Genomic DNA, 115,343 nt, shown 5'->3' on the forward strand with positions numbered 1-115,343 from the left:
TACGCCATCCACCGTCATTGCGAACGCAGTGAAGCAATCCGGTATATATTTGCAGATTGCCACAAAAATACTTTGTATTTTTTCGCAATGACATCAAGTTGTCTTTGCGAGCGTAGCGAAGCAATCCGGTATATATTTGTAGATTGCCACGTCGCTGAAGCTCCTAGCAACGACTTAGAATTGTCTTACGCCATCCACCGTCATTGCGAACGCAGTGAAGCAATCCGGTATATATTTGCAGATTGCCACAAAAATACTTTGTATTTTTTCGCAATGACATCAAGTTGTCTTTGCGAGCGTAGCGAAGCAATCCATAAAGTACTGGATTACTTCAAATGCTTACGCATTTTCGCAATGACCTATTTTTTCAATAATTTTAATTCCTAGCCCTTTTTTAAATTATAAAATATCATATTCTATAGTTTTGAAGAATTTATAAGTCAATTCTGTAAGCTTTTTATTTTGTGGCAATTTAGAACATATTTCATTTACCATATCTTCATGGTTTACTTTTGAAAATTTATATAAATCACTTATTTCAACGTCTAATGCTTTTGCTATTTTTTGCAAAGTATCGACTGCCGGTGAAAACTTACCACGCTCAATATTACTTAAACTTGGAATTTCTATGTCTATAAGTTCCGCTAGTTTTTCTTGCGTAAGTTTTTTTTGTTTCCTTATAGCCTGAATTTTTTTACCTAAGGCTTTTTTAATGTCCAAAATCTCATACCTTTTTTATTCATTGTTCTTATTAAATTATTAAATTAAAAAACACTTATTTTAATAATGTTGTACATTAATTATATTGTTGACTATTAATCTTTTGCATTATATTATTGGGTAAAATATAATCTATTACATTAATATTTATACGCTTTGGAGTTAAATTTTTAGAGGAGCCTGAAGTTCACTAATGCATAACCAACCTTTGGTATCGGTATTTATACCGTATTATAACGACAGAGAATTTTTGATAGAGGCAATTGAGTCTGTGCTTGGGCAAACTTATAAGAACTTCGAGCTGATATTGCTAAATCATGCCTCAACCGACGATTCCAAGACAATTGCACGGTCTTTTGACGATGAGAGAATTGTACATATCGATATGAAAAAGAATTATGGTGCAGGCGGAGGAATATTATTTGAACAGCTTTTGCAAACAGCAAAGGGCAAGTATTTGAAGCTTTTTTGCGCCGATGATTTATTATTACCTGACGCACTGGAAAAGCTTGTCGATTATATGGAAAGCAACCCTGACAAAGACTTCGCCTTCGGCGATATGTTGTACGTCAACTCAAGAGGCAAGAGCCTCAAGCAGACATGGTTCGGGAGCAGACGAGGGTTCGATTTAGACAATGACGAGCTGGACACGCTTAAGCTTTTGGCGGAGGGGTGCAGCCATTTGCCGTATCCTGCTTCTATTATCAAAAGAGAGGCATTTGCCGGGATTGATATCGATAAGGTTTTTATCATGCTGTTTGATATGTCATTGTGGATAAAGTTGTTAATAAAAGGCAAAAAGATAGGCTTTTTGCCGCAAATCGTATGCAAATACCGAATAAGTAATAATCAGGTATCGGGTATAGCAAACAAAGGCACAGCTATCATCAGGTCTTTTTTTGAATTAATCCCCTACTGCAAAATGTTTCAAACCATCACGGATGTGAAAACGGTAAGGAGCATTTTCCCTGATAATTATTTACTCAAAAACCTCAAAGAAAAAGATACGGAATATATCCCGTTTATAGTAGCCTATAACTGCCTTTTGTCGCCAAGCAGACCATATCAGATTTTTGGGTTTGTGGAGCTATACAACATGTTATCAGATGATAATATGAGGAGCAAAATAGAAGCCCGGTTTGATTTTGACATAGGTGAACTTCGCAGGATTTATTCTGTATCAAAAATCTTTGAGCTGCCGTTCCCCAACCCTAAGCATATGGGTATAAGGCAGTTGGTTTCGCTTCTTGGCAGACAGTTATTGTATTTAGTTTTGTGCAGGAAAAACCGTAAAGGCAAAAAAGAATACTCGCTGTAATCGGATATTTTATTATGGATTGCCACGTTGCCAAAGCCCTTAGCAATGACAATAATTCGTTTGCCAAAAGTCTACCTAATAAATATCAAAAATATATTTTAAAGCTGTTTCATCAAATTCATCATTTCAATCAAAGCAAGCGCGGCATCAGAGCCTTTGTTGCCTGATTTGGTACCTGCACGCTCAATCGCCTGCTCAATACTGTCCGTGGTTAAAACCCCGAATATAACAGGTTTTTCACTTGTTAAACCTACTTGTGCAATACCTTTTGAAACTTCAGCTGCAACGAAGTCAAAATGAGGAGTAGAACCTTTAATCACGGCGCCTAACGCAATTACACCGTCATATTTAGGGTTAGAAGCCAATTTTTGAGCGGCAAGCGGAATTTCAAAAGCGCCGGGAGTCCATATAACATCAATATTTTCATCTTTGATGCCATGCCTTTTCAGTGTATCAACACATCCCGAAAGCAGTTTTGAACTTATAAATTCGTTAAATCTTCCTGCAACAACAGCGACTTTTTCACTGTCGGCAACCAATTTTCCTTCTATAATATTAACCATGTTTCACTCCTGACTAATTATTAGTCTAATATTACTACAAAAAGAGCATTGCACAAAACAGAAAAAATTTCTTTATGCATGAACACTCAAGCTATTTTTTCTCCAGAGTAATTGTAAAAAAATTATCCGTTTTTTCCCCTTCCTTAAGTTCAGGTGCAGTGGAAATTGATTTTGATTTAGCTAATAAATCGCTAAGCCTTGTTTGGACGATTTTACTTGTTATAACAACATTTTGAGGATTATTTTTAACCGTTAAAACCCGAAAAACATGGGGATATTCAAGCATAGCGCTGGTCGTGATATGCAAAACCCCGTTTCGCTCAACCGTACTTGAAGCATGATAATGTCCTGCCAGAAGCATAATAACATTCTTATGTTTATCAAGGATTTTAAGATATTCATCTTTATTTTTAACATAGTGCGTATTACTTTTAAACGGCGGCATAAGAGGAAAATGCTGCACAATAACAGCATTTTTACCGCTGTATCTGGTCAATGTTTTGTCCAAGAACTCAAGCTGTTCAGGCGGAAAATAGCCTTGTGCGGTAATTTTAATATCAGAAGTCCCGTCCATAAAAATAAACACAAAATCACCTTTCACAATACAGTAATAAGGTTTTTGCAGTTTAAGCGCGGGATTATTTGCGTTTAAAAGAGTAATAATTTCCTTTTTACTAAGCCCGCCCAAGACCCCTACATCATGATTTCCCAAAGCCGCATACCATGGGGCCTTGATTTTATCAGACAAAGCCAGAAATTTTTTAAATTCACTTTTAACCGGCAGATTAATCATATCGCCGGAAAAAACAACAATATCAGGATTAACGGCATTTATATCGGTAATGGCATGTTGATATAAATCAAAAGACCTGGAAAGCATACGCCCTTTTACATCAGGGCTAAAGCTATCCACTTGTGTATCCGTAATATGTACAATCGTAATCTGTGAAGGGTTAGCAGCCCAAACCGCAATACAAAAGGTAAAAACAACAAATATCGAGAATAGAATTTTCCTCATTAATTTTTACCTACAATTCCTGCCAAAGGCGAAGAAGCGGAAGCATATTCTTTCATAGGGATTCTGCCCGATTCATAAGCTAATCTTCCCGCCTGAACTCCGAGTTTAAAGGCTTCCGCCATTTGAACAGGATTGCTTGCCAAAGCTATAGCAGTATTAATCAAACAGCAATCAGCTCCAAATTCCATAACATTAGCGGCATCTGACGGTACGCCTATCCCTGCATCAACAATAACAGGAACATTAGCCTGTTCAATAATAATTTTAATATTTTCAAGAGTTTTGATACCCTGCCCGGTTCCTATAGGAGAAGCCAACGGCATAACAGTAGCGCAGCCTGCTTCTTCCAACCTTTTACACAAAACAGGATCGGCATTTACATAAGGAAGAACTACGAAGCCTTCATCTACAAGGATTTTAGCTGCTTCAAACGTAGCTATAGGGTCAGGTAAAAGGTATTTAGGGTCGGGAATGACTTCTAATTTTATCCAGTTATTAATCCCCATAGCACGGGCGAGCCTTGCCACCCTTATCGCCTCTTCGGCTGTAGCGCAGCCGGCGGTATTAGGCAAAATCCAGTATTTATCAGTATCAATATAATCCATCAAACCTGCATGCCCTTGAGCGTTAGTTTCAACTCTTCTTATAGCAACGGTAACAATTTCAGCCCCGCTTGCCGCATGAGCTTCCTGCATTACTTTAAAATCATTGAATTTTCCTGTTCCAACCATCAATCTTGATGAAAAAGTCTTGTCTGCTATAGTAACTGTCATAATATCTCCTAATTTATTATTTTATAAGTATAGGTTACCGCTAAAATTTGTAAATAATTGTAACGTTTTGTAAAATAAACCTTCAGTTATGGCAATGCCTTGCCGAATTATTATTTTATATATATAAGATAGGTAAATCAAGGTATTGGCATGCAGGCTACAGTTAATAAATTAGTTCAATTTTGCAGGTTCTCACAAGGTTATTTAGTCAGAAATAATCCTGTTCAATTGTTTGTCAATACAATCATTGAAGGCATAAGAGATTTATGCACAATGAGCAAAAAGAAAAAAATCGCACGATACCGTGTAAACCATTTGCAATACAGATTGTACCAAATGGAACAAATCATAGAAAACGGAAATCCTTATAACGTAGCAAAAGGAAAAAATTTAGATCAACTAAGGTAATAACACAAACAGGGTAGGTAACAAAGATGGCATTAGCATCATCACAAATTAGAGAACAGATGTATATCGCTCAAGAACACGACTTGAACAATATATTAACTCGTTTAAATTCAATCAAAATGAATTTGTCCAACAACATGAACGATCTTTTAAATGTTGGCACAAATTTAGATCCTGATTCACCTGAAAGCCGTGTTATCGAAGCACGCCGCCAAAAGCTTGCGCTGCTTGAGAAAAAAATGGATATGGAAATAGCTCAATACCAAAACCGACTAAAAGCAGTCGAATCATTGAGAAATCAATCAAAGGAAACTGTAAACAGAGCTATTGAAAAATCCTACGGCGGCAGACACTAATCAGTTTTTGATACAGCCTTTTAAGCACCAAAGCAGTGCTTCATCTATAGTTACGTCTGTTAATGTACCTATCAAATCGGGTGTTCCCTCAAAGTGAACAACTTTGTTATTTCTGGTTCTGCCTGTTAAAATATTTTGTGCATTTTTGGGATTAAATTCTTCCACCAAAACTTCAAGCGTTTTACCGACATACTTTTGATTAGAAAGATATGAATATTCCTGAACTTTTTTGTTTAATACAGCTAAGCGTTCTTTTTTGACGGCTTTATCAATAAACTTGTCGCGCCAGGTAGCGGCAGGAGTTTGTTTCCTCGGAGAATATGCAGCCGTATTGGAATAATCAAGCTCCAATTCTTCTATAATGCTCACAGTTTCCTCAAACTGCTGTCGGGTTTCCCCCGGAAAACCAACTATAAAATCACTTGTAACCGTAACATTTTCAACCTTTGAGCGAATTTTTTTCACAATCTCAATATACTGTTCTCTGGTATATTTGCGGCGCATGTTTTTTAAAACTTCATTTGAACCTGATTGCATAGGAATATGGAAGTATTCGCAAATTTTGGGATATTCTCTTACAACCTCAATTAATTCATCAGAAATATCGGTAGGGTAAGACGTAACAAACCTTATACGCAAAATATCCTCAATCTTGACAAGCTCCCGCAGCAAATTTGCAAGCGTAACATTTTTATCCTCCAAATCACGCCCGTAAGAATCGACCGTCTGCCCCAGCAAAGTAACCTCTTTAAACCCTTGTTTGGCAACATTTTGAACCTCTTCAATAATAGCCTGCATATTTCTGCTGCGCTGCCTTCCCCTTACATAAGGTACAACGCAATATGTGCAAAAGTAATCGCAGCCGTCAATAATAGGCACCCAGGCATTAAATCCCTCCGTTCTTACAATATTTTTGCTTTCTTTATCTCTCGAAACAGGGTCTTTAGAAATGCAAACAACCTTTTCGCCGCCTTCAATTTTTTTAATCAAATCAGGAAGCTGGGGAATATTAAGAGTGCCAAAAACCAAATCAACCCCCGGCAATCTCCTTCTTACTTCTTCCTTATCCTGCTGCGCAACACAGCCGCACATAGCAATTTTTATCTCGGGATTTTGCTCACGCAATTTAATCCATCTTCCAAGCAAACTATAGGCTTTATCAGCCGAAAGCTGTCTGATATTGCAAGTATTAACAATAAGCAAAGAAGCCTCTTCATCGGATTGTGCTTTTTTGTAGCCTAAATTTTCAAGCATTCCGTAAATCCGCTCAGAATCAGACTTGTTCATCTGGCAGCCGAGTGTTTCTATGTAAACAGCAGCATCCATCTTTAATTCCCGTTAAAACTCTCATGTCTATTACAACAAACAAAAAATGAATAATCAAGCAAAACATTCGCATAAAACTTCTTTGACTTGCAATTACCACTCAATTATAATTTTATTAACAAAATATTTATGGAGAGAATTTAACTGTGTGTGGAATAGTAGGATATATCGGAAATAAAAAAGTAGCCCCCATAGTGGTAGAAGGCTTAAGAAATCTTGAATACAGGGGTTATGACAGCTCAGGAATGGCGCTGATTTACAATAATAAAATCGAGGTTTTAAAAGCCCAGGGCAAGCTCGAAAACCTCGATAACTTGATAAATAAGAACAAAACAGCCCAAGAAGCTGATATAGTAGGCATAGGTCATATCAGATGGGCAACGCATGGCATACCCAATGAAATCAATGCCCACCCGCATGTAAGCAACTGCGAACGTATAGCGGTTGTACACAACGGAATTATAGAAAACTACAAAGAGTTAAGAAAAGACCTTGAAGCAGCAGGCTACAAATTCCACTCGCAAACAGATACAGAAACTATCGTACATATGGTGGCAAATGAGCTGAAGACGGCATGCTGCCTGAAAGATGCCCTAAAAGCAACTTTATCTAAGGTAAAAGGCGCTTATGCACTGTGTGTTATTTCTCTTGATGAACCTGACAAAATTGTCGTAGCAAGAAAAAACGCACCGTTACTTATAGGTGTAGGCGAAGGCGAAAACTTTGTCGCAAGCGATATTCCCGCAATTATTGAACATACCAAAAAAGCAATTTACCTTGACGATGATGAAATTGCAGAAGTATCCAAGGATGACTTAAAAATTTATAATGCAATTACAGGCGAAAAAATCGAAAAGAAAATTGAAATTTTACCGTTTGAACCTGTAGCTTTAAGCAAAATGGGCTACAAGCACTTTATGCTAAAGGAAATCAACGAGCAGCCTGCCGTAGTCCGCAAAAACCTCTTCGGCAGATTGAGCGCGCCTGATGAACCTATCGATTTAAAGGAAGTAAAACTTACAAAAGAAGATTTAAAAAACCTAAACCGCATACAAATTATAGCTTGCGGAACCTCCTTGCATGCCGCTATGGTAGGCAAATACATTATAGAAGAATTTACGGGACTTCCCGTAGATGTTGAAGCATCAAGCGAATATATTTACAGAAATACTATCACTAATAAAAACACTCTGGTAATAGGGGTTTCCCAATCAGGTGAAACAGCAGATACCATAACCGCTATCAGACAAGCCAAAGCAAAAGGTTCTCATATCTTAATCATCACAAACCGTGTTGATTCCACAATGGCAAGAGATGCCGACAGCTTAATATGTGTTGATGCGGGTATAGAAGTAAGTGTAGCCGCTACAAAATCATACACGGCACAGCTTATGTCCTTCTACTTGTTGATGTTATACCTTGCGGAGGTTAAAAATTCCATCGACCCTGAAGTATCAAAATCAATAAAAGAAGAACTTATTCAGCTGCCGCAAAAGATTGAAGAACTCCTTTCACATTCGGACCGAATTGCAAAATGTGCGAAGATTTTTGCTTCTACAAAAGACTTTATCTTCATAGCAAGGGGCATAAACTTCCCTGTAGCGCTTGAAGGTGCGCTGAAGCTGAAAGAAATCAGCTACATAAACGCAACGGGTTACAGCGCGGGAGAACTAAAACACGGCCCTATTGCAATGCTTGACGAAAGTATGCCTGTTCTGGCTATTTTAATACCCGGTATTGTATACGACAAAGTTCTATCAAACTCGGAAGAGTCAAAAGCAAGAAACGCAAGACTTATTGCTTTAACCAGCGCTGATGATGAGCATTTGAACTCTATATTTGAATACATTATCAAAATCCCGGAAGTATCGGATATCTTATCACCGATTATAACAACGGTACCGCTGCAGCTCTTGGCATATTACATTGCGGAATTTTTAGGCAAAGACGTAGACCAGCCCAGAAATTTAGCAAAATCCGTAACCGTTGAGTAACATGAAAGCAATAAATTTACAGCTTAAAATTAAAAAGAAAAACGATGCAGATTACATCGAACGTGAAATTTCGTATTACGGAAAACCCCTAAGATGGGCAATTGTAGAAGTTTCCAACGAACATTATACAATCGATTGCGCAATTTTAAAGGAAGACGAATGAGAATACTCGGAATAGACCCCGGTCTTGCCATAACAGGATATGCAATCCTTGATTGCGAAGCGGATAACCTCGCCGTAGTAAACAGCGGGTCAATCCAAACCCCTTCTAAATCAAGCAACGGGGCAAGGCTGCTTGAGCTTGCGCAGGATTTATCGACAATTATAGAAAAGTATAACCCTGATTGTGCAAGTGTTGAAAAGCTTTTTTACTTTAAAAACCTAAAGACCATTATGCCTGTATCAGAAGCAAGAGGCGTGATAATTATGATATTGGAAAAATATGGTGTAGAAATCTTTGAATACACACCGCTTGAAGTAAAGCAGACAATCACGGGTTACGGCAGAGCCTGCAAGGAAGAAGTGAAAAAAATGACCGAGATTGCACTGTGCAATGCGCTGCCAAACCTTGATGACGCGGTTGATGCGGTTGCCATAGCCCTTTGCCATACAAGGTGCTGTAGAGTTTAATAGTTGGAGTGGTGCATAGTGCAAGAAACACACTATGCATGCCCGTCATTGCAAACGAAGTAAAGCAATCCGGTTACATAATGGACGAAAAAACTCCATCTGAAATTAAAAATTCTAAAAAAATGTATTATTTTAATTTAGTAAATTAAATCATTTGCACTAACCTTCAGTGCATCTGCTATTTTAACCAATACAAAAACACTTACATTTACTTTTTCATTTTCTATTTGATTAATATATTGTTGTGTAGTACCGCTGGCTTCAGCCAAAACTTCCTGGGATATTCTGTTTTTAGCTCTTAATACCCTTAAATTTTCCGCTATTTGTTTTTTTAGTTTATCTTTTTCCATTAAATTATTTTAAATCACTTGTATTTTATTTTTTACTAATGATATAATGTTAATAACATAATTTAATATGTTGAAAGGATTAATAATGAAAGAAATATTAAAGAAAGCAAAAACATTAAATAACATGTTTGATTTTATCTTAAATGCTGTTAAATCGGACAAAACAACTACCAAAAAGAACATACATTATTTTCTGTCCGAAATGAATAAGCTGTCCACAGAAATTGAACATGATTTAACATAAAAAAGCCGAACATAAATGCTCGGCTTTAGTTGTGGTTGTTGAACCATTGTTATTGTTTAGTATATTCAGCATCGATAACATCATCATCTCCGCCGTTATCTTGAGATGTTTGCTCGGAAGAAGCGCCTTGCTCACCCTCAGCTGAAGCAGAACCCTGAGATTGTTGATAAGCTTTGGATGAAATAGCATACATAGTTTCCTGAAGCTTGTCTGCCAAGGTTTTAACCTGTTCAATAGCAGCATTTTCATCGATTGCCTTTTTCAATTCATCTTTTTCGCTCGTAAGTTTAGACTTATCATCTTCGCTCATCTTGCCTTCGAGGTCTTTAACCAACCTTTCGGCAGCATTCACCATGCTTGTAGCATTGTTTTTTGTTTCAACTTCTTCTTTGCGTTTTTTATCATCTTCACTATGCATTTCTGCATCCTTCACCATTTTGTCAATGTCAGATTCAGATAAGTTAGAAGTATTTGTGATGGTAATTTTTTGTTCTTTATTAGTAGCCTTGTCTTTAGCGCTGACATTAACAATACCGTTAGCGTCAATATCAAATGTAACTTCAACCTGAGGAATACCTCTTGCAGCAGCGGGAATACCGTCTAAACGAAACATACCCAAAGATTTGTTATCTTTTGCCATAGGTCTTTCACCTTGAAGTACATGGATATCAACTGCGGTTTGATGATCATCGGCAGTAGAGAAGACTTGCGACTTGCTGACAGGTATAGTGGTATTTCTCGGAACCAATGCAGTCATTACACCGCCTAAAGTCTCAATACCCAATGTAAGAGGCGTAACGTCTAAAAGAACGATATCTTTAACTTCTCCGGCTAATACCCCTGCCTGAACAGCTGCACCTACTGCAACAACTTCGTCGGGGTTAACAGACTGGTTAGGTTCTTTACCTGTATACTCTTTAACTAACGCCTGCACTGCAGGAATACGGGTCGAGCCGCCGACAAGCACAACTTCGTCGATTTCACCTTTGGACACGCCTGCTTCCTTGATTGCATCTGCTACAGGCTGTTTACACCTGTCAATCAACTCTCTTGTTAAATCATCAAATTTAGCTCTTGTTAAAGTTAAATCCAAGTGCTTAGGACCGTTAGCATCGGCTGTGATGAACGGTAAATTGATGGTAGTTTCAATCACGCTTGAAAGTTCACATTTAGCTTTTTCAGCAGCTTCTTTAAGTCTTTGCATAGCTTGTTTGTCATTTCTCAAGTCTATACCTTCAACTTTTTTGAATTCATCGCAAAGCCAGTTCATAACTTTTTCGTCAAAGTCATCCCCGCCTAAAAGCGTATCACCGCTTGTAGACAAAACCTCGTGAACGCCGTCGCCGATTTCAAGTATACTAACGTCAAAAGTACCGCCGCCAAGGTCAAATACCAATACTTTTTCGGTCTTTTCTTTTTCTAAACCGTAAGCCAATGCAGCGGCTGTCGGTTCATTTACAATTCTCAAAACGTCCAAGCCCGCGATTTTACCCGCATCTTTTGTAGCTTGTCTTTGGCTGTCATTGAAGTAAGCAGGAACAGTAATAACTGCAGAAACAACTTTTTCTCCCAAATACTTGGAAGCATCATCAGCAAGTTTTCTCAAAATCATAGCTGCAATTTCTTGAGGAGTATAGTCAGTTCCGTCAATTTTTACTTTGTAATCCGTACCCATATGTCTTTTTATACTCAAGACAGTTCTGTCAGGGTTAAGGATTGCTTGCCTTTTTGCAAGCTGTCCCACCAGTCTTTCGCCCGATTTAGAAAATCCGACGATAGAAGGAGTTGTTCTGCTGCCCTCAGCGTTAGCTATAACGGTTGGCTTACCGCCTTCCATAACGGCAACTACAGAGTTTGTAGTACCTAAGTCAATACCTATTGTTTTTGCCATAATTTATTTTCTCCCATTTGAATAGTTTTCCACCTATAACAATTTAAACAGATTTTTTGCAAAAGATTAAAAATCTCAACAAAAAATTAATATTTAGAAAATTCTCAATGTAAAAAGCCTTTTCAGGCTCCACACTCTGCTTACGCATTTGCTCCTGTGGGTATCTCGCACTTGCTTCCCTCCCGCGGGCGCAAGCTCGATTATCCTACGTCGCCATAGAACGGTTTCGCCTTACAAAACCTTGCCCTTCGGCAAGCCTTTTCAGGCTTCACACTCTGCTTACGCATGCCGTCGCCCTAATATAAGTTTCCCATCAAATAATAAGCTATAAACATCGTCCAACAATCTGGTGCATCAGCACTGCAAAAAAAGCCCTTCCTTTAGGGGAAGGGGAATCTTTGAGTTCTATTCTCTCAAAGTAAGGGTAAGGTAAGGTAGGTAGTATATGTTTGTTTGTTGGTTTTTCAAATTCTTTATACTTTAATAAAAACAATTGCCGTACGCCTAAATTAAATTTAATGTTTTTTGTTACATAACTTATTATTTCTTAAATGTATGCAATATTTACTAAAATAAACTAAAATATTAGTATAGATTTTTTAAGGACGATGATTTGGAATTAACATTTAATTTTGAGCTGGACGATTTTCAAAAAGAAGCTCAAGAACATATAAACAGAGGCGAAAGCGTGGTGGTATGCGCACCGACAGGGGCAGGAAAAACAGCGATAGCGGAAATAGCCGTACACAGGGCATTAGAAATAAATAAAAGGCTTTTTTACACAACCCCTCTTAAAGCCTTAAGCAATCAAAAATACAGGGATTTTACACACAAATACGGAGAAGACAAAGTAGGACTTCTAACGGGTGATATCTCCATTAACCGTGGCGCACAAATTGTTGTTATGACAACAGAAGTTTTCAGAAATATGCTCTATGGCACAAACCTTGGCAAAGTAGAAGAAAATCTTCAAAACGTAGAATACGTTGTTTTAGATGAAGTTCACTATATGAACGATGAGCAGCGGGGAACGGTTTGGGAAGAAAGCATTATTTACTGTCCGAACAACATCAAACTCATTGCTTTAAGTGCAACGGTTGCTAACGCAAAAGAACTGACGGACTGGATTAACAGTGTTCACAGCAAAACACACCTTGTAAATACGGACTTTCGCCCAGTGCCGTTAAGACATTATTACCTCGGCGAACCGAATTTGAATGATATTGTCCCGTTATTTGCCCCGGGCGGAGCGCTTAACAGCAAAATTAAAGCTTTGCCTGTTAAAAACAAATTTTCCAAGGCAAAAAGAAAGACCTCACCTGCAACGCTGGTTGAAATTCTTCATCGTAAAGATATGCTGCCTGCCATTCATTTTACATTCAGCCGCAAAAAATGTGATGCATATATGTTTGAATGTGCTGATTTGAGGCTTTTGACGCCTGAAGAAGAAGAAGAGTTAAGATGTACCATCAAAGAATACGTCTATGAAAATCCTTACTTAGAAAACCATAGACACTTAAAAGCGTTATATGCAGGGGTCGCCAGCCACCATGCCGGACTTTTGCCGTCTTTAAAAGTACTTGTAGAAAAATTATTTCAAAAAGGTCTTATAAAAGTAGTCTTCGCGACCGAAACCTTGGCTGCAGGGATAAACATGCCGGCAAGAACAACCGTTATAAGCTCAATAAGCAAACGCACAGACAGCGGACACCGAAAACTCACAGCCAGCGAATTTTTACAAATGTCAGGTCGTGCCGGCAGACGTGGAATGGACGAAGTCGGACACGTAGTAGTTGTAGGCAACCCGTTTGACGATCCCGTAGATGTGCATGAGCTTGTTTCATCAAAAGCAGAGCCTTTAGAAAGTCGATTTACGCCAAGCTATTCAATGGTTTTAAACCTTTTGCAAAAGTTCGACATGGAACAATCAAGAGAATTGATTTTAAAGAGCTTCGGGTATTTTTCATCAACAAACAGGCTGAAGCCCTTTTATGACGAACTTAATTATGTTGAAGAACGACTTGATGCAATAGAAAACTTCAACTGTCCTTATAAGCTCAAAACCTCGGATTTGTTGAATTATAACAAATTAAAAAATACCTTTGTTCAGTACAAAAAAATAACCAACACTCTGCTTAAGCAGGCACGGCACAGCGGCGGCAAAAATGCGCCGGAAGTAGTTGAATATTCCCAAAAGACCAAAGATTTATATCACAAAATGGAACAAATTAAATGCAACTACTGCAAAATGTACAAAAAACATATTAGGGAAGCGGATTTGCAGGAGCGTTTCGAAAAAAAACGGGAAAAAATAAAAGCCGTTATTGAAACCCAAAAGGACATCTACTGGAACAGGTTTGTAAAGCTGAAAGAAATTCTTGGCGAATATCAGTATGTAGAAAGCGATTTTCCCACAGAATGCGGTTTTACAACATCATGCCTGCGCACGGAAAACGAACTTTACCTTGCCGAACTTATCTTTAAAGGAATATTTAATAATTTAAACCACAGCGAACTTGCGGGAATTGTATGCGCTATTTCTACGGAAGACGACAGAATGGCAATGCGAAGCCGCCTAAGATACAGCTCAAATGTCAAAAACTCTATCTACAGGGCAAGAGATATAATGCGAAAAATTGAACGCTCCCAAAAAGAAAAAGGCATAGAAAATATGATGAATCTCAACCCTAAATTCAGTGCATTTATAGAACACTGGATTAACGGATGTGAATGGGAGGAATTATTCATAGACGGTGAATTTTCGGAAGGTGATGTGGTAAGAGCCTTCAAACGCACTATTGATGTACTAAGACAACTATGTACGGTTGCAAATATTCCCCAAGAGCTTGCAAATACGGCACGACTTGCGATAGATTTAATTAACCGTGATCCGATAAAAGAAGACTAGCTGCTGATGCAGGTCAGATTGTTGCCCGATAATAGAATTACTTTTTCAAACAGCTGCGGGGCTTGCTGACGCAGGTCAGACTGTTGCCCGATAATAGAATTACTTTCTCAAACAGCTACGAGGCTTGCTGACGCAGGTCAGATTGTTGCCCGATAATAGAATTACTTTCTCAAATAGCTGTCCGGTTTGCTGATACGGGTTAAGTTGTTGACAAATTTTTGGCTAACCTAAAAGCATTAGCGCAAAACTAGCCACAAAGTAGAATTGCAAACAAGACTTTCTCCTGATTTAAAAGGTATGGCGGCAAGCTATCATAGAATTAGAATCCTCAACACTTCTAATCTAGTTGCTACTCACTTCTTCCCCTGTCTTGTTATCGGGGGATTTTTTTATGTCTACATCAACTCCGTCAGTATTTTGAGGTGTATTAATATTATTTACATTATTCAATTCTGCAGGAGCTTTTTTAGTATTCTTTTTAAACTTCGGAGCATCAATTCTGCACATAGCAACAAAAATCGGATAATTCGACGGAATCATAGACAAGTCAACGGCAATATTTTTATAATTAACCCCCAATACAGGAAAAATAAAAGGCGAAAAATTAGCAATATTCGGATATCTGTCATAATAACCGTACATCAAACCCGCTTTATACTGCCCGTTTAGTTTAAAACCATACTTATATTGTTTTTCCCAAAACTTTCTTGAAACTCCAAAGAAATAAGATCTGTCGCCCCAGCTATTAACAAAAGTAGTGGCAAAAACACCTTTAACCTGCAGCCCTATGAGATTATTAGTTTCGGTGTATTTATCATGTCCCCCGGGCTCTGTGTGGTAACTCCACATACCTATAATTATACCGTCATCCATAGGAACACCTTTGATGAATTGCCAAAAAGTCACGCCGGCAGAAGCGCTTGTTTTTTGAACGGACGCTTTCTTAACTGCCTCATTAAGTTCTTTATAGTGGGCTTCTCTCAGTTTATCAACCTGTACAACATCTTGTGTAACATCCGCTTCAGGCTCTTTTTCTTCCGAAGTTCTTTGCTCCTGTGCCTGCTCTACCTGTAATTTCAAAAGCTTCACCGACTCATTTGTATTATTAGAAAGAACGCCCATAGAAGCATGTGCATGTGACATCAGGCAAGCTGAACAAAGTATAAAAATAAATAATCTTAAAACATTTTTCATTGCTTTATTATAAATTAAAAATCCAAAAAAAGAAATTACTTCAATTTCCTTAAAATTTCTTCAAAAGTTTTTATCGGTACGAACTTATAGCCGCAATCATCGCTGATACTGCCGCCCATCATAAAGATTTCTTCCACGGGATATTGTCTGCATAAAAGAGGTCTGGTATTATATGCCGTGCATTTGCCTGTTTCCTTATCAAGTTTTGTACACGCAAACACAAGTCCTGTTTCATTTTGCCCTATGATTTTCAAATATCCGTAAAAATAATGCCTGTTTTTGAGGGAATTAAATTCTTCTTCTGTTTTAATAACATCTCTAGAATGCCTTACATAAATTTCACGGCAGCACCTGCCGCAAGCTTTACAAGCCCCTTCTCTGAAATATTTTCTCCTCAAAATATAATAATGGAAGAATTTTTTAAATTTTAAAAGCAGATTTTTCATAATTAATGTTTTGTTTTTATCATAGCAGAAATAGAATCACCCAAAATAGCCCTGCAATCAGCTATTTGTGCATCGATATCTTCTTTAAAAGGACTGCCTTCCCAAAGCACGGAAGAAAGTTTAAACTTATCAATAGCAACATCAGGATTGCCTTGAGCTTTAAGTACTTTACCTATTTCATAGGCAGTTTCCGCTGCACGGTAAATAATTTCAGCCTTGGGTTTCAGCTTTTGAATTTGTTTTTGCACCTCAATATCTTTTGTAATTAAGAATATGTTAGAAAGCCTAAAGACGGCATCTTTAAATTTATTTTCTTCTATTAATTTTGTGGTTTCAAATTTATAGTCTTCAAGCAGTTGTGGGTTTTCGGTCAAAACCTGCTGCAATTCGGCAATTTTTTTTCTGGTTAAAATTACATCGTTGTTGACTCTTCTCGATTGTTGAATAAAATGCGTTAAAAAACAAAAAGCTTCAAGCGGTTTTTCGAGCTTTTCGTAGGCTAAGCCAAGATTTAAACACAAATTAACCTGATGTGAATCGATTTTATATGACTCTATCCAAAAGTCAACCGCATTTTCATATTTTTCCAACTTATATAAAATATTGCCGATATTAGAATAAGTTTTTGTAAAATTAGGGAAAACCCTGATTGATTCATAATAAGATTGCAAAGCCTTTCTATAGTACTGTTTTTTTTCAAAAAACATACCGAGCTTAATATGAGAAATAGCATTTAATTTATGCATGGAAACTTTTTTGTGTACGTTCTTATACTCTACTGATGAAACATTGGTAGAATGAGCAGCATAAAATTCATAAATCATAAATGCTTGTTTTCGATTATCCTCTTTTTCATAAGCTATACCTAAATTTAACAGATTAACTTCGTTATAAGGATTGATACAAAATGCCTGTTCAAATTGACTTATCGCCTTCTTAGTGTCATTTTTAGACATATAATAATTACCCATATTAATATAGGCGTTAATTAAATATTTGTCCCGTTCTTTTGCTAAATTCCAATATTTAAGCGCTTCATTAACATTTCCCAAATGATAGTTTGCATCCGCATAATTAATCAAAGCCTCTGCGCGCTCAGGATAAAGCTCCATAATTTTTTTAAAAATTGCTGCACAATTGGCATAATTTCTTTCTTCATAAAAAGTAACCCCTTGAGAGAACAGCGTATGATAATCTTCCGTTGCGGGAAAATTATTCACTTCTTCTGTAATGTCAGCTGCCTCGGCAGGTGTTTTTTCTGTTTGTTTGTTATCCATAAACTTCCACAGCTTATTCTTCATTTACATTTTACTATTTTTTATAGCTGTTAGGCAAATTTTAACACATTATTAAAAAATCAAATTACTCTTTATCTTCCGTATTTTGCATGATTAGATTCGAAAATATTACGCCCCATACACAATGCCATGTGTTTATAAGAGCAAATACCCTCATCTCTTTTCATTAACCCGAGACTCGCAAGCTTATTTAAAACAAGCTCGTTCAATTCTTCGGGTGCAATGTACAGCGCGCAGGAAGAATTACAAGATTTATCAGATGAATTAAACGGACATAGTGTTTGCATAATATATCAATCCTTTCGGTTAAAATTAACAAAAACGAGGGAAATCCCCTCGTAGATAGTGAGATGGTAAATTACATAAAATCCAGCAAAGATAAGGACATTATTTGAGAACCAACGGATAAAGAAGCCTGAAGTGAAGTTTGCTGCTTTGTAATATCCGATATAAGCTGAATCATATCAACATCCTGCAAATTTGATTGAATTGTACTATAGTTGATTTTATTATTTTCATGAAGTTCATTGGTCATAGTAAGTCTTGTTTGAACGCCGCCAAGCTCGGTTCTGACAGCTAAAACCGTACTTAAAGCACTATCCAGTCCGTCAATTTGAGATCTTATAACGTCAAAATCAGCAGGCGAAGCATCTAACGCCGTAGTTAATTGATTAAGGGTATTCATCAAGCCTTCTCCTGTATAAACAAGTGGAGGACCGGGGTTCTGTAATTCCGAATAGCCAAAAATCCTATCCCCTGCCTCATTCACGGAAACAAAAACATTATCTGATATTTCATATTCTCTTTTGTAATTACCCGTTTGAGAAGTACCGTTATAAATAATTTCTCCGTCATCATTTATTTCATAAGCAGGGGTGCCTATTTTATTCCCGGAAAAAATATATTGGTCCTGATAGTTTGTATTAGCAAGAGCAACAACCTGTTCTTTAATTTGTTTTACTTCATCGTTAATTGACTTTAGCTGATCTTCACTGTTTGTGCCGTTAGCAGCATTAAGAGTTAAAGTTTTGAGCCTTTGTAATAACTCTGAAACCTGACTTAATGAACCTTCGGCAACTTCCACTTCTCCGTTTAAATAAGTAATGTTATTTCCGTAAATATCAATTTTATTTAGGGCGCCGTTTGCATTCAGGATACTGGCTATAGCGCTTGGCGCATCAGAAGGAACATTAACCTTTTTTTGTGATGCCATCTGGGTTTGCATATTTAATAAAGAAGATTGATTATATTGTATTGAACTCAAAGTACTTTGGTTCATCATATTATTTGTTACTCTCATATCACTTCTCCTTTATCTTCCCAAATTAACCATAGTCTGCATGATTTCACTTGCTACATTAAATATTCTTGCAGATGCTTCATATGCACGTTGAAATCTTATTAAATCAACCAATTCTTCATCAACGTTTACACCTATAGTTGATTCGCGTTGCGTGTAAGCTTCTGATTGTACAATAGTCTGGACTTCCAGATTATCTGCTACAGAACCGACCTTGCTGCCCAAATTACTGGTCATAAAAGCAATATAACCTTCTGTAGTAAGATTATCCAAACCCGGTATATTTTTGTTTCTCAAAGAAGCAAAAGCTTTGGCGCTCTCATTATTACCTATTTCATCCGGTTCAAGAATATCCCAGGTAACATCGTCGACTGCTTCAACGTAGGCTGTTGAAACTTGTTTTGGGTCATCTTTAATAGCAGAATTTATTTTTATATCAGAAGCGCTAAATGTACCTGATGTATTCACAAAAATAGGTTCGGTTGCTGCTTTCAGGGTAGAGGGACTGGTAGAAGTATCAATCCAGGCGCTTGTCATAGGCGGCGGACCTGCTTCTGTCTTAAGTTGGATATCATTTATTTCCTGAGCAAAAGCGGCGGCAAATTTATCCAGCATATCCAAAGAACTTTGAATAGACAATTCGCTTGTGGAATTCCCGCCCATAACCAATACCGCAGCCAGCGAACCTGAAGAAGCTTGTTTTAAAATATCGTCCGTCAAAATTTTTGAGCCATCCGGACTTTCCACACTGACTATAGCGGGATTGTCTTGTGTACCCTGAGCGATTTTAAGTACGCCTGTGAGTTCTCCGCTTTTTACAAGGGTGACATTTCCGACCGATACGGATATACCGCTGTTTGATGTTTCAGAAACAGTAATAGGCAGATATTCGGATAACTGGTCTAATAATTTATCACGCTGGTCAAGCAAGCCGTTAGGCGAACCCGAAGCATTGGTAGTCTGATAAATAATATTCTTATTAAGGTCAGCCAGCTGTTTCAAAAGATCATTTACTTCATCAGTGTAAGCTTTTGCTTTTGAAGTTGTTAAACTTGAAGGTTCGCCTATTTCCCCTACCAGCTCTTTTCTTGTCTGTTTAAGCTGGTTTGATACACTGTTAAAAGTCGTCGCAACGCTTGTAGCCTTTTGTATAAAATCCGTTTTTGTAGTCAGATTATTTGGATATAAGCTCAAATTTTGCGTAGCGGAATAAAAATCCTGCAAAACCTTATTAAGCCCGGTATCGTTAAGTTCATTTGCCATATTCTCGATGATGGAACCGGTCTGGTACATTTCGGAATAATAGTTAAGTTTGGAAGTTTCAGTCCTATAATAAGTGTCTAAAAAGCTGTCGCGATTTCTTGAAATGTTCTGGATATAAGCTCCCATGCCCTGATTTGCTCTTTGTTGAAGGCTTGAGGCAGCATAATTACTGGTCATAGAAGCAAGGTTAACCCTCTGTTTGCTATAACCTTGAGTATTCATATTGCTTATATTATTACTGACTACATTTAATGCTGACTGATTGAGTACCAGCGAATTTTGTGCCAAGTATAATCCGTAAACCATCTAATTCTCCCCTGTGTTTGTCTTTAAGCCTCTTCAACTATTGAGCTTTTTATATCATTATTTTGTATTTTCTCCCCTTTTTGCCCGTAAACTTTTGACTGCAAATCTCCGTTGCTTAACGCCATTGCTATCGCTAAAATGCTTCCGTCTATTATTTTTAGCGAATGGTCAATTAATGAATTTATAATCTTATTATTTAGTTCGATTTTTTGTGTAATATTTCGTATTACATTTCTTTTTTCCTTAATTTTAGTTGCTTCGGATTTATCTTCTATTAAACTAATTATTTGGCTTAAATAAAGATTTTCATTCCCGAATTTTTTATTTACCAATTTTCTTGTTACAGAAATTTCTTTCAGTTTTTTGTGGTATTCAACAATTTTAGCGTCAAATTGCGCAAGTTCGGTAACTTTGGATTTCATTATAGCTTCTTTTTTTGCTTCCAAAATTTCATCAAACTCTTTACAAATTTGAATTTCGTTATCTATTATTTGATTTAATTCAATAACTTTTTTCATAACCACCTAAGCCGTATAATCCACAAGTACACTCTGTCCGAACATAAATCCGTATTTAATATCTTCATCACTCAAATTTTCATTAACTTTTGCGCCTGAAGTTTTAATATCTTCTATAGTTTTTGTATCAAGTTCCGATAAACGCTGTTCTGTTTTAATATCGGAAAGAAGGCTTCTTTCCTGATTGATATTTTCAATTTCCGTATTTTCCACAAAAGGTTTTTTAGCCGCATTAAATGCATTTTGCGCCCTTAACCACTGAATTGAACTTATTGAAGCTGATCCTATTTGCTCTACCATCTCTACCCCTGTTGTCCTGTGTTTTTCAACCGATTATAAACCGCATTTGCCATCCCGAAAGAAGCCGTCGGATTTTTTACGATTTCTTTCCCTATCTCCTGAAAAAACATACTCTTGTACATTTTCTCACCGTTACTGCGTCCTAAAAAACCTCCTTTTCCCATTTCAGAATCATTCATTTGCTCAAGCAGTCTTGTTACAAAAATCGCCTCAAAGCCTTTAGCCGCTTCCCAAAGTTTATCATCAGAGGATTGTTCTTTGCAATTCAAACGTCTTAATTCATTCAAATTGTTTTGAACATTTGAATCCTGAATATTAGTGTTTTGAATCGGATTAATCATTTTCTCCTCACTAGATTATTTCTATAGTAGCCTGCAGCGAGCCTGCTGCTTTTAGCGCCTGCAAGATTGAAATTAAATCTATCGGAGTAACCCCGATAGCGTTTAAAGCTCTCACCAGCTCATTTAAATTAGAGTTTGACGGCAATTCTATAATTTTGCCGGACTCTTTTGTAACTTCGATTTCACTTGTACCTACTACGGTGGTTTGCGCACCCTGAGGGGCAAACGGCAGAGGCTGTGAAATTTGATAGTCTGTTCTGATATTTACGGTTAAATTGCCATGAGCAATAGCAGCAGGCAGCAGTTTGACCTCGTTGCCAATAACTACCGTACCTGTTCTTTCATTTACAATAATTTTTGCAGGGTTATCATTCATTGTTACAACAAGATTCTCAATCATAGACAAAAACCCTACCCTGTTATTTTGAAAATTAACGGGAACTTCGATTTGTACAGTATTACCGTCAAGCGCTCTTGCGTTAGCTACATTGGAGTTAATAGCCTGAGTTACCCGTGTAACCATAGTATAATCAGGTTTATTTAAAACAAGTTTAATCCCGGTTTCATCCCCGATTATAGTATGAATATCTCTCTCAATAATAGCTCCGCCCGGTATTCTGCCTGATGTGGTAATAGAAGTTCTTACCCTGGAGCCGCCTGCTGATTGGTCGGTACCTCCAACACTGATAGGTCCTTGCGCTACCGCCACAATTTCACCGTTAGGCGCTAAAAGCTGGGTTTGAATAAGAACGCCGCCTTCAAGGCTTTTCGCATCAGCCATGGAAGAAACTATTACATCAATCCTGTCCCCGTTTTTTGCAAACGGAGGAATAGTTGCCGTAACTATAACAGCAGCGGAATTACCTTTTTTAATATCGTTAAAGTTGGAAATCGTAGTTCCTAAGTTATTTAAAAGGTTTTGGTTTGTAATTTGTGTCGAACGGCTGTTATCTCCCGTGCTTGCCAATCCGGTAACAAGCCCGTATCCGACTACCTGATTATCTCTTATACCGCTTACATGGGCTATGTCTTTAACCCTGACGGTACTGGCATCAGCCGTCAATAAAAGACCCGGCGATAAGAGCATTAATATTAAAATCGATGTAATTAACTTCTTTAACATATACCCCCCGTTAAAATAAAAACCTTACAAACTTGTTAATCAATCCCTCGTTGCTTGAACGTGAAACAGTTCCCTGTCCCTGGAATGCCAGCTGCAAATTAGCAACCTGAGCTGAATCAATAGTGCCGTCCCTTGTTATAAAACGAGGGTCAACCACACCGCTTAAAACAAGGTCAACTTTCTCACCGTTATTAACAGTAGCTTTTTTACCCTGAACAAGAAGATTTCCGTTAGGAAGAATCTGCGTAACCTGCGCTGTGATTTTGTCTTTATAAGTTACTGTTCTGTCATTTGAAATTGTATTTTGAATATCCTGACCGCCGCCGAAACCGTTAATATCACTGGTGGGTAATCTCCATTTTTCAGGTAATGCCCTGTTAATCAGCGGAGTAAAATTATCATCTATATTTGAACTTCTTGTGATTTTAAATTTTAAAGAATCGTTAGCCACAATAGTTTCTTCAAGGAGAACCGTAACAATATCACCGATAGTTCTGGCTCTTCCGCTATTATACAAAGAGCGGGGCTGAACAGGATAGTGATTTTGCGAAACTCCCGTTGAGAACAAAGACTCGGCGACAGCCGGCATACTCATTACCGTTAGCATTGCTATTATTATTATTTTCTTTCCCCAAGCGTTCATAATATATCCTTATATTTGAATTAGTACTCTGTTATGTTCCAGTATTTTTCCCTGATAAATTTTATTGTATTCTTTGCTTCTAACCTTAATATAGTCACCTATACCGCCGTTTTCCATGGCCTGAGTTTCAATGGTTAAATTGATACCGCCCGATTGGAATGTAGCAAGTACGATTGAATCTTTAAAAACCTCGGTTTTTTTAGTCAAATATCTTTTTTCAACGGGCTGCCCTGCTTTTATAGGTGTTTGTGCTATTAAATTTACGGCTTCCGCTTCGTCTGTAATAAAGCTTGCAGCACTGCCGGTTATTGAACGTCTTTCTATTGCCGTATTAAAAGTTGTCAACGGCTCGTCTTTGGCGATATTTTTAACGGCAACAAGCACATTTTTATAATTTTTAACCTCTATAGGCACAAAAAACACTCTCATTGTAATGCCGTTAGAAATAATTTGAACTTTAGCAACTTTATTGGCAGAAGGCGAATTAAAATTGCAGGTTGTTTCAATAATCACTCTCTCATCAGGCACTGTAACAGAAACCAGAGGCATTGATTTGATAACAATTTCACCTTCATATTGACGGCTTAGCTGCTCCAAAACCGTATTTTGAATATATTCTTTAGTCAAAACAGCGCTAAAAGCAGGGCTTATACTCAAACCCGCTATCACTATTAATGCTAATGTTTTAACAAAGAATTTCATTTTATTACCTCAACTGATTTGTTTGTCTGAGAATTTCGTTAGATGAACTTACGACCTTGGAATTACTTTCAAAAGCACGTTCTGCCTGAATAAGATTAATCATTTCTTCAACGATTTGCACGTTAGAGCCTTCTACAAACCCTTGTTGAATAGTACCGAAACCGTCTTGTCCGGCGATACCTTCAAAAGGAGTGCCTGAAGCGTTTGTTTCTTTAAATAAATTTCTGCCGATAGAAGTTAACCCTGCGGGGTTCAAAAATCTTACGGGCTGAATTTGTCCTGTTTCTGTCAGGTTAATATCGGTCCCCGTTTTAACAGAAACTCTGCCGTCCGGTGTAATAGTAACTTCAACAGCATCCTGAGGAATAGAAATAGCAGGTTGAAGCAAAGAACCATCGGTTGTAGTTAACTGTCCGTTAGCATCTACTTTAAAGTTGCCATCGCGAGTATAAGCTAAAGACCCGTCTGAAAGCTGAATTTGGAAAAATCCGTCCCCCTCAATAGCAATGTCAAATTTACCGCCTGTTGCCTGCATAGTTCCGGGTGTAAAATTCCTTGTTGTCGCGGAAGTTTTTGTACCAAGTCCGATAGCGATACCTACAGGCTGTGTAGTACCCTGGTCGGTAAAAGCTCCGGGAGATTTCAATTGTTGGCTTAATAATTCCTGAAATTCCGCACGCACTTTTTTAAACCCGCTTGTATTGACGTTCGCAACGTTGTTTGCAATTACGTCGATATTCATTTGCTGGGCTATCATACCCGTTGCTGCTGTAGATAATGATCTTAGCATATATTTCCTCCCGAAAGTTTTAACCTACTGATTTTCCAACCTTATTTATTGCGTTCTCCAATGATTTAGATGTACTTTGCATTATATTATTCATAGTTTCATAAGACCTTTGGGCATTAATAGAATTAATCAAACTCAAAATGGGATTTGCATTTGACAACTCAAGACTGCCCTGTTCTATACGAGTATTAGTAATAATTTTTTCATCATTATCGGCATTATTCGTTAAGCGAAAACTACCGTTTCCGATATCAACCAATTTAGATTTATCGTCAAAATCGTAAATATCAATTTTGCCGTAATTCACTTTGTCATAAAAAATACTACCGTCAGCCTGAATAACAATCTTAGATGTATCAATGCTCTTGCCGTTACTATCCTGCAGCGGAATTTTAACAACGCCGCTACGACTCAAAATCGGACGATTGTTCATATCTGTCATTGTGCCGTCAGTTTGCATAATTAATGTGCCGTTTCTTGTATAAGAAGGCTGATTGTCTTTATCCTGAATTTTAAAGAAGCCTTCACCGTTAATAGCCAGGTCAAAAGTGTTGCCCGTCTCTTTAATAGGTCCTTGTGAAAAATCTATAGTATAAGAATCAATAACAGAACCAACGCTCAAAGTTCCCATTGTTCCCGATTGTTTTTCGATACTGCCGTCTTTTTCAATATGATTAATAAGATTGTCATGAATGTTTTTAAAAGCAAGCTTGGTTTGTTTAAAAGCCGTAGTATTAGAGTTCGCAAGGCTGTGAGCAATGTTATCATTGTACTCAAGGATACTCATCATACCGTTTTTAGTTGTTTCAATTCCTCTTAACATCGCTTCTTAGTCCTTATCCAGTTCTGTTTCATACTGTAATACTTTTTGAATATAATTTTGGGTTTCTTTATAAGGCGGAATACCATCATATTTATCTACCGCTCCAGAGCCCGCGTTATAGGCAGCCAAAGCTTTTTGCTTGTTATTATCATATTTGTTCAAAAGTGATTTCAAATATTTAGCGCCGCCCTGCACATTTTGTTCAGGGTCATAGGGGTTCACAACCCCAAGGCTCTGTGCAGTAGAAGGCATCAGCTGCATTAAGCCCATGGCCCCGACAGGAGAAGTAGCATTGGGATTAAAATTGGATTCGGCTTTTACAACGGCTTTGAGCAGTTTTTTATCTACACTGTTTGCTTTTGCTTGTTGGTTAATAATATCTTCAAAATCGGGAAGAGAATCTGTTTTAGTCTGAAAGCTTGCCATATTAGCAATTTCAGGTAATTTAGTAAAATTATTTTGAACAGAAAGCGATTGGTCAGAGTCAGTCTTTTGCATAGCAGAATTAAGCATGCCCTCAAAATCATTCTCGCCCGGAGAACCTGACAAAAGCTCAAACTGTTTTTCTATTTGACTTATACGTCTTAGTGTAATATCAAGACTCGATATTTGCATATTACCAACTCACTTTTTCCCAAGTACTTATAAATTACTATATTTGGGGGGTAATATTCATCCACCGTAAGATGTAAAAAAAAATAGACCATATGGTTAACATGGTCTTTTTAAGGGATATACCCTGTTTTTAAGGCTCCCTATTTCTTTGTCTGTTCGGTTTCATTCGGTTTTTTTAATAATCCATGTTTTTGCAGGAATTTAGTAATTCTATCAGCAGCAGGCGTAGCAATAACCGGTCCGAGGTATCTGAATGCAAAAGTGCAGATTAGCAATGAATAAGCCATCTTCCAACCGTAAGGAATATCATAGGTAACCTTACCCCTCATAAGAGTTTTATGTGTTCTTTCAAACGCATTTAAAAGCGGCTGAAGTAATTTATCTAAAATTTTACTTACCAGCAATGAAAATGACATTACAAAAATCATATTGGTACAAAGAGCCGGTTTTCTTTCTTTTTCAATTTTTTTGTTTCTGATGGTGTTAAATACATAAAAACCGCTCAGCCAGCAGGATATAATCTGAGGCAGGTTATTAAGGAAGAAATTATTGTCAAATTTATTCATAATAGTGCCGTCAACTTTACGCTTTAGAATTTTCATTCCATGTTTTTCAACCACGGCATTTTCCATCAGTTTATCCATCCTGGAAGAGAAAAATTTGGAGCGTGAAACTTTATTAAAAATAGCCTTAAATATACCTGAAGCAGGTTTATTGTAGACTTTATTATAAGCTTTACCGACAAATTTTAACGCATCACCCGTTGCACCGGTAAAAGCAATCTGAGCGGCAGGCTTTTGACGGGTAAACTGTTTGAATACAGGGTCCGCTTTAGCTGTATTTTTAATTTTTTCCGCAAAAATTATGTTTTTCTCATGTGTCAGCATATTATTATTTGTGGATTTTTTATTTCGGTGGGGAAAAATCAGGTGCATAACTTTAGGAATAACAGCAATAGTAACAAGCGCCAACACCGGAGCAAGAACAAATTTGCTTGACTGATTTAAGAAATACTTTGTTTTATTTGCGGCTAAAGAAATAACCGTTTTCAGCTCTCCCGTATCACTGTAGTGAATCGATTTATGTACAAGATATTTGGCAGTATCAGGTATATCACAATTTTTTACGGCATTAAAAGAGTCTCCCAAAGCTTTATTTAAGCTCTTTAATAAATCAATCGCTTTACCTTCCTCATTAGCCATAAGCTTGATTAAATTATTATCCGCATTGTTTTTTGCAAAGTTTTTTACTACTGTAAATAAATCTCTGTCATGCTTATCAAGCTTGCCCATCAGGGCAGGTATTTCATTAGCGGATGGAATTAATTTATTTGCGACCAGTTTTTCTATTAAATCGGTATATTGAGTGTTTTTATAAAAATTTCCTATAGCTTTATCAACATTTTTAGCATTAACATCTTTTAATATGGAGTCAAGAGCCGTTTCAATCGGCTTATAAATCATATAGGCAAAGCCCAACCCTGCAGCTCCGCTTGAAATAGATTGAGCCGCAGCATACTGTTTGTCTTCTTTTTTCGCTCCGGGTATTGTTAAAATTGTCAAAGGTCTTATAGAACAAGTAATACCGAGGGCAATCAGTGCTTCATATATACCCGGATTATTACTGGCGCTTTTTAAAAAGTTGTTAATGGTCTTATTTTTAAGGGCATTATGAACAAATTGTTTCTCAACCAGTTTATCGGAAAATTTCCCTATTACATCTACAATTCTACCGTTAAAGGATACCTGATTATTAGCAGAGTATTTGACTTCATCTGCTCCGGCATGCTTACCAAGCCTGCTTGTCAAGCATAGACTATTAAGGTTTAACCGAACACTCATCCTGCCTACCAACTATATCCACATTCATTTTAAAACAAAATATTATTTTTTTTGTTATTTGTCCGTTCCTGTTGCAACAATTTGTTACTTTATTAATTTGACCTTACACCCTTTTTTTATTATCTTTAATATTATACGGGTGTACTTGTGTGTACGCTTAAATAGCTGAAAGAAAAGAAAGAATGAAAAATCTTGATAAAGTACAAGCGTTAATAGCAGGTGATGGGGAACTTCCTGTAATGGTAGCAAAAATTGCAGCGAGGGAAGGATTTGATGTAATTTGCATATCTCTTTCACATAAAAATCGCAATCAGCTGCATAAATACTGCAAAAAAGTTTATACTTTCGGTGTCGGAGAAGTTACAAAAATCATCAATACTTTAAAAGAAAACAGCGTAAAGCAGCTGACATTTATAGGCAAGGTTTCAAAAGAAGTCTTGTTCCGAAACCCCCGTTTGGATAAAAAAGCTTTCAACCTTTTAAAATCAGCCAAACAGTTAAACGATGACGCCCTTATGCTAATAATGGTCGAAGAACTTGAAAGAGAAGGGATAAAAGTTCTTGACCAGACATTATTTATAAAAGAACTTTTGGTCAAAAAAGGCACGCTTGGCAATATAGAGCCTGATAATCAGCAACTTGAAGATATCGAATTCGGTTTTAAAACAGCAAAAGAAATAGGCGGGCTTGATATAGGTCAAAGCGTGGTAGTGCAGGATAAAATGATTTTAGCGGTAGAAGCAATCGAAGGTACCGATAAATGTATAGAAAGAGGCGGTAAACTGGGCAGCAAAAGAGCCACGGTAGTGAAAGTAAGCAAGCCGAAACAAGATAAAAGATTTGATATCCCGACAGTAGGGCTTCGCACCCTTCATGTAATGAAACGCTTTGGTGCAAATGTTTTAGCGCTTGAAGCCAACGAAACTTTTATAGTTGAGGAAGAAAAAATGATAGAATATGCGAACAAACACAATATTGTAGTGGTGGCGGTATGAAAAAACTATTTATCATAACAGGCGAACATTCAGGTGATATGCATGCTGCTACGGTGGTAAAAGAACTTCAAGAAACTATGCCCGATTTAGTTATAGAAGGTGTAGGCGGTAAAAATATGGAAGCTGCCGGAGTAAAAATCTTTAAAGACCATTCAAAAATGAATGTAGTCGGTCTTAGCATAAAAGCTATCTTTGACCATTTTAAACTGGGCAAGGAAATAATAGACTATCTTAACAATGAATATAAGCCTGACTTGGTACTGCTGATAGATTACGGCGGTTTTAACCTTCAAATTGCAAAAATTTTAAAAAAATACAATTTTGAAACATTTTATTATATTTCCCCGCAGGTATGGGCATCGCGCAAACACCGCGTAAGCAAGATAAGAAAGTATATTTCACAGTTAATGGTAATTTTCCCGTTTGAAGAAAAATTCTACAAAAAAGAAAATATCACGGCAAAATATGTAGGTCATCCTTTGGTATCACAGCTTTATTTCGGATATACAAAAGAAGACTTTATAGCCCAAAACGGTTTAAACCCGAATAAAAAAATAGTAGGTGTATTCCCCGGCAGCCGCAAATTTGAGCTTCAATATATGATGCCGGTTTACAAAGAAGCTATAAGGGAAATATACGACCATCAAAAGAAAATCCAATTCTGCATTTCACAGGCAGAAAATATGGATGAAAAATTCTTAAACAAATACATAGACGACCTTAAAAACGAAGGTATTGATATTAAATTAATAAAAGGACAAAATCACGCGCTTTTAGCCTGTTCTGACGCTTTAATATTAACATCGGGTACGGTAACGCTTGAAGCGGCAATGTATGAAACCCCTATGGCAGTGTGCTACAAAGGACCGTTGCCATTCTATTGGATATATTTAGCAATCAGACATATTTCAAAAGTATCTTTACCAAACATAGTTGCATCAAAAGACATCGTACAGGAATTTATTCAGCACAGAGCGCAGCCTGAACTTATTGCAAGTGAAATTTTGAGCCTGCTTCATAATCAGCCGAAACGTGAAAAAATGATAGCAGAGCTTAAAAAAATAAAAGAAAAATTCGGAGAAAAAATAGCGTCCAAAGAAGTTGCAAAAACTATTAAGGAGTATTTTAATGTCTAATACAAAGGGTCTGCGATTACATGAAAAGACCCCTACCCAGCGTTTTAAAATAAAACTTGCTGCTAATGCTGTTTTTTACGGTTATTTGAATTTTTTAGACTTGTTAATGAAAAAGCATACCATAAATTATTCTTGTGAAAAAAAAGGCGTTATTTATGCAACCTGGCATGGAACTCAAATAGGTATGGGTCTTTTCCCTAAAGAACATCGTAAAAACATAAATATCTTAATCAGCCCCAGTAACGACGGTGAAATCATTGCACAAGTTTGTCATTTGCTTGGTTTTTCATTAATCAGAGGCTCTTTTCAACGTGAAGGCGAAAAGGCTATGAGAGAAATGATAAAAGCATTAAAAGCCGGAGAAAATATAGCATTTTTCCCTGACGGTCCTATAGGCCCGGCCAAAAAAGTAAAAAAGGGATTGATTAAACTGGCAAAAATGAGCGGCTGTCCGATAATTCCCATTATGACGCACTACACCAACACCGTAAGCCTTAATTCCTGGGACAATTATAATATTCCCGTGGGATTAAGCCATGGCACACTTATTATGGGGGAAAAGATTTACGTTGAAGAGAATTGTTCTATAGAAGAAGAAAAAAACTACCGCCACCTTGTAGAAGCAAAAATCTCCGAACTCGAAAAGACGGTATTTGATGAACATAAAACAAAATGGGGGAAATAAAAAATGGCGAATATTATCACAATCACAAGAATGCTTTTAGCTGTTATAGCAATTACGCTGCTTTATTTTAAAACACCCGCAGCTTATATAACCTCTTTTATTCTCACGATTTTTGTAATTTGGGGTGACGGGCTTGACGGTTTTGTAGCAAGAAAATTCAATGAATGTTCCAAGTTTGGCGCGGTGTTGGATATTTTAGGCGACAGAATAGTAGAAAACATTTATTGGATTGCTTTTGCGACTTTAGCTATGGTAGCGCCATGGGTTCCTCTGGTAGTAGTGATAAGGGGAATTTTAACAGACGGAATAAGGGCTTTGGCATTAGAACAGGGTTATACCGCATTCGGCGAAACAACAATGATGCAGGGAAAAGTTGCCAAATTCATAGTTGCATCGAATTTTTCACGTTTTACCTACGCTGTATGCAAGGCGCTTGCATTTACTTTAATGATAGCGGCGTATATGCCTTTGGATTACAGTTTTAAACCGGTAATATTCAATGCAGCTACAGTGTGTGTTTATATTTCGGTATTTTTCTGTGTAGTGAGGGGCTTGCCTGTATTAACGGAAAGCAAAAGATTTTTCAATGAAAAACAGTAACTTTAAAATAGTACTTTACGAACCTGAAATCCCCCAAAACACCGGGAATATTGCCAGATTATGCGCTTGCAGCGGAAGCGAATTGTTTTTAGCGGGCAAATTAGGTTTTTCTATAGATGAAAAACATGTAAAAAGAGCGGGTTTAGACTATTGGGACGACGTCAAAATCACCCGTGCAGCAACTTTGGAAGAAATATTTGAAAAATATCCCGATTCAAACAAATTCTTTATCACAACAAAAGCTGCAAAATCCCATTTTGCAGCAGAATTTAAAGAAGGAGATTTTCTTATTTTCGGCAGCGAAACAAAGGGTTTGCCAAAAGCCTTGCTGGAAGAAAATTTTAACACATGTTTAAGAATTCCGATGATAGAGGAAAAAAGAAGCTTAAACCTGTCAAACAGCGTTTCTATTGTGTTATACGAAGCTATACGGCAAAGCGGAAATACAGCAATCTAGGAAAAATAAGAAGACTGGCTTTGCAGCTGGGCAATATAGGTATCCATTTGCTGAAACTGTTTCTCCAGCCTTGCCTGATAAGCTTCCAAATATGATTGTTTCTTCTTAAGTCTGTCATTCAAGGTTTTGACACCGGATTCCAAGCTTTCTTTTTTAGATGCAAAATAACCATTTTCAATATCCAGATAATTATCAAGGGTCGTGCTTAATTTTTGCATAACACCTGTAATTTCCGTAGTAGCATTACCGATAAAAAGCGCTTTTACCCCTGCAGGGTCTTGCTCCATAGCTTCTTGAAATTTAGCGGAATCAAACACAAGCTTCGTAGAAACATTATCAGTATCAGTAGTAACTTTACCGGTAGAAACACCTATGGCAGACATCGAAGAAGCGTTGGCGCTCAAGCCGGGTACTATATTCATAATATTCATAGTAATTTCATTCAGCATGCTGTTTAACGAAGAATCATATTTAAAATTCCCGCTTGAAGCAGTAGCTTTTTTGACCTCGGTTTGAAGTTCGTTGTACTGTTTAACAAACGACTCGATTTTAGAGGTCAATTCAGTAGTGTCATTGGTAACCGTAACACTTACAGGCTCGTCTGTGGGCGTGGTTTGAAGCAAGTTCAACGTTAAACCCGCGATACCCGTTGAGGCTTCATTAAGAGTATTTGAAGCTGTTTCAAAAGTAGTGCCGTTAATTTCAACGATTGCATTTTTGCCAAGCGATTGTGATTTTGCGGTTAACTCCCCGGCTTCTGTTGTCAAACCCGCAACCTGAGTAAAATTAGAAGTCCCTGCTTCAATATTAATTGTTGTAGCTCCCGGGTCTTTTGACTTTATGATAAGCCTGTTTTCAATCGCATCATAGTTAGCGGTAACATTTGCATCGGGGTTATTATTAATTTGATAAATCAGCCCGTTAAGAGAAGTAGAAGAATCGATAGTAAATTCCGCATCTCCTATTTTAAAAGTTCCTGCCGTAACAGGAGTTGCAAAATTAGCGGCATTGCCTACCATGGGTTGTTCCTGCTTAATTTGATTTAATTTTTTTGTACTGACTAAAGAAGTCAAATCCCCTTCTTCATCATATTCATAGTTCAAGCTCAAGAATGACCACAAATTACCTGTATCATTGCTTGCCCCCAGTTTTACATCGGTAACGTCAGTATCAGTTAAATCCATTTCAAACTTGCCGTCAGAATTTATGAACGCACTGCCTTCTTTTTCGGTTAACCCGTCAATCCAGGAAAACAAGTCTTCTACAGTAGTATCTTTTGTAACTTCAAATTCGCTTTTTTTATTATTAATATAAACAGAAACAGTACCTTTATTAACGACGCCGTTATTTAATTCCACAATTTTAGTAGATGTATCCGCAATAAGCCCCAAAGAATTTTGACCTGTTGCAGCGGTAGGAGTTGCAAGCTGTTTAATATTGATATTAAAATTCTGCAGCGCAGTATTATTAGAAGCGGTAGCAGTTAAATATTTAGTTTCGGAAACACTGACCCCTTTTCTGTTAAAAATATCAAAAGCGCTGATAATATTAGAATCGGTAAAAGCTTTAACCGTGGATTTTAACGTAGTAGCTTTGGTTTTTAAAGTATTTAAGGCAGTTTGCTGCGTTTCTGTGTTTGTAATTTTAGTTTGAATTGAAGTCAATTTTTGTTTTTCCAAAGCAACGAGCGCTTCAACCCAAGAAGATGTGTCAAGTCCGGAACCTACCCCGCTAAAAGAAATTGACATATATCTCTCCCCACATTAATATACTCTAATTATAAACACTTTGGCTTTCTTTTCTATCCTTTGAATAGCGGATTTTCAGAAGGGCGCCGTGTGAGGCGTACTGACACACATTGCTGTACGTAGAACATGGAACTAAGCTGAACCCAGCCCGTGAGGTGTGAGGAAATGATGAATTTTCTCACACCCTGAAAATCCAAGACAGCGGATTTTTGCAAGGCTGACGAGCAAAGCGAGGAAATGCCGTCCAAGTGAGGAGAGTGATGAAATGAAGCCTTTTGCTTTAGCAAAATGGCGGAATGAAATTCAAACTCTACGAACTGCAAAAATCCAAGAAGCGGATTTTCAGAAGGGCGCCGTGTGAGGTGTGCTGACACACATTGCTGTACGTAGAACACGGAACTAAGCCGAACCCAGCCCGTGAGGTGTGAGGAAATGATGAATTTTCTCACACCCTGAAAATCCAAGACAGCGGATTTTTGACTGCGTGAGCCGATGTTCATCTGAAAAGGCTTGCAAAGGGCAAGGCTTTGGAGGATGAACATAATACCACCGCCGTTGCGAAGTGAATGGAATGAACGCAGCGGAGCAATCTACATTGAAACAAATTGCGATAGCAATTTTGCTTTCAATGATTGCACAGGCGGAGAAATGCATAAGCCAGTGCGAAGGTGGCGGTTGCGGTGGGCAATCGCTACTAAACACTACGATGGCGACGTAGGATAATTGAGCCTCGAACTTGCGGATTGGCACTAGGCTGACCGAAACACAGTGCAGGTAACGCCGTCTGTTCGAAGCAACCCGATGAGGGTTGCAAGTTGTGTAAATTCAAGAATGAATAGCACCGGACTTTAGAAATGGACAATCAATATTAAATACTTTCAGTCTTCCACTTTGATGGCAAAGGTTAATGAAAAATGTAATTCTGTCATCGAATTACGTAACACATACAAGCATGACACCTCTTCACCTAATCCCAGCCTCCCAGCTTCTTAGCTTCCTTAAGCTCTTCACCTTAGCCCAGCCTCTCAGCTTCCCAGCTGCCTAGCTTCCTTCAAACCGGCATTATAGATTTCAATAGTAGCGCAATTAACCGGCAAATTCCTGTCAATCAGGCTTTTAATAGTCATCTTAATACAATAAAAAACAGCATCATCCATACTGTTATTTTTATCAAGTTCAGCATTTATGCCGTCGGTCAAACTCTTCTCCCTTGTATTGATTTCGGTTTTGTCGGACAAAAACACAACTTTCTCAAGGTCTGACATATTAATTCTACCCATAGTATGATTTTTGATGGCGTTTAGAATATCCCCATCTTCAATCCCAAACTCTTTTTGGGCAACAAAAGCGCCAACGGGAGCGTGAAGAACTTTCATACATTCCAACTCTTCTTTTGGGATATCCAGATTATTCTCTTTTACAATTTCGAGCAATTTATCATAAGAAAAACCTTTTGCGCAGTCGTGCAAAAGCGCAGCCAACGCTGCTTTTTCCTTATCAACATGGAATCTGTCGGCAAGCTTAATCGCCATATCACGAGCCCCTAAAGAATGCCTGAATTTTTCTTCGTCCAAATTTTCCTTCAAATATTTTACAATTTTCTCAAACATATTACCCCCTGTATAAATCATTTTTTTTAATATAACGCTCCACGGCAGGAGGCACTAAATCCGTAACAGGCTTGTAATTTTTAAGCCTTTCTCTAATCATAGTTGAGGATATGTCGACTTTAGAAGCATTTAAAAAATCAAAATCAACATCCTTTAAGTTTTTACATCCTTCGGCTTCTTTTTCATCTCTTACAATCACAATGAAGTGCAAGAGCTTTATCAATTCTTCACCCTGATGCCAGCTGTAAATATTCAAAAACGCGTCTGTTCCTATAATAAAGTTTATCTTGCCTTCAATATCGGGCAAAGTCCTATAAAGCTCAATAATAGTAGGATATGTATAAGACTTGTCTTCACGTTTATATTCAATATCGCTTATTTTAAAGAAAGGATAATCAGCAAGCGCAAGTTCCAGCATTTTATACCGATGCGCAGACTGTTCAATCCCGACTTCTTTATGAGGCGGCTTATAAGCAGGCACAAAAATTATTTCATCAAAGTTATAATGATTTCTTGCCTCACAGGCAAAGTGTATGTGAGCATTATGCACAGGGTTAAAAGACCCCATAAACAAACAATATTTCATCGTTAAACGAGTTCCGCTTCTCTTGAATTTAATTTCGCTTCTTTTATTATATCAACAATTTTATTTGTGAAAACTTTATATTGTTCAATGCTTGCCTCACCGTTCAAAACTATATCGGCATGTTCTTTTGCAGGTCTGATATAAATCCTTGCCTTTTCATTGGCATTATTATAAACTCTGTCGGCGCTTTCACCCAAATCCCTGTCCATAGCGCGTTTATACCAGCGTTTTTTCTGAACTGCTTCATCAATATCAACAAAAATTTTAAGGTCAAAAGAATCCCTTATCTTTTCATTAAACGTAAATAACCCCTCAGAGATAATTATTTTGGCAGGTGTACAAAATATTTTATCATCCCATCTTTTGGCGGTTCCTGACATGTCATATTCAGGCAAATACACTGCCAGCCCTTGTTTCAAAAAGTTCAGGTGAGCCGCAAGCAAATCCAGTTCAAACGCTTCGGGACAATCAAGGTCATAATTCTCAACAAACCTGTCAAAGCTCCCTGCCGCCTTTACCATCTCCGAGCGGTCATAATAATAATTATCAATATTAATTTTTGTGATGAAATTCTTATATTTATTTTGTCTTGCAAACTCATCCAAGCCGTTAATAATTTCGTTAGTGATAGTAGTTTTGCCGCTGGCGGTTTCGCCTGCTATACCTATTGTAGTTTGCTTAAGAGTTTCTCCCGCAAAGGCTTTTATCAGCTTTTCCAGCGCACCCTGCCTAAATTCAACAATAACGGGGATTTCCTGATTAAAATTCCATTCCAAAAATTTCCTTATATTCCGCTCAAAAATGGAATTATCATCAATAAATAAACTTTCAAGTTTTTTAATTTCTCTTTCAATGGGGTTGCTAAAATATTTGTGAGAAAGGTTATTTAGCACCGTAGTCTCCTAATAGTTTTGTATTAATCAATGCATGAAAATCGGACTGAACCCCCAAAATAACATCGGTTTGTTCTATAAAATACAAAAAATTATCGCCAGCCATCATACTTTCCATATTCCTGTTTATTATATTTTAACCTTAAGAAAAAAATTTTTTGATATGTTAAGAAAAAATATTACAAAATATTAAGCATTTCAATGCAAATCTCTTTTAAAGGCAATTTTTTATAGCCCTGATACTTAATTAATATATACAGAGTATAACAAGAGAGAGAAGATTATGAGCATGAACTTACAATCCGCAGTATACATCCCAAAATTAAGCGCTACCAATGAAAAAGCATTATCCGCTTACAAATCAACAACATCAGACTTTTTATCACAAAGTGTATTCAGCATGCTGGATCCAACTGCAAACACTTACACCCAATCAGGCAAAGACGGTTTGAACCGAAACGGCGCAATACAAAACAACTATGAACCGGTAATGCCTGCAACCGACAATCCGTTTGCCGGTAAGTCTTTTGGTTCTTCGTTAATAGACAACTTCTACACAAGTATCCAAAATGTAGCGTTAGGCGATTATGCACCTACCTCGATTTTAGAGCAAAGACAAAATTACTATAAAGCATTTGAAGACCAGGCAAAGCCAGGCAAAATGAAAGGTTTAAACCACGATTATTTTGCATAGTAATTAAAGTTTATAATTTCAGAGGCTGTCTTTTTAGACAGCTTCTTTTATTTGAAGCATGCCGGCAAGACATCAATTAAGAAGTTTTATAAATCAACTTTTTTTGTATCAACAAGTTCGGTTAATTCCATGCCGAATGCTTGTGCAATAGCATTTATTGTTTCAAGCGTAGCCCTGCTTTCGCCGCGCTCAATAGCCCCGATAGAATTTTTATTCAAATCTGCTAATTCCGCAAGCTGCTCTTGGGAGAGATTTCTCTTCATTCTCTCCATTTTTATTTTTAAACCAATTCTTTTAGTCAATCCACTGTTTTTACTTGTCATAATACCCATTATTCTAGTCTATTGACACAACATACTCAACTGTGTATACTGGTTTTTGAAACTAGTAGGGGCATTAAAACAGAAAGGGGCAAATAAACATGGATAAACGCAGAATTAAAATATCAAAAATAGAGAACAAAATACTGCGGGTCAGCTGCGAAATATCGATTGTTAAAAGTCTTTCAGATATTTTATATGATTGTCTTTGTGATGGGGACAATTTAAAAAGCGCCGACAAAATGAACTTGGCATTGGTATTAAGCCAAAGATTGAATTATTTACAAAACCGTTTTAACAAAATCGAACTGATTTTGAAAATCTAAGCATTGCCGCTTAGCCGGCACAAAATAAATTTAAATTACTTCAACGCCGTTTGGAGTTGATTGCGCAAGAAAGACTTCGTATTTTTCGCCAAAATTGTTTGATATTTCAATACCGTCGGGCAAAATACCAAATACAGCCGAACCGCTGCCTGACATGAGAGAATTTATCGCGCCCTGTTGAACAATATTTTTTTTAATTTGAACAAGTTCGCTATAGTCTGATATGATTGCATTTTCAAGGTCGTTGCAGAGCATTGAAGCTAGTTTATCAGGGGTAAAATCCGCCTTGAAAAGCTCACATACCCGCCTTGATTTTTCACCTGATGAAAAACAGTTTAACGCCACAAATTTTTCGTAGCATTCCTTGGTAGAAACGCTGAATTCTTTGGGCTTTACAACTAAAAAACTGATTTTTTGAAACGGAAGTTTTTCTTTAATTATTTCACCCCTTGAAGCAAGCAGACATGCCCCGCCTTCAAGGCAAAAGTTCAAATCCGACCCTAAAGCAGCTGCAATAGAATGCAGGGTTTCGTTTGGCAAAATACTGTCAAAAATACGGTTTAAGCCTGCCAAAACACCTGCAGCATCGGTACTCCCACCTGCAAGCCCCGCGCTTACAGGGATGTGCTTTTCAATTTCTACAGCAATATCAAAACCGTTTATAGAAGCTGTTTGCAAAAAAGCCTGAGCCGCTTTGTATACGATATTTTTTTCGTTGTAGGGAATTTCGGCGGAATTTCCGCAAAGGTTTATGGTATTGACCTTAGCATTTCTTTTTTCCGCTTTGATGGTCAAATAATCGTACAAATCAATGGTTTGCATTACGCTGGACAGCTCGTGATATCCGCCCTCCAGCCGTCCTAAAATCTCAAGCGAAAGATTAACTTTTGCAGGAGTGCGTACTTTAACCTTATTCATAGTAATAAAACTCTACATGTGAAACTATCACACAATCGCCGTCTTTTGCTCCTAGTTGTTTTATAGCTTCAAATACACCCATGTTATTCAAAATATTTTGGAGCCGTATAATCTGCTCCGGGTTGCGTGTATCGGTTACGGAAGCCAGACGCTGAACTTTGCCGCCCCTTACAAGGAAAGTGTTTTTATCGATCTTCATAACAGAATAATCACTGTCATCATTGTTAGTGGCATCCATATCTTCAGCGATTTCAATATCAAAATGAGGAGGCGGAATTTCATCAACTTTTTGAATTACATAATGCATTAACCGGTCTACATTTTCGCCTGTTACTGCAGATATGGCAAAAACTTCTTCACAATGTTCTTTTAGCTCTTTTTTTACCTTTTCTACGGTGTCTTCATCAACAGCGTCAATTTTGTTTAAAACCGTTATTTGAAAAATATCCCCAAGCCTGCCGCCGTATTTTTTTAATTCCTGATTAATTTTAAGGTAATTTTCAACCGGATTTTCAAGTGTTATATCAACAAGATGGATTAAAAATCTCGTACGCTCAACATGCCTTAAAAACTCAAACCCCAGCCCTACACCATCTGAAGCCCCTTCAATTAACCCCGGAATATCCGCCATCACAAAGCCGTCCCCGTCAGGTTTTTTTACCACTCCTAAATGGGGAACAAGAGTAGTAAAAGGATAATCGGCTATTTTTGGCTTTGCAGCCGAAACAGCGCTTATAAACGTAGATTTACCCGCATTTGGCAAGCCTAAAAGCCCCACATCGGCAATAAGTTTTAACTCAAGTTCAAGCTCTCTTTCAATAGCAGGTTCCCCCGGTTCACAAAACTGCGGCGCACGTCTTGTAGAAGTGTTAAATCTTGCGTTGCCTCTGCCGCCCCTGCCGCCTTTTGCCACCATGACTTTTTCACCGCTATGTGTAAAATCGGCTATTATTTTTTTGCTGTAAACATCCCTTACCATGGTGCCTAAAGGAACATGAATAAACAAGTCCTCTCCGCATTTACCATGCTGGTTTTTGATACGACCGTTCTCGCCTGCTATCGCTTTAAATATCGATTTGTATTTAAAATCAAGCAAAGTTGAAATAGACTCATCAGCTACAAGATAAATATCTCCGCCTCTGCCGCCGTCGCCGCCCGCAGGTCCGCCTTTATCAACGTATTTTTCGCGCCGCCACGCCACCATGCCGTTGCCGCCTGCTCCTGATATGACTTTTATTTTTACCTTGTCTATAAACATAGTAATTATAGTAATATAAATGCCCGGCATTCACAATATGCGGCTGCTATCTTAAAAAAATACTTTTTTAAGCAATGAAGTCTGTTTGCACGCTCAATCGGTTTGTTTTATTAATTTTATCTGTTTACTTTTTCAACCCAAGTCCGCAATTGCTCTACTGTAGCAGGGTCGACAGTATGACTCTTACCCACAAATTCGAAAACATCTCCGTGTTGATTTCTATAAATACGATGACTTCCGTGCGTACGACTGTAGTTAAAGCCCAATGACTTAAGCACTACCTCAACATCACCTCTTGGATAATCGCGAGGGGTCTTTGTGAATGTTTTCAAACCTTTAATCAGTTTATCAGCCCTGGATCCAAATTCCACATTATTATTCTGCCCTGATGCTATGTACAAATTACTTACCTTATATTCCTACATTTATATAAAAAATTTTATTGCAAAATAATTGCCTTTAACTGCAATTTTATCGGAGGGTTGATTTGATAAAGCTTAAAGGCGGGTGATAAAATCACCCGCCTTTGTTTATATTATATGATATGGATTGGAGATTGTTTCCAATCCTTACAATTACCTAAATACTCTGATGAAAAATTTTTCATACCCGGGAATATAAAATTTTACAATACTTAATAATAAGTGTGCTTTGTACAATTGATTATATAGCAAAAATTTTGCTTTAAGATTTTATAGTAAACATGCAAGTCTCTCTATCCTCAAAATCTCACTGCCAAATAACCCCTGTATATCGAAACAGGCTTCAAATACTCTCAACTGAAAAATACAATGATTTTTGCAGGTTCTTAGACGGAACTAAAGTATAATTTTTAATCTTTAATTTTTTCAAAAACAGCTATACTATATGGCGCAATATCAATAGAAGTGCTGTAAATAGGTTTTTTCCAACGATTGGACTGTTCTCCGTTTCCGTTATAGTGCTTATCGTTGCTGTTTAAGACTTCTCTTAATTTAACATCGCCTGTTGAACAAAGTTTAAAATTAGTATATGAACTGCGGCTGAAATTCATAAATGCTATGACCTCTTCCCCGTAAGGGTTAGAATATTTTACTTCCAATATATTTTTCTCAGGATGCGCATAAGTATCTACATTTGAAAAATCCATATAGTGCATAAGAGGAGTAGTCTTGATAAAGTTTGCAAAGTCTTTGGAAAAATTTAACGTTCCGTCGTTAACCCATTTAGCGTTATATTCCGGAGAGTTCAGCCTGGAATCATTAAATGCCTGCTCATTCGGCGGATAGCCTTTATCGTTTTCGATTTGTTTTATATAAGGCATTTTGTTATGAGGATTGATGGCATGTTTTGGCATTTTGCAGAAGAATTTAAACGGTGCAAGCTCACCGCGCTCATCGCCCATAAAGAATTCTTTGGGGCTTGCATGCATAAACATTGCGCCTATTATCAATTTATTCAAGGCATAAGCGTTATGAAATTCCCTGTCAAATTCATATTTTGATACGGGATTTTGGCAGCCGTACTTTCTTTGGGTATCTTCATCCAAACATTCCCCGCACCGTACGTAACTCTTAATCATATCAAAAGTCAGCCACTGAGCCTGCTGCCAGTTCATATTACATCGCAATTCCATACCAAGTCTGGAAGCCAAAATATTGACCAAATTCCTTTTGCCGCCGGCTTCGTTGCCTATTTCATCGTGATTTGATATATTAATTAAAAGATTTTCAGCGCCTAAGTCGGGTTGACGAAGATTACGGCGGCAGTAGTCTTTATATTCATTTGACGCAAAAGGGTCATCAAGCATTTTATGTTCATGGGACTTGTCTATACCGTTTTTATAAATATGCTCAAGCGCACGGACATCAGGTTTGAATTCGTGTTTTTGTCTGTCAGCAGCGAGAGAGAGCAGAGATTTATAAAAATCGAACGTTGTCATACCATCATAACCCCAGTTATTGTCGTTAACAACCTTTGGCTGGTTTTTGTTAGCCATAACACGTGATATACGCATATCTTCAGGGTATAAAATTACATCTTTGGTTTCATCATGAGACCTTATCTCATAATTTATATCCTTTATTCCGATATCGGAATCCATATAATGCGTTGCATCAAGCCTGAAACCGTCTATATGATAATTTACGGTCCAGTTCATTAACATATCCGTCATATAAGACTTTAAATATTTGCCTTTTTCTCCGTTAAATTCAAGCAGTCTGCCCCATGGTGTTGATTTACCTTCCGCAAATATATCTGCAAGCTGCGGAACTATCACCCCGTATGGACCAAAGTGGTTTGGCACAATATCTAAAATTACACGAATGCCTTTCTCGTGTGCATAGTTTACAAACTCTTTTAAATCCTCGGGTCTGCCGTAGGCATTTTCTACGGCGAATTTATTCACTTCATCATAACCCCAGTTGATATCGCCGTAAAATTCACCTATCGGCATTAATCTTACGGTATTTGCTACAGCGTTTTCGGTTATAATATCTATTTCCTTTTTGGCTTCTTTAAACCCGCCCAAAAGTCCTATATGAACAGATTCCATAACCATATCTTTCGGCAAATGCCAGCCGTAAGATTTGGATTTGCGATTCTGCATCCATTTTTCATCTGTCCATTGAAAAGCCTTATGGTCAATAACTTCTGCCCAATCTGCATACGGCTTGAACCCCAAAATATCGTTTGGCAGATAGTCGGACCTAGGGTCATGGAGCTTGAGCACGTTGCCGTTTTTGTCAACCGCAAGATATATGTATTTATCACCGGGTTCAACTCCTTGTGCAATGCATTCAAATTTGCTGCCCCTTTTTTCCATTTCAAAAGACCGGGCATTATTATAATTATCGCCTTTAGCCGCTAACACCGTCATATTTAGAATATTCGGAGCATCAATAGTGAATTTTGTCCTGCCGCCGCCTAAATATCTTGCCCCCTGCCCCAAATGTTCCTGCATCGAAGCACCAAAAGTAACAGGTCTGTAAGCCGTATTCTGATAATTCAAATTAATTGTATTAGACGGGCTTAGGTTCGGAGGCAAAGCTGTTTTATCAGTTTGGGCATTTAACCGGTTACGATTTATAGTATTAGGATTGTGAAAAATATGAAGTACTCTCATGCCTGTTTTAAAACATCTAAAAAAAATATTTGCCATCTGCTGCAATATTAATTCACAATAAAATTTGCAATTTTGTATTTATCCTGCCATAATTCGCTGACTATTGGATTCTTTTTTTATCCGTTCGTTTAACTTCCACAACTTTGTCTATATCAGGTTCTTTCCACTTCCACATATCTTGCAGGGAGGAAGTTAACGAAAATGTAAATCTGGCTCCCTGATTAACAAGACCGGGATTTCCTATCGGAATTCCAAAATCAAAGTTTGCCATTAACAACTTACCTACAGGGATATGAATACCCATGCCGACACTTTGCAAAAAGTTTGTGTCCTTAGAGTTTGCTACATTTTTAATCCCATTGACATTACTTGTAATCCCATAATCGTAGAAAAAGCCTAATTTTATGCCTTCTTCATATTTTTTAAGTTTTTCAGGACAAATTTTTCTCAAGCCGGGTACAGGTGTTCTATACTCAATAGTTCCGTAAACTCCTTTATCTCCCAGTATAGAAGCCGTTTCGTACCCTCTCATGTTCATCCCTCCAAGTGCTGCTTTTTCCGGCGTCATTAATTCATCAGACGTAAATTGTCCGTTCACGCTAAGTAATAACATCGAACGTTTAGGCATAACCTGTAATCTGTTTAAACCAAGGTTGAATTTTAAAAACTGCCCGTCCGCACCTTGTTCTAACTGTGTGGCACCTAAAAAGGGAAGCCCTGTACTTGTTACAAAACTGGAACTCCAAAACCCCCGTTTATCTATTTTTCTGGCAGAAATTCCGCCGTATTTTGTGTTGAATGCGGAATAACCAAGGTTTAAGGTCGTTCCTTTTTTGTTTATAGGGATACTATATCCGACTAAACCACCTAAATTGCCTTTTCCTAAAATTGCGCCTAAGCTTAAACTGTCACCTCGTCCTGTTACATTTTCATAAGTTGCTTTTACAAATGTTCTTTCCATTCCTGTAAGGTCAGTACCGAGGTTATTAAAATTCGCATCTAAATTTAAAGGTAATCTATCTTTCACATCCAATACAATGTTATTTAGACTGTTATCAGGAGTTCTTTCAATAATAATATTCCCTGTTATATATTTTTTATTTTTAATTTCTTCCATTGCTGTTTGAAGGTCATATACATTTAACACACCACCCTCTTTAATATTATAAGTATTTAGAATGTTATTTAAATATTGTTCTTTTGCCCATTTGTTGCCGCGAATACTAATCTCTGAATATTTTCCTTCTTCCACTGTGATTTCAACTATTCCGTCATCTACTTTTTGTGCTAAAAGCTTTGCTTGAGAGGTTATGTAGCCTTTTGAGTGATAATATCGGGTTATTTTATCACAAATTTCTTTCAAATCAGTTATGGTAATTTCTTTCTCTTCATACTGCTTGAATAGTTTTTTAAATCTTTGACTTCCGAGTTTCGTATTTCCTTTTAAAACTATTTTGTTAAGGGAAAAAGATTTGTCAGGACCTTCTTTTATTGCCGATAAAGAAAAATCAGAGTTTTTTAATTCTCTTTCAAATTTAAGCTGTCCATGGAGAATATTCAAGGCTGTATCAGCTTGTGAGTACTCATTTTCTTGTAAGATATTTATACTTTCCTTTCCCAACACTGCAGGGTTTAATGTTGTTGGAGATATTCCTTCCGCATAACAAAAATTAGAACTGCCAAGCAAATAAAAAAACGCTGCCAAATATATTAAAATTATGTATTTTTTTCTAAACATGATTACAAGTTTAATTTCGAAATAAAAAATGAATATTAATCATTTGTACAATCATGATTAATACTAAATATACCCCATACAGGTATATATAATAAAATGCGCTTGTCCTATTATGCGAATGAAATTAAAAATTGGAACTTGAGGTGAAAATGAGAAGCAACAAAATAAAGAAGTATCAAAAATCTACATTGGCAGCACTTTTAATAATTTTTTCATCAAATATGGCATTTGCTTTAGATGCTTCTAATTGTATAAATCATACATCCGGCGTTAATCCTGTTACAAACGGGGCTGTAACCACAATTACAACGACCAATAATATTGATACGTTTCAGTGGAATCAATTTAACGTAGGAAGCAGCGAAACCGCATTCTTTCAATTTACACAAAACGGACAAACTGCCGTTAATTATTTAGACCCGGGAGCGGATGCATCTGCAATCTTCGGCGCCATAAAAGGCTCAACTGATTTTGTCGGAAATGTTATGCTTTTTAACCCCAACGGCATTACGCTAGGAACGGGAGCGCAGATTACAAACTTGAATTCGTTTTTTGCCTCGACAAACCAGTTTGACAAAGTTTCGGGGAGCAATATCTTGTTCAAGGAGGCAGCAGGTACCAATGCGTTAAATGTTGAGGATGTTAATTTTAGCAATGTTAATAACGCATTTTTCGTGGCTCCGGGGGTAATTTTTTAACGCAAATAATGCCCAAACAAAAGACAACTTTACAATAAAAGTAACAGGCGGCGGAGAGTTCAATACAACAAACAATACTTTCTCAAATGAAATTGCCGTTAAAAATCCTCTCCTGATGCCTGATAATAAAGTTGCAAGTATACAGGGGAATATTCAATCAAAAAATATTTTAATGGAAGCAAATATCGACACAGCCAAAGCAGCTGATTTTCATATGGCTGCCAATCTTGAGGCAAATTCTGTTCTGGAAAACGAAGACGGGTCGATTTATCTGCTCGCAAGTAATAAAAATTCAGCGGAGAATGCTTCCGCTAACTTCATAATTGATGGTAAAATGAGCGGTAATTCTGCTACAGCGGAGATAAAAGCCGACAATATTACTCTAAATTCCGAGATAAATGTATCAGGTGTAGGCAAAAACGGCGGAACTATAAACATTGAAGGCAAAAATAATTTTGTATCGAAAGATGCAAAGATAATTGCCGATTCTGACACTAAGGACGGCGGCTTAATAAAACTTACCGCACCATATACTAAAATTTACGGAACACAAATCAGTGCTTCGGGGGGAGATAATGGCGGAACGATTTATCTTGGCGGCGCTGATAAGACTGCTGATATATTAGCGGCAAGTATAGTCACGGGGATTGACCCTGATAGCACAGTCAGGGCGAACGGTATTCTTGGCGAAGGCGGTAAAATATTTCTTAATTCTAAAGGTACAACCTACGCCTATGGGAAATATGAAACATTAGGAAAAGGTTTTATTGAAGTCAGTTCAGAAGACAGCATTATTGATATTTCAAAAGATATAAACACAGGCGGCGGAAGCTTGCTCATTGACCCTAAAAATGTAATTATAGTAGACGGTGGAACAGATAACAATCCATACGATTACGAATTTGCCGTAAAACCGGGTGAAACACTTAGCATTGACCCGATTACTTTTGCAACCTGGAGCACTTTTTTCAGTGGCATAACAATACAAGCAAATAATGATATTACTGTAAAAAGTTCTTGGGCGAATATTAATCCCGATGAGGCTTACTCTACCTTGGTACTGGCAGCAGGCAGAAGTATCTTTATTGAGGATGGAGTATCAATAAGTGATTACAAAAACATATATCTTTATGCTAATTTTAATCAGTATGTTGTACCAGAACACAGAGAACCCGGACTGGCAGAAATTATAATGGGTTCCGGATCATCCTTGAGTGTCACCAATGATATCATTCTTGGCATAACTGAAGGGATGAATCTTGCGGATAGGTCGAACGGAAATATTGTTATTGAAAACATAACTTGCGGGGGATATTTTGATGCCAAAAATGAAGGTCCAAGCTCAAACGCTGACATAATCATTAATGGCAATATAACTAGCGGTATTAGTTCAACTTTTAAAACCAATGATGGAGATATAATTCAATCGGCAAATAGTCAGATAAATACTAAGAATCTTTTATTTTCAGCAGGAGAAAACAATCCCTTCGGGTGCGATGTCCAAGCAACCAGCCAAAATAATACGTCTACCGGGTTATTTTATATAACTAAGGCAAAAAATGCGGATGTGTATATTAAAGACTTTTTAACTATAAATCTCGCTGAGATTTTAGGCGATTTGACTTTGTCCAGTGATGGTGCTATTACAAGCGTATATGACAACTTTGGTATGTCAGTTGCAGGGACAACTACGTTTAATGCAGGGTCTGTCTCTGACCCTAAAAATATTAACTTCACGACTAATGATGTTGAACTAAAAGGACCTGTGATCGTTAATTGCGCAAACAACGTTAACATAATAAATAAAGTCGATACTTTATTGGGGAATATGAATGTTTACGGGAATTTAAATATTACAGTGGACGGAGACATAACACAAGTCGCAGGAGAAAAAATTGTAGCAGAAGGAACTTCTGAATTTATATCTCGTACATCAAAGAATATAATATTAAATAATTCCGATAATGACTTTATCGGCGCTGTCAAGGCAACCGGCAACAATATTACCATATATGATATAAATTCACTTAATGTAGATAGTATTGCTTCATCGTCTAATGTTGAGCTTGTGGCAAACAACAATAACTCACCAGGGATCCCCGCTGAGCTTATTGCAAACAATGTAGATGCGGCAGGAGATGTGTTAATTAAACTATTAAATCGTTCTAATGCAGGCAATATGACATTAAATGATATAACAGGAAATACCATACAAGCGCTTAACGAATCACTTATCCCTGATACTGACGTAATATTGAATGGTCCCATAACTTCTACATCGCAAACAACATCAAACCCTTTGATTATCTCATCAGCGGGCGGAAACGTCATTAACAATTATGGTCCTTCAGCGCTAGATGTTGAAAGCGGACAAAGATGGCTTATTTATACAGGCAGTCCTGAAGATACAACCCTGGGCGGGTTAACTCCCGAGAAAACATATTTTGACTCGACAATAGTATCAAAATTGCCCACTGATGTAACACCATATAAAAACAGCGTTTTGTACAGGACTCCGGAGCCTGTTCCTCCTGTTCCTCCGAGCCCTCCAACTCCTATTGTTCCTCCGACCCCGGATGGCGGTGGCAGCAATAACACCGGTGGCATAGTAGCCGGTAGTGTTGTCGGCGGTACAGCAGCAGGCGGCGTTTCTATAGCTGCTTTTGCACCAATCTTTTTAGCAGGGCTTAACCCAAGCTCAATAATAGCAGCTAAACCACTATATTTAGCCACCAATCAGGAACCGTCAACCGATCCTCTTGTAACAGGTGCCGCAGCGCCTATTAAAACAACAGGGAACAGCAATTTCTATTACGATAAAGAGAAAAATAGAATTATATGGGTAGAAACACAAGGTACTTCAACAATTGTTCAATAAGAATTTAGAGGATATTATCATGAAAAAATTATTCAAAACATTATTTTTTACAGGAATATTTTTATCAATTCCAATGGTTTCTTTTGCAAAAGAGAATACATCAGCAGAAGTTCCTGTAACAATGTTCCGGGTTGATTCCGTTCCCCCGGAAGCTTCAAAACCCGGCGCTTGCTGTAAAACAGATTTGCTTGAAAAGGCAATAAACTACAATTTCTGCACAAATAGTTTGTGCGAAGCTATGGAACAAATGGAAAAAAGCTGCAAATTTTATTATGCGCAAAATGATATAGTTTTAAAAAACGGTTCATTCGATTTACACAGATTATTTTGCCTTAAACAACTTTGCGATGCAAAAAAAATTAAAATTACAGTAACTTTAGCCTATGAAAATCCCACCAAAAATGAATGTGAAAAAGGGTCCAAGAAAAAGAAAAAACAAAAAGAAGAATTCACTTTTGGGCTTTATAAGGACACGGACCAATGCAAGTTAAGCAAAAAATTTATGTCCCAAGAATTCAAGCATAAATACCTGATGCATAAATATATAATCCCATTGACAGCAGTAGAAACAAAACCGAATGCAGGAATTCAAAAATACACAGCAACAGTTAATTTATCCGATATAAAAGACAAAAATACACCACTATACGCAGTAATAACACATATGCAAAAGGGGTTCAAGTTTAAAGACAATAAAAAACAAAGCAATAAAAGCTGCCAACCTTATGCCTATCTTATTGAAGTGGAAAAATCGAACTAAATGGACTTTCGTATTTATTTTTAGGAGAACTTGAGGTTAAAATGAAAAGCAACAAAATAAAGAAGTATCAAAAATCTACATTAGCAGCACTTTTAATGATTTTTTCATCAAATATGGCATTTGCTTTAGATGCTTCTAATTGTATAAATCATACATCCGGCGTTAATCCTGTTACAAACGGGGCTGTAACCACAATTACAACGACCAATAATATTGATACGTTTCAGTGGAATCAATTTAACGTAGGAAGCAACGAAACCGCATTCTTTCAATTTACACAAAACGGACAAACTGCCGTTAATTATTTAGACCCGAGAGCGGATGTATCTGCAATCTTCGGCGCCATAAAAGGCTCAACTATCTTACATTAAAAAAACCTTCTAAAAAGAAGGCTTTTTTTGGAGGATACAAGATTCGAACTTGCGACATCCTGCGTGCAAGGCAGGCGCTCTACCAACTGAGCTAATCCCCCATTATTTTTTGGGATACATTGCAATCCTGAAACAAGTTCAGGACTCCGTATTTCTAAAACTCGTATTCTCGTTAAGAAATACTGTCGGCTAATCCCCCGTAGGGGTTTTCCTATTTAATAATATTAAATAAAAAATTTTTGTCAATGTACACGAGGGTAGATATAATTTTTTTATAAGGACAAGCATAATTTTAACAGGCTTTATGTTAAAATGTATCTAAAAAAGGGAGTAAATTATGCAAAAGGAAGACTGTATTTTTTGTAAAATCGCAAACAGCATTATACCTTGTGAATTCGTATACGAAACAGACACGCTTGTAGCTTTTAACGATATCAACCCTCAAGCGCCGGCTCATATTCTAATAGTGCCAAAAGACCACTACGAAGACTTAAATGAAGTATCATCAGAAACGCTTTTAGCGCAGCTTCTTCTCGCGGCAAAAGAAGTCGCCAAAATAAAAAACCTGCAAGAAGGCTACAGAACGATTATCAATACAGGCAAGCAGTCCGGGCAGGAAGTTTTTCATATTCATGTCCACGTTCTTGCAGGCAAAAAACTGGGTGCTTTAGGATAAAATGATAAAAACCAAAGAAAACATAGACAAAAATTTAATAAAACAGTTCATTGATATTTTGGGCAAAGAAAATGTATTAACTTCACAGGAAGACCGCCTGATGTACAGCATTGATTCTACTGCGGTAACGACCGATTTATACTTGTGTGATTATGTTTTATTCCCATCTTCAACCGCTCAAATCAGCGAAATTATGAAACTTGCACATAAGTTCAAAATCCCTGTTACCACAAGAGGCGCCGGCACAAACATGGCGGGAGCCTGCGTTCCGTTTGAAGGCGGAATTGTTATTTGCACTTCTAAAATGAACAAAATTATTGAAATAGACAAACAAAACCAAACCTGCACGGTGCAGTGCGGTGTTATCGTAGCACAGCTGCAGCAAGCGGTTGAAGAATTTAACCTATTCTATCCGCCCGACCCGTCTAACCTAAAAGTGTCCACCATCGGCGGCAGTATAGGAATGTCTTCAAGCGGGCCAAGGACCTTTAAATACGGCGGCACAAAAGATTATGTTTTGGGGCTGGAAGTTGTTATGGCGGACGGTCAAATTCTAAAAACAGGAGCCAACGTTATAAAAGATGTTACAGGACTGAATCTTACCCAGCTTTTCACAGGTTCGGAAGGAATCTTGGGTATAGTTTGCGAAGTAACTCTCAGATTAATACCCAAACCTCAAGATAACCGTGTTGCTCTTATATATTTTGATAAAATCGACAATGCTTCAAGTGCCATCAATGCAATTATTGCCGGAGGAATTACTCCCAGTGTGCTTGATATCATTGACCAAACAACTATGGAAATCATAGAACAGTTCCATCCCGCAGGGTTTTTAACCCAAAATGAAGCGGCACTTTTCATAGAAGTTGACGGCGACAAATCCGCTATAGAAAAACAAATTTCTTTAATCAGCGCTATTTGCCAAGATTTAGGTTCTACAGCCCAAAAAATCGCAAATGATGAAATTGAAAAACAAAGGCTTTGGACGGCAAGGCGGGCGTCCTTTGGAGCTATTTGCAAATTAAGACCCAATGTTTTGTCAGAAGATATGGTTGTGCCCAGAACCAAAATGCCTGATATGATAAAAAAAACTTATGAAATAGGCTCAAAATACGGTCTAAATATAAGTATAGTCGGTCATGCCGGCGACGGCAATTTTCATCCGCATATAGCCTTTGACCTAAGGGACAAAGAAGAAACCCAAAGAGCAAACGCCGCTATAGCAGAAATGTTTGAATGCGCGGTTGCTTTTGGCGGCAAGATTTCGGGTGAACACGGCATCGGCCGTGTTAAAGCAAAATACCTTAAAAGCAGCGTTGACCCTGTGGCTTTTGAATACATGAAAAAAATAAAAACGCTGTTTGACCCTAACAACATTTTAAATCCGGGAAAAGTATTTGATTATGAAAAACCTTAAAAAATACGGCGAAGAAGTTTATAAATGCTCGGGCTGCGGTATTTGCCACGATATTTGCCCGGTATTTGAAATTACAAAAAGAGAAAGCGCTGTTTCAAGAGGCAAGTTCAAACTGCTTAATGCGCTGATAAATCAGGACATCAAGCCTTCTAAAAGAGGGGCGGAAATTATGGATTTGTGTCTGCATTGTAATGCCTGCAGCGAATTTTGCCCAAGCGGAATTAATGCGCAAAAAATAATCGCCTGCGCCAAGTCCGATTTTTACGCAATGGGTTTTACAAGCCCTGTGAAAAGGCTTTTATCAACTGTTTTTTCAAGCAGATTAATGCTGTCCTTGATTAAATTTGCGGCAAATTTATACAGAAATTTTAAAATCCTTGATATAGTTGAATTTGTAAATAATAAAACATTTCAAATTAAAAAAATTAAACTTTTAAATTCCATATTAAAAATCAATGTCAAAAAAAATCCAACCAATGCCATACCCGCGCCAAAATATACAGCAGCTTACTTCAAAGGCTGTATAAATACATACTTCAACCCAAGCTGCGCAAATGCGGTTGGAAATATTTGCAATAGTGCGGGCATAAAATTATTAGAAGTTGATTTTCAATGCTGCGGCTTACCTTCAAAAAACATAGGCGACGTCCAAACATATATAAGACTTGCCCGAAAAAATATTGATACGGCATTAAAATCGCTTGAGCAGGCAGATTATATAATAACCGACTGTTCAACCTGTGCAAGTGCATTTGAAGAATATTCACAGGATTTGCCCGAGGAATTAGCCCTAAAAGCACAAGAAATCTCGCAAAAATTTATCAGTGTTTATGAGCTTCTTGAAATTATAGATTTTAAAACTGATTTGTCAAACCAAACCGTTACATACCACGACCCTTGCCATACTACAAGGTTTAAAAAAACAAGCCGTCTGCCAAGAAAATTACTTGCAAACTCAGGAGTGAATTTAACAGAAATGAAGGATTCTACTAAATGCTGCGGAGCGGCAGGAAGTTTTATGCTTACTAATCCGGATTTATCGGAGCAGATTTCTACTGCCAAGGCACAAAACATAATTGCAACAAAAGCCGATATAGTTTTAACAAGCTGCCCTTCCTGCACTATAGGGCTAAATCAGGGGTTGATAAATCAAAAATCAAACGTAAAAGTTATGCAGCTGGTCGAATTTCTCGCCCGGAATTAGCTTATAAACCCATATTAATAAAATTATTGTTTAAAATATCAATATTATCATGCAAACAATCGGCTAATGAAAATAAAATCGCAATTTCTTCAATATCATTTTTATTACTGCTGCAGTAATCCTTTAGAATTGAACTTAAGTTATAAATTTTTTCATAAAGCAATTTTATTTTGTCTGTATCTTACTTCATTTTTATTCTTTCAATATCGGTTAAGTCACGGTTTAATATCGATTAAAATCGATATTAAACCGATTGTCAACCTGTATAATTGACTTTATGGATGAAAAAGAATTTGTAAAAAAGGTCGGTTTAAATATAAAAGCGCTAAGGGTCAAAAAAGAGTTCAAACAAAGAGATTTAGCTGATTTTGCCCAGCTTAATATTGATTCTGTGGGCAAAATAGAGCGTGGAGAGCAAAATTTTACGATATATTCACTTTTGGCAATTGCCAAAGTCTTAAATGTACACCCAAAGAACTTATTAGATATTTGATAATAAAAAATAATTTTATTTAATATTTTTCTTATTACGATAAAAGTGTCATACTATCGTAAAAACCAAAATAAGGATAAAATTTTGACAAGGTTGATTTATTAAAAGCTTACGGTGCAGAAATTGTTATTACCCCGACTAACGTGCCGCCGGATTCGCCTGACAGTTACAATGGGGTAGCTGACGGACTTGCAAAAGAAGAAGAGATACTCATTGCCGGTTTAAACAGCTTTGGCTGCTGCCGTTAAACATGTCCAACGGGTTAAATCAGGCAAAAACATAGTTGTTTTATTGCCCGATACGGGGCATAATTATCTTACCAGGATTTTTTCTGATAATTGAATGTTTGAGAGCGGTTTTTCAGATAAAACGTCTGAACAAATTTCTGTAGGTGGAGTTGTAGGAGGATTAAGTGAAATTACGCTCATAAAGCTGCCTTACGACGGTATAAATTTAAATGAAACAATATAATTTTTTGTGGATTATAAATTGAAAGGAAATTCAACAAATGGGAACAATAACACAATTTTTAAAAGACAATTACAAGCACTTTAACTCAGCAGCGTTAATAGATGCAGCAGAAGCATACAAGCAGCATATAGAAAATGGCGGAAAAATGCTTGTAACTTTGGCAGGAGCAATGAGCAGCGCAGAGCTTGGAATATCACTTGCACAAATGATTAGAGAAGACAAAATTTCAGCTATATCTACAACGGGTGCAAATTTAGAAGAAGATTTATTCAATCTTGTTGCAAACAGCTCATATCACAGAGTTCCCAATTACAGATACCTTTCCGCTCAGGATGAGGAAAACTTGTTAAGCAAACATCTAAACAGGGTTACAGACACATGTATTCCTGAAGAAGAAGCTATGCGAAAAATAGAAAAGTTCATTGTTAAACAGTGGTTTAACGCTGATAAAAAAGGAGAACGGTATTTCCCCCATGAATTTATTTATAAAGTATTACAAGACCCTGAACTGGCGCAATATTATGATATTAATCCACAAAACAGCTGGCTGCTTGCAGCGTTAGAAAAAAATCTGCCCATTTTTGTTCCCGGCTGGGAAGACTCCACCCTGGGCAATTTTTACGCCTCTTATGTTATAAAAGGTGAGATTAAAAATGTCCATACGGTTAAGACCGGTATTGAATATATGCAAAGCTTACACGATTGGTATTTAGCGGATTCCAAACACCACTCTATAGGTTTTTTCCAGATAGGCGGCGGAATAGCCGGTGATTTCCCTATTTGTGTCGTACCTATGCTACATCAGGATCTGGAAAAAGATGCAAGGTTATGGGGATATTTCGCCCAAATAAGTGATTCTACGACAAGTTACGGCTCATATAGCGGCGCGGTACCGAATGAAAAAATCACATGGGGCAAACTGGCAAAAGATACCCCGTCTTTTATAATTGAATCTGATGCCACTATCGTCGCCCCGTTAATATTTGCTTACGTATTGGATAAATAAACCCGAAGATAACATAGTTGCAGCGGATGATGAACAATGCGCAGCTGCACGAAAAAATCAAGTTCTATAAAAATACCGCATGCGTCCATTCCTGCCGAACAAAGAAAATTAATCGGTATAAACGATAATTTAATCAGGTTATCAGTTGGCATTGAAGATATAAAAGACTTAATATCTGACCTGGATTATGCGCTGGAGCGCTTATAGATTATTTTTCCGCAATTATAAAAGAATGAAAAGGCAATCAATCATTCATTTGTTTCATTTTATCCGTTATATCTGTCGGATTATAATAAAACGTCCTCGGATGAGTTGAATAGATATAATCTTCCTTTACAGGCAGCTCTGTATTGTAATATTTATTTAATATTTTTCTTATCACAGTAACAGGTGTCATACTATCGTAAAAATCATCATAGTTTTTATCATAGGTATAAATTGCTTCCAAATTCCCCATCCTAAAATCAAATGCGGATTCAAATGATAAAGGATATAATTCTAAAGAATGGTCAGATAAAATTAATATTATAACTTTTCTGTCTTTAGCCAGTATTTTATCGACAATCGGTTCTATTTGTTTATTTATGTACAAAATTTGACCTGTCAAAAGCTCTTTATCAAGAAAGCCATTCTCCATATTTTTATTATCTTCTTTGGGAAGATTACCTTTTTCATCAAACACGAAAGGGAAATGAGGTGAAAGAATATGAGCAAAAACAAATTTAGGCTCATCTCCATTTTGTGCTGCTGCATCATCTAAATCCTTAAATGCTTTTAATATTTTTTCTCTGGCTGTGTAATCAACCTTTACGAACTTGGATAAAGCAGAAGTTGAAAGAAGAATATTTTTTAAAGATAAACTTTTCATCTCTTCAGAATTGTATATAACATCAGCAAGGGTCATCTTTGATGAAATCATATTATGAGAATTTATCATAAAAATTTTGTAATTATTTTTGTGCAGGAGTTTCGTCAGTGCATTATTGTTATATTTATTTTCCATGTTGTTTAAGTATTCTAATTGGTTTGGAGTTTCCATATTCAAATCATCCAAATAAGAAAAATTAAGCATACTGGGCAAAGATTGGAATGTGCAAAAATAATTGGCATAACTTTTTCTAGCCACGTAAAAGCCTTTTGCTTCAAGACCTCTTAAAAATTCTTCATTTGAAAAATTAAAATATTTTTTTAATTTTTCACCATTTGGATAAGCATCCAGGATAATGAAATAAAAATCAGGCAGTTCTTTAGAAGTAGCTAAAACCTTTTTATTTATTTGAGATTTTTGCATATTTTGATTAATGCTTATATTTTTTACGATAAAAGTATAAATATCAGTAATACTTGTGATTATTAGCAAAGTACATAATATGTAAATTGCAAATGAAACGGTTTTAAAGAACTTTTCTGATTGACCGTAGCATACAAATCCCAAAGCCACAAATATACATATACACAATTGTTCAGCATACCCAAAATGCAAAGTCCCAATAAAATTTGTAATAAATCTGCAGGCAAAAAAGTATCCTATTGCACAACATAGAATGAAAAAGGTATCTCTTTGTGAGTAAATTCTTGAAAAAAGAAAGTATAAAACAGTCCATATAGCTAATAATACAAATGCTACAAGCACAAATTCGGAAAAACTCATTTCAAACATATTTCTAAGATATAAAAATGTAGGATAGTATAATGTAAATAAGACCCCGGGTAAAAAATATTTAACGTTAAAACTTTCCTGTTCTTTCTTTAGATATTTATTTATTGATATGTAAATGAAACCTAAAACAACCACCAGTGCCAATAATATTTTTAAGGTATTTACCAGTATACAAACTATAGGATAAGTTTTAAAAACCGAGTAGTTTAAACTGAAGTTTGATATTTTGCCGTCAAATGGTCTTGTTTCATCATAACCCTGCCCAATAATAACATTATTGAACTGCCAAAAATCTTCATGATAATTAGTTTTTCTTTCAATGTTATTTACAAAAATTGTAAGAGGTTTGTTGATTTTTTTTATAATTTTTATTTTATAATCCAGATTTTTAAGAGGTAAATTCAAGCCTTTTTTAATGTTTTTACCATCATTAAAAGCTAAAGACTTACCCCAAAGTGTGTCATTTCCTCCTTTCGCCAACAGAGCTGCATTAGTGCGAGAAAACTCCATTCTTATTCCGTTGTTATAATCAGCCGTTTGAAATACATTGGAATAATCCCTTTTTAAATCATATATCCGAAAATCGAAACTGATTTCAATTTCTTTTTTTAGATTTAAGCCATTAAAATCATCAAAGGAAAAAACTTTCGGCGTTTTTAATTCTTTATTTGAGGAAAGACTATCGTAACTTATATTGCTTATTTTTTTTGAATAAACGGGTATGTACTCGAATAAATCACCAAAGATGATAAGAACAAAAAGGAGAATAAAGGACGTAAAAGTTATCTTATTAATATTTTTTTTCAAATAGTTTACAATTGCCCTTCGGTTTTCAAATATTGGCACTAAAAGACAAAGCATAACTAAAAAAGCCAGAAAGCCTTTTATGCATAATAAAATATTGTTGATTAAATAGGAATATTTATAAACCTTATATTTTAGATTAAAGTCTTTTATCTTACCATCAAATGTCCTTGTATTATCAAATCCTTCTCCTATAACTATTTTATTAATATCCCAAAGATTTTCATCAACAGAATCACTTACAAGTTCATCGTCAAAAATTATTTTAAAGGGTTGGTCTGGTTTTTTTGTTATTTTAACAGAATGATATGTGTTTTTATCTTTGATGTTAAACGGAATAGCAAAAAGAGCGCCATTATCCCTTTGCATAACGATAGCAGCTGTATCCGATGAAAATTCCAGCCTTATGCCATCATTATTATCGGCAGTTTGAAATAAATTAGTATAGGGTCTTTTTAAATCAAAATTGGCAGGAGAAGAAATCTTAGTCAATAAATAAGCTAACTCTTTAAAATTCTTTGAGGAAATTACGGAACGATTAAACAGTCTTTTGGGCAAAAAATAAAATAGAACCAATATTCAGGAGAAATTGTATCTGACAGAGAAAACCCCGTATTTTAAAAGTGTTTTTAAATACGGGGAAGGTTTACCACATAAGAAAATTATTTTTATTCGAAATCTTGTCCTTATTGTCTTGCTACCTTAGCACCGGATAGATTTTCGGCGGGCTCGTACTCTACGGCATTATCAAAACCTATACGTTTTTTGGAAAGGTTTCTACCCATATCACCGTCAGTCAGAGCCTGTTGTGCCTTGAATTTTTCCAACGCTTTTTCAAAGTCTGAAGTTTCAATCAGTAAACTTTGAATATCCTTATCTTTGAAAATTCCTTTTTCCATTTTTTCAAAGATATGCGCTCTTTCAAAAGCTTCCTGTTTTGCATCAAAAACCAACTTGGAAATATCAGCACCGTTCACTGAACTCCCGAAAAGTTTTTTGGCAAATGCTTCCTGATTAAAATCAGGTGAAACTTTTATGTGGGATTTCGAGGAATGAATTCCAAGGATTTTTTTGCAGCCTTCAAGTGTCGGTTTAGCAACAGCAATAAAATCTCCGAACCTGCCCGACCTTTTTATGGCGTCATCAAGCAGTCCAATTTTGTTGGTAGCTGTTACGACAAAAACTTTATCATTGCTTTTTTCAAGGTCGCTCATCAAAGTCAAAAGCTGGTTAACCACTTTATTATCATATCTACCCGTGCTTGAACCATCTCTCATTCTTGCCACGGCATCAAATTCGTCAATAAACAAGATACTTGGCTGATTATCTTTGGCTTCTTCAAATAATGCCCTCCAGTTAGCTTCTGTTTCACCAACCCACTTAGATTCCATTTCAAGCCCGTTTAACTTGATAATATGAGCGTCCGCTTCATTAGCCAAAGCTTCCGCCATAAGAGTTTTCCCGGTGCCGGGCCCGCCTGTAAGAATTATCCCTCTTGGAGAACCTTGCATCGGATAAGCCGCAGGATATTGCATAGGATACAAAATCCGTTTTTTCAACTGCCCTATAGCTTCGTCCTGTCCTCCTACATCAGCAAAAGTGATTTTTTTGACTACTTCTTCTTTTATCCCTTTCTCCGCAACAAGGCTAAGGTGCTTACTATTTAAATTTGAAATGGCTTTTTTATCGTAATTGGAAAAATCAAAAAGCCGTAATTGGGCTTTTTTAATGTCATCTATATTTTTTTCTGCTTCTTTAAAAACTTTAAACATTGAATTATTAGCAAGGATAACACTATCAATGTGTGTAAGGTAGGCGCTCTGACTTTTTTTAAGCACATAAGCCTGACTTGATTCTCTCACTTTTAAAAGAATAGGCAGCTTGTCTAAATTTATTATTTCATAAAGTCTATTCGGATTCTCATGAATAGCAAACGAACCCGATAAACTTGGGTCTTCAATGAAAAATATTCTTTTTATAACTTTATTTATCCCTTCAATTGATTCCAAAAGGGATTTTTTAGCAGAGGACAAACTCTTGCCTACCAATATAAGATCCTCCGCCGTAAGCCCATGTAATGCCGCAGAAATCCTCTTTTCCAACGGCGGTAAAATCGGGACGAGCGCTCCGCCGAAAGATACATTACTACTTTTAACCAATAATTTCTGATAATGTGTATCAACAAGGTTCAAATTGTTTGGTGCATAATTTTGTTCGTGTTTGGTTATTTTTTTATTAGAAATCACATTATCCGTATAGGGTGTAAAATGTTTTGTTTGTAAGTTATGAATAGCAATATTCATTTAATATTTCTCCTTTAAATAGCTTAAAAATACTCGTTCCGTGTACAAAAATTGCACTACAAACAACTCTTCTAGCCAAAAAGTTTTAGTAAAAGAGCGACTAGATATGATAACCTTCTTTTAATCCGTATAAAATGGCGGGTTTGAAGAAATCGTACTATAAGCAGCGTCTTTAGTGGAAAAGTTTTAGTAAAGAGTTGTGATAATTTGCTTAAATAGTATTATATTTATTTTTTTAAAAATTTTTTAGTTAAACCCGAATATTTATACGAATAGAGTTATAACAACATCGGTAACGCCAATTACACATTAAATACAAAATACGTTTAATTTCCATTAAGTGTTCTGTCATGCTTTTTCGCCTCGTCTAGTTACTTTTAACAACCACATTTTTTTAATTCCATTCTTACGATTGTAGCAGTTATTTCGCAAATGTCAATAAATGTGCTTTTTACACTTAATAAAACTTAATGGGTAAATTGAAAATACTTTACTTTTCTGATTTTTTGCTTAGGAAATTTTTATTGATTGTTTTATAAAATCACAAAACCCCACTTTATTTGTGGGGTTAAAGTTTGCCTAAGGCAGAGTTCGCACATCAAACAAGGTGAAGAATGAACCGTAGTTTGATGGGTGCCACTCTTGATTTTTAGCGTAAGCGTGAAAAATCAAGACAGGTAAACCGGCTTGCCGGTGAGGGTTAACGGATATTAAAAAACCTCACTTTATAAGTGAGGTTTAAATTTGCCTAAGGCCGGAATCGAACCGGCACGTGGGGTGAACCACGGTAGATTTTGAGTCTACTGCGTCTACCAATTTCGCCACTCAGGCATGATTATTTAATTTTCAAATATGGGGGGCTGTCTTGGATTATTCGGGTACGCATAGCCTGCCATTTCGCTTCAACATTTTTCTTACGAAAAAGTTTCCACTGCATTCGGCTATTTGCTCTTACGGGACTAGTCTTGCTTCGCAAGCCGTCGCCCTACCGAAAATCCGCTCGCCACTCAGGCATGATTATTTAGTTTTCAAATATGGGGGCTGTCTTGGAGCCGTTACTGTTCTCTTATACTATACTAAAAATATTTTTTTACAAGTGCTTAAAGCAACTGCAAAAGACCCGCTCAAAACAGCGGCAGCCTTTGTTGGAAGCTGTAACAATTTTATCTTGTTAAATAAGTTCTCCATCGATTGACACTGTATAATCTTTCACCAAAATATACTTGCCTGCTTGTTCCAATGCCCTTTTTACGATAACTTCCACACCACCGCAGCATGGTACCTCCATATGCACCAGGGTTATTGATTGAATATCCTGTTTTTCAAATATATCCGCAAGTTTTTCGATATATAAATTAATATCAGTATCAAGCTTAGGGCAAAGCATCATAAGTACTTTATTTTTTAAAAATTTAGAGTGAAAATTTGCATACGCAAAAGCAGTACAATCTGCAGCTATTATCAAATCAGCTTTAGCCAAATAAGGGGCGTTAGGATTTAGCAGTTTAAGCTGTATAGGCCAGTTATTCAGCTCTGATTGCATTACGACATCTGCATTCGGGGCAGTATTATCTGTTTTATGCCTTAAATCCTTCTGCATCATCCCGGGGCAGCCTTGAAAAGGTTTGTCTTCAAGCGGAGGAACTTCAATATTTGCCTGCTTAAGAGCATCTATCGCCTGTTCAAACAGCTTATTTTCCCCATGTTCTTTGAGGTGTTTAAGATGCGCAATAATAACATTTTTTCCGCCTGCAATAATATTTTCCATAACTTTATATTCATCATAAGGTTCGGCTTCACGCTCCTCTACATGCATAGCATCTTGCGGACAAGCCTTTATACAAGCGCCAAGACCATCACAAAACAAATCACTTACCAGTCTTGCTTTGCCGTCTATAATTTGCAGCGCACCTTCCGGACAATCAGGAACACAAGCCCCGCAGCCGTTACATTTTTCTTCATTTATTGTAATAATATTTCGCTTCATAAATTCCTCCTTGTACTAAAACGAAAAATCAGATATCTTATGGGTTTTCATATAAGAAATAAATTCATTATTCAACCGTGTAAGTAAATCATCCATAATGCAGTCCGAACAATCATTTGAATTAGAGTTAGAATTAAACAAACAATTGTTTATTTTAACCCTGCCTTCAATAATTTCATATACCTCAAGAAACGAAATATTTCGTTTCCTCGGAACTATTAAAAATCCACCTTTAGGACCTTTAGAAGAGGTGATAATTCCTTCTTTTACAAGCCTTTGCAAGACTTTAGAAAGATGATTTTCGGATATATCGAATTTTTTTGCAATTTCTTTAAGCGAAGATACTTTTTCTTTTCTTCCAGCTATATATATTAGAGAGTGTAATGCTATTGCTGATGCCTCAGTCATTTTAAGCATTTTTATTTCCTTTTGTTAAATTAGTATATTAGTACTATAATACCAATTTAATAAATTGTCAAGTCTTCTATTGATTAAAGTAAATAATGCTGCCGTTTAAACAACTTTAAAACGTCTGTTCACTATAGGTTTCATTTCTTCAAGAGCAGCTTCCTCATTAATGTACAGCTGAAAGCATTTATCCAATTCCAATAAGTTAAAAATACAGTGATTGACGGGGCTAAGGTTATAAAAAACTATTGTACGCTCAGGGGTCAGAGTTTTTAATTTTTGCAAAAATTTTATCGTACTGTTATTCAAGCATCTTAAATATTCGGTATTTATCATTAAGTTTTTATCACATTTAGCATGCTTAATCCTAAGGAACAGCAGCTGAAACGCAAGTAAATTCCCAATATTTGTATTCAGGTCTAATATCAAATTCCCGTCTTTATAGCGAAGACGCTTAGAATTATCCATAATTCTCCTAACACACATCCTATGATATAATAATAACGGTGTTTTTGCTTTTTTAATATTAAACGGAATATAGAAATTTCTCTAACTCAAGTCGTAGATTTAGTCTTTTTTATCAGACCAAATTTGATACAAATTTTGTGAGTACGTTTTTGCTTTTTTGTAGTAATCATCGCTAATTAAACTGTTAAATATTTCGCTGCGCTCACCTGAATAGTTTCCAAGCGCTATGGCATACTTTGAAAGCTCTTCTTTAGATAATCCGGACGCATAAGCCTTTGTTTTGGCATCCGTACCTGAAGGCCTTATTTCCACGTATTTATCCGCAAAAACCAGATAAGAACCGTCGCCTGTAAATTTAATATCTTCAAGAGCGGAAAAATCCAGCTCCTTAAACACATCCTGCAAAATTTTTCTAACCTGCCCAATGTTTATCAAGCCGTCAAATTTCGCCAAAGCCAGAGTAAGGTAAAAAAGGTCATTTTTCGTACGTTTTGCTTCACCTTCTTTTTTGGAAAGTTTTAATTTTTCAATATTGCTTTCACTTTCGTTGTAGTAGCTTATATCTTCTCTGACGTCAAATTTGCCCGTGATTTTATTTTCTTCAAACACTTCTTTTAAGTTATCGGAAAGGGTCTTACCTTGTTTTTCCAAAGAAGCAACTAACGCAGAGGCTACAATAATGGCTTCTGCAGCGCTTTTTTCTCTCATGGCAAGGGCGGTTCTGCCATTTTTGCTTTTTATAAGCTTTTCCGGTCCTATTATCATACCGCCTGATTCTTCACCGCCAAAGATTAATCTCGGGTTGACTCCCAACTCAATCTTTTCATTGAAAACATCGGTTATTGTTACGGGTTTATTTTCGGCAATCTGTTTTTCCGCCTTTTTAAGAACATTGGCGATTTCTTTAAATCCTACGGGAACATTCACAACTTTTACGCCGTTATTTGCAGCCCATTCATCCCAGGAAAGGGCAGAGGCTGTTGTTTTTATAATAAACCTGGGATGGTTATCAAACTTCCCTGCATTTTGCAGCTGTTTTGCCCAAAAATCCATCAGCATTAAAAACCCCTGATTGGCAGTATAAACACAAAGTATTCTTCCCTGTGAAAGTTCGGTAAAATCTACTCCCAAAGCTTTTAGCGCAGGGATATTTTCACTGCTTTCTATTTGAGTAACAGTAAGCCTGTCATGGTCGGGGTCTGTAATTAAAACAACTGTTCCCAAGGGTTTATCCGCCAAAACCTTACCGTAATTAAGGCTCTTAATAACGGGCATAAAAGGTTTGTTGTTTTCATCTTTTGCCACAACCGTTGCATCTACCGAATAATCATAAAAAGTCTTGTTGCCTTTAGGGTCGTGGTCATATTTACCTATAGAGTGGAAAAACGGGGATTCTTCCTTATGCAGCCATTCAAAATTATCCGCAATATTAAGCTCTTTCAGGATTTTGCTTAACGTATGATATGCGCTTCCGCCTACATTTTCAATAATAACTTTATTTTTAAGGGTTGAAATCTCTTCAAGATTATTAAGGGTTGCAACGCTGTCTTTTAAATATTCAACATAAAGCGCTGCGCCGTTATCAAGCTCTTTCATTAATTTTTCGTCAATATTAGGGTTATCGGCGGAAGAAAATTTAATAACATATTGTCCGTTTTTTTCTGTTTCGTTAAAAATTTCTTTGATTTTATTAACGAATTCCATTGATTCTTCCGGCAAATATTGACTGCCCTGGTCATTCAAGTCTTTTGTAGCGTTTTTTACGCTTATACCGTGGCTTGAAGTAATATATTCACCGCCAAGCAAGTCCAGTTTAAAAGCCAAAAACGATGCCATCCAAATAGGTATAGCGGCTTTATCTACGGGAATATGGGTTTTAATTCCAAACTGCGCCTGTAATCTGGATATAATATCGAGGTATTCTATTGTGTTGTAGCGGACTTCGCCTCCTAAAATTTTATGCAGTTCTCCGTCAGGATGCTTTTGCAGTGCGCTAAGAGCTTTGCCGATTGTAGCAAGCATTATGCCCGCTTTGTTAATCGGAAATCTTGTATCCTGCGGATACAAAATATTTTGAGGTCCTCTTATGCCGGCGGTTGAAACCTTCGCTTCTTTTTCATAATTTTCAAACCATTCGCCCAGTCCTAACCCTGCGGGGTTTAATTGTGCGTCATATTTTTCCAGATGTTCTTTTTTTAGAACAAATTCAAACGCTTCGGGGTTTCTTATATCAAACAATTCATCTTTTTTAATGTATTCAGGCGTATTAGCTTCAACCTGTAAAAATAATTCCTTTTCAAGTTCACAATGCGGAGTTTTACCGTTAAAATTTTCCATTCTTAATCCTTTTCAATAGTATATCTTTCGCCGTCCACAGAATAAATAACGCTTAATTTCGGCGTTGTACCTCTTGCTTTCAGGGTTTTTATTTCGTAAACTTCACCGGGCTGCAAAACCAATGCTTCTTCCAGTTCGGTATTTTTGGAATATCTTGCCCCCTCCATATCAGCGCCTCTGTTTCCGCAAAAATTACCTACAACAACAAAAGGAACAGCGATTACACTAATTATTGCGGAGATAAACAATGTGGGTATTGCAAGCGCAAGACCTGTACCCAAGACTACCATAGTTTGCTTAATAGCGGTTCTCCTTACCGAAAAATAAGCGGCTTTACCTGAAACAACATCGTGCAGCGCTATAGTTTCAAGCGTTACCGGAGCAGAAGAAGAATTTTTTATCTTATAAACTTCGCCAACATAAGTTTTGGATAAGCGGCTGTGCAAATGATGTGATTTCTTTTGTATTTGCAGATTATCTGTTTCTGATATTGCCAAGCCCGGCAAAGCTATGTAAAAATTTAAAATTAAAACCAAAAAAACTGCAAATATCTTTTTCATACAACAATTCTCCTTTATTTAAAATTGTAACATAAGAAAAAGCCTTGTTTGTTAAAAATAACAAAAAAATTTTTTCAGCAAATTTATAATGTGTATGAAAATTATACCGTTAAACACATGTTATAAAAATTCTCCGGTTTTTGGCTCCAATGCAAGGGGAGTATACGATGAAACCGGACAAATTGTTCATCGTAATACAACCTGTTTTTTCAGAAATGATTTAGAATGGGCGCAGCTTGTAAAACTTTTGGACCAAAAATACAAAGATGTACCAAAAGTCAATGTTTATTGTTATGCCTGCTCTGACGGTTCAGAGCCTTATTCTTTGGCTATGCTGCTTTTAGAAAAACTCGGACCTAAAAAAGCGGAGAAATTCTTTCCTATTATTGCCGTAGATTATGACGCAAAAATTCTGGAACAAACTGAGGAAGGTATTATAGAAGGAACATGTGATGATGAAAAAAATATTAATAAAGCAACATCAAATAATCTTGGCGCATATTTAAATCAGGCAAAACCGTCGGACGGAAAAAATTGTATTTTTAAAGTCAGAAAAGAATTAAAAGACAAAGTCCGGTTTCACACGGGAGACGTCCACAAAGACATAGATAATTTGGAACAAAATAACAGTGTTTTGATGCTGCGCAATGTTTGGCCTTATTTCCCCGGAAGAAAACAGGCGGAATTATTGGACAAAATACAGGAAAGACTTAACAACAACTCACTGCTCATAATAGGCTTTTACGATAGAGACAGCGGTGATTCTTCAGGCGTTATGCAAGCAATGCACTTAAGAGGGTTTAACCGTACGCCCGTCAAATATTGTTATGAGATTGATGAGAAAAAAGATTCTTTAGACCTTCAACTCTGGTCGTATTGCCGGCGTAATTTACACCTAAAGTTCGCGGACAAGGACTGGGAGCCGCTTCAACGATAGTCGCATTATCGGTGTGATTTACACAGGGGGATTCTCGGTAAATCCGGCATAAGCCCTGATTAAATCTTTTGTCAGACTGCTTTTTAAAGTGCCGTTTTTATAACTTTCATACTCTTCCTGCGTAAAAGGAAGCGACGCTTGTACGTCAATTTTGTGATATTCATCGCAGCCATTGCTGCCTTTAGGCACACGAACGGTTTTGGGTAATTTTGCATATGAAGCTTCAAATGTGTCAGGATGTTCAAGAATTTCGTTTTCAAACGGATAATACTCGTAACTGGTCATTTTGTATTGATATTCGGATGGTTTGGTTTGATTACTAATACTTTTATCGCCCCATAAACCGCTGAATGCCTGTGTCTGATTTATTTTTTGAATATGCATGGTATTTTCCTTTGGTTTTGCCTGTTCTGATTTTAAACCCAAAAAGATTATTTTTTGCTATAAGAACCAAATTCTTTACAAAACTTCTGTATTATTTATATGTTGAAGTTGACGGCGTTCATTAAATCTTTCCTGAACTTTTCGGTTAATGTATGAACCTGTTCAATCTCCTTTGCGGAAATATGCTCCATAAGGCTTAAAAGAAACTCTTTAACCTGCGGCATAGTATCTTCAATTAATTTTTTGCCTTTTGGAGTTATAAAAATCTGATTTACCAACCTGTTTTGTTTTCTGCCTATTGAGCGTTTTGTAAACTTATTTTCTTCAAGAATATTTATAAGCCTGTTAATGTTTGATTTATCCTTCAACATTAATTTTGCCAAATCTCTCTGGCAAATACCGTCATTGCAGTAAATAGTATCAAGCACAATAAACTGCTCTGCCGTAGTGCCTATATTCAAGGAGTTAAAATACTGCACAGCCGCAAGTTTAAAGCACTTTAAAGTTTGCTCTATCGAATAAATAAATGTATCGGTATAATGTTTTACTTTGATTTTTTCCATTTATAAAAAACTTTTAATAACTGCTTGTAATTATAACAACCTCGTGTTAGTATGTCAACACGTTATAATATCAACCGATTAATATTTAATTTTTAAATCGCAGGAGTTATACATGGCAGGCAAAAGTAAAACAGTAATATTATCTTTTATAGCGGTTTTTTTAATTAACTGCTATGGCGCTTTAGCCGGGGAAGTAAAGAATGCGCAAATTGAAAAAGTTGATTTGAATTTTGCAACGGCATACGAATTAATGATGACAAATAACAACGCTATCAAAGCTGTATTAGAAGAGATTAACGCAAAAAAATATGAAAAAAATGCCGCGGTTGGGGAATTTTTGCCAAAGATAGGTATAAATACGACTTATATTCATTTTAACGAAGATATTGCGGTAGAAACGGCTCCTCTTCGCCTGGGCGGCACATTGATTAATGTTCCTCCCACAACGCTGCAAAATCAAGACCTTTGGCTAACGAGTGTCGGGGCAACATGGAATATATTTACCGGGGGCAAAATCCTTGCGCTTAATTCAGCGGCAAGAGCCAAGCTTGAAAGTTCAAACCAAAAATACCGCGTCTTGACAAACGAACTTATAATCGAACTTATAAAAAGATATTACGGCTTGAAATTTGCAGCCGATGTTGTAGAAGTAAAAAAACAGGTTGCAGATACAACCAAACAACACCTTGAGGATGCGAAAAAACTTGAAGCTCAAGGTATAATCCCAAAATCAGAAAGGCTGCACGCACAAGTTGCACACAGACAGGCGCAGCGTGATTATAATACCGCGCTTAAAGATGCCGATATTATAGAAGAGGGCTTAAAAACCCTGATTAAGGCTGATAATATTGACCTTACAGGTGTAAAAGTCGCCCCCTGCTCATGCCTGTTTATTTATGAACAGGCGCTGCCGAAACTTGCGGACTTTAAGCAAGCTGCAATGAAGGATAACCCCAATCTTAAGCAAATGGAAGCAAAAGCAAAACTGGCTCAGGCTAACTACAGAAGCAAAGCCGCCAATTATTCTCCGACAGTAAGCCTTTTTGCATACGATATTTTAGGTGCAAGCAATTTATCGCACCAAATTCCGACTTTTGCGGTAGGGGCTAAGGCTGATATGCTTCTTTTTGACGGGTTTAGCAGGTATAATAACCTGAAAGCCGCTGATGCTGTGAGAAAACAGGTTAAATATGAAACCATAGATACAAAAAACAACATAGAAAGCTTAGTTACCAAAAATTACAACGAAGTTTTCAAATACAAGGAACAGTACGAAAGTACCGACCAATCCGTTGAAAGTGCGCAAGAAGCGCTAAGAACGGCTGCGCTGGCATTTCAAGAAGGGGTGGGAACATCTTTAGCGGTGATTGACGCGCAGACCGCGCTTTCGAGCGTAAAAATCCAGCGTTTAAATGCGCTGTATAATTATGATGTAATGCTTGCGGAATTGTTGAGTACAAACGGCAGTGCGGAAGGAATTTTGCAATACATAAAAAATTCCCGTGAAGAACATCTTTAAGTCTTAAATAAGGAGCTGTTATGAATAAAAAGTCTTTAATAATTATTTCCTCCATTATAGCGGTTGCGGTTTCAATAATAATTTTAACCCTTGCCGTGATGAAAAATAATGCACAAATGGTAATTCAGGGGGAAGTAGACACTAAAACCGTTGACCTATCCTCAAAAATTACGGGCAGGATAAAACAAATCCATGTTAAAAAAGGCGATATGGTAAAAGCCGGCGATGTTTTAATCACTTTAGACACCCCGGATATTTTTGCAAAATCACAACAATCAACAGCCGCACTGGAAGCGGCGGAAGCTCAAAAACTGGCGATAGACAACGGTGCAAGACAAGAACAGAAAGAAATGGCTTTAAGCTCGCTAAATCAGGCTCAAGCTGACTTTGAGCTGGCGCAAAAGACTTATACACGCATGAAAAAGCTAAATGAAGAGGGGGTTATTGCCGCCCAAAAACTTGATGAAATATCAACCCGGTATAAAACCGCACAAAAAACCGTCGAAGCTGCAAGAGCAAACCTGCAAATGTATGTTACAGGCTCGAGATACGAGGAAAAAATCCTTGCGGGCGCTAACGTAAGAAAAGCGCAAGGGGTTGTTCAAGAGGTAAATTCTTACCTGCAGGAGAACCAAATCAAAACTCCGATTTCCGGTCAGATTACCGATATTGCGGTCGAAGAGGGCGAACTTGTCGGTGCGGGGTACACAATTATTACGATTGTTGATATTAATGATAACTGGGTAGTGTTTAATTTAAGAGAAGATTTGTTGTCAAAAATCAAAATGGGCAGTGAATTTGACGTAACAATTCCCGCAGTGGGCAAAGAACCCGTAAAAGTTAAAGTCGATTATATTTCCGTACTCGGTAATTTTGCCACTTGGAGAGCTACCAAAGTCAGAGGCGATTTTGATTTAAAAACTTTTGAAATCCATGCCCGCCCCGTTACTCCGCCCGAAGGACTTAGAGCAGGCATGAGCGCTATCGCTGATTGGAACAAAGTCGGAAAGAACTAAGCATTATGAACGCTTTTGTCAAAACGTCAAAAAGAGAAGTTAAAAAACTGGCTGCAAACCCTTTTATCCTTGTGATTTTATTTATAGCGCCCCTGTTCGTATGTTTTGTTATAGCGTTTACTTTTTTGGCGGGTTCCGCGACGGATTTACCCGTAGCGGTTCTGGATATGGACAACAGCAATCTTTCAAGAAAGATTGTAAGAATGATTGATGCAACGCCTGCCTGTGAGGTCAAATACAGGGTTGCCGATTTAAAAGAAGGCAAAGAACTGATTTCAGGCGGAAATGCTTATGCGCTGGTGTATATTCCAAAGGATTTCAAACGGGATATAACACGGGGAACCCGCCCGCAGCTTGTTTATTACTACAACAATCAGGCAATTTTAATCGGAGGAGTTATAACAAAAGAAGTTCAAACCGCCATACAAAGCGTCATGGCAGGCATTACGCTAAAAATACAGATGAAAAAAGGGCTTCCAAAAGACGCTGCGATGGCAAAAATAAACCTTATAAGGGTAGATGAACATATACATTCAAACCCTTATTTGAATTACTCTTACTTTTTGTCCTATGCGGCTTTTGCGCATACTTTTCAGATTATTATAATATTCCTGGTAATCTGGTCATTGGGGGTTGAGTTTAAAGAGGGAACAACAAAAGAATGGCTTGAAACCGCAAATAATTCCATATTTGCGGCAGTTTTTGGCAAACTTGCGGTTTATATGGTTTGTTTTTTAGTATTGATGACGATTGCCTACGGCACCTACGTTTTAGCTTACAGCGCTCCGTTTGAAGCTAACCTGATTTTTTTAACTTTGGGAACTTTTTGCTTTATACTTGCATATCAAATGGCAGGAGTTATTTTTGTCGCAGTGTTGTCTAATTTAAGGTTTGCACTGAGCAGCGGTGCTTTTTATACTTCATTGGGGTTGACTTTTGCGGGAATGACTTATCCTGCTATGGCAATGCCGCCTTTTGCACAATTTTACAGCGCATTATTACCTATAAGACCATATGTAAATCTTGTAATAGACCAAATGATGAGAGGTTTTGCACCAAAGTACGATGTTATTTATGTTGTTTGGATGTTGGCTTTGGCAGCTTTTGGGTTCTTCTTTTTACCGTTATTAAAAAAGCACGCTCAGGATGAAAGTTTGTGGTATCAGCTATGAAAAATCTTTGGCGCATATTTCAATCAGAATTTAAAAATATGATGACAGACAAAGGCAGTATGCTTGTGATGGTGCTTGGGATTTTTATGTATTCGTTGTTTTATACTATCCCTTTTTCTACGCATATTTTGAGGGAAGTACCTCTGGGTGTGGTGGATTTTGATAACAGTTCTTTTTCAAGAGAATTTATAAGAAATTTAGACAGCAATGAATTTATAAAAGTTACTTCCGAACCTATAGATATTGACGCTGCAAAAGAAGAATATTACCGTGATAAAATCAAGTCGTTTATCGTTATTCCAAAGGGCTTTGAAAAAGATATTTTAAGAGGCGGGCATTCTTTTATTACTTCTTATGAAGATAGCGCTTTTTTAATTATATACAAGCAGGTTGCAACGGGAATTATCACTACTGCAACATCTTTTGGGGCAAAAATAGAGATAGGAAGCCTTATGAAAAAGGGCTTAAGCAAACAGCAGGCAATAAGTATGAAACTGCCGTTTGAATTTGTTGATATGCCGCTTTATAACCCTGTATCAAGTTACCAAAATTACCTTTATCCGATTGTATTAATTTTAATATTGCAGCAGACTATGCTGATAGGCGCGGGGATTTTAGGCGGAACATTAAAGGAAAGGCTTAAAGGCTGCAAAGAATGGTCAAAAGACGGTGCTGTTGAGGTTAAGTCGGATAAGGTTAACGAATTCAGCGATAATCCCATAGAAATAGTGTTTGGCAAAAGTCTGGCTTATACATCAATTTATACAGTTTATACGCTGATATATTTTTTGATACCGCCGGCGTTTCTTGTTTATGATATGAGCTATAACATAATACCAATGATTTTACTTTTTTTACCGTTTCTTTTTGCTACCGCATTTTTGGGGCAATTATTGGTGTTCTTTTATACCGGCAGAGAAAGTTCTTTGATGGCGCTTGTTGTTACTTCTGTTCCGCTGATATTTTTGCCGGGGTTTGTCTGGCCCACAGAAAGCATACCTTTCGGACTACTTGTATTTTCAAAATTCATGCCCGCTACCCCCGCCATAAACGGCTTGATAAAAATAAACCAGATGGGCGCAAGCTTTTGGCAGGTTCAGGGTGATTTTTGGCTTTTGGTCGGACTTTGTGTGTTGTATTTTTTCCTCGCTTGCCTTGTGGTTAAGCGTATGCAGAAAAAAGTTAAATAATAAGTTTTTAAACCTGAAAATACCAATGGCAATTTTTTTGTTCAAAAATTGTTTATTTAAACATATCAATTTTTCATGCAGAGTTAGAAATTAGAAAAGGAGAAAATTATGTCAGAAGTGGGTGCAGTTGATTTTAGTAAAATAGGCAGTGCTGCAATAAGAGCAGAGGCTAAAAAAGGTGATTTCAAACGAGTATCACAACAATATCCCGAAGTTTATGAAGCATTGTTAGAAAAAGGGATAGCAAAGCCTGAAGGTACTGACTACAATAATTATAAGCTACATACGTCATTATTTAGTCAATCTAAGCCGACAGATGACGCTGCCCCAAAGACAGCACCTCCTAAACCATCGTCTGAAAAACTTGAAAAGCTCCTTGATAAACCAATAGAAAACACTTTTTCTGTTGAAGTATAATAAAAGTATTAAAAAGAGTGCTGATGGCACTCTTTTTAATGCAAAATTTTTTACACTCCGCAGCCGCAGCAATGGCTGTTGTCGAAGGTGTCTTTATTCTTTATACAGGTGTTGCACTTCTCCTGCATTTTGCCCTCATTGACAAAATATTGAAAGCTCTTAATCCACTTAGGTTCTTTGCACGTGCAAGTCTGCATAAAAGTAAGAAATTCAACAAACCTTTTTAAAACATCTTCCGTCATGGAAAATTCTATATTATTAGCAGAGGTTTCAATTTCTTCAGGCTTCATCATAAGCACCGTTTCTAAAAATGTACGGATAGTTTGATGCCTGTTTATCTTTTCTTCGACAATTTTTTGCCCCTTGGACGTCATTGTAATTAAACCGTAAGGTTCGTATTTAAGGTAGCCTTTTTTTGCAAGTGCCTTAACGGCCTCTGAAGTTGAGGATGCGCCCACCTGCATTTTTGCCGCTACGTCTTTTACTCTCGCTGCGGAATTTTTTTGCACCAATTCATAAACAGTGTGCAAATATTTCTCAAGACTTTGGGTAAGTTCTTTCATTTTTTGCCTGTAATCATGCCTGCCTAATATTTTATGTTATACCATAAGATACTTATTTTTTGAAATAAACGGGCATATACTTGTTTATATCCAATGGAACTGCTTGAGGCGGTTTGGTTTTTGTTTGATTTTTTTTGGTCATTGCAATGTTTAGCTTTGGCAATATAATTCCAAGCATCAAAAGCGAATATGCAAGCCCTGAAATATGCGCTATGTTTAATTTTCTGATATTTTCTTTCACGAGCTTACCGCCTTGAGCCGTTATTTCCGCATGGGTTTTCAGGGAAATATTTTTCAACCAGTGCGAGATACCTTTTCCCGGTTTTGAGATATTGAACAGATTTTCTTTTTTAGGGTCTAAAATTTGGGCAACACCTTTTGCCACAAAACCGCCTAAAACAAGCCAGTTAAGAAATCCCATATAATCTCTGAATACAGTTTCTCTTAACTCTGTCTTGTCTTTTGATGCCAAAATCCTGCCCAAAACAAGCGCTCCAAAGACAACTTTGATAGCATGCCCGCTTGTTGCAGGTCCGGTAAGTTCTAAACGCTTCACCAAATCTTTTAAACTGTTAATGTTCATCACCTTCACAAGCATTAAAATAAATCCGCTGCCTGCAAGAAGTTTATAAAGGTTTAAGTTCTTTTTCTTGTCTTCTCTCTTGTTTTGGGTGTTTAAGTCCGAAAGATAATCCATATTCCCTACAAATGCCGCAGTGCCTGTGCGTTTTTTTGTAATATATCGGTTTAACGCCTGATTTGTAAGTGCAAGCCCGATAGATAATGAAATTGCACCAAAGGTTTTGATACTGTTTAGCGCTTTTAATTTTTTGAGTATTGTTTCCGTATCGGAAGAGTTGAATATATTTTGCCCTGCATCTATGGTATCTCTAAGAACGTTATGTATAGTACTTGTAACAGATTTCCCGCCGTTTTTAACGGTTATGTTATTTTCTGACAAAGTTGCATTAATTATTCTGTGGGTTATGATTTCCAGCAGGTTTTTTGAGTCATTCCCGCTGACGGTTTTGTCCGTTATTAACCTTGTTAATCCTTCTGATATACTTTGATGTGATTTGAGTGAGGTATGAATATTTTCAAATTCTTTATTACCCCATTTGAATTTTTGCCAGGCATCTTTGTCATACCACCGGATTTTGTCCCAGTTAATTTCATTCCAGTTTATATTTTTATCCTTGCTAAAGCCTGATAAAGATGATAAAAGGTTCTCTACATAGCCTTTTGCTGTCTTATTTGAAGTGTTCCAAACATTATTTAATACATCAAGAATATTGTTGGATGCCCAGGAATTGTTATTTACTTTTACTTTTGGCTGTACAAATTTGGACGCTGCTTTATTTATCAATTGCCCGAATAACCCGGCGGAAAAGCAGGCTATAAAAGTTCCCGTAAATTCCCTAAATGCCATCTCTGCAGCTGCATATTTGTTTCTTTCTCTATACTCTACAATAGGTCTTGGTATATCCATTGCAAACACATCAATCACAGAAGCGTTAATCATTGGTTTTGTATCAAGAATTGCCAGTCCTTTTGTTAATGTAGTGTCCAACACCCCTCTAAAATTGGGTTTTGAATAATTATTTTCTGCCTTCACTTTTATCATTTCTAACGTTCCTTTACTAAAATTCTTCACAAAAAAAAGTCCTTAAAATTTATTAAGGACCCTTTTCAATATCGAAAAATCTTTGCAGCGTTGACTAAGTCCTTAATTTCAAGAACTGACAACAACAATACATATTTTGATTTAATTTTACATTCATGCTCATAACATATTATATTAAATAAAAAAATAAAATGTCAATACTCTAATCTTGTAAAAATTTAGTGTTTGTAGTATGTTATGGTATGGCATAAAAAATAAGGAAAGCAAAAAATCAAGGTTCTTCTATGAAAAAAATACTATGCTATGGAGATTCAAATACATACGGCTATAACCCCGAAAACTCGGGCAGATACAACAAAACAACCCGCTGGACAGCTTTGCTTGTGAAGTTGCTTGGCAATGACTATGAAATTATTGAAGAAGGCTGTAATAACAGGACAGGATTTGCCTATAACCCTTGCGGATTTATCCAAAACGGTCAAAAGTATTTACCTGTTTGCCTGAGAGAATATTCGGATATTGATATTGCAATATTAGCGCTTGGAACAAACGATTTACAGACATCTTTTCATATAGATTGGGAGATTGTTGAAAAAGGGTTGCTGACTCTTATTGCAACGGTTAAAAAATTCCACCCCGGTGCAAGAATTATTATTGTGCCGCCTGTAATTTTAAGCGAAGATATCTTGAACGGTGCTTTTGCCCACCAGTTTGACCGAAATTCAATTGATAAATCAAAACAAATAGGTCAGATATATAAGCAAATTGCACAAGCAAGCCATTGTGAAATTATAGACTTTAATGAATTTGTATCGCCGTCAGAACAAGACGGGCTGCATTATTGTGCGCAAGCTCATGCAATCATAGCTGAAAAACTGACAGATTTTATTGAGGAGGGAACTTTTAATGAAAATAACCGTTAACGGCAAAGAAGTAGAATTATATAACTCTGATACAATAGCGGATTTTATTGTAGAGAGAAAAATTGCAGGCACAATGTTTGTGATTGAAAAGAATTTAAAAATTATTAACAAAGAAGACTATGCCTCAGAACCGCTTCAAGAAAGCGACACTATAGAGTTAGTCGGTTTTACCGGAGGGGGTTAAGTGAAAGTACTTGTCGGTATGTCAGGCGGTGTTGATTCATCAACAACAGCAATATTACTGAAGGAACAAGGACACCGGGTCATTGGAGCAACAATGGCTATTTGGGGTAAGGGCGGTATTTATAAGCAAATTCAGGAGGAGCTGGATAAACTGCCGAAAAAAGCTCATGGAGCTTGTCTTGGACCTGATGAGAAAGAAGATATTGAAGCCGCAAAAAAAATTTGTGAACAGATAGGTATAGAATTTCACGTTTTTGATTGTGCAAAGCAATATCAGGAAATTGTGCTTGAAAATTTTAAAAAAGAATATTTGCACGGAAGAACCCCGAACCCTTGCATTTGGTGTAACGCACTTATCAAGTTTGATGTTTTACCCCGCCTTGCAAAACTTAACGGTATTGAATTTGATAAATTCGCTACAGGACACTATGCAAGAATTGAACAGGGCAACAACGGGCAACTCCTTTTAAAAAGAGGAATAAACCCTAAAAAAGACCAGTCGTATTTCTTGCACAGATTAAATCAGGAACAGTTGAAAAATATTCTTTTACCGTTAGGCGGATTTGAAAAATCCGAAATAAGAGAAATTGCAAAATCCCAAGAGTTGAGCGTTGCGGATAAACCCGACAGTCAGGATTTTTATGAGGGCGATTATAACCGGCTTTTGCAGGTCGAAAACAAAACAGGAAATATTACGGATACAAAAGGCAATATTTTAGGAACCCATAACGGAATATGGAATTTCACAATCGGACAGAGAAAAGGGCTTGGTATCAGCTCTACGGAAGCGCTTTATGTAATTGAGCTTAAAAAAGATACAAATGAAGTTGTCGTCGGTTTTAAAGACAAAACCATGAACGACAAACTTATTGCTGTCAAAATGAATTGGATAGGGTATGATAAACCTGAGAAGGAACTTCGATGTTTCGCAAAAATCCGCTCCACTCAGGAACCGGCAGAAGTAACGGTGACTCCTTTGGCAAATGATGATATAGAAGTTACATTTACAAATATGCAAAATTCCATTGCTCCCGGGCAAGCCGTCGTGTTATATGAAGGCGATACAGTCTTAGGCGGCGGAATTATTGATAAAGTCTTATAGATTATAAGGGAATAACGAATTGATAAGATATGACAGAAATATATTAATCAATGAAATAGGCGCAGAGGGTCAAACAAAACTCCTGAGTGCAAAAGTTTTAATCTGCGGTGCAGGCGGGTTGGGGTCAACTGTTATTGCAAACCTTGCCGCTGCAGGAGTCGGCACTATCGGGATTGTAGACAATGATATTCTTGAGCTGTCTAATTTAAACAGACAATATATTCATAAATTTGCAAATATCGGACAGGCAAAAATAAACTCTGCCAAAAACTGGATACAAGAATTTAACCCCGATATTAACATCAAGACTTATAATGTAAGGCTCGATGAAAATAATTATCAATCAATTGCCGGCGAATATGATTTAATCATAGATTGTTTTGATAGTTTTGAATCAAAATTTTTACTAAATAACATTGCACTAAAGATGAATAAATCTTTAATAGCAGGCGGGGTAACGGAATTCAGGGGTCAGGTAACTACTGTTTTGCCCCATAAAAGTGCGTGTTTGAGATGCCTGCTGCCTGATGCGGACCCGGAGGCTTATGTTGTAAAAGGAGTTATAAGCCCTACGGTATCTATGATAGCCTCTGTTGAATCTATGGAAGCTGTTAAACTTATTCTCGGAACAGGTGAGCTTTTGACCAATCAATTGCTTGTCTTTGACGGATTACAAATGAACTTTAAAAAACTAAAATTTGAAAGAAATAAAAACTGCAAATGGTGCAAAGATTATGAATAAGGAAGAATTATTAAAATTATATGACTTGGAGTTGGAGGAATTGGTTAAAATATCCTCGGCAATTACCAAAGAGCATTTTAAAAATACTGTAGAAGCCTGCTCTATTATCAGCGCAAAAACAGGTGAATGCCAAGAAAACTGCAAATACTGTTCCCAAAGCGCCCACAACGAAGCAAAGATTGAATGCCATCCTTTGCTTGAAGTTGAAAAAGTAAAACAGGCAGCGCTTGCGGCAAAAGAAAACGGCGCTACGAGATTTTGTATTGTAACATCAGGCAGAACCGTTGAAACCAAAGACTTTGGCAAAGTTTTAGACATGATAAAGGCAGTTGCATCAGTTGACGGAATACACTGCTGCGCTTCTTTGGGGCTTCTTGAAGAAGAGCAGATAAAACAAATTAAACAGGCAGGAGTAAAAAGATTTAACCACAATATCAATACATCAGAAAATTATCACAAAGAAATCTGTACCACTCATAATTTTCAAGACAGAATAAATACAATCAAAACTTTGCAAAAATACGGGATAGAAGCCTGTACAGGCGTGATTTTGGGAATGGGTGAAACAAGGGAAGACAGGGTGGAGATGGCATTGTCTTTGGCTGAATTAAACCCTAAAACAGTTCCTGTCAATATTTTAAACCCCATCAAGGGTACCAAACTGGAGAATTATTATGATAAAATTTCCGAAGAAGAAGTTCTAAGGACAATATGTATTTTCAGAATAGCAATGCCAAAAACAATACTAAGGTACGCAGGCGGCAGAAGTACAAGGTTTTCGCAAGAATATCAGTATTTAGGCATGCAAGCGGGAATTAACGGCATTCTTGTAGGGAATTACCTTACAACGAACGGAGTTGAAAAGGAAAACGACCTGAAAATGCTTCATGATTTAGATTTACAATTAACCAAAGCTTAAAGGAGACAATTTATGACCATACATTCCGACATAACACAACTTATAGGCAATACACCCATAGTAAAAATAAATAAGTTAAACCGAAACAATGCTGCAAATATTGCTGCAAAAATTGAATCCTTTAACCCTGCAGGCTCCGTAAAAGACAGGATTTCTTTAAGCATGATTGAAGACGCCGAAAAAAAAGGGGTAATCACCCCCGGCATTACCGTACTTATTGAACCTACAAGCGGAAATACGGGTATAGGACTTGCTCTTATTGCTGCGGTAAAAGGGTATAAACTTATCCTTACAATGCCCGAAACAATGAGTTTAGAGCGAAGAATGCTCCTAAAAGCTTACGGTGCGCAGCTTGTTTTAACCGAAGGCGCAAAAGGGATGAAAGGCGCTATTGAAAAAGCAAACAAATTAAATGAACAAATATCGGATTCTTATATTCTGCAGCAGTTTAACAATCCTGCCAATCCGGAAATACACTACTTAACCACTGCACGTGAAATCTGGAAAGAAACCGAAGGAAAAACAGATATTTTTGTTTCAGGAGTAGGCACAGGCGGAACTGTTTCAGGGGTAGGGAAATTTTTAAAAGAACAAAACCCTGCAATAAAAATCATTGCGGTAGAACCCGCTGCCAGTCCTGTTTTATCAGGAGGTCAACCGGGCAGCCATCTTATTCAGGGAATCGGAGCAGGGTTTGTGCCTGATACGTTTGATAAAACCGTGGTTGATGAAATCATTACCGTAGCTAACGAAGACGCCATTAAAACAGCGAGAGCGGCAGCGCTTGAAGAAGGGTTGTTAATAGGCATATCTTCAGGCGCAGCCTTGTGGGCGGCATTAGAGTTATCTAAAAAAGAAGAAAACAAAGGCAAAAATATTGTAGTAATCTTACCTGATACAGGCGAAAGATACTTAAGCAGCGTACTTTTTGAAAATTTAAAAGATTAAGAAGATTTTATATTCTTCTTCCTAAACCCGTATTCGGAAGATACCTTGCGCCCGATCATATTGATTTTGCCGCTTATGCAGCCTCTGCATTTTGACGGGGTATCATTTATGCAGATTTTATTAGGGTAGATTTCATACTTTCTGCGGTAGTCGCCTTCCGTAATATTAGGCATAACAACATTTGCGCCTGATTTTAGCGCAATAATTCTGCCATTGGGGTTAAGCGTCTCCATCGCCGTTGTGGCGGGAATATTTATATCAGGCAGCAGCAGCCTTGTTATTGCCATAACTTTCAGGCTTAACGTGAAATTATCATACTGTCCTTCAAACCCCGCCAAAGGCGTGTTGGGGTTGGGGATAAAAGGTCCTATACCTATCATATCAAAGTCATTGTTTTTAAAGAAGAAAATATCGTCAGCCAAAGAAGACAAAGTTTGTTCAGGCAATCCGACAAGACACCCCGAACCGACTTCATATCCTAATGATTTGAGATTTTTTAAACATTGCAGACGATTATCAAAACTCATATCAGGGTGCATTGTATTGTATAAATCTTTGTCCGTAGTTTCTATGCGAAGCAAATACCTGTCTGCGCCCGCTTCTTTAAAATCTTTGTAATCTTCATAACTTCTTTCACCTATGCTGAGAGTAATTGCTAAATCAAATTTTTTGACCTCTTTTATTATTTCGCACATTAAATCCGTATTAAAATAAATATCTTCGCCTGATTGCATAACAACGGTTTTATAGCCCATTTCAGCGCCTTTGCGCGCAAAGTCTATGATTTCGTCTTTGCTCAGACGATATCTTTCAAGGTGCTTATTCTCGTACCTTAAACCGCAATAAATGCAATCACATTTGCAAATATTTGAAAATTCTATCAATCCTCTCAGGTGAATTTCATCACCGATATATTTTTTCCTGACCTCATCAGCAGTTTGAAAAATAAGCCCGGGATTTTTTTCTTCCCGCAAAAGCAAAAGAATTTCTTCTTTCGATAAATTATGCGCCTCAGAGGCTTTTTGTAAAATTTCTTCTATATGTTGCATAAGTAAATTTAATAACTGACACTACCTAAAGTATAGCAGAAAGCAAAACCTTTATAAAAGAGTAACAGCCGGATAATTAATAATTAACTTTCATGATGTATTTGTGCGGGTTTTAAAGCGAATTGTTTGAAAACATCCGGCAGCGGTCTGTTAATAACAGCAACGACAGCGGATTTATTCTCTTGAGGCTTTGCTTCAGGCGGTTTTTTAACTTCATTTGTTATTTTCATTTGATTTTTCATATTGTTTGCAGCATTATTGCGAACCTTCGCAATATTTTGCTGCTGTTGTCTTTTTCCTCTTTGAGTAAGCTCAAGCCCCTTATCAGTTAAGAACAAAGTTCCAAAAGTAGCCATAAGATATGTACCAAAAGCAGCAGCATAGCTGGCAATTAATTTAATCAGGTTGCCTCGTCCAAAGTTTTTATTTTTAATAGCATACGATACAGCAATGGCAGAAGCACCGAATTCAGATAAAAGAAGAGGCGCAAATCCAAGCATACCAATCAGTGTGTAGTGTTTATCCACAAATTTGTTGGTTTTTTCTAAAAGTTCATATTTGCCGCCGTCTTGCTTTCTCAATTGCTTACTTGCAATATTAAGCCCCATAGCAGCTAAGAATAAATAGTTGAAAATCATAAACGGCTTGCCGTAAAAATTCTTTTGCAAAAAGCTCATAAACTTTGTCTTGTTATCAATAATTGCATGACCTAATTCGTGAGGAAGGGCAGAAAGAGTATTTTTGGTATAATATACCATTTTGTCTTTCATTGAATAGCAGGCATTATTTATATCACCGTTTATATTCTTTACCAGCGCAGTCTTAACCCCGAATTTTCCTATATTTGATTTTTCATACATTGAGTTAATTAAATCACGCAGCTTTGATTGCTCAATTTTCTTGCCGAAGTAAATCATTATTTTGCTTAAAAAATTACCGCTTAAGAATTTCTGGATTTGGCTCACAACAGTCCAAGCCCCGACACCTAATGCCGAGCCGTATAACAAGTCCGTACCTATATCATCGCTTGACCTTACCGATTGAGCTGTATAATATTGTTGCTGCGGTCTGCTTTGGTTTACGAACTTTTGTTCTGTATTGTTATTTGATTTGAAACTGACACTGTTCATGGTCAACCTGCTGCTTTATTGCAGTAAAACCCCGTGAAGCTGAAAAATTGCTTTTTTTGACAATATTATTACCAAAACTTAAACTATAAACAGCAAAAAAGCCCCTTACGGAGCTAAAAATAAAAAAGACACTCTAAAGAGAGTCATTCTTATTTAAATGGAGCGAGTGATGGGAATGTCTTGGATTTTCGGGTACGCATAGCCTTCTATTTCGCTACAACATTTTTCTAACGAAAAAGTTTTCGCCTAATTCGACTATTTGCTCTTACGGGACTAGTCTTGCTACGCAAGCCGTCGCCCTACCAAAAATCCGCTTGAACCCAAAACAAAACCATGTTTTGTGTGGGTTCTTATTTCAAACGACCTAACAAAATAAAAAAGACCCTCTAAAGAGAGCCATTTTTATTTTAAATGGGGCGAGTGATGGGAATTGAACCCACGTATATCGGAACCACAACCCGAGGCCTTAACCACTTGGCGACACCCGCCATAGTAAACAGTTTCCACATACATAATAACAAATAAAAATTTTTTAACAAGCCCATGCCCGGGAAGATGTACAATTTAAATAGGAACAGATTGCCCGTTAACACTATATTTTATATAATCTAAATATGTTAAAAGTAATTGTGGTTGGAACGGGTGAAATGGCGGCGTCTTTGCTCTTGGGAACTTTGGAAGCAGGGCATAAGGTCGTGGGGTTTTTAGGGTATGACAGCGTATCATTGCCTTTATGGGTTCAATTTTTCAAAAACTGGTTTGCACCGTCAGATTTCAGACTGATAGCAAAATCCAAAAAAATATACGAAATTAAAGCGCCAAAGGTTAACTCACCGCAGTTTAAAAAAGAAGTTATAAAGCTGAATGCTGATATTGTGCTTGTGGGTTCTTGGGGAGAGCGTTTTAAAAAGGAAATTATTATAGCCCCGAAACTTGGCACAATTAACGCTCACCCCTCACTTTTGCCTGCCCATAGAGGTCCTAACCCTTATTTATCAACTATTGTTGCAGGTGAAAAAACAACAGGGGTTACTTTTCATCTAATGACCGAAAAATATGACGAAGGTCCTATATTGCTTCAAAAGGAAGTGCCGATTTTAGACGATGATAACGGTTACAGTCTGAAACTTCGCTGTACCCAAACAGCGCGAAAAGCGCTTAAAGAGCTTTATGACGGCATTGAAACTGCTTCTTTAGTGCCAATAAAGCAGGATGAATCCAAAGCCTCATATTTTAAACGCATTACTAATAAAGATATATATATAGATTTTTCCATGACCGCAAGAGAAATGTATAACAAAATAAGGGGTTTTGACCCATGGGCATGCTGCTATATAAAGGCAAAAAATAACTTCTTAAAAGTCCAAAAAGCAAGTATAGTAGACTTTAACGACAATTATTTTATAGTACATGACAAAAAATATAGAACTAAAACAAGTTTCATGGAAGCAAAAAACGGGCAAATCCTTGCCAAAGGTGATGATTGGCTGCTTTGTGCCACACAGGAACCCGGCATGGGGATAGTGTTTTCAAAGGTAAAATTATACGGTTTTTGTAAACAATTCTTAACAAAACTCTTTATTAAAGCGTTAAAATCATTTTGTTAATATATGCCTAAAATCATTGCCAATAGTGAATTTTAAGTCATTATAAAAAAGCTTTTTGTTAATATTTCTTAATATAAAAACCCTAAATCCTAAAGGTTTTTTTCAAAATGCCGATAACCTAAGTACAAGTTAATGAAAAAGAGGTCAGGACAATGGGTTTATCAGCCAGTCAAACAAGATTTTTATGCTTAACTGCAAGACAAACGAACGTAGAATTCCAAGGTCAACAGGTGAACCAGGCAAGAACTGCTTTGGCTAACCAATCAGCTGATTTATATTCCCAATTAAATCAACTCAGACCGCCAACCACTCCTTCTATGTATACTTACATTCTTAATCCTCCAACTTTTCCAAAATTTGATTGGAGTAATCCTACAGCATTTCCTGCAGATCAAACATCAATGGATAATATGTATTTGTATTATGCAGGTTCTGCACCGACATTTACAGACTTCAATATGCCTCTATACGATGAGGAAAGCGGCAAAGCAGAGCCTAATAAACCTTATTGTACTTACAAAACAGGTTATGATTCAAGCGGAAGTAAAGTACAATTTTTAGCACCTGTAGTTGATGAAAATGCTAACTATACCTGGGACTCTGAGACAGGAATATTTGCAGCTAAAAACGGTACAGATGAACTTCCTGCTTATGTTCAAGCTTACAACTATGCAATGTCTGCGTGGAAAACATTCTCCAACGTAAAAAGCAGCGCAATTTATGATATTAAACCAACCGATGAAAATATGAAAGCAGATGAACCTTCTGACAGACCGCAGCAAATAGCATCAGGATTCAGTAAAACTGTAGACAAAAATCAGGCTCAGTATTCTGCGGCAATGGTTTTATACGAAGCAGATTCACAAGAATATGAATTAGCTTTGGATCAAATAAATGCAAAAATAGAAGAAATCCATCAATCGGATAAAACATTAGAATTACAATTAAAACAGTTAGATACAGAACAACAAGCAATTCAAACCGAAATGGATGCTGTTAAAAAAGTTATCGACAAAAATATCGAACAAACTTTCAAAACTTTCGCATAACAAAAGTTTTCATAAATTTCGACCTCCTTTTCAAGCCAGACTTACGTTTGGCTTTTTTATTGCGGATTTGCGGTAGGGCGACGGCTTGCGGAGCAAGACTAGTCCCGTAAGAGCAATAGCCGAATTGAGCTAAAACTTTTTCGTTAGAAAAATGTTGAGGCGAAATAGAAGGCTATGCGTACCCGCATAATCCAAGACAGCGGATTTGCATCAGGCTGACTGAACGAAGTGAAGGAACGCCGTCTGTTCGAATAATGCTGTGAAATGAAGACTTTTGCGAAAGCAAAATGTCGAAATGAAACTCAAGCATTATGAGTTGTGCAAATCCAAGACAGCGGATTTGCATCAGGCTGACTGAAGAGCTTAAAGAAGCTGAGAAGCTGGGATTAAGTTTAAGAGGTGAAAAGGTGAAGAGCTTAAGGGTTCTTAATGTCATGCTGAACTTGTTTCAGCATCTGTCCAATAGACAAATTGATGAGTCTGTTCCCTTTGTCAAATAAATTCAGGGTAACAGTTGTTTTTTGGGCTGAAAAGGTGAAGAGCTTAAGGGTTCTTAATGTCATGCTGAACTTGTTTCAGCATCTGTCCAATAGGCGAATTATGAGCCTGTTCCCTTTGTCAAATAAATTCAGGGTAACAGTTGTTTTTTGGGCTGAAAAGGTGAAGAGCTTAAGGGTTCTTAATGTCATGCTGAACTTGTTTCAGCATCTGTCCAATAGACAAATTGATGAGTCTGTTCCCTTTGTCAAATAAATTCAGGGTAACAGTTGTTTTTTGGGCTGAAAAGGTGAAGAGCTTAAGGAAGTTAGGCAGCTGGGAGGATGAGAAGCTGAGAAGTTGGGAAGCCAACCCGTCGCCGGGAGAAAACTATGAGTTTGCCAGTGACCCGCAAATCCGCAACTTGCGCAATAGTTTTTTTATATCTTGTAAATTATGCTAAGATAAGAAAGCGACAACAAAGCATTAAGGTAAAATTATGAAAGTAAGTATTTTTGCCCAACTTAATAAAGATAACCGGCTTGAAGATGTTTCACTTGAACTTCTCGGTGCGGCAAATCAATTAGCCCAAAAACTTGATGACAGGGAAGTCGGCGTTTTACTTTTGCATAACGGGGGGGATTGCTCTCATTTGATTTCTCAATTAGAACAAGGCGGGGCTGATAAGGTTTATTTAATCCAAAATGAAAAACTTGCTGAATATAACGCTTTGTACTTTCAAAAGGCTGTTTTAGAGTTTGTTGAGAAAAAGCAACCCGAAATATTTTTAATAGGGGCAACCGCCTTGGGACGTGATTTAGCTCCGCGGGTTGCAGCGGCATTGAACACCGGATTGACTGCTGATTGCACTTCGCTTGATATAAATGAGCAGGGCAAACTGGCTGCAACAAGACCTACTTTTGGCGGCGAATTGATGGCAACTATTTTATGCCGTAATCTGCCTCAAATGGCTACTGTAAGACCAAAAGTATTTAAAAAACCAAAACCCGTTTTTGATAAAAAAGCTCAGGTTGAAGAAATTCAGGTTGATTTTTCCGATATTCATTCAAAAATAAACGTTCTTGATTTTGTGCAAAAGGCTTTGGAATGCGCTTCTATAGAAGAGGCGGAAATTATAGTTGCAGGCGGCAAAGGGCTGAAGAACAAAGAAAATTTTGTCTTTATAGAAAAGCTTGCGCATAATTTAGGCGGCAAAGCCGCCGCTTCAAGAGGAATAGTTGATTTAGGCTGGTGCGACCACAGTATTCAAATAGGACAAACAGGCAAAACCGTTTCTCCCAAAATATACATTGCCTGTGGTATATCAGGGGCAATTCAGCATTTGGAGGGAATGAAAACCTCGGAAAAAATTATTGCTATAAATAAAGACCCGAATGCACCCGTCTTTAAAATAGCTGATTATTGTATTGTGGGCGATGCAATAGAAATTTTGCCCGTATTAATTGAGAAGTCGGAGAAGAAATAATTATGTCAAAAAAAGGGTTGTTTATTACGTTTGAGGGTGCGGACGGTTCAGGGAAAACCACACAGGTTAACAAAGTAAAAGAATATTTGGAAAACAAAGGGTACAAATGCCTTTTAACGCGTGAACCCGGCGGAAGCGAACTTGGTGCGGAGATAAGGAAAATTTTGCTTCATTATGACGGTTATGTAGATTCACTTTGCGAACTTTTGCTTTATATGGCAGACAGGGCGCAGCACGTCAAAACTGTTATCATCCCCGCGATAGAGCGTGGCGAAATTGTACTTTGCGACCGCCATACAGATTCTTCTGTTGCCTATCAGGGCTACGGACGCGGGCTTGATATAGAGCGGATTGTAAAACTCAATGAGATAGCAACAGACGGTTTAGTCCCCGATTTAACTATTTTGTACGATGTAGAAACAGACACAGCTATGACAAGAGTCGGTGAAACCAAAGACCGGCTTGAACAAGAGGGATATGCCTTTCATAAAAAATTAAGGTTAGGATATCTTGAACTGGCAAAAAGGTTTGCTCAGCGGTTCGAAATTATAGACGCCAATAAAAACATAGACGAAGTATTTGAACAAACAAAAAAAATCATTAATAAAAAATTAGAGCAATAAGCTTTTGCTGTGACAATTTTTCTGTAATGTTATATAATTTTAGGTATGAGTGTGCAATCTAATCAAAAAACTTCTGTAGAAGAAATCAAACAACGGACTTCTCAAATCCTCAAAGATACTTCGCTTTATGACTACAAAGGCAGTGTATCAAAGCTTTTGGGTTTAACTGTAGAGGTAAAACTTCCGGGTCTGAAAATCGGTGACCTTTGCTATATAGAAACGCAGGCAGGCGAAAAAAAGCCCGCCGAGGTTGTTGCTTTTAAAGGCGATGTAGCGCAGCTTTTGCTTTTATATGACGGAACCGGAATAGGGCAGGGAAGTTTGGTATCAAGTACAAGACAGCCGGTTATTATTCCGGTTGGCGATTTTTTGCTTGGCAGACTTATAAATCCGTTAGGTGAACCGTTGGACGGCAGACCTCTAAATACCACGGGCGCGCAATGGGTAAGCATAGAAAACTCTCCGCCGGACGCATTTAACCGCCCCATCATTACAAAAACTTTTTCTACGGGAGTCAGGGCTATAGACTCTGTTCTAACCTTCGGCGCAGGGCAGCGTATGGGCTTATTTGCGGGTTCAGGAGTGGGGAAAAGTACTATGCTTGGTATGATTGCAAGAAACTCCGAAGCCGATGTCAATGTTATGGCGCTTATCGGAGAACGCGGCAGGGAAGTAAAAGAGTTTATAGAAAACAGCCTTGGTGAAGAAGGCATGAAAAAATCCGTCCTTGTCTGCTCTACAGGAGACCAGCCACCTTTAATCAGAATGAAAGCCCTTTTGACTGCGACGGCTGTGTGTGAGTATTTTAGAGATCAGGGCAAAAAAGTATTTTTAATGACGGATACAATAACAAGATGTGCGATGGCAGGCAGAGAGGTCGGGCTTTCTATCGGTGAGCCTCCTACTATGAAAGGTTATCCGCCTTCAATTTTCTCATGGCTTCAAAAAGCGCTCGAGCGTACGGGAACAAGTCCAAAAGGCTCTATAACCGCCTTTTATACAGTATTGATGGAGGGCGAAGATATTAATGACCCTGTAGTAGATACCGTCAGAGGTATTGTAGACGGACACGTATTTTTAAACAGAAGGGTTGCCGAAATGAACCATTATCCGGCGATTGATATTTTGGGCAGTATAAGCAGACTTTTTACGGAAATCACTGACAGAGAACAGCAGGAAGCTGCCGCCAAACTCAGGACGCTTCTTGCAGTTTACCGCGACAGTAAGGACTTAATCGATGTAGGTATGTATCAACCCGGGTCTAACCCTAAGCTTGATATAGCTATTGAAATGATGCCTAATATAAACAGGTTTTTGCAGCAAAGCGTTAAAGACAGCGTTAGTATGGAAAGCACTACACAAACGCTCAAAGATATGATGAGAGATGTGCATATATATTAGTAGAAAGAGGAATTAATGAATATCAATCAGGAGTACAAAATTTTATCATTTTCAACATCTGAAACGAAAATGAAAAAAACTATGGGGAATTTAACGTTAGAAGCGGTTGAATCAGGCGAAATTTTTAACGCAAAGCTTTGGGAAGAAGATTTAAACAAATACGAAAAAAGATATTTCAAGGCCAATAATATAGTATACGTTGAGGAAGGCACATATTCAGAACAGTACAAAAATCTGATAATAAAAAGAATGACCCTTGTAAAAGAAACGCTTGCAGGCTTGTCAAAAACGCAAGTTGATGAGCTTTTTACACATTTAACAGGGGTTATTGATTTAATAAAAAACGACGGTTATCGTTTAGCCTTGAAAGAACTTTATTTAGAATATGAAGACCTTTTAAAAATCGCGCCCGCAGCCAAAAACAACCACCATAATTATGTAGGCGGTTTAATTGAACATATATCGGAGTGTGTCTGCATTGCAAAGGCTAATTTTGATTGTTTTATACGTCCTGTTGATGAAGATTTAATAATTACAGCCTGTTTAATGCACGATTTTGGGAAAATTTTTGAATACAAAATTGATGTTGAATCAGGGTTTGTCGAAGTGGACGAAAGTTTTATCAAACGCTGGGTGAGCCATACGCAGTACGGTTTTGCGTGGGCTAATCAAAACGAATTTTATGACCTTGCAAGAATTATAGCAGGACACCACGGACGCAAAGACTGGGGCGCCATTATTGACCTGGACGAAAAAAATCTTGAGCCTGAAATTTATTTAATGCATCATATCGATGATATTTCAGCAAAATTCGGCGCTATTACAACAGCGGATATTGAAAATATTAAAGAAGTTGGGCAGCTGGGAAGCTGAGCAGCTGAGAGTTTAAGAGGTGAAGGGCTTAAGAGTTGTCATAGCAAAAAAAGCTGTCATACTGAACTTGGTTCAGTATCTATCCATACCTATTGGTAAGATGCTTATCTTGCTTCGCTTCTCGACATAACAGCTTATGCAGGTTGGGCTATTTGCCTTCTGAATAAGCATCACTTTCTTTGGAATAGTTTAAATTGCTGTCTAAAAACTTATAAAAATTACTATTGCGTAACTCTGCATCATCATATTTAAAATTAGAAGTTCCTTGGGAAGAAGGCTTTTCCTGCTTTATAACCTTTTTATTTGCAGCCTCTTTTTCATATTTCATTTCATTTTTTTGCGCTCTTTGCATAAACAGCTCCTGTCTGTCAGGAGTTATATTTACCTGCCTTATTTTTGCCGCAGTATCAGCAAAAGCAGGTATTGCAGCAGCAAATATAAATACTAATAAAAATAGTTTTTTCATAACATATCTTTTTAACTGACAGGATAATTTTACAATATTTACACCTGCTTTTCAAATAGTCTTTGGAGGATTTTTATTTACAAAACTTTATATTTTTTAAATCGTGAAAAATTGCAAGATTATTTGTAAAAATTCCAATTTCTCTCGCTATTAGTGATATTGTAAAAGTTTTATGTTAGAATGTTATCCATGCTGCAAAATATCTTTTTCCAAAAAATTTGTAGTTTTACATATTCGTATTAAAATAAAGTGATATGCTCTATAGTTAAATGAGAAGGAAAAATAAATATGACATTACCAAAAGTTGCGTATTTTTCGATGGAGATGGCTTTAGACCAATCTCTTAGCACATATTCAGGGGGTTTAGGGTTTTTGGCAGGCAGCCATATGCAATCAGCAGGTTATTTGGGATTACCTATGGTTGGTGTAACATTTTTATGGTCTTTCGGCTACTATGACCAAAGAATTGATCAAAATAACAACGTTGAAGTTGCTTATTTAAGAAAACATTATGACTTCTTGACGGATACAAATATTACCGTAGATGTCGAAGTTTTCGGACAAAATGTAAAAGTAAAAGCTTACAAAGTAGAGCCTCAATTATTCGGTACCTGTCCTGTTTATCTGTTAACTACCGATATTCCAGAAAACCCCGAAGAAATCAGAAAAATTTCTCACAGACTTTATGACGGAAACGAAAAAATCAGGGTAAGCCAGGAAATTATACTGGGTATTGCGGGTGTAAGAGTGCTTTTAACAGCAGGTTATAATTTTGATACACTTCATATGAACGAAGGACATGCACTTCCTGCAGCATTTGAACTTTTAAGAATGTATAACGGCAATCTTGATAAAGTTAAAGAAAAAACCGTATTTACAACTCATACCCCTGTTGCGGCAGGTAACGAAGTTCACAAAGTTGATTTACTTTATGAAGCAGGATTTTTTGCAGGAACTTCAAAAGAAACCGCTATAAGACTTGGCGGCGAAGATTTCTCTTTAACCGTTGCAGCGCTTAGGATGAGCAGAATTGCTAATGCCGTATCACAACTGCATGGACTTGTTTCTAACAAAATGTGGCAATGGGTTGAAGGCAAGTGTCCTATCACAGCTATTACCAACGCTGTTAACCTGCACTATTGGCAAGATGAAAGAATCGGGCAGGCTAAAACTTTTGAAGATTTGTTATCAGCTAAAATTGAAATGAAAAAAGAATTGTTCAAATACATTGCAAGTACTACCGGAAAAATGTTTGACCCTAACGTACTTACAATTACCTGGGCAAGAAGATTTGCCGATTATAAGAGAGCCTGGTTAATTCTGATGGACAGAGACAGAATTTCCAAACTTCTTAACGAAAATAAAATTCAACTTATTTTTTCGGGTAAATTCCACCCGGATGATACTATGGGACGTGAAATGTTTAACAACATTCTTCACCAGTCAAACGAACTTAAGAATGTTGTAGTCCTTCCAAACTACGAACTTGAACTTAGTGCGTTGTTGAAAAAAGGTACCGACGTTTGGTTGAACACTCCTTTAAGACCGTTTGAAGCTTCAGGTACGTCAGGTATGTCAGCTAATATGAACGGCGCAATCCACCTGTCTATCTATGACGGTTGGACTGTTGAGGGTACATTTAACGGTATTAACGGTTACAGTGTTGAATATCCCGGCTTGGATGATGATATTCCATGGGAAGAAAGACACTGGAAAGACCACGAATATATTATGAACGTAATTGAAAAAGATATTATTCCTACATATTACGAAGATAAAAACCGCTGGGCGTACTTGTTGCGTCAGGCTGTAAGAATTTCTGAAGGTTACTTCAACTCTGACAGAATGGTTATTGAATACTATAATAGACTATATAAACCCATAGCTCACAGAGATGGCAGCAACCCTGATTATGCCGATGAGGATTTGCAAGAAGAATCAAAAGCTAATTTGGATGCATGGACATACTCTAATATTAAATAGTTTGTTTTTAATCAAATTAAAAAATCCCTTGAACCTGTGTTTAGGGGATTTTTTTGTACTTTGCATAAAAATAAGTGTGTGTTATTTTAATATTTATGAACAAAGAACAAAAATATTGGCTTGCATTTGCAAAGACTGACGGCATAGGGAGTATGACCCTGTCTGATATATATAAGAAATTCGGCAGTATGAAAGAAGCCTGGGAGGCTTCAACAGCAGATTGGCTTGCCTCCGCAATGGTTTTAACCGCTTCTTATGAAGAACCTGAAAAGGTTTGTAGGTTAAAACTCGCTACCATAGAAAAATTCAAACAAAAACAAAAAGAGATTGATATCGAAGCCTTGGAAAAAGAGCTTTTAAAAAAAGAAGTAAAATTTATAACTATTTTAGACAAAAGCTATCCGCCTATTCTAAAGCAAATTTACAACCCGCCTGCAACATTGTTTTATAAAGGTAATTTTCCTAAAATAAATTTAGAATTCGCTCTTGCTGCAGTAGGCAGCAGAAATTGCAGTTTTAACGCTGTAGAAAGCACAAAATCAATTATCAGCGAACTTAACGGCAGCGATTTGACAATAGTCAGCGGCGGCGCCAAAGGCATTGATACGGTTTCCCATGAAGCGGCGCTTAATGCCGGGTTAAAAACAATAGCTGTCTTAGGCGGCGGATTTGATAACTTGTACCCTAAATCTAATGCAAAACTTTTTGAAAGAATTGTTAAAGCGGGAGGAGCATTAGTCAGCGAATACCATCCCTGTGTTTTCCCCGAAGCGTTCAGATTTCCGTTAAGAAACCGTATTATAAGCGGATTATCCAAAGGTACGCTTGTATCTGAAGCAGGTGAAAAAAGCGGAGCGTTAATCACGGCAAGGCTGTGTTTGGAACAAAATCGCGAATTAATGTGTTTGCCGGGAATAATTTCAAACCCCAATACGTATGGCACGCACAAACTATTGAAAGACGGCGCCGGACTTGTTACTTGCGGAGCGGATATTTTGAACTATATGGGATGGGAAGAAAAAAATACCACTTGCGTTAATAATCAGGCTGTTGTAGACTTAACCGAAGAAGAGAAAATTGTTTATGACATAATAAGCTTGGAACCGTCGGGTTCTGACAAAATCATAAGTCTGACAAAATTTGATGTCGGTGATGTAATGGTCATTTTGACAACATTGGAACTAAAGGGAGTAATTAAACAATTACCCGGTGAAACATATATGAGAATTAATTAATGGCAACAAAAGAGAGCAAAAAAACAACTAAAGTAAAAACAACCAAAGAGCCTGCGGCCCCAAAGGATAACTATCTTGTAATAGTAGAGTCGCCTGCAAAATCCAAAACCATTAACAAAATGCTCGGCAGCAATTACAAAATTTTAGCAAGTTACGGGCATATCAGAGATTTTCCCAAAAAAGTTTTGGGAGTAGATGTGAAAAACAACTTTGAACCCGTGTTCGAAGTTATCCCTGATAAAAAGAAAGTAGTAGCAGAACTTAGCAAAAATGCGAAAAAAGCTTCCAAAATTTATCTTGCCCCCGACCCTGACCGTGAGGGAGAAGCCATAGCCTGGCATATTGCACAGGTTTTGGATGTAGATGATTCTAAAATTTTGCGTATAGAATTTAATGAAATAACCCAAAAAGCGATTACAGAAGCTGTTAACCACCCTCGCGATATTGATATGAACAGGGTAAAAGCACAGCAGACAAGGCAAATTTTAGACAGAGTGGTCGGTTATAAAATAAGCCCCGTTCTTTGGAAAAAATTAAGCAATAACAGGCTTTCGGCAGGGCGTGTACAAAGTGTAGCCCTTCGTCTGATTTGCGAAAGAGAAGAAGAAATAGAAGCTTTTGTTACGCAGGAATATTGGAAAATTTCCGCCGACTTAAGCAAAGTTAAATCAACTGCCCAATTTAGTGCTGAATTAGTTAAGTTTCAAGGCAATAAAATAGAGATAAATAACGAAGAAGAAGCCAAAAAAATCACCGATGCACTGGAAGCTAAAGGCGTAGAATTTAAAGTTTCCAAAACAACAAAAAAAGAATCCCAAAGAAACCCTCAGGCGCCTTTTATTACAAGCACCCTGCAAAGAGAAGCCAGCAACCGTTTAGGCTATGGCGTAGCAAAGACAATGCAGATTGCACAAAAGCTCTATGAAGGTATTGAATTGGGCGCTGAAGGTCCTGTCGGCCTTATCACCTATATGAGAACCGACAGTACAAGAATTTCAGATGATGCTCAAGCTGCGGCAAAAGACTTTATAGAGAGCCGCTACGGCAAGGAATATTACCCTAAAACACCAAGAGTGTATAAGAAAAAAGGCAAAAATGTTCAGGACGCTCACGAAGCTGTCAGACCTTCCTATGTGGAAAGAACTCCGCAATCGCTTAAAGCGTATCTTACATCAGAACAATTTAAGCTGTATAAGCTTATTTGGGATAAATTTATGGCAAGCCAGATGGAAAGCGCAAGAGTTGAAAATAAAGCTGTAGAGATTGACGCGCTTGATTATACTTTCAGAATGAGTGCAAGCAAAATTTTATTTAACGGATTTTTGGCGGTATATGATGACAGAGAAGAAGACGAGCAGGATTCAAGCATCCCTGATTTAGAAAAAGACGATAAACTTGTACTTCGCAAGCTCAACCCTACGCAACATTTTACGCAACCTCCGCCGCGTTATTCGGAAGCCAGTCTTGTTAAAGTACTGGAAGAAAAAGGAATAGGACGACCAAGTACCTATGCGCCTATTATTTCTAAAATCCAGCAAAAAACATATATAGAAAAGATTGAAAAATCACTTCGTCCGACACTTCTGGGCAAAACTGTTAACACCCAGCTGATAAACCATTTCGGCAACATTGTTGACTACAATTTCACGGCTAATATGGAGCAAACTTTGGACGAGATTGCAGAGGATAAAGCGGAATGGAAAAAAGTAATTCATGATTTTTACACACCGTTTATTGAAATTGTTAATAAAGCCGATGAAAATATGGAAAAAGTAAAAATCGTATCAGATGTAAAATGCCCTAACTGCGGCAAAGATATGCTTGTCAAAACAAGCCGCTGGGGAACACAATTTTTAGGCTGCAGCGGATATCCGGAGTGCAAAACTATGCTGCCGATGACGGCTCAAAACGGGGAGGCAGCAGCAGAATCTGTACAAGAGCAGGTCAGCGAAGAAAAATGCGCTAAATGCGGCGGTGATATGGTTGTAAAGCACGGACCTTACGGACAGTATTTGCAATGCGTTGATGAAAATTGTAAAAACAGGCAAAAAATAGTTGTAAAAACAGGTGTAAAATGTCCCAAGGACGGTTGTAGCGGAGAAATTATACAGAAGAAATCACGCTACGGAAAAATATTCTATGCCTGCAATAAATACCCCGATTGCGATTTCGCATTATGGAATTTGCCTACCGGTGAAAAATGCCCGAAATGCGGCGCACTGTTGGTAAAAAAATTCCTAAAAAGCGGTGAAAAAATAGAATGTTCATCGAAAACATGTGATTATAAACAAACAGTATCGCGGGAAGAAAAATAAAGTTCCGGGTCTGTTTAATTATTTTGAAATTTGACCTAAGGGTTGATTAACCGATTTTAGTAAAGGTGTTATACAGATTGTTCAGTTCTTTAAAGTTATTCGCCTTCAAGCAGGTTGTTAAATATTGTGAGCTGTAAGCAGAGCATGCATCACCGTTAAAATCATATCTGCCCAAAGACAACAGCCCGTTTTTCGGCATTTTGGACGCAATCGTTTCTATCAGTGCAGAACGTTTTGCCTGAGGCAAATACGGTAAAAAATTCCTTGCCAGAACAATTGAAGGTATCGGATTATTCTGAGCTACCGCGAGCGCATCTGCCCGAGCAAATTGCACCGTATCTTTGACAACGTCGCGCAGTTCGAAATAACCGCTTTTACGGGATGCCTTGTTAACTTCAACAGATTTTTTAAAAAAATCACCCATCGTAAGATTTTTTAAATTTTTTAAACTTAAAATTATATCGATATAATCAATAAATAATATCCCTTTTTTGGCTTTTGCAATCATGTCATTATCAACGTCATTGGCCATTATAGGAAAATATTTTTTTGCCTGATTTAATCCTAATCTATCGATTAATATCATTGCAAGAGAATAAGGTTCAGAACCGTCTGAGCAGGCAAAGCTTCTTATTTTGGTGCCATCGGGAAATTTTTGTATTATATAGTCTGCTGCTTTGCTCCAATCCAAATCACATCTGAAAAAATTGCTGTTATTCCTATAAAGCATTTCTCCTGCAGGAGTTGTAACTATTCTGGTAATACTTCCAAAAGACGTATTATTCACGGCAGCTGTATTTTCCTGCTTTTTGGCAGACAATTGAGATACATTATAAGGTTTAAAAAAATTAACTTGCATAACTAACCTCAATCATATAAATCTCAAGATAAAAAAAATTTGTTATGCAATATGCTAAATTTGTGATTTTTCCAAGGCTTGATTAATATCTTCAATAATATCTTCTATATCCTCAATGCCAATACTTAACCTGATAAAATCTTCACTCAAGCCGGCAGCTTCCTGCTCTTGGGGGTTAAGCTGCTGATGGGTAGTGCTTGCGGGGTGAATGACCAAGGATTTGGCATCACCAATATTAGCTATGTGGGACAAGAGTTTTACGCTATCTATAAATTTTACTCCCGCTTCTTTGCCTCCTTTTATGCCAAAAGCCACTATTCCGCTTTGACCGCTGGGAAGGTATTTTTGAGCAAGGGTATAATTTTCGTCATCTTTTAGCCCGGGATAAATTACCCAGCCCACACCCGGATGTAATTTTAAAAACTCTGCAACTTTAAGGGCATTTTCGCTGTGTTTTTTCATACGCAGACTTAAAGTTTCTATTCCCTGTAATATTAAAAACGCGTTAAAAGGACTAAGCGCAGCTCCCGTATCACGAAGGATTTTAACCCTCATTTTGGCTATAAAGGCGCAGTTGCCAAAAGCTTCCGTATAGCTTAAGCCGTGGTAACTCGGGTCTTTGTCTGTAAGGGTAGAGAATTTGCCTGATTTTGTCCAATCAAACTTACCGCTGTCTACCACTATTCCGCACATACTGGTGCCATGCCCGCCTAAATATTTGGTAGCAGAGTGAATTACAATATCTGCACCAAAATCAACAGGTTTAAGCAAACTCGGGGTTGAAACCGTTGAATCAATGACAAGCGGAATATTATGTTTGTGTGCAATTTCGGCTAATCCTTCTATATCAGCAACGGTTAAACGGGGATTAGCGATGGTTTCCGCAAAAATAAGTTTTGTCTTGGGAGTAATTGCTTTTTCAAACTCCAATGGGTCTGCGCTTTTAACAAAGTGTGTTTTTATCCCTAAATTAGGCAGGGTATTTTGAAACAGCGTATGAGTTCCGCCGTAAATAGAGCTTGAAGAAACAATCTCATCGCCTTGCATAGCAATATTTAAAATTGTATAAAAAATCGCAGACATACCTGAAGATACCGCCAAAGCAGCTGCGCCATGTTCAAGCATTGCAAGGCGTTTTTCCAAAACATCGGTAGTAGGATTCATAAGCCTTGTATAAATATTACCCGCCTGAGTGAGATTAAACAGATTTTTCGCATGTTCGGAGCTGTCAAAAGCAAATGCCGTTGTTTGATAAATCGGTAACGCTCTTGAATTCGTAGCTTTATCAGGTTCCTGTGCGCCATGAATTTCTATAGTGCTGTCTTTCATAATTTTTCTCCTTAACCGCCGCCAAAAAATCCGACAATTTCTATGCCGTCGTTTTCCTGTAATATCGTGCAATAATTTTCTTTGTAAATGATTTCCTTGTTTTTTTCCACTACAAACATTTTGGACTTTACATTTGCAAATTCTATTAAATCCAAAATAGTAGCGTTTTCTTTAATATTAATATTTTTACCGTTTAAGATTACATTCATTTTCGCTTATTTCGCCTTTTTTTATTATAGCTTCCACGCTGTGAGAATCACTTCCGCCTGTTTGCAATAAATTCAGCTCTTGTGCGATTTTTTCGACATCAGAAGCTTCATAAAATTTTATTATACTCCTGTGCCTGCGATAAGCATAATTTGTTTCCAATCCGTCAAGCCCGTACGTTATTAATTTTTTTACGGTGTTTTTCAAATTTAAGCTCCAGCAGCATGCAGGATGAGCCAAAACCGCTATACCGCCTGCAGCCTTAATTGCCTTTATAACAGCTTTTGCGCTCCTGTAATTGATTAATCTTATAATATCGTTTGTGGCACAAAGCTTGTTTTTTGCATAAAGCTTGATTAATTCAGGATGATTTACATCAATCCCGTAACCTAAAATATGCATGTATACATATCCGTGCCAGCAGTCAAATTCAACGCTTTTAATAATTTGAATTTCATCATCACTTTGCACCTGATTATGGGCGGCAACAACATTGTGATCTGTTATAGCAATAATTTTAAACCCTTTTTCCTTGCAGGCATCAGCGACTTGCTGCGGAGTGTTTTCACCGTCGGAACAGTCGGTGTGAATATGCAAATCCACCGTATTAAAAAAATCCTCTTTTTTTATATTTGCTAAAAAGTCTTTCATCACGCTAGCCTGCTATTTGTAAAAGGAGCATTATAACTACCCTTTGCACAAGTCCTAATACAATAAAAGCCACAATCGGGGATAAATCTATTCCTGATATAGGCGGTATAAGGTTTCTGAAAGGAGTTAAAATAGGGTCTGTAATATCCTTTAAAGTTTTGCCAAAACCGCTGTACCAGTTCATATTAGGAACCCAGGACAGTAAAATTCTGACTAAAAGAGTCCATATAAGAATTTCAAAAAACAAATTTATACCATTTATAATAATTGCTATTGACATCATAAACGTCCTCTTTTTAAAGTTTCAAAACAGTAACAATTTTTCTGCTCTTGCGGAATAACTTCAATTAAATCGAACAATACTTTCTTCAAATTGGTAATGTTTTTTTCAAATACTTCTATTACGGCGCTATGGCTAACCGGCTCTGTATCGCTTACCAAACCGGCATCATAGTCCGTAACAAGACAAATGGTAACAGGACACATGTCAAATTCTTTCACCAAATGGCTTTCAGGGTAGTTGGTCATTCCTATAACGCTCCAGCCTTGAGAAGTATAGAATTTTGATTCGGCTTTTGTGCTGAATCTCGGACCGTTAATAACAAGCATTGTACCTGTTTGATGAACAGTTACATTATTCTTTTGTGCCGCTTGAACTGCTAAATCACGAAGCTCGGGACAATAAGGGTCTGCAGCGCTAATATGTGTACATATCGGACCTTCAAAGAAAGTATCTTTTCTGCCTGAAGTCCAATTGACAAACTGGTCAACAATGACAAAATCACCCGGTGCAATTTCTTTTTGCAGGCTGCCTACCGCACAAGGCGAAATAACCCTCTTAACCCCTAAAGCTCTCATCGCCCAAACGTTAGCGCGATAGTTAATTTGATGGGGCAAAATTGTATGTTTTCTGCCGTGGCGCGGCAAAAATGCAACTTTTTTATCGCATATTGTACCTAGCATAAGACTGTCTGAGGGTGAACCGTAGGGGGTTTCTATTTGAACTTCTTTAATATCATCTAAAAATTTGTAAAATCCGCTGCCGCCAAAAATACCTATGTCAGCTTTTTCTTTAACGTCATTAAACATAGCCGCTCCTCATCAGACTAAACCGCTTAAAATATTATCACCCAAAATCAATATATTTACAATGCGTTTGACCGTTAAATTTTTTCATGATAACTTTTATCTATAGATTAAAAAGAAACAACGAGGAGTCATCATGCAAGTTATATTAAAAAAAGACGTACAATCAGTAGGCGAAACAGGTGATGTGGTAGAAGTAAAAGACGGTTATGCCCGCAACTATTTACTACCTAACAATATGGCAGAAGCTGCTACAAAAGGAGCTTTGGCTAACAGAGAGAGAAATTTGGTCCGCATCAAAGCCAAAGCTGAAAAATTACATCAGGAAGCCGTAGAAAAAGCGGAAAAAATAAACCTTCTTGAAGTGGTTACAATCGAAGCCAAAGCAGGCGAAAAAGGAAAGCTTTTCGGCGCTGTTACTACAAAGAAACTGGCTGATGTTATTGCCGAAAAATCAGGCATAGAAGTTGACAGAAAAAATATTTCTTTAGACAGACCTATTAACCAAATCGGAAGCTATGAGCTATTGATTAAATTATCTTCAAAAGTTTCTACAAAAATCGGCATTGAAGTAAAAGCCATTGAAATTATTAAAGAATCTATCATTGAAGAAGTACAAGAAACTGAAGAAAATTAATTTTTCCAATACATAAACAAAAAAGGTATAGAATTTATACCTTTTTTTGTGCCAAAATTTCGCTGTTATTTAACCTATTTGTAACGCAGGTATTTTTTTGCTACTATATTATTAGGTTCACAAGGAATTAAGATGAAGAAAAAACAAACCTATATTGTACTCGATGTTGAAACAACAGGACTTGATGTCTATAAAGAAAAAATGATTGAATTTGCCGCTGTAAAGCTGGTTGGCAATAAAATAACAGAAACATTTGAAACTTTAATAAATCCGCAGCAGCCAATAAGACACTCAAGTTTTTTGGTGCATGGTATTTCTCAAGAAGAAGTAGAAAACCAACCCGTTTATGAAGAAATCATGCCCGCGATTTTGGAATTTATAGGGGACTATCCCCTTGTCGGACATAACGTGATTTTTGACTACAGCTTTTTAAACAGAGCGACTAAAAATCTCTACGGAAAAGAACTTACAAATCATATAATAGATTCTCAGGCTATGTTTAAAGAAGTTTTCCCGGAAGAAGCCTCCCACGGGCTGGAAGCCTTAATGACAAGGATGAAGGTTATATTTTCAACAAGACACCGTGCCATGGCTGACACAATGGGACTTGCGCAGGCTTTCCCAAAACTTAAAAAACTCTATGATAAAAAATGCGCCTGGCAGCTTTCGCAATGCGAAAATGTTCCCTATCTGTTTGAAAGATACCTTAGAGTCCAAAATGCCATTCAGGTAATGCAGTCGGAACTTTTGGACTTAAAATCAATATTTAAAGTTTATTTTGAAAACGGCGGCGATGAAGTTATGTCAGTTACCGGCGAAACTTTGGTCTATAACTCTAAATCAGGTTATACTTATGACTTTGAAAAAATCAGACCCTGCCTTGATGAAATTGAATCAATTAATAAAGTCATCAAATTAAACAGCGGTTTATTAGACAGAATGGTTTTGAGTAAAAGTCTTGATGATGATGTAAAAGAAATATTACGCTCTGCAAGGACAGGATTTTCTGAAAACAAAAGCGTTAACATTGTCAAAGCCTCTAAAAACGGTAACGGGAATGGTAACGGCAACGGTAACGGCAGCCACGAAAACGATTAATGATGAGAATTACCGCAGGCAAATTCAGACAAAAACAAGTTAAAACTATTGACTCAAAAAATATAAGACCCTCTCTGTCTAAAACCAGAGAAAGTATTTTTAATATTTTACAAAACCAAACAGAAGGTACGGTTTGGCTGGATTTATTTGCAGGCAGCGGAATTATAGGGCTGGAAGCAGCTTCAAGAGGAGCACAGAAAATTATTTTCGTTGAAAAAAATCCCGGGCATTTTAAACTTTTGAAAGAAAATCTCTCTCAATTTGAATTTGAATACGAAGCTTATTTAAAAGACGCAATAAAAGCCCTTGATTATTTTAAAGAAGACCAATTTGATTTTATTTTTCTTGACCCTCCTTATAAAAGTGATTTAGCTGAAAGTGCATTAAAAATTATTGTATCAAAAAAACTCCTCAATTCGAACGGTATAATCATAATAGAATGCCCAAAGGATAAGGAGTTTGAGGATTTAACCAAGGAATTAAATCTTACAATAAGAACCCAAAAACTTTACGGCGATACAAAGCTTTATTTTATATCGATATAATAATAAACCATCTAATCCAAAGAGCGGGCGGATAATTTCACCATGCCGTCGTATTTTTTATTAATAGTATTGATTAAATCATTGGAAGTATTGAGCCAAAACCCGTTATTGGCAAGAATTTTCACGGGAGAATCTTCTTTTACCGTTATGATAAGCGGATCAGAACCTTTATATTTGATTAAGTCATCTTTAAGAGCGGCTATATCCTCAAACTTCATTGTATGCAAAAACTCAAGGTCAATAATATTTGTGTTTTCAACCATTTTAACTGAATCAACCACAATGCTTGTAGTTTTGCCTTCTTCATCATCACCCCGCTGTTGAAGTTTGCCTGCAATGATTACTTTGGCTTCTTTTTCCAAATAATCGCCGTAAAGCTCCATCTGTTTGCTGAACATTACAAACTCAACACTCCCCGTGAGGTCTTCTATCACGCCTGCTTTAAAAAGCTTACCTTTTTTCGTTGTCAGCATCCTTACACTGCTTAAAAGCCCGCATACTGTTACAGGCACAGCATCAGGAAGGTCTGAAAGCTGAGAAATTTTGTGCGTGGTTAAAAACGGCAAATGCCTTTGAATACTGGATAAAGGGTGTGAAGTTACGTAAAAACCCAAAAGTTCTTTTTCAAACATTTGAATTTCTGTATCGGTAAACTCTTCATCGCTGCCCTGCAAAGTATAATTTCCTGCTTCCTCATCCTCGCCGAATGCAGCAAAAAGCCCCATCTGTCCGCTTTCTTTACGCTGAATTTCTCTTTGTGCCGAGCTTATTACATTGTCGATGTTGTTTACAAGCTGCTTTCTGCTTTTTTCAAGTTCGCCGAAAGCGCCCGCTTTTATAAGACTTTCAAGCGTTCTTTTGTTTAAGCCGCTTACCCTGCTGCAAAAATCGTAAAAAGACTTGAACGGTTTTTCTTTTCTCTCTTTTTCAATCTCTTCAATAAAAGCCATACCAACGTTTTTGATTGAAGCAAGACCAAATCTTATATTATCTTTGTCAGGCGAAAAACTGGCATTAGAAGAATTTACATCAGGGGGAAGCACTTTAATACCGAGTTTTTGGCATTCTGCAATGTATGCCTGGGTTTTTTCCTGGTTATCACTTACGCTTGATAATAACGCGCTAAAATATTCTATGGAATAATGGGCTTTTAAATAAGCTGTTTGATAAGCCAAAAATGCATAAGCGGCGCTATGCGCCCTGTTAAAACAGTATTCGGCGAATTTTTCCATACTGTTAAATAAATCTTCCGCAACAGCTCTGTCAACTTTGTTTTGCACAGCTCCGTCAATGAAAATCGCCCTTTGTTTATCCATTTCGGATTTTTTCTTTTTACCCATAGCGCGTCTTAACAAATCAGCTTGCCCCAGCGAATAGCCGGCGAGAGATTGTACTATCTGCATAATTTGTTCCTGATAAACCATTGTGCCATAGGTATCTTTTAAAATCGGTTCCAAAAGAGGATGGGCATAGGTAACTTTTTCACGTCCGTGTTTACGGTTTACGAAAGAATCAATCATGCCTGATTCCAAAGGTCCGGGTCTGTACAGCGCCACCAGAGCGCCTATATCCTCAAATGCCGAAGGACGTAGGTTTTTCACAAGCTGTTTCATCCCTTGTGATTCAAGCTGAAATACTCCGTCGGTTTCGCCGCTTGACAGCAGGTCATAAGTAGCTTGATCATCAAGCGGAATTTTATTAATATCAATATTTTCGCCAGTCCTGCTTTTAATCATTTTTAACGTTTGGTCAATAATGGTAAGGTTTCTCAATCCCAAAAAGTCCATTTTTAACAGCCCTATAGAGTCAACATCGCTCATAGAGTATGTTGTTACCACTATATTTTCTTTAGTTCGCTGCAAAGGAACAATTTCATTAAGATTGTCTTTAGAAATAATTACACCTGCCGCGTGAGTGCCGTAGTTATTTTTGATACCTTCAATGGAGATTGCAAGGTCAACAAGCTCTTTTACCTGCGGTTTTTCGTCGTACTCTTTTTTAAGCGGCATTCCGTCTTTTAACGAATCAACGAGCTTCATTTTGGGACCTGAAATTACCATTTTTGCAAGTTCGTTTGAAGTTGAGTAATCAATGTCCAAAACTCTCGCAACGCCCTTAAGCGCAGCTCTGGCTGCTAATGTTCCGAACGTAATAATCTGACAAACCCGCTCTTCGCCGTACTTACGTGTAACATAATCAATCGCATCGGCACGTTTTTCGATACAAAAATCGATATCTACGTCGGGCATGCTTACACGTTCGGGGTTTAAAAATCTCTCAAATAACAGATTATGTTCAATCGGGTCTAAATCCGTAATCTCAAGAGCATAAGCAATCAAACTGCCTGCCGCAGACCCCCTGCCCGGTCCTACGGGAATATTATGTCTTTTTGAATAATTGATAAAATCCCATACAATTAGAAAATATGCCGCAAAACCCATTTTTTCAATTGTTTCCAGCTCAAATTTATATCTTTTGTCAAGCTCGGTGGTAATTTCACCGTAACGTTTTTTTAATCCGTCACGAACCAGCTTATGAAGATATGATTCGACCGTAAACCCTGCAGGAACTTCATAATCAGGAATAAGCGTTTTACCGAGTTCCATTATAAGATTGCATTTATCGGCAATTTTTACGGTATTTTCTATGCAGGTGTTAAAGGTGGCATCATCAAGCCAACTGAAAGCTAATCTCAATTCATCGGCGGTTTTGATATAAAATTCGTTATTCGGGAAACGCATTCTATTAGGGTCTTCGTAGGTTTTGCCTGTTTGCAGACAAAGCAAAACATCATGCGCCTTTGCATCTTCGGGTCTGTTATAATGGCTGTCATTTGTTATTACAAGCTCAATATCAAGCTCTTTTGCTATCTTAATCAACTGCGGGTTTGCACGTTTTTGCTCGGGCAAATTATGGTCTTGCAATTCTATATAGTAGTCTTCGCCAAAAAGGTCTTTGTACCATTTCGCCTGCTCTTTTGCTTTTGCATAATTATCCTGCAAAATGTATTTGTTTAACTCTCCGCCAAGACATGCGCTTAAACAAATCAAGCCTTCGTTGTGTTGTTTTAAAAGCTCGTGATTAATTCTGGGTTTATAATAAAAGCCGTCTAAGTTTGCTATACTGACAAGTTTAACAAGATTTTTATACCCTGTTTTATTTTTGGCAATTAAAATCAGGTGGTACATAGGGTTGTTTTTGGGGTCTTTTTCGGACAATTCCCCGGTATGCATATAAATTTCGCAGCCCACAAGCGGCTTTATATGGTTTTCTTTTGCAAATTTATAAAATTCAATAGCGCCGTACATCACGCCATGGTCTGTCAAAGCACAGGCAGGCATATTATTTGCCTGACAAAAACTTATCAGTTCTTTAATCCGGGTTGCCCCGTCTAAAAGACTGTATTCCGTGTGCAAATGTAATGGAACATACTGCATATTCCGAACCTGTACTCCCTAACCATACCTTTATACTATTGTACAATCCACAGAGCTGCGGTGCAAACAAATTATTTTTTGGAGTAAAAAAACTTTAACATAATAACAGCAAGTATTTGAAGGAACACCACACCGTTAAATATAACCATGGAATTTGATTTGAAAATCAAGCCATGTACACCCCACAAAAACGTCGCACTTGCATAAAGCCCAAGCATCCAATAGGAAAAATCTTTTGCGGATTTTGTTTTTAGTACCCTGTAAATTTGCGGCAGATATGCTATAGACATTAAAATGCCCGCTATATAACCGTAAAATTCTTTTGGCATAAGCTTACACCTTAGAAGAACAAGCTGCTATAGCTTCTTTTACCGTATTTACAACCATTTGCTGCTGCTCAAACGTAAGCTCTGCAAACATAGGCAGCGACATAACTTTTTTGGTCTTTTCTTCTGTCACAGGTAAATCGCCTTCTTTACCGCCCAGATAGGCATGTACTTTTTGCAGGTGAAGAGGAACAGGATAATAAATCATCGCTCCGACACCATGGTCTTGTAAATATTTATGGACAGCATCTCTGTTTTCTACCTGTATTGTATATTGATGATAAACACAGTATGTATCGTCTAATTCTTTTGGAGTTACTACTCCTTCTGCGTCTTTTAAAAGTTCATTGTAGCGATAAGCATTTTCCCTGCGTTTTTTATTCCATTCTTCAATGTAAGGTAATTTTACTCGCAAAATTCCTGCCTGAACTTCATCTAAACGGCTGTTAACGCCGATTTCATCGTGATAATATCTGACAGCTCCGCCATGGTTTCTCAAAGCAATCATTCTGTCCGCCAAAAAATCGCTGTTTGTTGTTGCCATACCGCCATCTCCGCAAGCTCCGAGGTTTTTGGTCGGGAAGAAACTGAAACAGTTAATATCACCGAAAGAACCGACTTTTTGACCTTTATACTCGGCTCCTATTGCCTGGCAGCAATCTTCTATTACATAAAGGTTATAACGTTTTGCTACGTCCATGATTACATCCATATCACAAGGCTGACCGTAAAGGTGGACAGGAATAACGGCTTTGGTTTTGGAGGTGATTTTGCTTTCCAACAAAGCAGCGTCAAGGTTAAATGTATCACCGTCAATATCAATAAAAACAGGTGTTGCGCCTACTATACCTATGGCTTCTGTTGTTGCTACAAAAGTAAACGCTACTGTGATAACTTCATCTCCCGGTCCTACATCAAGCGCACGAAGCGCCAAATGCAGCGCATCCGTTCCCGAATTTAACGCAACCGCTCTTTTTACCCCGCAAAAATCCGCTATTTCCTGTTCTAATCCCTTGTTGTGCTTGCCTAAGATATATTGCCCCGATTTTAAAACTTCTAAAACTGTTTTTTCAACATCTGCCTGTATTTGAGCATATTGTTTTGTTAAATCCAAGATAGGTATCATTTCTTTCTCTCCATTTTTTGTCTCATGAAATGATTTTAGCACATTAATTTTAGCGGGGTGAAACTCTTTATATATTCTTAAGACACCGTTTGGAAAAGTTTTGCAAGCACGGACGGAAGTTTGGGAGTTATTAAGGGTATCCTGTTTTACCAATAAAAAAGAAGCCGCTAAATTACTTTTTAGTCAGCTTCTTTTTGATAGTTGATTTTATAAGAACTTAATCTTTATACTTTTTAAAGATTAACGATGCATTATGTCCGCCAAAACCAAATGAATTAGACATTGTTACGTTCAAGTCATCTGTTTTTTGTGCAACATTAGGCACTAAATTAATACCGGCAGGAATAGCTTCATCACGATTTTCCAAATTAATGGTAGGAGGGACTAAATTTTCCTGCATGGCTTTTATACACACAATAGCTTCGGCTCCGCCCGACGCACCCAAAAGATGTCCATGAATGCTTTTTGTAGAGCTGACAAACAAACTGCCGTTTGTTACATAATCACCAAAAACCTTGCATAAAGCTTTAATTTCGGCAACATCGCCAACAGAAGTACTTGTTCCGTGGGTGTTAACATAATTAACATCCTCAGGTTTTATCCCTGCTGTTCTTATAGCGTTTTTCATAGCCAAAGCCGCCCCGTCGCCTTCAGGATGCGGGGCAACAATATCGTAAGCATCGGCAGAAGCGCCGTAACCTATGATTTCGCAGTAGATTTTTGCACCTCTTTTTTTAGCATGTTCAAGCTCTTCCAGCATTAATAAACAAGCGCCTTCCGACATAACAAACCCGTCCCTGTCTTTGTCGTAAGGACGACTGGCTTTTTCAGGTTCATCGTTTCTGGTAGAAAGTGTTCTTGCACTTGTAAACCCGCCCATTCCGAGATTTGTAATAGCAGCTTCTGTTCCGCCTGCAATCATAATATCGGCATCATCATATTGAATAGCTCTGAAAGCATCTCCTATGGAATTTGCCGCTGTTGCACAAGCAGTAACAACAGCTTTATTAGGACCTTTGGCATTGTGGGCAATGGATATTCTACCGGCCGCTATATCGACAATCATCATTGGAACAGTAAAAGGACTGCATTTTGCAGGACCTCTGTTTATAATCAAATGGTGATTTTTTTCAATAGTTTCCATACCTCCGGCAGCGCTGCCCACGAACACGCCAAATCGTTCAGGATTGACATTATCGGCTGTTATGCCTGCGTCGTTGCATACTTCATCAGCAGCAACCATAGCAAGCTGCGTAAATCTGTCCATCCTTTTTGCTTCTTTGGGGTCCATATATTGAGCCGCATTAAAGTCGGTAAATTCTCCGGCTATTTTAACAGGGTGGTTAGTTGCGTCAATTATACTAATGTTTTTAATGCCGCTTTTGCCTTGTTTTACATTATCCCAAAACAAGTCCGCACCAACACCGTAAGGAGTAACAGCACCAACGCCTGTTATAACAACTCTTCTTGGTTTGCAAGTCATTATTAAGTTCCTATTTTAATCTTTTTACGAGTGGCTTTCGATGTAGTCTACAGCGTCTTTAACTGTTTGAATTTTTTCTGCATCTTCATCAGGAATTTCGCATCCGAATTCTTCTTCAAATGCCATTACAAGTTCAACGGTATCCAAAGAATCCGCTCCTAAATCAGCTGTAAAACTTGCTGATTCAACTACTTGTGATTCATCAACGCTTAGTTGTTCCACTACAACTTTTTTTACTCTTTCTAAAGTGTTACTCATTTTAATTTCCTCTTAATTTTATACTAATAACATATAATCATATTTTTTTATTTAATTACAAAAATGCAAATTATGCAAATTTGTAAATATACCTGCAAAAACGGCATAAACAGAGCGCTAAATCACCAAACCGCCGTCTACGCCTAATATCTGACCTGTAATATAAGGTGCATCCGCAACAAAAAATTTAACGGCTTTTGCTATATCGGAAGGCAAACCAAGTTTTTTAAGGGGAATAGCTTCAGCTATTTTTTCACCGTCAAGATTTTTTGTCATATCGGTTTGGATAAATCCCGGGGCAATGGCATTAACCCTGATATTTCTTGCGGCAAGTTCTTTTGCAAGTGATTTTGTAAACCCTATTAACCCTGCTTTTGCTGCAGAATAATTAGCCTGCCCGGCATTGCCGTAAACTCCGGAAACACTTGCCATATTGATGATAACACCTTCTCTTTGTTTCATCATGATTTTTGCAACCGGTTTTGTTACATAAAATGCGCTGCTTAAATTTACATTTATAACCTGTTCCCATTCTTCGTCAGACATCCTGATAAGCAGATTATCGCGTGTAATTCCGGCATTGTTGACCAAAACATCAATTCTGCCAAATTCGTTCATAATATTGTCTATACCGGTTTTAACTTCTTCTTTATTACTCACGTCGAATTGCACGGCCGCTGCGCTGACGCCGAATGCCCGGAGTTCTTTGAGAGTTTCTTCTACGGCGGAAGCATTGGAAGCATAGTTAACAACTATATCAAACCCGGCTTTTGCAAGTTCTAATGCACAAGCTTTGCCTATTCCGCGCGAACCTCCCGTTATAAGGGCTAATTTATTCTCGCTCATAATTTTCTCCCGAATTTGTACCTTTGTTAATTATATTATAAAAATACGTCTATTGCACAAATCTGAAAAAATTTAAGCGCCGCAAGAAATACTAAGTACTATAATATCTTTAAAACCTTGTTTTTTAAGGCTTGTTACTATTTCAGAAACGGTTGTGCCTGTTGTTACAATATCATCAATTAAAATGATTTTTTTCCCGGCTTCGTTTTGAAAATTTACCTTAAAGGCATTATTAAGCGCTTTTTTTCTTTCCGTTATATGCAGTTTGTACATCGGCGGAGTATCTTTTACACGGGTTATAAGATTATTGTTTACCTGAAGGTTGGTTTTGCGTGCAAATTCATTTGCAACAAGTTCCATGTGATTATATTTCCTTTTTTTAAAACGGTGAGGATGGATAGGAACAAAACAAACTTCATAATTTTCTACGGGAATTTTTAACTGTTCAACCAAAGAACGGAGCATTTCGGCAAGTATAGGGGCAAATTCTCTTTTTTTATGGTACTTGATAGCCCGTATAATTTTTTTAATCTCATCTCTGTAAGCAGCTGCATAATAAATATTTATGCCTTGCTTTTTCAAGCTGCCAAAAGACAGATTTTGAATAACTTTATCTTTACAATCGGGGCAAATAATATCACAGGAAAACGTTTTCGCACAAGTATAACATTTCCTTTTATAAATATAGGCAAGAAGCTTTGTAAAAAAATTAATCATAATTGTTAATAATTTATATAACTGATAGAATATATTTAACCACAATTTATGAGGATATAAAATGCACATAATTATAATGCTTCTTTTAATAAGCGTATTGATTTTAGTTCATGAAGCAGGTCATTTTTTTGCCGCAAGAATATTCGGCATAAAAGTGGACAGAGTAGGCTTCGGGCTTCCTATAGGACCTACGTTATTTGAAAAAAAAATAGGTGATATTACATACTGTATACATGCATTTTTAATGGGCGGATATGTAGGGTTTCCTGATGATAACCCCGAAAGCGAAATCCCGAAAGACGACCCCGACAGGATTTCCAATCGTCCTGCTTGGCAAAAAATCATTGTTATTTCAGCAGGTGTTACGGCAAACGTCATTATAGCTTATCTATTGGTAATGTCAGTAGCGTTTTTTGCAGGTGAACTACCGAGCGGGCAATACAAAATCCTCGCAGGCGAAACCGTGGCTAATTCGGCAGCAAGGCAAACAGGTATACAGAAAGGCGACCAAATTATTTCTGTTAACGGTATTGACGTTACAAACCCCATGATTTTTATTGAAACAATCCGAAGAAGCAAACCGGCAGACGGTTTTGTGCAGCAACAAGATATTGAAGCACAAGTTAAAAACATCATGAAGGCTAATCCTGAAATTACAAATGAAAATGCTCCCCTTACTCTGGGTATGGAAATAAAAGTGCCAAAAGCAAGGTCAGAAGCACCTGTTATGCTGCCGCAGGATTTTTATCTCAGAACACAAAAAAAACCTGACGGTATAGCACTTTCTCACAAACATAAAGATTTAAGAGATGAAATAGCCCAAACAGACAAAATATATGCTAACGGCGAATACAGCGTTTATGATATAGCTCTTGCCAGCGCAGACACTTTTCATCCCATTAAAATAACCGTTAAACGTGATAAAAGACTTGTAAAACTTAAAGAAGTATATCCGAATAAAGACGGTATCCTGGGCATTAATTTGCAAATAGGAGAAATGTTTAAACCCGTGGATTCTTTTAAAAGCTTGATGAAAATGTCCAATGATTATATTGTAAGAAACACTATTTTAATGGTAGACGGGCTGGTAAAATTAATTATAGGCAAAGTATCTGCCGACAATCTACATGGCATTGTTGCCATTGTAAAGCTTGGCGGTGACACTATTAAAAATAACGGGATTTTTGACGGTATTCTTTTAACGGCATTAATAAGTATTGACCTTGCCATTATTAATTTATTGCCTATTCCTGCATTAGACGGCGGTCATATTATGTTTATTATTATAGAAAAAATTATAGGCAGACCTTTAAATGAAGAGGTTATAGAAAATATTTCCAAAATCTTTTTCTTGCTGCTGCTCGGCTTGATGGTGGTTATAATCGTCAATGATGTCTTTGCCCTTATAATGAAGAAATTCTAGCAAAAATCAGCTTAATGGTTGAAGAGGTGAAGAGGTGAAAAGCTTAAGGAAGCTCGGCAGCTGGGAAGCTGAGTTTATGTAGGTTAGGTTTTAACCCAACTTACTTGGTAGCGCTATTTACGTGCTTTTTTTCCGGTTTCTCTTTCTTTTTCCAAGGTGCGTTTCACATTATCCAAAGAGATTTTCAACAACATTTTTCTGTTTTTGCCGTCAAAAAACACAAACCATAACTTTTGTTTGGGGTTTTCAATATTAAAAGAAATTTTTCCTGCCATGCGTGAATTAGGCGATAATTTTTTAAACCACAAATCCGTATCGCTAAACGGAGAAGCATGAAAAACAGCCTTCGTGTCATTCATCAAAGCCATATCAAATGTAGACAGCTGCCTGTCTGTTTTATTAACTATACTAAGTGTCAGTGTAATAGTATTCGGTTCACCGAAGGGGTCTTTTTCATAAGTAATATTTGTAATTCGTACATCTAAATTCTCATTAAAAAATTCATTATCCAAAAGCGCTGATTCTTTCATGACCCTTAATTTTGTTTTTTCGGTAAGTTTAACATTAATCTCATCACCTTGTGCAAGCAACACCTCATTGCCTTTTTTGCTCATAGCAACGGCAAGTCCGACAGCACCGCCCACACCTGCTCCGCCGATAACCGTATAGCCCTGACTTGCTACAGCCGCAGGAAGTCCGAACATTTGCAATGCCAGTAATCCGCCCAACGCGCCTCCGCCTAGAGTATAGCCGGCATGAGTAGCCGTAACCTTAGCCGCATTGGCAACAGGATTTCTTTTAGTGGTCATTCTAGCTTCTATCGGAATTTCTCTGCCGTCAGGAGTTACAATATAGTCAAAATTAAGCGTCACATTGGCATCACGGCTAAAACGCTTGGAATTCACAATCTCGATAATTGTGCCGTGGGCAACGCTTCCTGCCGGAACTACAACCCCGTCCTCGGTTTTGATTTCATTTGTAATCTGGGCAAAAAATTCATCGCCTCTGACGTTATTTTCGGTATTAATAATGTTGGCGACAACCATTTTAACCACTGTTCCTTTGTCTAAAACCGTGGTTTTATCGGTTAAAATCTCACTGTCTTCTTTAAACTCATCGTTAATTTGAGCATAACCGCGAAAAACATAGCCATTTTCACCCATTTTAGGGGCTTCCGCACTATAAGACACAGTACCTGCAAAAAGGCTTATAACAAGAGCTGCTGCCGCTAATATATTTAAAGGCTTTCTCATTTCTTCCCCAAGTACTTTATTCCATACTAATATAATATATTATTTTAGACAAATTTTCATCAATCAGGTGATTTAGGAATTGTTAATCTTTGGTATTCAATACAAACCCTTTTGGCAAAAGTTCTTTAATCGTAGTAGTGCAATATCCGTCTTTTGTTTCAAATATAAGCTCCGCATCCGGGCTAAACTCATAAATCCACTGCCTGCAAGCGCCGCAAGGCGGGCAATCAAGCATATTTTCCGCAACTATTGCAATGGCAACAAGTTTAGCTTTTTCACCTGCGGCAACTGCCGTAGAAATGGCGTTACGCTCTGCACAAAGACTTAACCCGTAGCTGGCATTTTCAACATTACAACCCGTATACATATTTCCGTTTTCAAACAAAACGCAAGCCCCGACAGGAAAATTTGAATAAGGAGCGTAAGCGTTTTTGCTTACTTCCTTTGCTTTTGCCAGTAACTCGTCATAATTTATTTTCATAAATTATCCTTTTTTCTTAAGTACATTGTCAGAAGCGGCTTTTACCAAGCCGTAGAAAAGCGGATGGGGTCTTTCCGGTCTTGATTTAAACTCCGGATGGAACTGGCAGCCTACAAACCAGTCATGTTCGGGTAACTCTACCATTTCAACAAGGTTTTTGTTAGGCGACATGCCGGCAAAAACCAACCCTGCTTTTTTAAATTGTTCTATGTATTTGTTATTTACTTCGTACCTGTGGCGATGACGTTCCGAAATAACATTGCTGCCGTAAACAGCATTGGCTTTGGAGCCTTTTTTGAGGTGGCATTCGTATTTGCCTAACCGCATGGTACCGCCGTAGCCTTCTACAAATTTTTGCTCTTCCATAAGGTCAATGACGGGATTGGTGGTACTCTCATCAAATTCCTTGCTGTTAGCGTCTTTTAGCCCGCAAACGTTTCTTGCATATTCAATCACCATACATTGCATACCAAGGCAGATGCCTAAAAACGGCACGTTGTTTTCCCTGCAATATCTGACAACGTTGATTTTGCCTTCTATCCCCCTTATGCCAAATCCGCCCGGAACTATCACACCGTCCAATCCCGCCAAAGCTTCTTTTGCTTTTTCCATATCAAGCAAATCCTCGGAGGATACCCATTGTAAATCGACATTTGCAAGGTTTGCAAACCCTGCATGTTTAATGGATTCAACAACGGAAATATAAGCGTCGGACAGCTTTGTATATTTACCGGCAATCGCAATTTTTACGGTATGGGTAGGGTTTTTCACTTTTTCCAAAAGCTCGTTCCATTCGGTTAAATCAGGCTCCCTGTCCTCCATCCCAAGTCTTTTGATAACCTGAGTGGCAAGTCCTTGTTTTTCAAGCATAACAGGTACTTCGTAAAGATATTTTGCATCTTTGCATTCAATAACAGCCTCAGGGTCAACATTTGTAAACAGAGCCAGTTTATCCCTTTCTGTTTTAGGGATAGATTTTTGGGTTCTGCAAACCAAAATATCAGGCTGAATACCCTGACTTCTTAACGTCATAACGCTGTGTTGCGAGGGTTTTGTTTTAAGTTCGCCTGCAACGTTAATAAAAGGAAGCAGGGTTACATGGATAAACAAAGCGTTTTGGAACCCTGCGCTAAATCTGAACTGCCTTATAGCCTCAATAAAGGGCAAGCCTTCGATATCGCCGACAGTGCCGCCTATTTCGCAGATTACAAAGTCGGTTTTTTTGCCGGATGTGGCTGCCTGTTTAATTCTTGATTTAATTTCATCCGTAATATGGGGAACGGTTTGTACGGTTCCGCCAAGATAATCGCCGCGGCGTTCTTTATTAATAACATTCAGATAAACGCTGCCTGATGTAACGCTGTTTGCTTTACTCAATGTTACATCGGTAAATCTCTCATAGTGTCCCAGGTCTAAATCCGTTTCAGCTCCGTCATCGGTTATGAAAACTTCGCCATGTTGAAAAGGACTCATAGTCCCGGGGTCAACGTTAATATAAGGGTCAAATTTTTGGATAGTAACAGAATATCCTCTTGCTTTTAACAATTTACCTAAAGAAGCCGCTACAATCCCTTTGCCTAAAGAACTTACTACTCCGCCCGTTACAAATATATATTTAGTTGTCATCTCTCACCCTTTTTAAAATATCAATATCCTTTCATTATATTTCAAATCAACAAAAAATTCAGAATGTAAATTTATTTTTACCGCAGGTTATATGACTATTATAAATCTTTTACCGACAGACGATGTATGATATTATATTCTTAAAACAACAATCAGGCAGGCAAAAATGATTAACGCTCAAATCCAACCTTCTAAAATCACTCCGAACGAAAAACAGTCAGAATGTATCAGAACGCTTGAAGGACCTGTTATGGTACTGGCAGGACCCGGCACAGGCAAGACTTTCAGCATTATTCACCGTTTAGCGTATATGCTTGAAGAAGGCATAACACCCGAAAGTATTTTGTGTCTGACTTTTTCAGAAACAGCCGCTGCCGAAATGAAAAGCAGACTTGTACAGCAAACAGGCACAATAGCTTCAGGGGTTGCCATTCATACATACCATGCTTTTTGCAATGAAATAATCAGGCAATATCCATCTCATTT

The 115,343-nt window shown here is 37.3% G+C and carries 116 protein-coding genes and 3 tRNA genes (1 of these 119 running past the window's edge); 52 read left to right on the top strand and 67 right to left on the bottom strand.

The window, feature by feature from the left end:
* Positions 1 to 399 precede the first annotated feature (399 nt).
* The gene (locus tag PHX18_00645) at positions 400 to 720 is read right to left on the bottom strand and encodes a helix-turn-helix transcriptional regulator (protein MDD3593117.1); all 321 of its coding nucleotides are present in this window, start codon (positions 718 to 720) and stop codon (positions 400 to 402) included.
* Positions 721 to 913: 193 nt separating this feature from the next.
* On the opposite strand from PHX18_00645, the gene PHX18_00650 reads away from it, so the two are divergent.
* Positions 914 to 2,038 (top strand): glycosyltransferase, encoded by a 1,125-nt coding sequence (locus tag PHX18_00650; protein MDD3593118.1) that lies wholly within the window; start codon positions 914 to 916, stop codon positions 2,036 to 2,038.
* Between the two features lie 98 nt (positions 2,039 to 2,136).
* Here PHX18_00650 and ribE read toward each other — a convergent pair whose 3' ends face one another.
* The 3 genes from ribE to PHX18_00665 form a co-directional block, all read right to left on the bottom strand.
* Entirely contained in the window at positions 2,137 to 2,601 is a 465-nt protein-coding gene (ribE, locus tag PHX18_00655; protein MDD3593119.1) for a 6,7-dimethyl-8-ribityllumazine synthase, read from the bottom strand.
* Between the two features lie 91 nt (positions 2,602 to 2,692).
* Complete coding sequence (locus PHX18_00660) at positions 2,693 to 3,619, bottom strand: metallophosphoesterase (GenBank protein MDD3593120.1); 927 nt, start codon at positions 3,617 to 3,619, stop codon at positions 2,693 to 2,695.
* Entirely contained in the window at positions 3,619 to 4,392 is a 774-nt protein-coding gene (locus PHX18_00665) for a thiazole synthase (GenBank protein MDD3593121.1), read from the bottom strand. The genes PHX18_00660 and PHX18_00665 overlap by 1 nt, the downstream gene beginning before the upstream one ends.
* 150 nt (positions 4,393 to 4,542) lie before the next feature.
* Here PHX18_00665 and PHX18_00670 point away from each other — a divergent pair, with 150 nt between their 5' ends.
* Both PHX18_00670 and PHX18_00675 read left to right on the top strand, forming a co-directional pair.
* A complete protein-coding gene (locus PHX18_00670) occupies positions 4,543 to 4,800 on the top strand; it encodes a hypothetical protein (GenBank protein MDD3593122.1) in 258 nt (85 codons plus the stop codon).
* Between the two features lie 26 nt (positions 4,801 to 4,826).
* On the top strand, positions 4,827 to 5,156 hold the full coding sequence (locus PHX18_00675) for a hypothetical protein (GenBank protein ID MDD3593123.1): 330 nt from the start codon (positions 4,827 to 4,829) through the stop codon (positions 5,154 to 5,156).
* On the opposite strand, the gene miaB is transcribed toward PHX18_00675, so the two are convergent.
* The gene (gene miaB, locus PHX18_00680; GenBank protein MDD3593124.1) at positions 5,157 to 6,482 is read right to left on the bottom strand and encodes a tRNA (N6-isopentenyl adenosine(37)-C2)-methylthiotransferase MiaB; all 1,326 of its coding nucleotides are present in this window, start codon (positions 6,480 to 6,482) and stop codon (positions 5,157 to 5,159) included.
* 146 nt (positions 6,483 to 6,628) lie between these two features.
* On the opposite strand from miaB, the gene glmS reads away from it, so the two are divergent.
* Genes glmS through ruvC form a run of 3 tightly spaced genes read left to right on the top strand, consistent with a single transcriptional unit; the run spans position 6,629 to position 9,106 of the window.
* Entirely contained in the window at positions 6,629 to 8,476 is a 1,848-nt protein-coding gene (glmS, locus tag PHX18_00685) for a glutamine--fructose-6-phosphate transaminase (isomerizing) (GenBank protein ID MDD3593125.1), read from the top strand.
* 1 nt (position 8,477) lies between these two features.
* Complete coding sequence (locus PHX18_00690) at positions 8,478 to 8,639, top strand: hypothetical protein (GenBank protein MDD3593126.1); 162 nt, start codon at positions 8,478 to 8,480, stop codon at positions 8,637 to 8,639.
* Positions 8,636 to 9,106 carry a crossover junction endodeoxyribonuclease RuvC gene (gene ruvC / locus PHX18_00695; GenBank protein ID MDD3593127.1) on the top strand — a complete coding sequence of 157 codons (471 nt, stop codon included), beginning with the start codon at positions 8,636 to 8,638 and terminating at the stop codon, positions 9,104 to 9,106. Before PHX18_00690 ends, ruvC begins: the two co-directional genes overlap by 4 nt.
* A 137-nt stretch (positions 9,107 to 9,243) precedes the next feature.
* On the opposite strand, the gene PHX18_00700 is transcribed toward ruvC, so the two are convergent.
* Positions 9,244 to 9,456 carry a helix-turn-helix transcriptional regulator gene (locus tag PHX18_00700; GenBank protein ID MDD3593128.1) on the bottom strand — a complete coding sequence of 71 codons (213 nt, stop codon included), beginning with the start codon at positions 9,454 to 9,456 and terminating at the stop codon, positions 9,244 to 9,246.
* A gap of 85 nt (positions 9,457 to 9,541) precedes the next feature.
* On the opposite strand from PHX18_00700, the gene PHX18_00705 reads away from it, so the two are divergent.
* Complete coding sequence (locus PHX18_00705) at positions 9,542 to 9,700, top strand: hypothetical protein (GenBank protein MDD3593129.1); 159 nt, start codon at positions 9,542 to 9,544, stop codon at positions 9,698 to 9,700.
* 49 nt (positions 9,701 to 9,749) lie between these two features.
* Here the strand turns inward: PHX18_00705 and dnaK are convergent, their stop codons facing one another.
* On the bottom strand, positions 9,750 to 11,591 hold the full coding sequence (gene dnaK / locus PHX18_00710) for a molecular chaperone DnaK (GenBank protein MDD3593130.1): 1,842 nt from the start codon (positions 11,589 to 11,591) through the stop codon (positions 9,750 to 9,752).
* Positions 11,592 to 12,204: 613 nt separating this feature from the next.
* On the opposite strand from dnaK, the gene PHX18_00715 reads away from it, so the two are divergent.
* Entirely contained in the window at positions 12,205 to 14,499 is a 2,295-nt protein-coding gene (locus PHX18_00715; GenBank protein MDD3593131.1) for a DEAD/DEAH box helicase, read from the top strand.
* Positions 14,500 to 14,841: 342 nt separating this feature from the next.
* On the opposite strand, the gene PHX18_00720 is transcribed toward PHX18_00715, so the two are convergent.
* From PHX18_00720 to PHX18_00795, 16 genes are all read right to left on the bottom strand, one after another.
* Positions 14,842 to 15,693, bottom strand: a complete 852-nt coding sequence (locus PHX18_00720; GenBank protein ID MDD3593132.1) for a hypothetical protein — start codon at positions 15,691 to 15,693, stop codon at positions 14,842 to 14,844.
* Positions 15,694 to 15,728: 35 nt separating this feature from the next.
* Complete coding sequence (locus PHX18_00725; GenBank protein ID MDD3593133.1) at positions 15,729 to 16,139, bottom strand: YkgJ family cysteine cluster protein; 411 nt, start codon at positions 16,137 to 16,139, stop codon at positions 15,729 to 15,731.
* A gap of 2 nt (positions 16,140 to 16,141) precedes the next feature.
* Positions 16,142 to 17,440: a hypothetical protein gene (locus PHX18_00730; protein ID MDD3593134.1), complete on the bottom strand. Its 1,299-nt coding sequence runs from the start codon at positions 17,438 to 17,440 to the stop codon at positions 16,142 to 16,144.
* Between the two features lie 68 nt (positions 17,441 to 17,508).
* Positions 17,509 to 17,724 carry a hypothetical protein gene (locus PHX18_00735; GenBank protein MDD3593135.1) on the bottom strand — a complete coding sequence of 72 codons (216 nt, stop codon included), beginning with the start codon at positions 17,722 to 17,724 and terminating at the stop codon, positions 17,509 to 17,511.
* Between the two features lie 71 nt (positions 17,725 to 17,795).
* On the bottom strand, positions 17,796 to 18,737 hold the full coding sequence (gene flgL / locus PHX18_00740) for a flagellar hook-associated protein FlgL (protein ID MDD3593136.1): 942 nt from the start codon (positions 18,735 to 18,737) through the stop codon (positions 17,796 to 17,798).
* 12 nt (positions 18,738 to 18,749) lie between these two features.
* The gene (gene flgK, locus PHX18_00745) at positions 18,750 to 20,306 is read right to left on the bottom strand and encodes a flagellar hook-associated protein FlgK (protein MDD3593137.1); all 1,557 of its coding nucleotides are present in this window, start codon (positions 20,304 to 20,306) and stop codon (positions 18,750 to 18,752) included.
* A 23-nt stretch (positions 20,307 to 20,329) separates the two neighbouring features.
* Entirely contained in the window at positions 20,330 to 20,824 is a 495-nt protein-coding gene (gene flgN, locus PHX18_00750; GenBank protein MDD3593138.1) for a flagellar export chaperone FlgN, read from the bottom strand.
* A gap of 6 nt (positions 20,825 to 20,830) precedes the next feature.
* Positions 20,831 to 21,124, bottom strand: coding sequence for a hypothetical protein (locus tag PHX18_00755; protein MDD3593139.1), 294 nt, complete (start codon positions 21,122 to 21,124; stop codon positions 20,831 to 20,833).
* 2 nt (positions 21,125 to 21,126) lie between these two features.
* Complete coding sequence (locus PHX18_00760; protein MDD3593140.1) at positions 21,127 to 21,465, bottom strand: rod-binding protein; 339 nt, start codon at positions 21,463 to 21,465, stop codon at positions 21,127 to 21,129.
* 10 nt (positions 21,466 to 21,475) lie between these two features.
* Positions 21,476 to 22,588, bottom strand: coding sequence for a flagellar basal body P-ring protein FlgI (locus PHX18_00765; GenBank protein MDD3593141.1), 1,113 nt, complete (start codon positions 22,586 to 22,588; stop codon positions 21,476 to 21,478).
* Positions 22,589 to 22,598: 10 nt separating this feature from the next.
* The gene (locus tag PHX18_00770; GenBank protein ID MDD3593142.1) at positions 22,599 to 23,231 is read right to left on the bottom strand and encodes a flagellar basal body L-ring protein FlgH; all 633 of its coding nucleotides are present in this window, start codon (positions 23,229 to 23,231) and stop codon (positions 22,599 to 22,601) included.
* Positions 23,232 to 23,240: 9 nt separating this feature from the next.
* Complete coding sequence (flgA, locus tag PHX18_00775) at positions 23,241 to 23,933, bottom strand: flagellar basal body P-ring formation chaperone FlgA (GenBank protein ID MDD3593143.1); 693 nt, start codon at positions 23,931 to 23,933, stop codon at positions 23,241 to 23,243.
* A gap of 4 nt (positions 23,934 to 23,937) precedes the next feature.
* Positions 23,938 to 24,723, bottom strand: a complete 786-nt coding sequence (gene flgG, locus PHX18_00780) for a flagellar basal-body rod protein FlgG (protein MDD3593144.1) — start codon at positions 24,721 to 24,723, stop codon at positions 23,938 to 23,940.
* A 19-nt stretch (positions 24,724 to 24,742) separates the two neighbouring features.
* Positions 24,743 to 25,546, bottom strand: a complete 804-nt coding sequence (locus tag PHX18_00785; GenBank protein MDD3593145.1) for a flagellar hook-basal body complex protein — start codon at positions 25,544 to 25,546, stop codon at positions 24,743 to 24,745.
* A 6-nt stretch (positions 25,547 to 25,552) separates the two neighbouring features.
* The gene (locus PHX18_00790; GenBank protein MDD3593146.1) at positions 25,553 to 26,161 is read right to left on the bottom strand and encodes a lytic transglycosylase domain-containing protein; all 609 of its coding nucleotides are present in this window, start codon (positions 26,159 to 26,161) and stop codon (positions 25,553 to 25,555) included.
* 140 nt (positions 26,162 to 26,301) lie between these two features.
* A complete protein-coding gene (locus PHX18_00795; protein MDD3593147.1) occupies positions 26,302 to 28,002 on the bottom strand; it encodes a hypothetical protein in 1,701 nt (566 codons plus the stop codon).
* A gap of 182 nt (positions 28,003 to 28,184) precedes the next feature.
* Here PHX18_00795 and lpxI point away from each other — a divergent pair, with 182 nt between their 5' ends.
* Genes lpxI through PHX18_00820 form a run of 5 tightly spaced genes read left to right on the top strand, consistent with a single transcriptional unit; the run spans position 28,185 to position 31,875 of the window.
* Entirely contained in the window at positions 28,185 to 28,997 is an 813-nt protein-coding gene (gene lpxI, locus PHX18_00800; protein MDD3593148.1) for a UDP-2,3-diacylglucosamine diphosphatase LpxI, read from the top strand.
* On the top strand, positions 28,994 to 30,133 hold the full coding sequence (gene lpxB / locus PHX18_00805; GenBank protein ID MDD3593149.1) for a lipid-A-disaccharide synthase: 1,140 nt from the start codon (positions 28,994 to 28,996) through the stop codon (positions 30,131 to 30,133). Before lpxI ends, lpxB begins: the two co-directional genes overlap by 4 nt.
* Positions 30,126 to 30,818 carry a lysophospholipid acyltransferase family protein gene (locus PHX18_00810; GenBank protein MDD3593150.1) on the top strand — a complete coding sequence of 231 codons (693 nt, stop codon included), beginning with the start codon at positions 30,126 to 30,128 and terminating at the stop codon, positions 30,816 to 30,818. The genes lpxB and PHX18_00810 overlap by 8 nt, the downstream gene beginning before the upstream one ends.
* A gap of 3 nt (positions 30,819 to 30,821) precedes the next feature.
* Positions 30,822 to 31,418, top strand: a complete 597-nt coding sequence (locus PHX18_00815; GenBank protein MDD3593151.1) for a CDP-alcohol phosphatidyltransferase family protein — start codon at positions 30,822 to 30,824, stop codon at positions 31,416 to 31,418.
* Complete coding sequence (locus tag PHX18_00820) at positions 31,405 to 31,875, top strand: tRNA (cytidine(34)-2'-O)-methyltransferase (protein MDD3593152.1); 471 nt, start codon at positions 31,405 to 31,407, stop codon at positions 31,873 to 31,875. The genes PHX18_00815 and PHX18_00820 overlap by 14 nt, the downstream gene beginning before the upstream one ends.
* Here PHX18_00820 and fliD read toward each other — a convergent pair.
* From fliD to PHX18_00845, 5 genes are all read right to left on the bottom strand, one after another.
* Positions 31,872 to 33,623 carry a flagellar filament capping protein FliD gene (fliD, locus tag PHX18_00825; GenBank protein MDD3593153.1) on the bottom strand — a complete coding sequence of 584 codons (1,752 nt, stop codon included), beginning with the start codon at positions 33,621 to 33,623 and terminating at the stop codon, positions 31,872 to 31,874. The two genes, PHX18_00820 and fliD, sit on opposite strands and share 4 nt — an antisense overlap.
* A gap of 1,025 nt (positions 33,624 to 34,648) precedes the next feature.
* Entirely contained in the window at positions 34,649 to 35,233 is a 585-nt protein-coding gene (gene yqeK, locus PHX18_00830) for a bis(5'-nucleosyl)-tetraphosphatase (symmetrical) YqeK (GenBank protein MDD3593154.1), read from the bottom strand.
* Between the two features lies 1 nt (position 35,234).
* Positions 35,235 to 35,819: a nicotinate-nucleotide adenylyltransferase gene (gene nadD / locus PHX18_00835; GenBank protein MDD3593155.1), complete on the bottom strand. Its 585-nt coding sequence runs from the start codon at positions 35,817 to 35,819 to the stop codon at positions 35,235 to 35,237.
* A 2-nt stretch (positions 35,820 to 35,821) separates the two neighbouring features.
* Positions 35,822 to 36,712, bottom strand: a complete 891-nt coding sequence (locus PHX18_00840) for a hypothetical protein (GenBank protein ID MDD3593156.1) — start codon at positions 36,710 to 36,712, stop codon at positions 35,822 to 35,824.
* Positions 36,702 to 36,830, bottom strand: coding sequence for a hypothetical protein (locus PHX18_00845; GenBank protein MDD3593157.1), 129 nt, complete (start codon positions 36,828 to 36,830; stop codon positions 36,702 to 36,704). Before PHX18_00845 ends, PHX18_00840 begins: the two co-directional genes overlap by 11 nt.
* A 165-nt stretch (positions 36,831 to 36,995) precedes the next feature.
* On the opposite strand from PHX18_00845, the gene PHX18_00850 reads away from it, so the two are divergent.
* On the top strand, positions 36,996 to 37,406 hold the full coding sequence (locus PHX18_00850) for a hypothetical protein (protein ID MDD3593158.1): 411 nt from the start codon (positions 36,996 to 36,998) through the stop codon (positions 37,404 to 37,406).
* Positions 37,407 to 37,492: 86 nt separating this feature from the next.
* Here the strand turns inward: PHX18_00850 and PHX18_00855 are convergent, their stop codons facing one another.
* Positions 37,493 to 37,729, bottom strand: coding sequence for a helix-turn-helix transcriptional regulator (locus PHX18_00855; protein ID MDD3593159.1), 237 nt, complete (start codon positions 37,727 to 37,729; stop codon positions 37,493 to 37,495).
* 98 nt (positions 37,730 to 37,827) lie between these two features.
* Here PHX18_00855 and PHX18_00860 point away from each other — a divergent pair, with 98 nt between their 5' ends.
* Positions 37,828 to 38,052, top strand: a complete 225-nt coding sequence (locus PHX18_00860; protein ID MDD3593160.1) for a hypothetical protein — start codon at positions 37,828 to 37,830, stop codon at positions 38,050 to 38,052.
* 30 nt (positions 38,053 to 38,082) lie between these two features.
* Here PHX18_00860 and ispE read toward each other — a convergent pair whose 3' ends face one another.
* The 5 genes from ispE to PHX18_00885 all read right to left on the bottom strand — a co-directional run bounded on the left by ispE (position 38,083) and on the right by PHX18_00885 (position 45,072).
* Positions 38,083 to 38,970, bottom strand: coding sequence for a 4-(cytidine 5'-diphospho)-2-C-methyl-D-erythritol kinase (gene ispE, locus PHX18_00865; GenBank protein MDD3593161.1), 888 nt, complete (start codon positions 38,968 to 38,970; stop codon positions 38,083 to 38,085).
* A complete protein-coding gene (obgE, locus tag PHX18_00870) occupies positions 38,963 to 40,228 on the bottom strand; it encodes a GTPase ObgE (GenBank protein ID MDD3593162.1) in 1,266 nt (421 codons plus the stop codon). The genes ispE and obgE overlap by 8 nt, the downstream gene beginning before the upstream one ends.
* Positions 40,229 to 40,344: 116 nt before the next feature.
* Positions 40,345 to 40,599: a type II toxin-antitoxin system HicA family toxin gene (locus PHX18_00875; GenBank protein ID MDD3593163.1), complete on the bottom strand. Its 255-nt coding sequence runs from the start codon at positions 40,597 to 40,599 to the stop codon at positions 40,345 to 40,347.
* A 461-nt stretch (positions 40,600 to 41,060) separates the two neighbouring features.
* Complete coding sequence (locus tag PHX18_00880; GenBank protein MDD3593164.1) at positions 41,061 to 43,334, bottom strand: alpha-amylase family glycosyl hydrolase; 2,274 nt, start codon at positions 43,332 to 43,334, stop codon at positions 41,061 to 41,063.
* Positions 43,335 to 43,434: 100 nt separating this feature from the next.
* A complete protein-coding gene (locus PHX18_00885) occupies positions 43,435 to 45,072 on the bottom strand; it encodes a POTRA domain-containing protein (GenBank protein ID MDD3593165.1) in 1,638 nt (545 codons plus the stop codon).
* A gap of 149 nt (positions 45,073 to 45,221) precedes the next feature.
* Between PHX18_00885 and PHX18_00890 the strand changes: the two genes are divergently transcribed.
* The 4 genes from PHX18_00890 (at position 45,222) to PHX18_00905 (ending at position 49,779) form a co-directional block, all read left to right on the top strand.
* Positions 45,222 to 45,770: a filamentous hemagglutinin N-terminal domain-containing protein gene (locus PHX18_00890; protein MDD3593166.1), complete on the top strand. Its 549-nt coding sequence runs from the start codon at positions 45,222 to 45,224 to the stop codon at positions 45,768 to 45,770.
* A 115-nt stretch (positions 45,771 to 45,885) separates the two neighbouring features.
* Entirely contained in the window at positions 45,886 to 48,648 is a 2,763-nt protein-coding gene (locus PHX18_00895) for a hypothetical protein (protein MDD3593167.1), read from the top strand.
* Between the two features lie 19 nt (positions 48,649 to 48,667).
* Complete coding sequence (locus PHX18_00900; protein ID MDD3593168.1) at positions 48,668 to 49,408, top strand: hypothetical protein; 741 nt, start codon at positions 48,668 to 48,670, stop codon at positions 49,406 to 49,408.
* A gap of 41 nt (positions 49,409 to 49,449) precedes the next feature.
* Positions 49,450 to 49,779, top strand: a complete 330-nt coding sequence (locus tag PHX18_00905) for a hypothetical protein (protein ID MDD3593169.1) — start codon at positions 49,450 to 49,452, stop codon at positions 49,777 to 49,779.
* 28 nt (positions 49,780 to 49,807) lie between these two features.
* Here PHX18_00905 and PHX18_00910 read toward each other — a convergent pair.
* Positions 49,808 to 49,880: transfer RNA gene (locus PHX18_00910), tRNA-Ala, on the bottom strand.
* A gap of 236 nt (positions 49,881 to 50,116) precedes the next feature.
* Here PHX18_00910 and PHX18_00915 point away from each other — a divergent pair.
* The 7 genes from PHX18_00915 to PHX18_00945 all read left to right on the top strand — a co-directional run bounded on the left by PHX18_00915 (position 50,117) and on the right by PHX18_00945 (position 55,253).
* Positions 50,117 to 50,455 (top strand): HIT domain-containing protein, encoded by a 339-nt coding sequence (locus PHX18_00915; GenBank protein MDD3593170.1) that lies wholly within the window; start codon positions 50,117 to 50,119, stop codon positions 50,453 to 50,455.
* Between the two features lies 1 nt (position 50,456).
* Entirely contained in the window at positions 50,457 to 51,872 is a 1,416-nt protein-coding gene (locus PHX18_00920; protein MDD3593171.1) for an FAD-linked oxidase C-terminal domain-containing protein, read from the top strand.
* Complete coding sequence (locus PHX18_00925) at positions 51,859 to 53,076, top strand: (Fe-S)-binding protein (protein ID MDD3593172.1); 1,218 nt, start codon at positions 51,859 to 51,861, stop codon at positions 53,074 to 53,076. Before PHX18_00920 ends, PHX18_00925 begins: the two co-directional genes overlap by 14 nt.
* Before the next feature lie 277 nt (positions 53,077 to 53,353).
* Positions 53,354 to 53,569 (top strand): helix-turn-helix transcriptional regulator, encoded by a 216-nt coding sequence (locus tag PHX18_00930; protein MDD3593173.1) that lies wholly within the window; start codon positions 53,354 to 53,356, stop codon positions 53,567 to 53,569.
* A gap of 342 nt (positions 53,570 to 53,911) precedes the next feature.
* Complete coding sequence (locus PHX18_00935) at positions 53,912 to 54,040, top strand: hypothetical protein (GenBank protein MDD3593174.1); 129 nt, start codon at positions 53,912 to 53,914, stop codon at positions 54,038 to 54,040.
* Between the two features lie 37 nt (positions 54,041 to 54,077).
* Positions 54,078 to 55,046 carry a deoxyhypusine synthase family protein gene (locus PHX18_00940; protein MDD3593175.1) on the top strand — a complete coding sequence of 323 codons (969 nt, stop codon included), beginning with the start codon at positions 54,078 to 54,080 and terminating at the stop codon, positions 55,044 to 55,046.
* Between the two features lie 36 nt (positions 55,047 to 55,082).
* Positions 55,083 to 55,253 (top strand): PLP-dependent transferase, encoded by a 171-nt coding sequence (locus PHX18_00945; protein ID MDD3593176.1) that lies wholly within the window; start codon positions 55,083 to 55,085, stop codon positions 55,251 to 55,253.
* Positions 55,254 to 55,290: 37 nt separating this feature from the next.
* Here PHX18_00945 and PHX18_00950 read toward each other — a convergent pair whose 3' ends face one another.
* The 8 genes from PHX18_00950 to PHX18_00985 all read right to left on the bottom strand — a co-directional run bounded on the left by PHX18_00950 (position 55,291) and on the right by PHX18_00985 (position 65,573).
* Positions 55,291 to 57,513, bottom strand: coding sequence for a sulfatase-like hydrolase/transferase (locus PHX18_00950; protein MDD3593177.1), 2,223 nt, complete (start codon positions 57,511 to 57,513; stop codon positions 55,291 to 55,293).
* 683 nt (positions 57,514 to 58,196) lie between these two features.
* Positions 58,197 to 59,813: an ATP-binding protein gene (locus PHX18_00955; protein MDD3593178.1), complete on the bottom strand. Its 1,617-nt coding sequence runs from the start codon at positions 59,811 to 59,813 to the stop codon at positions 58,197 to 58,199.
* Between the two features lie 745 nt (positions 59,814 to 60,558).
* Positions 60,559 to 60,644: transfer RNA gene (locus tag PHX18_00960), tRNA-Leu, on the bottom strand.
* 340 nt (positions 60,645 to 60,984) lie between these two features.
* On the bottom strand, positions 60,985 to 61,800 hold the full coding sequence (locus PHX18_00965; protein ID MDD3593179.1) for a 4Fe-4S binding protein: 816 nt from the start codon (positions 61,798 to 61,800) through the stop codon (positions 60,985 to 60,987).
* Between the two features lie 15 nt (positions 61,801 to 61,815).
* Positions 61,816 to 62,217 carry an Rrf2 family transcriptional regulator gene (locus PHX18_00970; GenBank protein ID MDD3593180.1) on the bottom strand — a complete coding sequence of 134 codons (402 nt, stop codon included), beginning with the start codon at positions 62,215 to 62,217 and terminating at the stop codon, positions 61,816 to 61,818.
* Between the two features lie 96 nt (positions 62,218 to 62,313).
* Positions 62,314 to 62,676 (bottom strand): hypothetical protein, encoded by a 363-nt coding sequence (locus PHX18_00975; protein MDD3593181.1) that lies wholly within the window; start codon positions 62,674 to 62,676, stop codon positions 62,314 to 62,316.
* 99 nt (positions 62,677 to 62,775) lie between these two features.
* Entirely contained in the window at positions 62,776 to 65,013 is a 2,238-nt protein-coding gene (locus tag PHX18_00980; GenBank protein ID MDD3593182.1) for a hypothetical protein, read from the bottom strand.
* A gap of 2 nt (positions 65,014 to 65,015) precedes the next feature.
* Positions 65,016 to 65,573 carry a hypothetical protein gene (locus PHX18_00985; GenBank protein ID MDD3593183.1) on the bottom strand — a complete coding sequence of 186 codons (558 nt, stop codon included), beginning with the start codon at positions 65,571 to 65,573 and terminating at the stop codon, positions 65,016 to 65,018.
* A gap of 94 nt (positions 65,574 to 65,667) precedes the next feature.
* Between PHX18_00985 and PHX18_00990 the strand changes: the two genes are divergently transcribed.
* The gene (locus PHX18_00990) at positions 65,668 to 66,510 is read left to right on the top strand and encodes a hypothetical protein (protein MDD3593184.1); all 843 of its coding nucleotides are present in this window, start codon (positions 65,668 to 65,670) and stop codon (positions 66,508 to 66,510) included.
* Positions 66,511 to 66,528: 18 nt separating this feature from the next.
* Here the strand turns inward: PHX18_00990 and PHX18_00995 are convergent, their stop codons facing one another.
* Both PHX18_00995 and PHX18_01000 read right to left on the bottom strand, forming a co-directional pair.
* Positions 66,529 to 66,936 (bottom strand): hypothetical protein, encoded by a 408-nt coding sequence (locus PHX18_00995; GenBank protein MDD3593185.1) that lies wholly within the window; start codon positions 66,934 to 66,936, stop codon positions 66,529 to 66,531.
* Positions 66,937 to 66,989: 53 nt separating this feature from the next.
* Positions 66,990 to 67,457 carry a MarR family transcriptional regulator gene (locus tag PHX18_01000; protein MDD3593186.1) on the bottom strand — a complete coding sequence of 156 codons (468 nt, stop codon included), beginning with the start codon at positions 67,455 to 67,457 and terminating at the stop codon, positions 66,990 to 66,992.
* A gap of 112 nt (positions 67,458 to 67,569) precedes the next feature.
* On the opposite strand from PHX18_01000, the gene PHX18_01005 reads away from it, so the two are divergent.
* The 5 genes from PHX18_01005 to PHX18_01025 all read left to right on the top strand — a co-directional run bounded on the left by PHX18_01005 (position 67,570) and on the right by PHX18_01025 (position 72,771).
* Entirely contained in the window at positions 67,570 to 68,976 is a 1,407-nt protein-coding gene (locus PHX18_01005) for a TolC family protein (GenBank protein ID MDD3593187.1), read from the top strand.
* 20 nt (positions 68,977 to 68,996) lie between these two features.
* Positions 68,997 to 69,992: an efflux RND transporter periplasmic adaptor subunit gene (locus PHX18_01010; GenBank protein MDD3593188.1), complete on the top strand. Its 996-nt coding sequence runs from the start codon at positions 68,997 to 68,999 to the stop codon at positions 69,990 to 69,992.
* A gap of 5 nt (positions 69,993 to 69,997) precedes the next feature.
* Positions 69,998 to 71,164, top strand: a complete 1,167-nt coding sequence (locus PHX18_01015; protein ID MDD3593189.1) for an ABC transporter permease — start codon at positions 69,998 to 70,000, stop codon at positions 71,162 to 71,164.
* Positions 71,161 to 72,354, top strand: a complete 1,194-nt coding sequence (locus PHX18_01020; GenBank protein ID MDD3593190.1) for an ABC transporter permease — start codon at positions 71,161 to 71,163, stop codon at positions 72,352 to 72,354. The genes PHX18_01015 and PHX18_01020 overlap by 4 nt, the downstream gene beginning before the upstream one ends.
* A 108-nt stretch (positions 72,355 to 72,462) precedes the next feature.
* The gene (locus PHX18_01025; GenBank protein ID MDD3593191.1) at positions 72,463 to 72,771 is read left to right on the top strand and encodes a hypothetical protein; all 309 of its coding nucleotides are present in this window, start codon (positions 72,463 to 72,465) and stop codon (positions 72,769 to 72,771) included.
* A 50-nt stretch (positions 72,772 to 72,821) separates the two neighbouring features.
* Here PHX18_01025 and PHX18_01030 read toward each other — a convergent pair whose 3' ends face one another.
* Positions 72,822 to 73,334, bottom strand: coding sequence for a metal-dependent transcriptional regulator (locus tag PHX18_01030; GenBank protein MDD3593192.1), 513 nt, complete (start codon positions 73,332 to 73,334; stop codon positions 72,822 to 72,824).
* A 52-nt stretch (positions 73,335 to 73,386) separates the two neighbouring features.
* Positions 73,387 to 74,958: a hypothetical protein gene (locus PHX18_01035; GenBank protein ID MDD3593193.1), complete on the bottom strand. Its 1,572-nt coding sequence runs from the start codon at positions 74,956 to 74,958 to the stop codon at positions 73,387 to 73,389.
* Positions 74,959 to 75,242: 284 nt separating this feature from the next.
* Between PHX18_01035 and PHX18_01040 the strand changes: the two genes are divergently transcribed.
* The 6 genes from PHX18_01040 to cysK are packed head-to-tail and all read left to right on the top strand — an operon-like array spanning position 75,243 to position 79,775.
* On the top strand, positions 75,243 to 75,881 hold the full coding sequence (locus tag PHX18_01040) for a GDSL-type esterase/lipase family protein (GenBank protein ID MDD3593194.1): 639 nt from the start codon (positions 75,243 to 75,245) through the stop codon (positions 75,879 to 75,881).
* Entirely contained in the window at positions 75,865 to 76,065 is a 201-nt protein-coding gene (gene thiS / locus PHX18_01045) for a sulfur carrier protein ThiS (GenBank protein MDD3593195.1), read from the top strand. Before PHX18_01040 ends, thiS (PHX18_01045) begins: the two co-directional genes overlap by 17 nt.
* Complete coding sequence (mnmA, locus tag PHX18_01050) at positions 76,066 to 77,166, top strand: tRNA 2-thiouridine(34) synthase MnmA (GenBank protein ID MDD3593196.1); 1,101 nt, start codon at positions 76,066 to 76,068, stop codon at positions 77,164 to 77,166.
* Between the two features lie 19 nt (positions 77,167 to 77,185).
* Positions 77,186 to 77,908, top strand: coding sequence for a HesA/MoeB/ThiF family protein (locus PHX18_01055; GenBank protein ID MDD3593197.1), 723 nt, complete (start codon positions 77,186 to 77,188; stop codon positions 77,906 to 77,908).
* Positions 77,901 to 78,827: a biotin synthase BioB gene (gene bioB, locus PHX18_01060; protein MDD3593198.1), complete on the top strand. Its 927-nt coding sequence runs from the start codon at positions 77,901 to 77,903 to the stop codon at positions 78,825 to 78,827. The genes PHX18_01055 and bioB overlap by 8 nt, the downstream gene beginning before the upstream one ends.
* A 12-nt stretch (positions 78,828 to 78,839) precedes the next feature.
* Entirely contained in the window at positions 78,840 to 79,775 is a 936-nt protein-coding gene (cysK, locus tag PHX18_01065) for a cysteine synthase A (GenBank protein MDD3593199.1), read from the top strand.
* Here the strand turns inward: cysK and hydE are convergent.
* From hydE to PHX18_01080, 3 genes are all read right to left on the bottom strand, one after another.
* Positions 79,772 to 80,824, bottom strand: a complete 1,053-nt coding sequence (gene hydE / locus PHX18_01070) for a [FeFe] hydrogenase H-cluster radical SAM maturase HydE (GenBank protein ID MDD3593200.1) — start codon at positions 80,822 to 80,824, stop codon at positions 79,772 to 79,774. The genes cysK and hydE overlap by 4 nt on opposite strands.
* Before the next feature lie 83 nt (positions 80,825 to 80,907).
* Positions 80,908 to 81,954 (bottom strand): hypothetical protein, encoded by a 1,047-nt coding sequence (locus tag PHX18_01075; protein ID MDD3593201.1) that lies wholly within the window; start codon positions 81,952 to 81,954, stop codon positions 80,908 to 80,910.
* Positions 81,955 to 82,366: 412 nt separating this feature from the next.
* Positions 82,367 to 82,442, bottom strand: a tRNA-His gene (locus PHX18_01080).
* Positions 82,443 to 82,568: 126 nt separating this feature from the next.
* Between PHX18_01080 and PHX18_01085 the strand changes: the two genes are divergently transcribed.
* From PHX18_01085 to PHX18_01110, 6 genes are all read left to right on the top strand, one after another.
* Positions 82,569 to 83,561: a methionyl-tRNA formyltransferase gene (locus PHX18_01085; protein MDD3593202.1), complete on the top strand. Its 993-nt coding sequence runs from the start codon at positions 82,569 to 82,571 to the stop codon at positions 83,559 to 83,561.
* Between the two features lie 152 nt (positions 83,562 to 83,713).
* Positions 83,714 to 84,610: a hypothetical protein gene (locus PHX18_01090; protein MDD3593203.1), complete on the top strand. Its 897-nt coding sequence runs from the start codon at positions 83,714 to 83,716 to the stop codon at positions 84,608 to 84,610.
* Between the two features lie 976 nt (positions 84,611 to 85,586).
* Positions 85,587 to 86,573 carry an electron transfer flavoprotein subunit alpha/FixB family protein gene (locus PHX18_01095; protein MDD3593204.1) on the top strand — a complete coding sequence of 329 codons (987 nt, stop codon included), beginning with the start codon at positions 85,587 to 85,589 and terminating at the stop codon, positions 86,571 to 86,573.
* 2 nt (positions 86,574 to 86,575) lie between these two features.
* Entirely contained in the window at positions 86,576 to 87,196 is a 621-nt protein-coding gene (gene tmk, locus PHX18_01100; GenBank protein ID MDD3593205.1) for a dTMP kinase, read from the top strand.
* A 45-nt stretch (positions 87,197 to 87,241) separates the two neighbouring features.
* A complete protein-coding gene (locus PHX18_01105; protein MDD3593206.1) occupies positions 87,242 to 88,597 on the top strand; it encodes a FliI/YscN family ATPase in 1,356 nt (451 codons plus the stop codon).
* A 15-nt stretch (positions 88,598 to 88,612) separates the two neighbouring features.
* On the top strand, positions 88,613 to 89,470 hold the full coding sequence (locus tag PHX18_01110; protein ID MDD3593207.1) for an HDIG domain-containing protein: 858 nt from the start codon (positions 88,613 to 88,615) through the stop codon (positions 89,468 to 89,470).
* A gap of 148 nt (positions 89,471 to 89,618) precedes the next feature.
* On the opposite strand, the gene PHX18_01115 is transcribed toward PHX18_01110, so the two are convergent.
* Positions 89,619 to 89,936 carry a hypothetical protein gene (locus PHX18_01115; GenBank protein MDD3593208.1) on the bottom strand — a complete coding sequence of 106 codons (318 nt, stop codon included), beginning with the start codon at positions 89,934 to 89,936 and terminating at the stop codon, positions 89,619 to 89,621.
* A gap of 288 nt (positions 89,937 to 90,224) precedes the next feature.
* Here PHX18_01115 and glgP point away from each other — a divergent pair, with 288 nt between their 5' ends.
* The 3 genes from glgP (at position 90,225) to topA (ending at position 95,469) form a co-directional block, all read left to right on the top strand.
* Complete coding sequence (gene glgP, locus PHX18_01120) at positions 90,225 to 91,919, top strand: alpha-glucan family phosphorylase (GenBank protein MDD3593209.1); 1,695 nt, start codon at positions 90,225 to 90,227, stop codon at positions 91,917 to 91,919.
* A 95-nt stretch (positions 91,920 to 92,014) separates the two neighbouring features.
* The gene (gene dprA, locus PHX18_01125; protein ID MDD3593210.1) at positions 92,015 to 93,154 is read left to right on the top strand and encodes a DNA-processing protein DprA; all 1,140 of its coding nucleotides are present in this window, start codon (positions 92,015 to 92,017) and stop codon (positions 93,152 to 93,154) included.
* A complete protein-coding gene (topA, locus tag PHX18_01130) occupies positions 93,154 to 95,469 on the top strand; it encodes a type I DNA topoisomerase (protein MDD3593211.1) in 2,316 nt (771 codons plus the stop codon). Before dprA ends, topA begins: the two co-directional genes overlap by 1 nt.
* A 46-nt stretch (positions 95,470 to 95,515) precedes the next feature.
* Here the strand turns inward: topA and PHX18_01135 are convergent, their stop codons facing one another.
* From PHX18_01135 to PHX18_01160, 6 genes are read right to left on the bottom strand one after another with little or no spacing between them, the layout of a single operon-like run.
* On the bottom strand, positions 95,516 to 96,328 hold the full coding sequence (locus tag PHX18_01135) for a hypothetical protein (protein MDD3593212.1): 813 nt from the start codon (positions 96,326 to 96,328) through the stop codon (positions 95,516 to 95,518).
* Positions 96,329 to 96,382: 54 nt separating this feature from the next.
* Positions 96,383 to 97,657: an O-acetylhomoserine aminocarboxypropyltransferase/cysteine synthase gene (locus PHX18_01140; GenBank protein ID MDD3593213.1), complete on the bottom strand. Its 1,275-nt coding sequence runs from the start codon at positions 97,655 to 97,657 to the stop codon at positions 96,383 to 96,385.
* Between the two features lie 11 nt (positions 97,658 to 97,668).
* On the bottom strand, positions 97,669 to 97,866 hold the full coding sequence (thiS, locus tag PHX18_01145; GenBank protein MDD3593214.1) for a sulfur carrier protein ThiS: 198 nt from the start codon (positions 97,864 to 97,866) through the stop codon (positions 97,669 to 97,671).
* Positions 97,844 to 98,515, bottom strand: a complete 672-nt coding sequence (locus PHX18_01150) for a PHP domain-containing protein (GenBank protein MDD3593215.1) — start codon at positions 98,513 to 98,515, stop codon at positions 97,844 to 97,846. Before PHX18_01150 ends, thiS (PHX18_01145) begins: the two co-directional genes overlap by 23 nt.
* A 4-nt stretch (positions 98,516 to 98,519) precedes the next feature.
* Positions 98,520 to 98,798, bottom strand: coding sequence for a YggT family protein (locus tag PHX18_01155; GenBank protein MDD3593216.1), 279 nt, complete (start codon positions 98,796 to 98,798; stop codon positions 98,520 to 98,522).
* Complete coding sequence (locus PHX18_01160; GenBank protein ID MDD3593217.1) at positions 98,795 to 99,604, bottom strand: S-methyl-5'-thioadenosine phosphorylase; 810 nt, start codon at positions 99,602 to 99,604, stop codon at positions 98,795 to 98,797. The genes PHX18_01155 and PHX18_01160 overlap by 4 nt, the downstream gene beginning before the upstream one ends.
* Positions 99,605 to 99,737: 133 nt before the next feature.
* Between PHX18_01160 and rplI the strand changes: the two genes are divergently transcribed.
* From rplI to rsmD, 3 genes are all read left to right on the top strand, one after another.
* Positions 99,738 to 100,238, top strand: a complete 501-nt coding sequence (gene rplI / locus PHX18_01165; GenBank protein ID MDD3593218.1) for a 50S ribosomal protein L9 — start codon at positions 99,738 to 99,740, stop codon at positions 100,236 to 100,238.
* A gap of 132 nt (positions 100,239 to 100,370) precedes the next feature.
* Positions 100,371 to 101,336: a 3'-5' exonuclease gene (locus PHX18_01170; GenBank protein ID MDD3593219.1), complete on the top strand. Its 966-nt coding sequence runs from the start codon at positions 100,371 to 100,373 to the stop codon at positions 101,334 to 101,336.
* On the top strand, positions 101,336 to 101,881 hold the full coding sequence (rsmD, locus tag PHX18_01175) for a 16S rRNA (guanine(966)-N(2))-methyltransferase RsmD (protein ID MDD3593220.1): 546 nt from the start codon (positions 101,336 to 101,338) through the stop codon (positions 101,879 to 101,881). The genes PHX18_01170 and rsmD overlap by 1 nt, the downstream gene beginning before the upstream one ends.
* An 11-nt stretch (positions 101,882 to 101,892) precedes the next feature.
* Here rsmD and PHX18_01180 read toward each other — a convergent pair whose 3' ends face one another.
* The 7 genes from PHX18_01180 to PHX18_01210 form a co-directional block, all read right to left on the bottom strand.
* The gene (locus PHX18_01180) at positions 101,893 to 105,318 is read right to left on the bottom strand and encodes a DNA polymerase III subunit alpha (protein ID MDD3593221.1); all 3,426 of its coding nucleotides are present in this window, start codon (positions 105,316 to 105,318) and stop codon (positions 101,893 to 101,895) included.
* Between the two features lie 71 nt (positions 105,319 to 105,389).
* On the bottom strand, positions 105,390 to 105,647 hold the full coding sequence (locus PHX18_01185) for a PQ-loop domain-containing transporter (protein ID MDD3593222.1): 258 nt from the start codon (positions 105,645 to 105,647) through the stop codon (positions 105,390 to 105,392).
* A 4-nt stretch (positions 105,648 to 105,651) separates the two neighbouring features.
* Positions 105,652 to 106,770, bottom strand: coding sequence for a DegT/DnrJ/EryC1/StrS family aminotransferase (locus PHX18_01190; protein MDD3593223.1), 1,119 nt, complete (start codon positions 106,768 to 106,770; stop codon positions 105,652 to 105,654).
* Between the two features lie 217 nt (positions 106,771 to 106,987).
* Positions 106,988 to 108,253, bottom strand: a complete 1,266-nt coding sequence (gene fabF / locus PHX18_01195) for a beta-ketoacyl-ACP synthase II (protein MDD3593224.1) — start codon at positions 108,251 to 108,253, stop codon at positions 106,988 to 106,990.
* Positions 108,254 to 108,277: 24 nt separating this feature from the next.
* Positions 108,278 to 108,511, bottom strand: coding sequence for an acyl carrier protein (locus tag PHX18_01200; protein ID MDD3593225.1), 234 nt, complete (start codon positions 108,509 to 108,511; stop codon positions 108,278 to 108,280).
* Positions 108,512 to 108,628: 117 nt separating this feature from the next.
* On the bottom strand, positions 108,629 to 109,357 hold the full coding sequence (gene fabG, locus PHX18_01205) for a 3-oxoacyl-[acyl-carrier-protein] reductase (GenBank protein ID MDD3593226.1): 729 nt from the start codon (positions 109,355 to 109,357) through the stop codon (positions 108,629 to 108,631).
* A gap of 72 nt (positions 109,358 to 109,429) precedes the next feature.
* Entirely contained in the window at positions 109,430 to 110,074 is a 645-nt protein-coding gene (locus tag PHX18_01210) for a ComF family protein (protein ID MDD3593227.1), read from the bottom strand.
* 61 nt (positions 110,075 to 110,135) lie between these two features.
* On the opposite strand from PHX18_01210, the gene PHX18_01215 reads away from it, so the two are divergent.
* Entirely contained in the window at positions 110,136 to 111,497 is a 1,362-nt protein-coding gene (locus PHX18_01215; protein ID MDD3593228.1) for a site-2 protease family protein, read from the top strand.
* A gap of 113 nt (positions 111,498 to 111,610) precedes the next feature.
* Here PHX18_01215 and PHX18_01220 read toward each other — a convergent pair whose 3' ends face one another.
* From PHX18_01220 to PHX18_01230, 3 genes are all read right to left on the bottom strand, one after another.
* The gene (locus PHX18_01220) at positions 111,611 to 112,750 is read right to left on the bottom strand and encodes a hypothetical protein (GenBank protein ID MDD3593229.1); all 1,140 of its coding nucleotides are present in this window, start codon (positions 112,748 to 112,750) and stop codon (positions 111,611 to 111,613) included.
* 82 nt (positions 112,751 to 112,832) lie between these two features.
* The gene (locus PHX18_01225) at positions 112,833 to 113,231 is read right to left on the bottom strand and encodes a cytidine deaminase (protein ID MDD3593230.1); all 399 of its coding nucleotides are present in this window, start codon (positions 113,229 to 113,231) and stop codon (positions 112,833 to 112,835) included.
* A gap of 3 nt (positions 113,232 to 113,234) precedes the next feature.
* Positions 113,235 to 114,857: a CTP synthase gene (locus PHX18_01230; GenBank protein MDD3593231.1), complete on the bottom strand. Its 1,623-nt coding sequence runs from the start codon at positions 114,855 to 114,857 to the stop codon at positions 113,235 to 113,237.
* A 166-nt stretch (positions 114,858 to 115,023) separates the two neighbouring features.
* On the opposite strand from PHX18_01230, the gene PHX18_01235 reads away from it, so the two are divergent.
* A protein-coding gene (locus tag PHX18_01235) for an ATP-dependent DNA helicase (GenBank protein MDD3593232.1) crosses the window boundary here: on the top strand, positions 115,024 to 115,343 show its beginning. Its footprint extends 2,752 nt past the window's final position; only the first 320 of its 3,072 coding nucleotides appear in the window; its start codon is at positions 115,024 to 115,026; its stop codon lies beyond the right edge, outside the window.

The sequence above is a fragment of the Candidatus Gastranaerophilales bacterium genome (assembly GCA_028696075.1).
In the GTDB taxonomy this organism is placed as follows: domain Bacteria; phylum Cyanobacteriota; class Vampirovibrionia; order Gastranaerophilales; family JAILCC01; genus JAQVHS01.

Coding starts and splice junctions, on each gene's coding strand:
- PHX18_00915 (MDD3593170.1), top strand. CDS start 50,117: ATGCAAAAGGAAGACTGTATTTTTTGTAAAATCGCAAACAGCATTATA.
- PHX18_01140 (MDD3593213.1), bottom strand. CDS start 97,657: ATGAAAGACAGCACTATAGAAATTCATGGCGCACAGGAACCTGATAAA.
- PHX18_01215 (MDD3593228.1), top strand. CDS start 110,136: ATGCACATAATTATAATGCTTCTTTTAATAAGCGTATTGATTTTAGTT.
- PHX18_01000 (MDD3593186.1), bottom strand. CDS start 67,457: ATGGAAAAAATCAAAGTAAAACATTATACCGATACATTTATTTATTCG.
- PHX18_00970 (MDD3593180.1), bottom strand. CDS start 62,217: ATGCTTAAAATGACTGAGGCATCAGCAATAGCATTACACTCTCTAATA.
- PHX18_00985 (MDD3593183.1), bottom strand. CDS start 65,573: ATGAAAAAGATATTTGCAGTTTTTTTGGTTTTAATTTTAAATTTTTAC.
- PHX18_00735 (MDD3593135.1), bottom strand. CDS start 17,724: ATGCAAACACTATGTCCGTTTAATTCATCTGATAAATCTTGTAATTCT.
- flgA (MDD3593143.1), bottom strand. CDS start 23,933: ATGAAATTCTTTGTTAAAACATTAGCATTAATAGTGATAGCGGGTTTG.
- PHX18_00920 (MDD3593171.1), top strand. CDS start 50,457: ATGATAAAAACCAAAGAAAACATAGACAAAAATTTAATAAAACAGTTC.
- PHX18_00855 (MDD3593159.1), bottom strand. CDS start 37,729: ATGACAAGTAAAAACAGTGGATTGACTAAAAGAATTGGTTTAAAAATA.
- fabG (MDD3593226.1), bottom strand. CDS start 109,357: ATGAGCGAGAATAAATTAGCCCTTATAACGGGAGGTTCGCGCGGAATA.
- PHX18_00705 (MDD3593129.1), top strand. CDS start 9,542: ATGAAAGAAATATTAAAGAAAGCAAAAACATTAAATAACATGTTTGAT.
- PHX18_01010 (MDD3593188.1), top strand. CDS start 68,997: ATGAATAAAAAGTCTTTAATAATTATTTCCTCCATTATAGCGGTTGCG.
- PHX18_00850 (MDD3593158.1), top strand. CDS start 36,996: ATGAGCATGAACTTACAATCCGCAGTATACATCCCAAAATTAAGCGCT.
- PHX18_01160 (MDD3593217.1), bottom strand. CDS start 99,604: ATGTTTAATGACGTTAAAGAAAAAGCTGACATAGGTATTTTTGGCGGC.
- fliD (MDD3593153.1), bottom strand. CDS start 33,623: ATGTCAATTTCTTTTAGCGGGGTAGGTTCCGGACTTGACACATCTTCT.
- PHX18_00650 (MDD3593118.1), top strand. CDS start 914: ATGCATAACCAACCTTTGGTATCGGTATTTATACCGTATTATAACGAC.
- tmk (MDD3593205.1), top strand. CDS start 86,576: ATGTCAAAAAAAGGGTTGTTTATTACGTTTGAGGGTGCGGACGGTTCA.
- nadD (MDD3593155.1), bottom strand. CDS start 35,819: ATGAAATATTGTTTGTTTATGGGGTCTTTTAACCCTGTGCATAATGCT.
- PHX18_00810 (MDD3593150.1), top strand. CDS start 30,126: ATGTCTAATACAAAGGGTCTGCGATTACATGAAAAGACCCCTACCCAG.
- PHX18_01095 (MDD3593204.1), top strand. CDS start 85,587: ATGAAAGTAAGTATTTTTGCCCAACTTAATAAAGATAACCGGCTTGAA.
- PHX18_00980 (MDD3593182.1), bottom strand. CDS start 65,013: ATGGAAAATTTTAACGGTAAAACTCCGCATTGTGAACTTGAAAAGGAA.
- flgN (MDD3593138.1), bottom strand. CDS start 20,824: ATGAAAAAAGTTATTGAATTAAATCAAATAATAGATAACGAAATTCAA.
- dprA (MDD3593210.1), top strand. CDS start 92,015: ATGAACAAAGAACAAAAATATTGGCTTGCATTTGCAAAGACTGACGGC.
- rsmD (MDD3593220.1), top strand. CDS start 101,336: ATGATGAGAATTACCGCAGGCAAATTCAGACAAAAACAAGTTAAAACT.
- PHX18_01220 (MDD3593229.1), bottom strand. CDS start 112,750: ATGAGAAAGCCTTTAAATATATTAGCGGCAGCAGCTCTTGTTATAAGC.
- PHX18_01155 (MDD3593216.1), bottom strand. CDS start 98,798: ATGATGTCAATAGCAATTATTATAAATGGTATAAATTTGTTTTTTGAA.
- PHX18_00895 (MDD3593167.1), top strand. CDS start 45,886: ATGCCTGATAATAAAGTTGCAAGTATACAGGGGAATATTCAATCAAAA.
- PHX18_00860 (MDD3593160.1), top strand. CDS start 37,828: ATGGATAAACGCAGAATTAAAATATCAAAAATAGAGAACAAAATACTG.
- PHX18_01040 (MDD3593194.1), top strand. CDS start 75,243: ATGAAAAAAATACTATGCTATGGAGATTCAAATACATACGGCTATAAC.
- PHX18_00700 (MDD3593128.1), bottom strand. CDS start 9,456: ATGGAAAAAGATAAACTAAAAAAACAAATAGCGGAAAATTTAAGGGTA.
- fabF (MDD3593224.1), bottom strand. CDS start 108,253: ATGACTTGCAAACCAAGAAGAGTTGTTATAACAGGCGTTGGTGCTGTT.
- rplI (MDD3593218.1), top strand. CDS start 99,738: ATGCAAGTTATATTAAAAAAAGACGTACAATCAGTAGGCGAAACAGGT.
- PHX18_01005 (MDD3593187.1), top strand. CDS start 67,570: ATGGCAGGCAAAAGTAAAACAGTAATATTATCTTTTATAGCGGTTTTT.
- PHX18_01180 (MDD3593221.1), bottom strand. CDS start 105,318: ATGCAGTATGTTCCATTACATTTGCACACGGAATACAGTCTTTTAGAC.
- PHX18_00725 (MDD3593133.1), bottom strand. CDS start 16,139: ATGAAAAATCTGCTTTTAAAATTTAAAAAATTCTTCCATTATTATATT.
- PHX18_01085 (MDD3593202.1), top strand. CDS start 82,569: ATGTTAAAAGTAATTGTGGTTGGAACGGGTGAAATGGCGGCGTCTTTG.
- PHX18_01075 (MDD3593201.1), bottom strand. CDS start 81,954: ATGAACAGTGTCAGTTTCAAATCAAATAACAATACAGAACAAAAGTTC.
- miaB (MDD3593124.1), bottom strand. CDS start 6,482: ATGGATGCTGCTGTTTACATAGAAACACTCGGCTGCCAGATGAACAAG.
- PHX18_01110 (MDD3593207.1), top strand. CDS start 88,613: ATGAATATCAATCAGGAGTACAAAATTTTATCATTTTCAACATCTGAA.
- flgK (MDD3593137.1), bottom strand. CDS start 20,306: ATGGTTTACGGATTATACTTGGCACAAAATTCGCTGGTACTCAATCAG.
- PHX18_00675 (MDD3593123.1), top strand. CDS start 4,827: ATGGCATTAGCATCATCACAAATTAGAGAACAGATGTATATCGCTCAA.
- glgP (MDD3593209.1), top strand. CDS start 90,225: ATGACATTACCAAAAGTTGCGTATTTTTCGATGGAGATGGCTTTAGAC.
- dnaK (MDD3593130.1), bottom strand. CDS start 11,591: ATGGCAAAAACAATAGGTATTGACTTAGGTACTACAAACTCTGTAGTT.
- thiS (MDD3593195.1), top strand. CDS start 75,865: ATGAAAATAACCGTTAACGGCAAAGAAGTAGAATTATATAACTCTGAT.
- PHX18_00820 (MDD3593152.1), top strand. CDS start 31,405: ATGAAAAACAGTAACTTTAAAATAGTACTTTACGAACCTGAAATCCCC.
- thiS (MDD3593214.1), bottom strand. CDS start 97,866: ATGAATGTAATCTTAAACGGTAAAAATATTAATATTAAAGAAAACGCT.
- PHX18_00900 (MDD3593168.1), top strand. CDS start 48,668: ATGAAAAAATTATTCAAAACATTATTTTTTACAGGAATATTTTTATCA.
- PHX18_01170 (MDD3593219.1), top strand. CDS start 100,371: ATGAAGAAAAAACAAACCTATATTGTACTCGATGTTGAAACAACAGGA.
- ribE (MDD3593119.1), bottom strand. CDS start 2,601: ATGGTTAATATTATAGAAGGAAAATTGGTTGCCGACAGTGAAAAAGTC.
- flgG (MDD3593144.1), bottom strand. CDS start 24,723: ATGCTAAGATCATTATCTACAGCAGCAACGGGTATGATAGCCCAGCAA.
- PHX18_00930 (MDD3593173.1), top strand. CDS start 53,354: ATGGATGAAAAAGAATTTGTAAAAAAGGTCGGTTTAAATATAAAAGCG.
- PHX18_00665 (MDD3593121.1), bottom strand. CDS start 4,392: ATGACAGTTACTATAGCAGACAAGACTTTTTCATCAAGATTGATGGTT.
- PHX18_01015 (MDD3593189.1), top strand. CDS start 69,998: ATGAACGCTTTTGTCAAAACGTCAAAAAGAGAAGTTAAAAAACTGGCT.
- ruvC (MDD3593127.1), top strand. CDS start 8,636: ATGAGAATACTCGGAATAGACCCCGGTCTTGCCATAACAGGATATGCA.
- PHX18_00720 (MDD3593132.1), bottom strand. CDS start 15,693: ATGAAAAATGTTTTAAGATTATTTATTTTTATACTTTGTTCAGCTTGC.
- PHX18_00690 (MDD3593126.1), top strand. CDS start 8,478: ATGAAAGCAATAAATTTACAGCTTAAAATTAAAAAGAAAAACGATGCA.
- PHX18_01210 (MDD3593227.1), bottom strand. CDS start 110,074: ATGATTAATTTTTTTACAAAGCTTCTTGCCTATATTTATAAAAGGAAA.
- PHX18_01230 (MDD3593231.1), bottom strand. CDS start 114,857: ATGACAACTAAATATATATTTGTAACGGGCGGAGTAGTAAGTTCTTTA.
- PHX18_01150 (MDD3593215.1), bottom strand. CDS start 98,515: ATGAAAGACTTTTTAGCAAATATAAAAAAAGAGGATTTTTTTAATACG.
- PHX18_00965 (MDD3593179.1), bottom strand. CDS start 61,800: ATGAAGCGAAATATTATTACAATAAATGAAGAAAAATGTAACGGCTGC.
- PHX18_00905 (MDD3593169.1), top strand. CDS start 49,450: ATGAAAAGCAACAAAATAAAGAAGTATCAAAAATCTACATTAGCAGCA.
- PHX18_01190 (MDD3593223.1), bottom strand. CDS start 106,770: ATGATACCTATCTTGGATTTAACAAAACAATATGCTCAAATACAGGCA.
- PHX18_00990 (MDD3593184.1), top strand. CDS start 65,668: ATGAAAATTATACCGTTAAACACATGTTATAAAAATTCTCCGGTTTTT.
- PHX18_01025 (MDD3593191.1), top strand. CDS start 72,463: ATGTCAGAAGTGGGTGCAGTTGATTTTAGTAAAATAGGCAGTGCTGCA.
- PHX18_00790 (MDD3593146.1), bottom strand. CDS start 26,161: ATGCAAATATCGAGTCTTGATATTACACTAAGACGTATAAGTCAAATA.
- PHX18_00730 (MDD3593134.1), bottom strand. CDS start 17,440: ATGAAGAATAAGCTGTGGAAGTTTATGGATAACAAACAAACAGAAAAA.
- PHX18_00815 (MDD3593151.1), top strand. CDS start 30,822: ATGGCGAATATTATCACAATCACAAGAATGCTTTTAGCTGTTATAGCA.
- PHX18_00955 (MDD3593178.1), bottom strand. CDS start 59,813: ATGAATATTGCTATTCATAACTTACAAACAAAACATTTTACACCCTAT.
- PHX18_01105 (MDD3593206.1), top strand. CDS start 87,242: ATGAGTGTGCAATCTAATCAAAAAACTTCTGTAGAAGAAATCAAACAA.
- PHX18_00670 (MDD3593122.1), top strand. CDS start 4,543: ATGCAGGCTACAGTTAATAAATTAGTTCAATTTTGCAGGTTCTCACAA.
- PHX18_00925 (MDD3593172.1), top strand. CDS start 51,859: ATGAAAAACCTTAAAAAATACGGCGAAGAAGTTTATAAATGCTCGGGC.
- PHX18_00890 (MDD3593166.1), top strand. CDS start 45,222: ATGAGAAGCAACAAAATAAAGAAGTATCAAAAATCTACATTGGCAGCA.
- ispE (MDD3593161.1), bottom strand. CDS start 38,970: ATGAATAAGGTTAAAGTACGCACTCCTGCAAAAGTTAATCTTTCGCTT.
- PHX18_01020 (MDD3593190.1), top strand. CDS start 71,161: ATGAAAAATCTTTGGCGCATATTTCAATCAGAATTTAAAAATATGATG.
- PHX18_00935 (MDD3593174.1), top strand. CDS start 53,912: ATGTTTGAGAGCGGTTTTTCAGATAAAACGTCTGAACAAATTTCTGTA.
- PHX18_00660 (MDD3593120.1), bottom strand. CDS start 3,619: ATGAGGAAAATTCTATTCTCGATATTTGTTGTTTTTACCTTTTGTATT.
- PHX18_00945 (MDD3593176.1), top strand. CDS start 55,083: ATGCGCAGCTGCACGAAAAAATCAAGTTCTATAAAAATACCGCATGCG.
- lpxB (MDD3593149.1), top strand. CDS start 28,994: ATGAAAAAACTATTTATCATAACAGGCGAACATTCAGGTGATATGCAT.
- PHX18_01225 (MDD3593230.1), bottom strand. CDS start 113,231: ATGAAAATAAATTATGACGAGTTACTGGCAAAAGCAAAGGAAGTAAGC.
- PHX18_00795 (MDD3593147.1), bottom strand. CDS start 28,002: ATGAGTGTTCGGTTAAACCTTAATAGTCTATGCTTGACAAGCAGGCTT.
- hydE (MDD3593200.1), bottom strand. CDS start 80,824: ATGCAACATATAGAAGAAATTTTACAAAAAGCCTCTGAGGCGCATAAT.
- PHX18_01030 (MDD3593192.1), bottom strand. CDS start 73,334: ATGAAAGAACTTACCCAAAGTCTTGAGAAATATTTGCACACTGTTTAT.
- PHX18_00845 (MDD3593157.1), bottom strand. CDS start 36,830: ATGGAAAGTATGATGGCTGGCGATAATTTTTTGTATTTTATAGAACAA.
- bioB (MDD3593198.1), top strand. CDS start 77,901: ATGAATAAGGAAGAATTATTAAAATTATATGACTTGGAGTTGGAGGAA.
- PHX18_01200 (MDD3593225.1), bottom strand. CDS start 108,511: ATGAGTAACACTTTAGAAAGAGTAAAAAAAGTTGTAGTGGAACAACTA.
- PHX18_00975 (MDD3593181.1), bottom strand. CDS start 62,676: ATGGATAATTCTAAGCGTCTTCGCTATAAAGACGGGAATTTGATATTA.
- PHX18_01035 (MDD3593193.1), bottom strand. CDS start 74,958: ATGATAAAAGTGAAGGCAGAAAATAATTATTCAAAACCCAATTTTAGA.
- PHX18_01135 (MDD3593212.1), bottom strand. CDS start 96,328: ATGCAAGTTAATTTTTTTAAACCTTATAATGTATCTCAATTGTCTGCC.
- PHX18_01185 (MDD3593222.1), bottom strand. CDS start 105,647: ATGCCAAAAGAATTTTACGGTTATATAGCGGGCATTTTAATGTCTATA.
- flgL (MDD3593136.1), bottom strand. CDS start 18,737: ATGAGAGTAACAAATAATATGATGAACCAAAGTACTTTGAGTTCAATA.
- lpxI (MDD3593148.1), top strand. CDS start 28,185: ATGAAAAATCTTGATAAAGTACAAGCGTTAATAGCAGGTGATGGGGAA.
- PHX18_00760 (MDD3593140.1), bottom strand. CDS start 21,465: ATGATTAATCCGATTCAAAACACTAATATTCAGGATTCAAATGTTCAA.
- yqeK (MDD3593154.1), bottom strand. CDS start 35,233: ATGTTTGAGAAAATTGTAAAATATTTGAAGGAAAATTTGGACGAAGAA.
- PHX18_00940 (MDD3593175.1), top strand. CDS start 54,078: ATGGGAACAATAACACAATTTTTAAAAGACAATTACAAGCACTTTAAC.
- PHX18_00755 (MDD3593139.1), bottom strand. CDS start 21,124: ATGGTAGAGCAAATAGGATCAGCTTCAATAAGTTCAATTCAGTGGTTA.
- PHX18_00885 (MDD3593165.1), bottom strand. CDS start 45,072: ATGTTTAGAAAAAAATACATAATTTTAATATATTTGGCAGCGTTTTTT.
- PHX18_01115 (MDD3593208.1), bottom strand. CDS start 89,936: ATGAAAAAACTATTTTTATTAGTATTTATATTTGCTGCTGCAATACCT.
- PHX18_00880 (MDD3593164.1), bottom strand. CDS start 43,334: ATGAGAGTACTTCATATTTTTCACAATCCTAATACTATAAATCGTAAC.
- cysK (MDD3593199.1), top strand. CDS start 78,840: ATGACCATACATTCCGACATAACACAACTTATAGGCAATACACCCATA.
- obgE (MDD3593162.1), bottom strand. CDS start 40,228: ATGTTTATAGACAAGGTAAAAATAAAAGTCATATCAGGAGCAGGCGGC.
- PHX18_00785 (MDD3593145.1), bottom strand. CDS start 25,546: ATGTTAAGAGGAATTGAAACAACTAAAAACGGTATGATGAGTATCCTT.
- PHX18_00765 (MDD3593141.1), bottom strand. CDS start 22,588: ATGTTAAAGAAGTTAATTACATCGATTTTAATATTAATGCTCTTATCG.
- PHX18_01090 (MDD3593203.1), top strand. CDS start 83,714: ATGGGTTTATCAGCCAGTCAAACAAGATTTTTATGCTTAACTGCAAGA.
- topA (MDD3593211.1), top strand. CDS start 93,154: ATGGCAACAAAAGAGAGCAAAAAAACAACTAAAGTAAAAACAACCAAA.
- PHX18_00770 (MDD3593142.1), bottom strand. CDS start 23,231: ATGAACGCTTGGGGAAAGAAAATAATAATAATAGCAATGCTAACGGTA.